General features: G+C 41.2%; 110 protein-coding genes (2 of these 110 running past the window's edge). 58 read left to right on the top strand and 52 right to left on the bottom strand.

Annotated elements, in window-relative coordinates; genetic code table 11:
* A protein-coding gene (locus FPL27_RS08510) for a TonB-dependent receptor (protein ID WP_394348491.1) crosses the window boundary here: on the bottom strand, positions 1-159 show its 5' end (the start). The gene continues 2,253 nt to the left of window position 1, outside the view; only the first 159 of its 2,412 coding nucleotides appear in the window; it begins with the start codon at positions 157-159; the stop codon falls past the left edge of the window.
* A gap of 156 nt (positions 160-315) precedes the next feature.
* On the opposite strand from FPL27_RS08510, the gene FPL27_RS08505 reads away from it, so the two are divergent.
* The 9 genes from FPL27_RS08505 to FPL27_RS08465 all read left to right on the top strand — a co-directional run bounded on the left by FPL27_RS08505 (position 316) and on the right by FPL27_RS08465 (position 8,310).
* Positions 316-1,281 carry a vWA domain-containing protein gene (locus tag FPL27_RS08505; protein ID WP_143960689.1) on the top strand — a complete coding sequence of 322 codons (966 nt, stop codon included), beginning with the start codon at positions 316-318 and terminating at the stop codon, positions 1,279-1,281.
* Positions 1,282-1,284: 3 nt separating this feature from the next.
* A complete protein-coding gene (locus tag FPL27_RS08500; protein ID WP_143960688.1) occupies positions 1,285-1,944 on the top strand; it encodes a hypothetical protein in 660 nt (219 codons plus the stop codon).
* Entirely contained in the window at positions 1,925-2,542 is a 618-nt protein-coding gene (locus FPL27_RS08495; protein ID WP_143960687.1) for a hypothetical protein, read from the top strand. Before FPL27_RS08500 ends, FPL27_RS08495 begins: the two co-directional genes overlap by 20 nt.
* Before the next feature lie 35 nt (positions 2,543-2,577).
* Positions 2,578-3,756 carry an acetyl-CoA C-acyltransferase gene (locus FPL27_RS08490; RefSeq protein WP_143960686.1) on the top strand — a complete coding sequence of 393 codons (1,179 nt, stop codon included), beginning with the start codon at positions 2,578-2,580 and terminating at the stop codon, positions 3,754-3,756.
* A 47-nt stretch (positions 3,757-3,803) separates the two neighbouring features.
* The gene (locus FPL27_RS08485) at positions 3,804-5,117 is read left to right on the top strand and encodes a toxin-antitoxin system YwqK family antitoxin (protein ID WP_143960685.1); all 1,314 of its coding nucleotides are present in this window, start codon (positions 3,804-3,806) and stop codon (positions 5,115-5,117) included.
* A 119-nt stretch (positions 5,118-5,236) separates the two neighbouring features.
* A complete protein-coding gene (locus tag FPL27_RS08480) occupies positions 5,237-6,193 on the top strand; it encodes a phosphoribosylaminoimidazolesuccinocarboxamide synthase (RefSeq protein WP_143960684.1) in 957 nt (318 codons plus the stop codon).
* A gap of 13 nt (positions 6,194-6,206) precedes the next feature.
* Positions 6,207-6,581 carry an STAS domain-containing protein gene (locus FPL27_RS08475; protein WP_143960683.1) on the top strand — a complete coding sequence of 125 codons (375 nt, stop codon included), beginning with the start codon at positions 6,207-6,209 and terminating at the stop codon, positions 6,579-6,581.
* A gap of 2 nt (positions 6,582-6,583) precedes the next feature.
* Positions 6,584-7,516, top strand: coding sequence for a ribonuclease Z (locus FPL27_RS08470; protein ID WP_143960682.1), 933 nt, complete (start codon positions 6,584-6,586; stop codon positions 7,514-7,516).
* Positions 7,501-8,310 carry a queuosine precursor transporter gene (locus FPL27_RS08465; protein ID WP_143960681.1) on the top strand — a complete coding sequence of 270 codons (810 nt, stop codon included), beginning with the start codon at positions 7,501-7,503 and terminating at the stop codon, positions 8,308-8,310. Before FPL27_RS08470 ends, FPL27_RS08465 begins: the two co-directional genes overlap by 16 nt.
* On the opposite strand, the gene FPL27_RS08460 is transcribed toward FPL27_RS08465, so the two are convergent.
* Positions 8,311-9,063, bottom strand: a complete 753-nt coding sequence (locus FPL27_RS08460; protein ID WP_143960680.1) for a TrmH family RNA methyltransferase — start codon at positions 9,061-9,063, stop codon at positions 8,311-8,313.
* Here FPL27_RS08460 and tamL point away from each other — a divergent pair.
* From tamL to FPL27_RS08445, 3 genes are read left to right on the top strand one after another with little or no spacing between them, the layout of a single operon-like run.
* The gene (tamL, locus tag FPL27_RS08455) at positions 9,053-11,497 is read left to right on the top strand and encodes a translocation and assembly module lipoprotein TamL (RefSeq protein ID WP_394348490.1); all 2,445 of its coding nucleotides are present in this window, start codon (positions 9,053-9,055) and stop codon (positions 11,495-11,497) included. The two genes, FPL27_RS08460 and tamL, sit on opposite strands and share 11 nt — an antisense overlap.
* Positions 11,498-11,532: 35 nt before the next feature.
* Positions 11,533-12,453: an oxygen-dependent coproporphyrinogen oxidase gene (gene hemF / locus FPL27_RS08450; RefSeq protein ID WP_143962114.1), complete on the top strand. Its 921-nt coding sequence runs from the start codon at positions 11,533-11,535 to the stop codon at positions 12,451-12,453.
* Entirely contained in the window at positions 12,446-13,015 is a 570-nt protein-coding gene (locus FPL27_RS08445) for a phosphatase PAP2 family protein (RefSeq protein ID WP_143960679.1), read from the top strand. Before hemF ends, FPL27_RS08445 begins: the two co-directional genes overlap by 8 nt.
* Here the strand turns inward: FPL27_RS08445 and FPL27_RS08440 are convergent.
* Entirely contained in the window at positions 13,012-13,605 is a 594-nt protein-coding gene (locus FPL27_RS08440) for a riboflavin synthase (RefSeq protein WP_143960678.1), read from the bottom strand. The genes FPL27_RS08445 and FPL27_RS08440 overlap by 4 nt on opposite strands.
* 120 nt (positions 13,606-13,725) lie before the next feature.
* Between FPL27_RS08440 and FPL27_RS08435 the strand changes: the two genes are divergently transcribed.
* The 7 genes from FPL27_RS08435 to FPL27_RS08405 all read left to right on the top strand — a co-directional run bounded on the left by FPL27_RS08435 (position 13,726) and on the right by FPL27_RS08405 (position 18,132).
* Positions 13,726-14,391 carry a protein-L-isoaspartate(D-aspartate) O-methyltransferase gene (locus tag FPL27_RS08435; protein ID WP_143960677.1) on the top strand — a complete coding sequence of 222 codons (666 nt, stop codon included), beginning with the start codon at positions 13,726-13,728 and terminating at the stop codon, positions 14,389-14,391.
* A 73-nt stretch (positions 14,392-14,464) separates the two neighbouring features.
* Complete coding sequence (locus FPL27_RS08430) at positions 14,465-15,013, top strand: acyl-CoA thioesterase (RefSeq protein WP_143960676.1); 549 nt, start codon at positions 14,465-14,467, stop codon at positions 15,011-15,013.
* A 131-nt stretch (positions 15,014-15,144) separates the two neighbouring features.
* Entirely contained in the window at positions 15,145-15,705 is a 561-nt protein-coding gene (locus FPL27_RS08425; RefSeq protein WP_143960675.1) for a hypothetical protein, read from the top strand.
* Position 15,706: 1 nt separating this feature from the next.
* Positions 15,707-16,033 (top strand): DUF3817 domain-containing protein, encoded by a 327-nt coding sequence (locus FPL27_RS08420; protein WP_143960674.1) that lies wholly within the window; start codon positions 15,707-15,709, stop codon positions 16,031-16,033.
* Between the two features lie 11 nt (positions 16,034-16,044).
* Entirely contained in the window at positions 16,045-17,067 is a 1,023-nt protein-coding gene (locus FPL27_RS08415; RefSeq protein WP_143960673.1) for a hypothetical protein, read from the top strand.
* A gap of 152 nt (positions 17,068-17,219) precedes the next feature.
* Complete coding sequence (locus FPL27_RS08410; RefSeq protein WP_143960672.1) at positions 17,220-17,627, top strand: arsenate reductase family protein; 408 nt, start codon at positions 17,220-17,222, stop codon at positions 17,625-17,627.
* Between the two features lie 10 nt (positions 17,628-17,637).
* Positions 17,638-18,132, top strand: coding sequence for a Dps family protein (locus tag FPL27_RS08405; protein WP_143960671.1), 495 nt, complete (start codon positions 17,638-17,640; stop codon positions 18,130-18,132).
* A 395-nt stretch (positions 18,133-18,527) separates the two neighbouring features.
* On the opposite strand, the gene FPL27_RS08400 is transcribed toward FPL27_RS08405, so the two are convergent.
* The 8 genes from FPL27_RS08400 to alaS all read right to left on the bottom strand — a co-directional run bounded on the left by FPL27_RS08400 (position 18,528) and on the right by alaS (position 30,779).
* Positions 18,528-20,696, bottom strand: coding sequence for a cation:proton antiporter (locus FPL27_RS08400; protein ID WP_143960670.1), 2,169 nt, complete (start codon positions 20,694-20,696; stop codon positions 18,528-18,530).
* Between the two features lie 160 nt (positions 20,697-20,856).
* A complete protein-coding gene (locus FPL27_RS08395; RefSeq protein ID WP_143960669.1) occupies positions 20,857-23,304 on the bottom strand; it encodes a leucine-rich repeat domain-containing protein in 2,448 nt (815 codons plus the stop codon).
* Complete coding sequence (locus FPL27_RS08390) at positions 23,291-24,130, bottom strand: hypothetical protein (protein WP_143960668.1); 840 nt, start codon at positions 24,128-24,130, stop codon at positions 23,291-23,293. The genes FPL27_RS08395 and FPL27_RS08390 overlap by 14 nt, the downstream gene beginning before the upstream one ends.
* Positions 24,127-24,705, bottom strand: coding sequence for a hypothetical protein (locus FPL27_RS08385; protein WP_143960667.1), 579 nt, complete (start codon positions 24,703-24,705; stop codon positions 24,127-24,129). Before FPL27_RS08385 ends, FPL27_RS08390 begins: the two co-directional genes overlap by 4 nt.
* A 35-nt stretch (positions 24,706-24,740) precedes the next feature.
* Positions 24,741-25,208 (bottom strand): nucleoid-structuring protein H-NS, encoded by a 468-nt coding sequence (locus tag FPL27_RS08380; RefSeq protein WP_143960666.1) that lies wholly within the window; start codon positions 25,206-25,208, stop codon positions 24,741-24,743.
* 286 nt (positions 25,209-25,494) lie between these two features.
* Positions 25,495-26,613 (bottom strand): TlpA disulfide reductase family protein, encoded by a 1,119-nt coding sequence (locus tag FPL27_RS08375; RefSeq protein ID WP_143960665.1) that lies wholly within the window; start codon positions 26,611-26,613, stop codon positions 25,495-25,497.
* Position 26,614: 1 nt separating this feature from the next.
* The gene (gene gatB, locus FPL27_RS08370) at positions 26,615-28,072 is read right to left on the bottom strand and encodes an Asp-tRNA(Asn)/Glu-tRNA(Gln) amidotransferase subunit GatB (RefSeq protein WP_143960664.1); all 1,458 of its coding nucleotides are present in this window, start codon (positions 28,070-28,072) and stop codon (positions 26,615-26,617) included.
* Between the two features lie 73 nt (positions 28,073-28,145).
* Positions 28,146-30,779: an alanine--tRNA ligase gene (gene alaS, locus FPL27_RS08365; RefSeq protein WP_143960663.1), complete on the bottom strand. Its 2,634-nt coding sequence runs from the start codon at positions 30,777-30,779 to the stop codon at positions 28,146-28,148.
* A gap of 130 nt (positions 30,780-30,909) precedes the next feature.
* On the opposite strand from alaS, the gene FPL27_RS08360 reads away from it, so the two are divergent.
* From FPL27_RS08360 to dprA, 3 genes are all read left to right on the top strand, one after another.
* Positions 30,910-31,887 carry a M23 family metallopeptidase gene (locus tag FPL27_RS08360; protein WP_143960662.1) on the top strand — a complete coding sequence of 326 codons (978 nt, stop codon included), beginning with the start codon at positions 30,910-30,912 and terminating at the stop codon, positions 31,885-31,887.
* Positions 31,888-32,017: 130 nt separating this feature from the next.
* Positions 32,018-32,371 carry a MerR family transcriptional regulator gene (locus tag FPL27_RS08355; protein ID WP_143960661.1) on the top strand — a complete coding sequence of 118 codons (354 nt, stop codon included), beginning with the start codon at positions 32,018-32,020 and terminating at the stop codon, positions 32,369-32,371.
* On the top strand, positions 32,352-33,470 hold the full coding sequence (gene dprA, locus FPL27_RS08350; RefSeq protein ID WP_143960660.1) for a DNA-processing protein DprA: 1,119 nt from the start codon (positions 32,352-32,354) through the stop codon (positions 33,468-33,470). Before FPL27_RS08355 ends, dprA begins: the two co-directional genes overlap by 20 nt.
* Before the next feature lie 3 nt (positions 33,471-33,473).
* On the opposite strand, the gene FPL27_RS08345 is transcribed toward dprA, so the two are convergent.
* The 8 genes from FPL27_RS08345 to FPL27_RS08310 form a co-directional block, all read right to left on the bottom strand.
* Complete coding sequence (locus tag FPL27_RS08345) at positions 33,474-34,862, bottom strand: amidohydrolase family protein (RefSeq protein ID WP_143960659.1); 1,389 nt, start codon at positions 34,860-34,862, stop codon at positions 33,474-33,476.
* 36 nt (positions 34,863-34,898) lie between these two features.
* Positions 34,899-35,723, bottom strand: a complete 825-nt coding sequence (locus FPL27_RS08340) for a hypothetical protein (RefSeq protein ID WP_143960658.1) — start codon at positions 35,721-35,723, stop codon at positions 34,899-34,901.
* A gap of 141 nt (positions 35,724-35,864) precedes the next feature.
* Positions 35,865-36,410 (bottom strand): cupin domain-containing protein, encoded by a 546-nt coding sequence (locus FPL27_RS08335; RefSeq protein ID WP_143960657.1) that lies wholly within the window; start codon positions 36,408-36,410, stop codon positions 35,865-35,867.
* A 90-nt stretch (positions 36,411-36,500) separates the two neighbouring features.
* On the bottom strand, positions 36,501-36,740 hold the full coding sequence (locus FPL27_RS08330) for a (2Fe-2S) ferredoxin domain-containing protein (protein ID WP_143960656.1): 240 nt from the start codon (positions 36,738-36,740) through the stop codon (positions 36,501-36,503).
* A gap of 5 nt (positions 36,741-36,745) precedes the next feature.
* Positions 36,746-37,999, bottom strand: a complete 1,254-nt coding sequence (locus FPL27_RS08325; RefSeq protein ID WP_143960655.1) for a DUF819 family protein — start codon at positions 37,997-37,999, stop codon at positions 36,746-36,748.
* 71 nt (positions 38,000-38,070) lie between these two features.
* A complete protein-coding gene (locus FPL27_RS08320; RefSeq protein ID WP_143960654.1) occupies positions 38,071-38,703 on the bottom strand; it encodes an NUDIX hydrolase in 633 nt (210 codons plus the stop codon).
* Positions 38,700-39,344: a bifunctional isocitrate dehydrogenase kinase/phosphatase gene (locus FPL27_RS08315; protein ID WP_143960653.1), complete on the bottom strand. Its 645-nt coding sequence runs from the start codon at positions 39,342-39,344 to the stop codon at positions 38,700-38,702. Before FPL27_RS08315 ends, FPL27_RS08320 begins: the two co-directional genes overlap by 4 nt.
* Positions 39,345-39,706: 362 nt before the next feature.
* Positions 39,707-40,339 (bottom strand): TetR/AcrR family transcriptional regulator, encoded by a 633-nt coding sequence (locus FPL27_RS08310; RefSeq protein WP_143960652.1) that lies wholly within the window; start codon positions 40,337-40,339, stop codon positions 39,707-39,709.
* Between the two features lie 225 nt (positions 40,340-40,564).
* On the opposite strand from FPL27_RS08310, the gene ligA reads away from it, so the two are divergent.
* The 3 genes from ligA to dapA all read left to right on the top strand — a co-directional run bounded on the left by ligA (position 40,565) and on the right by dapA (position 44,556).
* Entirely contained in the window at positions 40,565-43,066 is a 2,502-nt protein-coding gene (gene ligA / locus FPL27_RS08305; RefSeq protein WP_143960651.1) for an NAD-dependent DNA ligase LigA, read from the top strand.
* An 88-nt stretch (positions 43,067-43,154) separates the two neighbouring features.
* Positions 43,155-43,643 carry a DUF6913 domain-containing protein gene (locus FPL27_RS08300; protein WP_143960650.1) on the top strand — a complete coding sequence of 163 codons (489 nt, stop codon included), beginning with the start codon at positions 43,155-43,157 and terminating at the stop codon, positions 43,641-43,643.
* Between the two features lie 52 nt (positions 43,644-43,695).
* Entirely contained in the window at positions 43,696-44,556 is an 861-nt protein-coding gene (gene dapA, locus FPL27_RS08295; protein ID WP_143960649.1) for a 4-hydroxy-tetrahydrodipicolinate synthase, read from the top strand.
* 93 nt (positions 44,557-44,649) lie between these two features.
* Here the strand turns inward: dapA and FPL27_RS08290 are convergent, their stop codons facing one another.
* A complete protein-coding gene (locus FPL27_RS08290) occupies positions 44,650-44,832 on the bottom strand; it encodes a histone H1 (RefSeq protein WP_185974330.1) in 183 nt (60 codons plus the stop codon).
* A 102-nt stretch (positions 44,833-44,934) separates the two neighbouring features.
* Positions 44,935-46,185, bottom strand: a complete 1,251-nt coding sequence (locus tag FPL27_RS08285; RefSeq protein ID WP_143960647.1) for an aminotransferase class I/II-fold pyridoxal phosphate-dependent enzyme — start codon at positions 46,183-46,185, stop codon at positions 44,935-44,937.
* A 175-nt stretch (positions 46,186-46,360) separates the two neighbouring features.
* On the opposite strand from FPL27_RS08285, the gene accC reads away from it, so the two are divergent.
* The 5 genes from accC (at position 46,361) to FPL27_RS08260 (ending at position 51,803) form a co-directional block, all read left to right on the top strand.
* Positions 46,361-47,863: an acetyl-CoA carboxylase biotin carboxylase subunit gene (accC, locus tag FPL27_RS08280; protein ID WP_143960646.1), complete on the top strand. Its 1,503-nt coding sequence runs from the start codon at positions 46,361-46,363 to the stop codon at positions 47,861-47,863.
* Complete coding sequence (locus FPL27_RS08275) at positions 47,856-49,181, top strand: DUF1015 domain-containing protein (protein ID WP_143960645.1); 1,326 nt, start codon at positions 47,856-47,858, stop codon at positions 49,179-49,181. Before accC ends, FPL27_RS08275 begins: the two co-directional genes overlap by 8 nt.
* 3 nt (positions 49,182-49,184) lie before the next feature.
* The gene (locus FPL27_RS08270) at positions 49,185-49,760 is read left to right on the top strand and encodes a Maf family nucleotide pyrophosphatase (protein WP_143960644.1); all 576 of its coding nucleotides are present in this window, start codon (positions 49,185-49,187) and stop codon (positions 49,758-49,760) included.
* 121 nt (positions 49,761-49,881) lie between these two features.
* Positions 49,882-51,216, top strand: coding sequence for a hypothetical protein (locus FPL27_RS08265; RefSeq protein WP_143960643.1), 1,335 nt, complete (start codon positions 49,882-49,884; stop codon positions 51,214-51,216).
* 122 nt (positions 51,217-51,338) lie between these two features.
* On the top strand, positions 51,339-51,803 hold the full coding sequence (locus FPL27_RS08260) for a hypothetical protein (protein ID WP_143960642.1): 465 nt from the start codon (positions 51,339-51,341) through the stop codon (positions 51,801-51,803).
* A 117-nt stretch (positions 51,804-51,920) separates the two neighbouring features.
* On the opposite strand, the gene wrbA is transcribed toward FPL27_RS08260, so the two are convergent.
* From wrbA to FPL27_RS08230, 6 genes are all read right to left on the bottom strand, one after another.
* Positions 51,921-52,538, bottom strand: coding sequence for an NAD(P)H:quinone oxidoreductase (gene wrbA, locus FPL27_RS08255; protein WP_143960641.1), 618 nt, complete (start codon positions 52,536-52,538; stop codon positions 51,921-51,923).
* An 84-nt stretch (positions 52,539-52,622) separates the two neighbouring features.
* Positions 52,623-53,468, bottom strand: coding sequence for a DUF2490 domain-containing protein (locus FPL27_RS08250; RefSeq protein WP_143960640.1), 846 nt, complete (start codon positions 53,466-53,468; stop codon positions 52,623-52,625).
* A complete protein-coding gene (locus FPL27_RS08245) occupies positions 53,468-54,055 on the bottom strand; it encodes a hypothetical protein (RefSeq protein ID WP_143960639.1) in 588 nt (195 codons plus the stop codon). Before FPL27_RS08245 ends, FPL27_RS08250 begins: the two co-directional genes overlap by 1 nt.
* A gap of 65 nt (positions 54,056-54,120) precedes the next feature.
* A complete protein-coding gene (locus FPL27_RS08240; protein ID WP_143960638.1) occupies positions 54,121-54,492 on the bottom strand; it encodes a hypothetical protein in 372 nt (123 codons plus the stop codon).
* A 45-nt stretch (positions 54,493-54,537) separates the two neighbouring features.
* Positions 54,538-55,392 (bottom strand): DUF2490 domain-containing protein, encoded by an 855-nt coding sequence (locus tag FPL27_RS08235; RefSeq protein ID WP_143960637.1) that lies wholly within the window; start codon positions 55,390-55,392, stop codon positions 54,538-54,540.
* 9 nt (positions 55,393-55,401) lie between these two features.
* On the bottom strand, positions 55,402-57,396 hold the full coding sequence (locus FPL27_RS08230) for a hypothetical protein (RefSeq protein WP_143960636.1): 1,995 nt from the start codon (positions 57,394-57,396) through the stop codon (positions 55,402-55,404).
* Between the two features lie 273 nt (positions 57,397-57,669).
* Between FPL27_RS08230 and FPL27_RS08220 the strand changes: the two genes are divergently transcribed.
* Positions 57,670-57,948, top strand: a complete 279-nt coding sequence (locus FPL27_RS08220) for a hypothetical protein (RefSeq protein WP_143960634.1) — start codon at positions 57,670-57,672, stop codon at positions 57,946-57,948.
* Between the two features lie 395 nt (positions 57,949-58,343).
* On the opposite strand, the gene FPL27_RS08215 is transcribed toward FPL27_RS08220, so the two are convergent.
* From FPL27_RS08215 to FPL27_RS08205, 3 genes are all read right to left on the bottom strand, one after another.
* Positions 58,344-59,000, bottom strand: coding sequence for a DUF6266 family protein (locus FPL27_RS08215; RefSeq protein ID WP_143960633.1), 657 nt, complete (start codon positions 58,998-59,000; stop codon positions 58,344-58,346).
* A gap of 401 nt (positions 59,001-59,401) precedes the next feature.
* A complete protein-coding gene (locus FPL27_RS08210) occupies positions 59,402-60,340 on the bottom strand; it encodes an AI-2E family transporter (RefSeq protein ID WP_185974329.1) in 939 nt (312 codons plus the stop codon).
* 284 nt (positions 60,341-60,624) lie between these two features.
* Positions 60,625-61,686, bottom strand: a complete 1,062-nt coding sequence (locus FPL27_RS08205) for a CNNM domain-containing protein (RefSeq protein ID WP_143960631.1) — start codon at positions 61,684-61,686, stop codon at positions 60,625-60,627.
* A gap of 252 nt (positions 61,687-61,938) precedes the next feature.
* Between FPL27_RS08205 and FPL27_RS08200 the strand changes: the two genes are divergently transcribed.
* The 3 genes from FPL27_RS08200 (at position 61,939) to FPL27_RS08190 (ending at position 63,994) form a co-directional block, all read left to right on the top strand.
* Complete coding sequence (locus FPL27_RS08200) at positions 61,939-62,898, top strand: calcium/sodium antiporter (protein WP_143960630.1); 960 nt, start codon at positions 61,939-61,941, stop codon at positions 62,896-62,898.
* Between the two features lie 77 nt (positions 62,899-62,975).
* Complete coding sequence (locus FPL27_RS08195) at positions 62,976-63,350, top strand: hypothetical protein (protein WP_143960629.1); 375 nt, start codon at positions 62,976-62,978, stop codon at positions 63,348-63,350.
* 104 nt (positions 63,351-63,454) lie between these two features.
* A complete protein-coding gene (locus FPL27_RS08190) occupies positions 63,455-63,994 on the top strand; it encodes a hypothetical protein (RefSeq protein ID WP_143960628.1) in 540 nt (179 codons plus the stop codon).
* A 124-nt stretch (positions 63,995-64,118) separates the two neighbouring features.
* Here FPL27_RS08190 and FPL27_RS08185 read toward each other — a convergent pair whose 3' ends face one another.
* Together FPL27_RS08185 and FPL27_RS08180 are read right to left on the bottom strand one after the other, a co-directional pair.
* A complete protein-coding gene (locus tag FPL27_RS08185) occupies positions 64,119-65,498 on the bottom strand; it encodes an alpha-amylase family glycosyl hydrolase (RefSeq protein ID WP_143960627.1) in 1,380 nt (459 codons plus the stop codon).
* Positions 65,499-65,629: 131 nt separating this feature from the next.
* The gene (locus FPL27_RS08180) at positions 65,630-66,037 is read right to left on the bottom strand and encodes a DUF983 domain-containing protein (protein WP_143960626.1); all 408 of its coding nucleotides are present in this window, start codon (positions 66,035-66,037) and stop codon (positions 65,630-65,632) included.
* A 152-nt stretch (positions 66,038-66,189) separates the two neighbouring features.
* Here FPL27_RS08180 and FPL27_RS08175 point away from each other — a divergent pair, with 152 nt between their 5' ends.
* Both FPL27_RS08175 and FPL27_RS08170 read left to right on the top strand, forming a co-directional pair.
* Positions 66,190-66,618, top strand: coding sequence for a hypothetical protein (locus tag FPL27_RS08175; RefSeq protein ID WP_143960625.1), 429 nt, complete (start codon positions 66,190-66,192; stop codon positions 66,616-66,618).
* Positions 66,619-66,665: 47 nt separating this feature from the next.
* The gene (locus FPL27_RS08170) at positions 66,666-66,917 is read left to right on the top strand and encodes a hypothetical protein (protein ID WP_143960624.1); all 252 of its coding nucleotides are present in this window, start codon (positions 66,666-66,668) and stop codon (positions 66,915-66,917) included.
* A gap of 72 nt (positions 66,918-66,989) precedes the next feature.
* Here the strand turns inward: FPL27_RS08170 and FPL27_RS08165 are convergent, their stop codons facing one another.
* Positions 66,990-67,376 (bottom strand): VOC family protein, encoded by a 387-nt coding sequence (locus FPL27_RS08165; RefSeq protein ID WP_143960623.1) that lies wholly within the window; start codon positions 67,374-67,376, stop codon positions 66,990-66,992.
* Positions 67,377-67,475: 99 nt separating this feature from the next.
* Positions 67,476-68,042: an ankyrin repeat domain-containing protein gene (locus tag FPL27_RS08160; protein WP_221936587.1), complete on the bottom strand. Its 567-nt coding sequence runs from the start codon at positions 68,040-68,042 to the stop codon at positions 67,476-67,478.
* A 629-nt stretch (positions 68,043-68,671) separates the two neighbouring features.
* Between FPL27_RS08160 and FPL27_RS08155 the strand changes: the two genes are divergently transcribed.
* Together FPL27_RS08155 and FPL27_RS08150 are read left to right on the top strand one after the other, a co-directional pair.
* On the top strand, positions 68,672-70,027 hold the full coding sequence (locus FPL27_RS08155; protein WP_143960622.1) for a flavin-containing monooxygenase: 1,356 nt from the start codon (positions 68,672-68,674) through the stop codon (positions 70,025-70,027).
* 142 nt (positions 70,028-70,169) lie between these two features.
* Complete coding sequence (locus FPL27_RS08150; protein ID WP_143960621.1) at positions 70,170-70,529, top strand: DUF2200 domain-containing protein; 360 nt, start codon at positions 70,170-70,172, stop codon at positions 70,527-70,529.
* 71 nt (positions 70,530-70,600) lie between these two features.
* Here FPL27_RS08150 and FPL27_RS08145 read toward each other — a convergent pair whose 3' ends face one another.
* The 5 genes from FPL27_RS08145 to FPL27_RS08125 form a co-directional block, all read right to left on the bottom strand.
* Positions 70,601-71,065, bottom strand: a complete 465-nt coding sequence (locus FPL27_RS08145; RefSeq protein WP_143960620.1) for a VOC family protein — start codon at positions 71,063-71,065, stop codon at positions 70,601-70,603.
* A 26-nt stretch (positions 71,066-71,091) separates the two neighbouring features.
* Entirely contained in the window at positions 71,092-71,619 is a 528-nt protein-coding gene (locus FPL27_RS08140) for a DUF5655 domain-containing protein (protein WP_235893398.1), read from the bottom strand.
* Between the two features lie 13 nt (positions 71,620-71,632).
* The gene (locus tag FPL27_RS08135; RefSeq protein WP_143960618.1) at positions 71,633-72,073 is read right to left on the bottom strand and encodes a DUF1801 domain-containing protein; all 441 of its coding nucleotides are present in this window, start codon (positions 72,071-72,073) and stop codon (positions 71,633-71,635) included.
* 78 nt (positions 72,074-72,151) lie between these two features.
* Positions 72,152-73,948, bottom strand: a complete 1,797-nt coding sequence (locus tag FPL27_RS08130; RefSeq protein ID WP_185974328.1) for a DUF2207 domain-containing protein — start codon at positions 73,946-73,948, stop codon at positions 72,152-72,154.
* Positions 73,949-74,340: 392 nt separating this feature from the next.
* A complete protein-coding gene (locus tag FPL27_RS08125; RefSeq protein WP_143960616.1) occupies positions 74,341-74,913 on the bottom strand; it encodes a DUF4199 domain-containing protein in 573 nt (190 codons plus the stop codon).
* 167 nt (positions 74,914-75,080) lie between these two features.
* On the opposite strand from FPL27_RS08125, the gene FPL27_RS08120 reads away from it, so the two are divergent.
* Positions 75,081-75,959, top strand: coding sequence for a macrolide 2'-phosphotransferase (locus FPL27_RS08120; protein WP_143960615.1), 879 nt, complete (start codon positions 75,081-75,083; stop codon positions 75,957-75,959).
* 237 nt (positions 75,960-76,196) lie between these two features.
* Here the strand turns inward: FPL27_RS08120 and FPL27_RS08115 are convergent, their stop codons facing one another.
* The gene (locus FPL27_RS08115) at positions 76,197-77,591 is read right to left on the bottom strand and encodes an arginine decarboxylase (protein ID WP_143960614.1); all 1,395 of its coding nucleotides are present in this window, start codon (positions 77,589-77,591) and stop codon (positions 76,197-76,199) included.
* A 179-nt stretch (positions 77,592-77,770) separates the two neighbouring features.
* Positions 77,771-78,529, bottom strand: coding sequence for a metallophosphoesterase (locus FPL27_RS08110; RefSeq protein WP_143960613.1), 759 nt, complete (start codon positions 78,527-78,529; stop codon positions 77,771-77,773).
* A 200-nt stretch (positions 78,530-78,729) separates the two neighbouring features.
* Between FPL27_RS08110 and FPL27_RS08105 the strand changes: the two genes are divergently transcribed.
* The 6 genes from FPL27_RS08105 (at position 78,730) to FPL27_RS08080 (ending at position 84,541) form a co-directional block, all read left to right on the top strand.
* Positions 78,730-79,680, top strand: a complete 951-nt coding sequence (locus FPL27_RS08105) for an arginase (RefSeq protein WP_143960612.1) — start codon at positions 78,730-78,732, stop codon at positions 79,678-79,680.
* 41 nt (positions 79,681-79,721) lie between these two features.
* The gene (argS, locus tag FPL27_RS08100) at positions 79,722-81,512 is read left to right on the top strand and encodes an arginine--tRNA ligase (protein WP_143960611.1); all 1,791 of its coding nucleotides are present in this window, start codon (positions 79,722-79,724) and stop codon (positions 81,510-81,512) included.
* 74 nt (positions 81,513-81,586) lie between these two features.
* Positions 81,587-82,177, top strand: a complete 591-nt coding sequence (locus FPL27_RS08095) for a glutathione peroxidase (protein WP_143960610.1) — start codon at positions 81,587-81,589, stop codon at positions 82,175-82,177.
* Between the two features lie 120 nt (positions 82,178-82,297).
* Positions 82,298-83,218 (top strand): 1,4-dihydroxy-2-naphthoate polyprenyltransferase, encoded by a 921-nt coding sequence (locus FPL27_RS08090; RefSeq protein ID WP_143960609.1) that lies wholly within the window; start codon positions 82,298-82,300, stop codon positions 83,216-83,218.
* Positions 83,219-83,247: 29 nt separating this feature from the next.
* Positions 83,248-84,099: a universal stress protein gene (locus FPL27_RS08085; protein ID WP_143960608.1), complete on the top strand. Its 852-nt coding sequence runs from the start codon at positions 83,248-83,250 to the stop codon at positions 84,097-84,099.
* 85 nt (positions 84,100-84,184) lie between these two features.
* Complete coding sequence (locus tag FPL27_RS08080) at positions 84,185-84,541, top strand: translation initiation factor (protein WP_143960607.1); 357 nt, start codon at positions 84,185-84,187, stop codon at positions 84,539-84,541.
* A 242-nt stretch (positions 84,542-84,783) separates the two neighbouring features.
* On the opposite strand, the gene FPL27_RS08075 is transcribed toward FPL27_RS08080, so the two are convergent.
* Genes FPL27_RS08075 through FPL27_RS20035 form a run of 4 tightly spaced genes read right to left on the bottom strand, consistent with a single transcriptional unit; the run spans position 84,784 to position 90,653 of the window.
* Complete coding sequence (locus FPL27_RS08075) at positions 84,784-85,764, bottom strand: hypothetical protein (protein ID WP_143960606.1); 981 nt, start codon at positions 85,762-85,764, stop codon at positions 84,784-84,786.
* Positions 85,765-85,781: 17 nt separating this feature from the next.
* A complete protein-coding gene (locus FPL27_RS08070; protein WP_143960605.1) occupies positions 85,782-87,428 on the bottom strand; it encodes a SusD/RagB family nutrient-binding outer membrane lipoprotein in 1,647 nt (548 codons plus the stop codon).
* Positions 87,429-87,447: 19 nt separating this feature from the next.
* A complete protein-coding gene (locus FPL27_RS08065; RefSeq protein WP_235893397.1) occupies positions 87,448-89,985 on the bottom strand; it encodes a TonB-dependent receptor domain-containing protein in 2,538 nt (845 codons plus the stop codon).
* A 2-nt stretch (positions 89,986-89,987) separates the two neighbouring features.
* Positions 89,988-90,653 (bottom strand): carboxypeptidase-like regulatory domain-containing protein, encoded by a 666-nt coding sequence (locus tag FPL27_RS20035; protein ID WP_235893396.1) that lies wholly within the window; start codon positions 90,651-90,653, stop codon positions 89,988-89,990.
* A 687-nt stretch (positions 90,654-91,340) separates the two neighbouring features.
* Here FPL27_RS20035 and hisG point away from each other — a divergent pair.
* The 5 genes from hisG (at position 91,341) to FPL27_RS08040 (ending at position 96,549) form a co-directional block, all read left to right on the top strand.
* Entirely contained in the window at positions 91,341-92,201 is an 861-nt protein-coding gene (hisG, locus tag FPL27_RS08060) for an ATP phosphoribosyltransferase (protein WP_143960604.1), read from the top strand.
* Between the two features lie 7 nt (positions 92,202-92,208).
* Positions 92,209-93,504 carry a histidinol dehydrogenase gene (hisD, locus tag FPL27_RS08055; RefSeq protein ID WP_143960603.1) on the top strand — a complete coding sequence of 432 codons (1,296 nt, stop codon included), beginning with the start codon at positions 92,209-92,211 and terminating at the stop codon, positions 93,502-93,504.
* Positions 93,501-94,565: a histidinol-phosphate transaminase gene (gene hisC / locus FPL27_RS08050; protein ID WP_143960602.1), complete on the top strand. Its 1,065-nt coding sequence runs from the start codon at positions 93,501-93,503 to the stop codon at positions 94,563-94,565. Before hisD ends, hisC begins: the two co-directional genes overlap by 4 nt.
* Positions 94,562-95,656, top strand: a complete 1,095-nt coding sequence (gene hisB / locus FPL27_RS08045; RefSeq protein WP_143960601.1) for a bifunctional histidinol-phosphatase/imidazoleglycerol-phosphate dehydratase HisB — start codon at positions 94,562-94,564, stop codon at positions 95,654-95,656. The genes hisC and hisB overlap by 4 nt, the downstream gene beginning before the upstream one ends.
* Positions 95,657-95,754: 98 nt before the next feature.
* Complete coding sequence (locus tag FPL27_RS08040) at positions 95,755-96,549, top strand: tetratricopeptide repeat protein (RefSeq protein WP_143960600.1); 795 nt, start codon at positions 95,755-95,757, stop codon at positions 96,547-96,549.
* Here FPL27_RS08040 and FPL27_RS08035 read toward each other — a convergent pair.
* Positions 96,533-97,423: an ATP-grasp domain-containing protein gene (locus tag FPL27_RS08035; RefSeq protein ID WP_143960599.1), complete on the bottom strand. Its 891-nt coding sequence runs from the start codon at positions 97,421-97,423 to the stop codon at positions 96,533-96,535. The two genes, FPL27_RS08040 and FPL27_RS08035, sit on opposite strands and share 17 nt — an antisense overlap.
* A 96-nt stretch (positions 97,424-97,519) precedes the next feature.
* Between FPL27_RS08035 and FPL27_RS08030 the strand changes: the two genes are divergently transcribed.
* The gene (locus FPL27_RS08030) at positions 97,520-98,266 is read left to right on the top strand and encodes a polyprenol monophosphomannose synthase (protein ID WP_143960598.1); all 747 of its coding nucleotides are present in this window, start codon (positions 97,520-97,522) and stop codon (positions 98,264-98,266) included.
* A gap of 9 nt (positions 98,267-98,275) precedes the next feature.
* Here FPL27_RS08030 and FPL27_RS08025 read toward each other — a convergent pair whose 3' ends face one another.
* Positions 98,276-99,493 (bottom strand): ABC transporter permease, encoded by a 1,218-nt coding sequence (locus FPL27_RS08025; RefSeq protein WP_143960597.1) that lies wholly within the window; start codon positions 99,491-99,493, stop codon positions 98,276-98,278.
* Between the two features lie 40 nt (positions 99,494-99,533).
* On the opposite strand from FPL27_RS08025, the gene FPL27_RS08020 reads away from it, so the two are divergent.
* The 5 genes from FPL27_RS08020 to FPL27_RS08000 all read left to right on the top strand — a co-directional run bounded on the left by FPL27_RS08020 (position 99,534) and on the right by FPL27_RS08000 (position 105,051).
* A complete protein-coding gene (locus FPL27_RS08020) occupies positions 99,534-100,733 on the top strand; it encodes an exo-beta-N-acetylmuramidase NamZ family protein (RefSeq protein ID WP_143960596.1) in 1,200 nt (399 codons plus the stop codon).
* A 163-nt stretch (positions 100,734-100,896) separates the two neighbouring features.
* Positions 100,897-101,820 (top strand): methionyl-tRNA formyltransferase, encoded by a 924-nt coding sequence (gene fmt, locus FPL27_RS08015; RefSeq protein ID WP_143960595.1) that lies wholly within the window; start codon positions 100,897-100,899, stop codon positions 101,818-101,820.
* A gap of 64 nt (positions 101,821-101,884) precedes the next feature.
* Positions 101,885-102,379: a dihydrofolate reductase gene (locus FPL27_RS08010; RefSeq protein WP_143960594.1), complete on the top strand. Its 495-nt coding sequence runs from the start codon at positions 101,885-101,887 to the stop codon at positions 102,377-102,379.
* Between the two features lie 9 nt (positions 102,380-102,388).
* Complete coding sequence (locus FPL27_RS08005) at positions 102,389-103,645, top strand: competence/damage-inducible protein A (protein WP_143960593.1); 1,257 nt, start codon at positions 102,389-102,391, stop codon at positions 103,643-103,645.
* 83 nt (positions 103,646-103,728) lie between these two features.
* Positions 103,729-105,051, top strand: a complete 1,323-nt coding sequence (locus FPL27_RS08000) for a dihydrolipoamide acetyltransferase family protein (RefSeq protein ID WP_143960592.1) — start codon at positions 103,729-103,731, stop codon at positions 105,049-105,051.
* A gap of 49 nt (positions 105,052-105,100) precedes the next feature.
* On the opposite strand, the gene FPL27_RS07995 is transcribed toward FPL27_RS08000, so the two are convergent.
* The 5 genes from FPL27_RS07995 to FPL27_RS07975 all read right to left on the bottom strand — a co-directional run bounded on the left by FPL27_RS07995 (position 105,101) and on the right by FPL27_RS07975 (position 113,118).
* Positions 105,101-107,977: a PAS domain-containing hybrid sensor histidine kinase/response regulator gene (locus FPL27_RS07995; RefSeq protein WP_143960591.1), complete on the bottom strand. Its 2,877-nt coding sequence runs from the start codon at positions 107,975-107,977 to the stop codon at positions 105,101-105,103.
* Positions 107,974-108,978 carry a PDC sensor domain-containing protein gene (locus tag FPL27_RS07990; protein WP_143960590.1) on the bottom strand — a complete coding sequence of 335 codons (1,005 nt, stop codon included), beginning with the start codon at positions 108,976-108,978 and terminating at the stop codon, positions 107,974-107,976. The genes FPL27_RS07995 and FPL27_RS07990 overlap by 4 nt, the downstream gene beginning before the upstream one ends.
* Before the next feature lie 36 nt (positions 108,979-109,014).
* Positions 109,015-109,245 (bottom strand): hypothetical protein, encoded by a 231-nt coding sequence (locus FPL27_RS07985; protein WP_143960589.1) that lies wholly within the window; start codon positions 109,243-109,245, stop codon positions 109,015-109,017.
* Positions 109,242-109,658 carry an OsmC family protein gene (locus tag FPL27_RS07980; RefSeq protein WP_235893395.1) on the bottom strand — a complete coding sequence of 139 codons (417 nt, stop codon included), beginning with the start codon at positions 109,656-109,658 and terminating at the stop codon, positions 109,242-109,244. Before FPL27_RS07980 ends, FPL27_RS07985 begins: the two co-directional genes overlap by 4 nt.
* A gap of 79 nt (positions 109,659-109,737) precedes the next feature.
* Entirely contained in the window at positions 109,738-113,118 is a 3,381-nt protein-coding gene (locus FPL27_RS07975) for a methylmalonyl-CoA mutase family protein (RefSeq protein WP_143960588.1), read from the bottom strand.
* Between the two features lie 403 nt (positions 113,119-113,521).
* Between FPL27_RS07975 and FPL27_RS07970 the strand changes: the two genes are divergently transcribed.
* Entirely contained in the window at positions 113,522-114,628 is a 1,107-nt protein-coding gene (locus tag FPL27_RS07970; RefSeq protein ID WP_143960587.1) for a site-2 protease family protein, read from the top strand.
* Positions 114,629-114,656: 28 nt separating this feature from the next.
* Positions 114,657-115,343: the 5' portion of an acetyl-CoA hydrolase/transferase family protein gene (locus tag FPL27_RS07965; RefSeq protein WP_143960586.1), read on the top strand. The gene runs 609 nt beyond the window's last position; the window shows 687 of its 1,296 coding nt (coding positions 1-687); the start codon lies at positions 114,657-114,659; its stop codon lies off the right edge, out of view.

Below are 115,343 nucleotides of genomic sequence, written 5' to 3'. Positions count from 1 at the left end.
CCCGGGGAGGGGATCCCCGGATTCCACATCATAGACCACCCCTTCTATCACTGCACGGTCCTGTGCATATGAAATGGGGCTAACAAACGTAAAAATCAAACTAATCAGCCCAAAAAGCAGGTGTGTTTTCTTATTCCTAAATTCTATATAAATCTTCAACTTTTCCTATCCAAAGACAATGCTAAACCGATAACAACTCCCAAAACAATTAGTTTCCCCTCAAAAGAGCAAAAATTAACATAAATTATAACACAGTCGTAACGAATAATTAATCCTCTCCTATTTCGTTTTGATAAAAATACCTAATTTCAAGCCATGATTTGGGCATATCCTGATTTTAACACCATAAGTATTTTAGCGGTTTTTTTCACCCTACTATACGTAATTTATTTATATCGCTTTTATCGTATCAATACCAAACTTAAAGTCCAAAAAGGAACGCTTTTGGTGAAACTGTTGATACGGACAGCATATTTTATTCTTTTTCTGGTCGCCTTTACGGGTCCTTCCATCGGGGGCGCGCTTAAGGAAATTAAGGAAGAAGGAAAGGATATATTCATTGCAGTAGATTTGTCCAGATCCATGGATGCGCAGGACATCGCTCCCAGCAGGTTGGAAAGGATCAAAATGGAAATGAAGAAGCTTGTCAAAAACTTTGACTCGGACCGAATAGGCATCATCATTTTCTCCTCTGAGGCATTTATCCAATGCCCGTTGACATTTGACCAAAACATCATCCAGCTTCATATCGATGGACTTAACACAGGTTTGGTCCCAAATTATGGAACCGACTTAGCTGCTCCTTTAGAATTGGCTCTTACCAAGTTCAACCAGGATGCAAATCCAGGAAACACTTCCAAGTCTATCATATTAATTAGTGATGGGGAGGATTTTGGAGAAAACCTTGAAAACGCTATCAAAAATCTCAATGAATCTGGTGTGAGGGTGTTTAGCCTTGGAGTCGGTACTGCCGAAGGGAGCACAATTCCGCAAGGCAGCGGAGTAATAATGGACCGCCGCCAAGGACGTCCAGCAATTACCAAACTGGAGTCCACCACCCTCAAAACCGTCTCAACCCGTACTGATGGTCAATATTTTGAACTTAGCGATACGGCCATGGATATACCCTATCTTATATCAGCAATAGAAAGAATTGAGGGAACAGTGACAGGAACTAGAATGGTAGAGGCTTCGGCTAACAAATATTTCTTTTTTCTTTTGGCCGGACTGGGACTTGCACTTTTAGATATGATCTTGCCATTACGAACAATCTCAATGTAAGGAATGAATCAGTTTATAACTTTCATATTTGTCATTCTACTTATAATTCCAGCTACCTGGAAAGAAATTGCCTTACGCAACAAGGCCCTCAATAGAGCGGAGACTGCCTATAAAAAAACCGACTACGAATCCGCTGTCCGAGAACATTTGGCTCTCAAAAATGATTTTAACGTCAATTCACCCGAAGCAAATTTTAACCTAAACCTCAGCTATCAGTTAAATGGGCAGGAAGAGGAGGCTCAACGTGGATTTCAGGAACTAACTGAGAGCCCAAACAGGTTAATTGCATCCATGGCCTCCAATCAAAACGGCACTATTGCCGGAAGGGAGAAGGAATTCAAGGAGGCATTGCAGGCATTTCGGGCGGCCTTGGTCAGAAACCCAGAAAACGAAACTGCCAGACATAATTACGAAATGCTCGCCCGTTGGCTGGCTCAAAATGAAGACCCAGAAGAAAAGGATGACCAGCCGGAAGATGATCAGCTGAAGCCTTCCAATTACGCCAAACGTATGAAGGCGGAAGCGGATAAAATGGTGGACCAGTTTAACTTTGGTGAAGCCCAAAGCATCATGGAAAGAGCGCTGCAGATTGATGAAACGGTGGCGTATTATCAGGAGTTTATTCAATATTTAGATGAAGTGAATGAAATCAACAATCAATAAATTTCTATTAGTTTGTTTTCTAGCCTTTGGCCTGAGTCACTTGGTTCATGCACAATCCGCTATAGACTATTTCAATCGAGCAGCGAAACAATATGTCAACGCAGACAGGGAAAGTACTGGCCAGACCCTTGCTGAAGGGCTTTCAAGGTTTCCCGGAGACAGAAAAATGCAGGCATTATTGGAAAAGCTAAACCGTGAAGACGAGGAAGAGCAGGATCAGCAACAAGACCAGCAAGATCAACAAGATGGCCAAAACCAAGATCAGGAAAACCAGCAGGACTCCCAAGACCAAAAGCAAGGTGAAGGCGACGAGCAAACTGATGAGGACGCAGATGTAGAAAGTGAAAAGTCAGAAGACCGCCAGGGCGAAAAATCCCAACAGGAGCAACCTTCAGATGAGCTTTCTGATCAAGAAAGTGACTTGAGTGAACGTGACAAACAAATGCAGCAAATGCAGGAGAAGCTTCAGGACATGAACATCACTCCTCAACAGGCCGCTCAAATTTTGGACGCTATGAACAATACCGAAATGCGGCATATTCAGCAAAATCGTAGAAAACCCACGCAGCGTACTAACCGTGGGCTGCCAGAATGGTAAAATTAATTTTGTTAACTATAAATATATAAACCCAAATGAAAGAAGTATATATCATATCCGCGGTAAGAACTCCCCTTGGAAGTTTTGGAGGAAAGCTTAGCGCTTTGACTGCTGTTGAACTTGGCAGTATTGCAATCAAAGGTGCATTGGAAAAAGCAGGCCTCGATCCAAAAGAAGTTCAGGAAGTATTGATGGGTAATGTAATCTCGGCCAATTTGGGTCAGGCACCTGCACGGCAAGCAGCTCTTGGAGCTGGAATCGGCAATAACGTTCCATGTACAACTGTTAATAAGGTCTGTTCTTCAGGAATGAAGGCTGTAATGTTTGGCGCTCAAAGTATTATGACTGGCCAAAATGATGTAGTAGTTGCTGGTGGTATGGAAAGCATGTCAAATGTACCTTATTACATTCCTAAAGCTCGATTTGGCTATAAATACGGCAATGCCGAAATGGTAGATGGCTTGGTGAAAGATGGGCTTTTTGAAGTTTACAACAAGTTTCCAATGGGTAACTGCGCAGATAATACTGCTAAAGAAATGAACATCAGCCGTGAGGATCAGGATGAATACGCCATTCAGTCTTACAAGCGCAGTGCTGCATCTTGGGAAAACGGCTCCTTCAAGGATGAAGTAGTTCCTGTAGAGATCAAAGGCAGAAAAGGCGAAACTATTGTAATCGATGAAGATGAGGAATTCAAGAATGTGATGTTTGAAAAAATCCCATCTTTGCGTCCCGTATTCGATAAAGAAGGTACTGTTACCGCAGCAAACGCCTCTACTATGAATGATGGTGCATCTGCTATTATTCTTATGAGTAAGGAAAAAGCTGAAGAATTAGGACTTAAGCCAATCGCGAAAATCCGAGGATTTGCTGATGCTGCTCAAGATCCGTTGTGGTTTACCACCGCACCTGCTTTGGCAATTCCTAAGGCTATTAAAAATGCTGGCATTTCGGAAGCTGACGTTGATTTTTATGAAATCAATGAAGCATTTTCAGCGGTGGCAATTGCCAATAAAAAAGAGCTGAATTTGGACAATGACAAACTGAATGTATTTGGCGGAGCAGTCTCCTTGGGTCACCCGCTTGGAGCTTCTGGAGCTAGAATCATCGCAACTCTCAATAGTGTACTTCACCAAAAAGGCGGAAAAATTGGCGTTGCCGGAATTTGTAATGGTGGCGGTGGCGCTTCAGCCATTGTGATTGAAAAAATGTAATTTCATATTGGGCAGCGTCAGGCTGCCCAATTTCCCTTTCTTACCATATGAAACAGGCACCTTTATTTATAGGTTGTTTTTCGCTACTATCAATGCTGGTTTTTGAAACTAAAGCTCAAGAACCCGTCAGGACTTACTATGACCCAGGTCAAACTCAAGTAAGGGAGGTTTATCATAAAGTGAACAATCAACCAGAAGGCTCCTACACCTTATATTATGATGATGGATCTCTTGCTCAAAAAGGCACTTTTAAGGATGGTAAAAAGATAGGTTCTTTCGTGGATTTTCATCCCGGTACCGAGGACACCCTTCGTGTGATTAATTATCAAGATGGCCTTAAAGAAGGTGAATCACATACTTTTTACAAAAACGGGCAAATCTCCCAAACTACCACCTACCAATCCGACATTATTGAAGGAGAGGTGAAAACTTATTACGAAGACGGGGCGATACAATCCGTAGCCGAATTTTCAAGAAATTATCCTCATGGCAAATCTCGGACCTACCACCCTTCTGGTGAACTTCAGGAAGAAGCCATTTATGAATTAGGCCAGCTGGAAGGCAAGCTTATTTCTTACTATCACGATGGAACAGTTGAGGAAGAAGCTTTTTATAAAAATGGTGAGCTGGAAGGAGACTTAAAAACCTACTTTCCTTCGGGAAAAATTGCTTCCATCATTTCTCATCGCCAAGGTGTAAAGAATGGTGACTTTGTGACTTATTTTGAAAGTGGAAAAAAACAAAAGGAGGGCAATTATCGAAGGGGGCAACCTCATGGGCAGTTTAAGGAATTTCATGAAAACGGCAAGCTTTCCCGTAGCACCCGTTTTAAAAGGGGTCAAATTGATGGAGATATTGTCGCCTATTATCCTTCCGGCCAAAAAATGGCAGTGACTACCCATGACAAATACGGGGACCCTATGTTGGCAAAAATCTTTTACGAAGACGGCAAACTTCAAAAAGAAACACCATTTAGAGAAGGAAGAATTCATGGTAAAGAAATCACCTATTTCACGTCAGGTAACGTACAAGAGGAAACTTTCTATGTCAATGGTAGAAGAGAAGGCAAATACTTGAGGTACGATGAAGATGGCAATTTGATCTTAGAAAGGGGTTTCCGGAATGGTAAACAAACGGGTGAGGAGATTTCATATTTTCCTTCTGGGGAAAAAGAAAGCAGTACGACCTTCATAGGAAACTGGAAAGAAGGCCATTTCGAAAAATTTCACCAAAATGGAAGTATGGCCGTCAAAGGTGAGTTCAAGGCCAATCGAAGGCACGGTAAATGGCAGTACTTCGATCAGGAGGAGAACTTGGTAAAAGAGGAAGAATTTAATATGGGAGAAAAATCCGCAGATTAACCCTGTAATCCTTCTGCTTTTTATATTTTTGTTATTGCTTAAACATCCACATTCTCAATTGATGATTTTTGGGATTTTGGAAGTAACTAAGAAGTATTGTTTTAATTAACCCAAAAAGGATGAATTCCGCTATTAAAGAGACACATTTCAACTTTCCAGGCCAAAAGGATTTCTACCGTGGCAAGGTGCGAGATGTCTATATGTTTGAAGACTCTATAGCCGTGGTGGCTACAGACCGGATTTCCGCTTTTGATGTTGTTTTGCCAAAGCCTATCCCTTACAAAGGTCAAGTACTTAACCAAATTGCGGCTAAGTCTTTGGAAGCTACCAAGGACATTGTTCCGAATTGGGTGACTGCCCAAATTGACCCTAATGTTACTTTTGGCAAAAAATGCGAACCATTTAAAGTCGAAATGGTCATACGTGGTTATTTGGCCGGGCATGCCTGGAGAGAGTATCGAGATGGCAAAAGAGAAGTTTGTGGGGTTTATTTGCCAAACGGCCTAAAAGAAAACGACAGGCTTCCAGAACCTATCATTACTCCAACGACAAAAGCAGACCAGGGTCATGATGAAGATATATCCAGAGAAGATATTTTAGCTTTAAAAATAGTAAGCCAGCAAGACTATGAATTCTTAGAAAAGTACACGAGGGCCTTATTTGAAAGGGGTACTGAGCTGGCTGCAAAAAAAGGCCTGATTTTGGTAGACACCAAATATGAGTTTGGAAAATATAAGGGTGAAATATTTTTGATAGATGAAATTCACACCCCTGATTCTTCCAGGTATTTTTACTCCGATAGTTATGAGAAAAACCAGCAGGCTAACTTGCCTCAAAAACAGCTCTCAAAGGAATTTGTACGTCAATGGCTTATAGCCAATAATTTTCAAGGGAAGGAAGGTCAGGAAATACCATTTATGTCAGAGGATAAAGTGATTGAGATTTCTGATAGATATATAGAACTTTTTGAAAAGATAACCGGAGAAAAGTTTGTAAAAGCCCCGTCCGAAAACCTGACAGAAAGAATAGAAAAAGCAATTTTAAACCATACACAGCAGACCACCCAAGGTCTCTAATACCTATACTACTATGAAATATTCAGTTGATAAAAAAGAGCAATATGTAGTTTTCACTCCCCACGAGGAAAAACTTGACTCTGCTTTGAGTCCAGTTTTGAAATCAGAGTTGCTTACAGTGCATGCTGAAGGATACAGAAACATGATTTTGGATATGAGTGAAGTCAAATATGCGGACTCCAGCGGACTTAGTGCGCTTTTGGTAGGCAACAGAGCCTTCAATGAAGACGGTGGTATTTTCGTTATTAGCAATCCTCAAGAACATGTGATGAAGCTTATAAAGATATCCATGCTTGACAAAGTACTTAACTTGGCTGACAATCATGAAGAGGCAGCTGAGGCTATATTTATCCATGAAATCAAAAACACAACTGACGAGGAAGAATAGAATTGGATTTCCATGTCACCATTTTAGGGTCTAACTCAGCCGCTCCGGCCCACAACCGAAACCAGACCTCCCAATTAGTCACTATTGGGAGGGTTTCTGTTTTAGTGGATTGTGGAGAAGGCACCCAAATTCAATTCAGGAAGTTTGGAATAAAGACTTCTAAAATTGAGTACATTTTGATTTCCCATCTCCACGGTGATCATTATTTGGGCCTGATGGGAGTGTTATCCACTTTTCACCTCAATAAGAGAACTAAGCCACTTACCATATTTGGACCGAAAGGTCTGGATGAAATCATCACAATACAGTTAAAATACGGTAATATTAAACTTAATTACCCTCTTACCTTTGTACAAATTGATGGAGAAAAGAAAAAACTGATTGACCATAAAAGCTTTGAAGTTCAGAGTTTCCCAACGAAGCATCGGGTTCCCTGCAATGGGTTTTATTTCGAGGAGAAACCTAAACCTCGAAACCTGAGAAAGGAAATGTTGCAGCAACATAAATTAAGCTTGGAAGCAATAAATAACTTAAAGGCTGGCAAGAATGTCTTTGATGAAGATTCCGGTGAGTTAATCTACAGTTTGGATGATTTCACTTATCCACCTCCCCACACTCGGTCCTATGCTTATAGTGCAGACACGATTTTTGACCCGGAATTGATTCCCAATTTCGAAGGGGTAGATTTGCTCTACCATGAATCTACTTTCATGGAAAGCGAAAAGGAAAGGGCAAAGGAAACCTTTCACTCCACAGCATCACAGGCGGCTAGCATTGCCAAACAGGCCAATGTAAAAAAACTTCTCCTGGGCCATTATTCGGTCAGGTACAAGGAATTAAATGGCCTGCTAATGGAGGCTAAGGAAGTTTTCCCTAATACCGAGTTAAGTATTGAAGGCATAACCCACGTTTTAGAAGAATGGATGCCCTATTAGCTGAACAACGATTCCAGTCAAAAAAAACCAACCTTTTCATCATACTGGCAGGCATTTTCCTTACCAATGCTATCCTTGCCGAAATCATCGGAGTCAAAATCTTTTCCGGAGAAAAAACTGTAGGGCTCTCCCCTGCCAACTGGACCTTTTTTGAGGATTATGTATTGGACTTCAACCTTACCGCAGGAGCCATTATCTGGCCGGTTGTGTTTGTTACCACTGACATCATAAATGAATATTTTGGTAAAAAAGGTGTACGAAAAATCAGCTTTCTCACTGCATTCTTTATTGCATACATTTTCATAGTCATTACCGTGGTGACAGGTTTGCCTCCCGCACCTTTCTGGCTTACCGTCACTCCAATAGACGATGCCGGCAATCCCTTTAATATCAATTTCGCTTTCAACACCATATTTCGTCAGGGACTTGGCATCATTGCCGGTTCCCTGATCGCATTTTTGCTTGGCCAATTGATCGATGTATTTGTGTTCCAAAAACTGCGGGCAATCACCGGTCCCCGTAAAATCTGGCTAAGAGCCACAGGCTCTACAGTTATAAGCCAGTTCTTTGATTCCTTTGTGGTGCTGATAATAGCTTTTTATGTATTTGGCGATTGGACTTGGGCTCAGGTCATCTCAGTAGGCATTATGAATTACATCTACAAATTTGTTGTGGCCGTAATGTTGACCCCTATGCTTTATCTAGGGCACAGTGTAATTGACCGATACCTAGGCAAGGAGACTTCACAGAAGATGATGGATGAGGCTTCTTCCGACACCTCTTTTTTTAGCTGATCACTTCTTCCACTGAAATCTGCGAAAGTTATCGCAAATCACAGCTGTTGCAATCGCTACATTCAAAGATTCGGCTTGGCCAAACTGCGGGATTGTAAGCTTATGTGATATCAATTTCTCTATCTCGGGAGATATTCCCTTGGATTCATTTCCCATCACAATAACAGCATCGGCAGGAAGTTCGCTTTCATAAATATTATCCCCTTCTAAAAAAGCACCGAATATTGGTTTATTGCAATTTTCCAAAAACTTATGAAGTTCTGTGTAAAAATAATTCATCCTTGTAAATGACCCCATGCTAGAATTAAGCACTTTTGGATTATAAATGTCGGCGCACTGAGGACTGCAAATTATTTTATTCAAACCATACCAATCGGCAATTCTGATGATAGTTCCAAGATTTCCTGGGTCTCTCACGTCGTCCAAGGCTAGAATTAATTCAGGCTTTTCCAGTTTAAGAGGCTCATTTTCTTTGATTTTTGCAACGGCAAGAGCGGCATCATTGCTTTGAAAAGAACCCGCACTTTCTAATACCTTTTGGGTAACTTTATATTTTTCTGCGCCGCATCGTTTAATTAAGCTGATATTCTCTATTTCAAAGGTCTCAGTAAAAAGCAAATGAGTAATTTCATATTCGGAACGTAATAATTCCGTTACATTCTTGGCACCTTCTACGAAAAAAGAGTTTTCTTGCCTCCTGAATTTCTTCTGTTGCAAGGATTTAATAAACTTAACCGTATTTTTGCTGAGCATTTGGGATATCTATAGCGTGAATTACTTCAAATATATAAACTTTCTTCTGTTCCTAATCGTAACCACGGCCTGTAGTTTGACAAAAGGCCTGGAGAAGGGGCAGTATTTGGTTTATGATATCGAAGTGAAAGGTGTTAAAAATGCTGACGGTGAGGCAGTCCGAAACCTCATTGCCCAAAAACCCAATACCCGCGTTCCACTTATCAATTTTTCCCCTGGCATTTTCCTACATGATCTGGGAATGGTTACCTATGACAGTATCAAATTGGCTGAGCGAAAAAATGAATTTGAGGAAGAAAGGGACTTTCTGGAAGCCACTCTCCAAGAAAATCCCTCCCAAAGTAAACTTCGGCGACGATACATAAAAATCAATTCTCGTATTTCAAATTTGGAAAGAAAACTGGAATACGGTAACTGGTTTATGAGGACAGGGAGCCCTAGGGTAATTTATGATAGCATCAAGGCTTTTGAAACAGAAAAACAGATTAATTACTATCTAGTCAACAATGGCTTTTTTGATGCTGAAGTAACGTCATCAGTCCGCAAAGAAAAGCAAAAAGCCCATATCACTTATCAAGTAGATGAAAACGATGAGTATATAATTGACTCTGTTTTCACGAGGTCGGATGACCCACATATTTATCAATTGCTTCAAAACTCTAACAAAAACACCTTCATAGTTCCGGATCGCCGATATGTACAATCCAATATCAGCCGTGAAAGGCAGCGAGTCGAGGACTTGTTGAAAGAAAACGGGTATTATACCTTTTCTAAATCCTACATTGAATATAATGTTTACAAAGACACGCTTGAGAAACATGTCAAAGTCGAACAATTGATAAGAAAGCCTGTCTATGATGAGCAGCACCGTGTCTACAGGGTTGATTCGGTTACTTTCCGCATTTCTTCACCCAGCGAGATAATCCCCGACAAGCAAATTGAATCTAACTTTGATGACAAAAAATTCATTCTCTATAGAGAACGTTACGCGGAAAGGATAATAAATTCCAGGATATTCATCAACGAAGGAGATGTCTATAATCGCCGAGACGTTCTTGAAACCCAAAGACAACTGGCAAATCTAGATGTATTTAGGTTTGTCAACATAAGCTTTGATACTTTGGGAAATAAAATCCACACACGTATTTTTACTAGTCCCAGTCAAAAATATCAGGTGATAAATCAGTTAGGTGCAAGTGTTACAGAGCAGTTGCCGGGTCCATTTTTCAGCCACTCGCTAAGAAATAGGAACCTTTTTGGAGGATTGGAAATCTTTGAATTGAACTTCAGGGCTGGATTGGAAGGTGTGGCATCCGCAACTGCCGAAGGTGGTGTGTACCGAAGTAGGGAGCTCAACACCTCCGCATCGTTTATTTTCCCCCAGTTCCTATTCCCATTCAATACCTGGGCACTTAACCAATTTGGCCGGTACAACCCGCGAACAAGGGTTCTATTCGGTTACAACTACGTAAATCGCCCCGAATATGTGAGGGAAGCGCTAAACACAATTTTCGCCTACAATTGGGCAACAAGAGACTTGAGGCAACAATTTACTATGAACCTGCTTGATGCAAACTTCATTAGGTCCAACCTTAATCCAGATTTCGATGACCGATTGAGAGAGCTCCAGAATCAAGGAAACAATCTTATCAATTCTTTTTTGTCTTCCTATGTTAGTAGCGTATCGGGGCAGGCGATCATCAATTTCAATGAGTATGGGTTGTTTGGAAAAAGAAATGCATCGCTTTTGAGGGTTTTTGGAGAAAGCGGTGGTACTACCTACAACTTCCTTTCTCCTGAATTCTTTGATAACAGATCATTGGCCTACTTTCAATTTGTCAAAGTCCAACTTGACTGGAGACGTTATATTCCAATAAACAATCAGAGTACATTTGCCTATAGAGCTAATTTAGGTCTTGCTCGCCCTTATGGAATAAGTAACGGAGTACTACCATACGAAAAGTACTTCTTTGCTGGAGGTAGTACAAGTAACCGAGCTTGGCAGCCCCGACGTTTGGGTCCAGGCTCATTTACGCCACAATTGAGGGAGGATGGTACTTTTGATTACAGATTCGAGCAGCCTGGTGAGATAGTATTCGAAACCATGTTTGAATACCGTCGCAAGCTGTTTGGTTACTTTGATGGAGCATTTTTTATTGATGCAGGTAATATCTGGACTTTCCTCCCCGACCCAACTAGAGATGGTGCGCAGTTTCGAGCCACTGAGTTTTATAAGGAAATTGCAGTTGGCACCGGAGTTGGCTTAAGAATGGACTTTGATTTTCTCGTATTGCGTTTGGATATGGGGGTCAAAGCTGTAGATCCTGCCCAGCCTGAGGGTGAAAGATTTGTACTTGACAAAATCTCCCTTAATAGGCCCCTTGGTGAGAGCGGACAGGCAGTATTTAATATCGGGATAGGATATCCTTTCTGATTTTTTAATTTTGTGATGTGAAAAATAAAAACGACATGAGGATCAGCAAGGAGGAAATTTCCCGGGACTTTCAGTCCATTCAAGATTATATATGCAAAGAATTAGAACTGGGGGACCGAAAGGCTGTTTTCAAGGAGGACAAGTGGAGTAGACCTGAGGGTGGTGGCGGTAGAACCCGCATCATTCAGGATGGCAAAATCATCGAAAAAGGCGGGGTAGCCTTTTCTGCAGTAAGTGGTCCCACTCCAGCTAAGATTTTGGCCAAATTACAGTTGGACCAAGCGGATTTCTTCGCCACTGGAGTATCCATAGTTATCCATCCCAAAAACCCGATGATGCCCATCATTCACATGAATATCCGGTATTTTGAAATGTCTAATGGCGTATACTGGTTTGGGGGAGGGATTGACCTGACTCCGCACTATGTGGACTTGGAAGATGCCCAATACTTTCACCAATCCCTAAAGGACCTCTGTGACCAGTACAATTCTGAGTATTACCCCAAATTTAAAAAATGGGCGGATGATTACTTTTTCATCAAGCACAGAAATGAAACCAGAGGTATTGGAGGTATTTTCTTCGACAGGTTGAAAGCCGATGATGAGATGCCTTTTGAAAAGCTTTTCTCTTTTGTAAAGGAGGTCGGGTATCTTTTCCCAAAAATCTACCGTCACTTCATGGCTAAAAACGCTCAGCTTTCATTCACCGAAGAGAACCAAAAATGGCAAGCTTTGAGAAGAGGCCGTTACGTTGAGTTCAATCTCGTATGGGACGCTGGCACCAAGTTCGGACTTGACACTAACGGTCGTACGGAAAGTATCCTTATGAGCATGCCTCCCATGGCCAACTGGGAATATATGCACATTCCTCAAGAAGGAACTACCGAGGACTTTACCTTGAAACACCTGCAAAAAAACATAGATTGGGTCAACATTCTCGATTCCACCGGTGCTTGAAAAACTAATTGAATACGATGAAAAGCTGTTTTTGCAGCTAAATGCCCTTCGCGCAGATTGGCTGGATCCTGTGATGCTTGCCTTCACGGGTTCTGTAATTTGGATCCCACTTTACCTTTTCATTGTCTATTTTGTATTCAAAGATTACGGAAAGCAATCTTTTTGGTACTTAGTTGGAATTGGTTTGGCAATCCTTTTTGCAGACCAAGTCGCATCAGCCTTGATGAAGCCCTACTTCGGAAGATTACGTCCTTGCCACGATGAGCGCTGGATGGACGACATTAACAATTATGGAGGTTGTGGAGGAATGTTTGGCTTTGTTTCCTCCCATTCCTCCAATGCTTTTGCAGTGGCCACCTATTTCACTTTGGTGTTTTTGGGCAAAAGGCCGTGGGTGGCCTGGTTATTCTTGTGGGCAGCTATTTATGCTTTTACCAGAGTCTACCTTGGTGTACATTATCCAGGCGATATTTTAGTGGGGGCCTTAGTTGGTGTTATTGGCGCCATACTTTCCTGGCTGGTCGCTGTGTTCCTGAAAAACTATTTCACCAAAACTCCTTAACTCTCATATCCCCGAATAATCCGTTGGATATATTTACCTATCACATCAAATTCCAAATTCACCTTATCCCCAATTTTGAGTTGGTGGAAATTGGTGTATTCAAAAGTATAGGGAATAATAGCAACCGAAAACCTACCGTTTTTGGAGTTAAAGCAGGTCAAACTGGTACCATTGATAGTAATAGAACCTTTTTCCACCGTGACATTTCCAAAGGACGGATCAAATTTGAAGTCAAAAACCCAGCTGCCATCCTTCTCACTTATATTTTCCACCTCCCCTATCTGGTCCACATGTCCTTGAACGATGTGTCCATCAAATCGGCCATTGGCAGGCATGCACCTTTCTAGATTGATCTTTTGCCCCAAAGTCCATTCTCCAAGGCTAGTTTTCTGTAGGGTTTCCTCAATAGCCGTCACGGTGTACTGATCCCCTTCAGTTTTTACTACCGTTAGGCAGACTCCATTATGAGCGACGGATTGGTCTATTTTCAGTTCCTGTGTCAGGGGTGCGGCAAAGGTAAAATGCACATTGCTCCCCTCTTTTTCTATATTTTTAATCTCTCCTAAAGCTTCTATAATTCCTGTGAACATCTCTGCGAATTTTTAAATGCAAATACTCAGCGTCAAAATGATATCTTGCAACTGTAATTCAAATTAAGCCATTTAAAGCCGTAACTTTGCAAAAATACCATTTTTCAAAAAAAATAGTTAATGATTAGACTAGAGGATAGCTACCGCCACAAAGGCCAAAGAAGGGAATTAGTAAACTTGTTGAGGAAAAAAGGAATCTCGGATGATAATGTTCTGAACGTGATTAATGCTATTCCAAGGCATTTTTTCTTTGACAGTGCCTTGCACTCCCATGCCTATGAGGACAAGGCTTTCCCCATAGGCGAAGGTCAAACTATCAGTCAGCCATATACTGTTGCATTCCAAACGCAACTTTTGGAGGTAAAACAGGGCGACAAAATCCTAGAAATAGGCACAGGTTCTGGTTATCAAGCCGCCGTTCTTTTTCTTCTTGGAGCCGAGGTGCATTCCATAGAATATCAGCCAAAACTTTATGAGCGTACCAAGAAGTTTTTGCCCAGACTGGGTATCAACATCAATTTTTACCAAGGAGATGGATCCAAAGGACTTCCTCAAAATGCACCCTACGACAAAATCATCGTAACGGCCGGAGCCCCAGTGGTGCCACACTCCCTATTGGAACAGCTCAGCGTTAATGGATATTTGGTCATTCCGGTTGGGGACAGAAATACGCAAAAGATGCTTAAGCTGACCAAAGTTTCCGAAACCGAAATCTTGCAGGAGGAATATGATAATTTTGCCTTTGTACCGCTTTTGGGTGATGAGGGGTGGAAATCATCAAAATAAAATTCTGATTTTTCATAAGGATTATCAGGTTATAGAAATTTAATTTCTTAATTTTACATTAAATTAAGTTTTTATGGTAAAGCAGAAATTAGTAAGCGAATCAGAAGTGGTCATGACGGAATTGGTGTTGCCAAACGACACTAACCCGCTAAACAACCTAATGGGAGGCCGATTAATGCATTGGATGGACATCGTAGCCGCCATTGCCGCCCAAAAGCACTCCAACAGAATTGTGGTAACCGCTGCTGCAGATAGTATTTCCTTCCAGCATCCGATTGCCTTAGGCAATGTAGTTACTTTGAAAGCCCAAGTTACCCGTTCCTTCAATTCTTCTATGGAAGTTTTTATCGAGGTTTGGGCCGAAGATATTCCTGCAAACAAGAAGGTCAAAACTCACCGTGCATTTTTCACCTTCGTGGCTGTAGACCAAAATGGCAGACCTATCGAAGTGCCTTCTGTAAAACCTTCCAACCCTGAGGAAGAAGAATTATATGCAGGTGCGCTTCGTCGCCGACAGCTTAGACTGGTATTGGCCAAAAGAATGAGTCCAAATGATGCAGTCGAGCTTAAGTCAATCTTCAACTTTGATGACCCTGAAAAGGAAAGCAAGGGTAAAAAATAAAACAACGGGGGACCGAGGACGTGAGATCGAAGTATTGCCGTGTCCGGTCTCCCCTCTTCTGTCTTCTGTCTTTTAAATTTTTATCGGCTGCATTAATTGCTTTAAGCCCAATTTTTAGGCAAATTAGCCGTATGGATGAAATGAACCTGAGCAGCCTTAGCCTTTTCCTCACGGAGGAAATGGTCATCATTCCCGAGGAATTGCAAAAAATCTCCCTTTCCCAAAAATTCAAGAACAATGAAGCCCTAGTCCCTAACCAAGTTGAACTTGAGCAGGAGAATGGCAATGTAGATGATTTAAGAATCGAAGACATTTTAGCCCAAGTCCAGGGACAATTTCAAAAAGGTATAGTGGTCATTCACGAAGGCCATGAACTTGAAAGTAACCTTCAGGAATTTTTGTTGAAAATTCTTGGTGCCGTTAATTGTTCTTTGAAGGACATTGCCCTTATCGGTGCAGATGCGATTGAGAATATGCCTGAATCCTGCATAGATACCCTCAACCCTAGCAAAGTGATTGTTTTTGGATTAATACATCATCCTATCATGGAGCACAATAAAGGTAAATACTCCATCTCACAACCAAATTTTGAGATAATGTTTGCGGATGATTTAAAGGATATTTCTGAAAATGTTCCTCTTAAAAAGCAACTATGGGCCAGCCTACAGGCTTTGTTCCAAATCAAAAAATAATATGACTCCCAGCGAAAAACTGAAAGTTCTCACACGATTTAGATTTATAAGTATAGCGGAAGGTATTTCCTTTTTGGTACTGTTATTCATTGCTATGCCGCTCAAATACACCATGGATATGCCACTTGCTGTCACTTATGTAGGCTGGGCACATGGTGTTCTTTTTGTCCTGTACATTTACATAATTTTCCCAACAAGCAAAAAACTTCAGTGGTCCTATTCCAAAACCTTTTGGGGATTGATAGTCTCGGTGCTGCCATTTGGCCCGTTTTTGTTTGATAGAAAACTCAAGAAAGAGTATCATTACTTGGAAGAACAAAAAGCATAAGCAAACCCACTATGGCGCTTATAAGCAAAAAAAAAATCATTTACCCCATTAATGACCATTTAAGGAATTATTTGGATAAGTATGGGCGCCAGGTTGACATTTCGATTCACTACAAGGAATTACTGCGCTATACCAGCTCCATCGCTTTATATGACTACAAAGGTAATGACACCCTTTGGGAAACAGTTTTCTTTGATGAATCAGACCGCAATGAGATTTATTTCAACCTGAAGAAAATCTACTCTTTACTGAAAGCTGAGGGGGACATGGGGGTTATGGAGCACCTTTATGTGGACAGAGTGGATCTTTGCATCTATGGTAACACTCAACCCTTTAGAGTAAGGATCGTCAACAAAATAAACGACAACTTCGATTACTTTTATATTAAGAATGCCGATGCCAGTAGAGTTTACGGTTTGGAATTGGAGCATCTGCTTAGCCCAAACCGAATCAATTATTTGGTACACCGGGACACGTTGATTGAGGAACATATTGCGGGAATTCCTGGAGAAATGTTCATGAGACAATATATCAACGGCAGCCTGCTCAATCCTATTCGTCTGGCTAAAGAGTTTGTGAAATTTAATGAACGCTGCTTTGTGAGGCTTTTAGGCGACATGCATTCAAGCAATTTTGTGGTGGATATTACCCCTGATTTTGAGGAAATCCATTACCGTATTCGAGCCATTGATTTTGACCAGCAATCCTATGAGGGCAAAAAAAGCATCTATTTACCTCAGTATTTCAAGCAAAATAACCCCTTGATCCAGCTTGGCATCAAGCACATCACTCCGGAATCCATGGTACAATATCAGCGGGAGGAGCGGGCGCTGATTGCCAACCGACTTAAAACTGCCCCAAACGAGATTGAGGACATCCTAAAGGCCATGGAACAGGATAGTATTTCTACCCCAGAAAATATTAATTCGCTCAAGAAAGACCTAGCAAAGCATTACAAAAATGACGATTTTTTGAAGTGCAAAAACATGGGACAAATCCTGCGGTTAAACCTCCAGCAAGTCATTACCAAATAAGAAAATCCTTTCTAAACATTCCCCTCCATACCTTGTTAAAGTAACAGATACAAGGCAACCTTGGCATAATTTATGGACATTTTAGCCTAATCAAACCTGCCAATTGGTAGGAACAAAAAATATTTTCCACAAACTTTTAAAATACGGCCCATATGTTTGAAGTTGAAGGCAATGAGATAAAGTTTCTATATAATAGTAACAAATTGGGGGATAGAGAAACCTTAGCCTACGTGAAATCCCTGCACCAACACGTGATCAACGAGCTAGATATTTACCAAAATGAACTTTCCCCAACCCAAATTTCAGAGCTGGCCAACAAATTAGATGTAAGGATCATAGACCTGTTGGACCACAATTCGGAGTATTTCAGAGAGAATATTGAAGGTAATGATGTTGAAGAAAGTGATCTTCTCACAATTATTCAAAAAGAAAGAGAATGCCTTAAAACTCCCATCCTTATTTCAAAACATGTAAGTAAAGTGCTAGACAGCTCTGCTGAAACCATTTCCTTGGATATGGTATTCAAGGAGATTCCACCTAGTGATGAAACCAAAAACTAATAACATAACTATGAGTAATAAAGATAAGAGAGTATTCAAAAAACTTGGATACAAACAAAATGAAACTGACAAGATCGTAAAATCTCTTAACAAGCTATTGGCTAATTATCATGTGCATTACCAAAAGTTAAGAAACTTCCACTGGAATGTTACAGGAGGAGATTTCTTCGACCTTCATGAGAAGTTCGAGGAACTATATGATGAGGCTATGGAAAACATTGACTTGATTGCCGAAAGGATAAGGGTTTTTGGATATACACCTTATAGCCTAATCACTGACTATCTTGAGCACTCTGACATCAAAGAAGTAGGAACAGACCTATCATCAACTGCCATGGTTAATGAGGTGTTAAAGGACTTCGAGATCTTGGCAGAAAATATGAATGATTGTGCCGAGAGTGTAGGTGAGCTTGGTGATCTAGCGACAGAGGATATGTTGGTTGCTTTCATTAAGAGTATCGAACTTCACCACTGGATGCTAACATCCTTTCAGAAAGAGGAGTGATCATCAAGATGAAAATGTAAAAAGTAAACTCAAGGGGCCGATCAATTATCGGCCTCTTTTTTATACCACCCTATATCCCTTACAAAGTTATATATGCCCGTCAATTAACTTATTATTCATTATAATATCTAGTAGAATTAAACCAGTGTAAGACCAGTCTTAAACCAGTGTTCAACCAGTGTAGAAACAGTCTGAAATTGACTCAACATTGGTCAAATACACAATGAACAAATAAAAAACACTTAATCAATATTAGGACATATCCCAATAAATCCAAATTTTAATACTGTTTTAATAAAGCTTCTGTATAAAGAATACTCTAAACATATTGAAATAAAAATCAACATTTGATCTGTCCTCAATTCACAGGAAATAAACAAAACTACAAGATGGTTTTATTTCTTTTTAAAGAGCTTAGAAAGGGTTTTTCCTAAGTCATCAAATTTTTCCATATTGTTCAAAAGGGGGTTGAACAAAGTTGTGCCGGAATAGTCTGACATATTTTTTTGATCAAAACCAAACTGCATCGGGAATACTAATATGTAGTTGTTATTGTTGAAGTAATTGTTCAGATATTTTGGCATCTTGCCCATAATCTGATTGTAAGAAATGCCAGTTTTACGACTCATCACAATCATCAAGGCATCATTGGCTTTCATGTCCCTAGAGATGATCAAGAAGTCCTCCCAATCACTGAACTCTACAAAATCAGCCTCGATGGGATGGTTCTTATTTACCTGTTTGATAAATTCCAAAGTTGGAGATGATGCGTAAAACACCAATTTTGCACCTGTATTTCTACCAATATTCCAAACCCGCAGTAACCAAAACGGGAATCCCATTTCTTTCTCGGCATTTTCTGGTACCACTATGAGATGTCTTTGTATGGTATTAATAGGTTGAGCATTGCGATAAATAAGCGTAGTGGCATTACATTTACTTAGAATTCCCTCAGTCAAATTACCTAAGAATGAGTCTGAGATCCCTCCCTGCTTGTGTAAACCCAGAATTATATCTGAAACTTTGTTTTCCTTCACCACATTGGTAATACCGTTTACAATATTGGAATCATATCGAATGAGTTCCGTAAGAATATTATCGGTTGCTGCAGCCAATACACTGGCCTTTTCCAGCAATTTTTTAGCATTTTTCTCTAAATTCTCATCTGAGGAATCTGTAGGGATTATGTTGAGAGCCAAAAGATTATTTCTGGCAGATTGGGACTTTACAGTTACACCCAGGTTAATCAACTCCTCAATATTTTCGGGATAATTGATAGGAATAAGAATTTTCTCTTTGGCTTCTTCTTCCTCCTCTTCTTCATCCTTTTTGCCTTGATTTTCCTGGATGGCTATTTTTGTCGCTCCTCGTTGGGCGACGAAGGATGCTATGGTACATGTCACCAAAATCATCAAAATGGTACCATTAAGAATAGCTTCATTTAAAAGCCTAATTGGTGTACCATCCGGGGCCTCTCCTAGTATAATTTCATAGCCTATCAAAACTGCTGCAAGTGTCGCAGCGGCCTGGGCGTTGCTAAGTCCAAAAATAACATCCCTTTGAGCTGTGCTAAACTTAAAGGTTTTTTGAGTCAAAGTGGCCGCCAAATATTTGGATAGCGTCGCTACCACCGTCATAGTAACAGCTACGAATATTGTTTCTACATCATTAAAAAACACGCTGTAGTCAATCAACATCCCTACCCCAATCAAAAAGAAGGGGATGAAAAGAGCATTACCTACAAACTCTATCCGGTTCATTAACGGGGAGGTATGAGGTATGAGCCTATTCAAGGCCAATCCAGCTAAGAAAGCACCGATAATTGCTTCTATCCCTGCCGCTTCAGCCAAAAAGGCCCCCATAAAGACAAGACCCAAGACGAAGATATATTGACTTATATTGTCGTCATTTTTTTTGAAAAACCATCTCCCAACTAAAGGAAAACCAAGTGTTACAATAAGGGCAAAAACAATCACAGATATTACTAAGCGTATCCAAAATTCATTATTTAGTTCCCCTGTTGCCATTCCCGCAATCACCGCCAGCACCAAAAGTGCAAGTGTGTCAGTAATCATCGTACCACCCACGGTTATGTTAACCGCCTTGTTTTTCGTTATTCCCATTTTACTGATTATAGGGTAAGAAATCAAGGTATGAGAGGCAAACATACTCGCTAGCAGTACTGAGGTCATCATGTTGAAGTTGAGAATGTATAAACCACTCAGTGTGCCTAAACCCATCGGGATTAAAAATGTAAACAATCCAAATACAATACTTTTTGAACTGTTTTTCTTGAAATCGGCAAGATCAATCTCTAATCCAGCCAAAAACATGATATACAACAAACCTACTGTTCCAAAAAGAATCACACTACTATCTCGCTCAAGTAAATGAAACCCATGTGGACCAATGAAAGCGCCTGCAATAATTAAACCTATAAGCTGGGGAATTTTAAGCTTGTTGAGCAGAAGTGGGGCAAAAAGAATAATGAATAGAATAATTGAAAAAATAAGTACCGGATTACTTAACGGTAATGAAAAATTAAGGTCACTTAGTAAAATCATTCTCATTTTTCGATTAAATCACAGTTTGGTCGCAAAATAATTCTAAATAAGTTCTTCTGCTAATAATTAAATAAACTGTTTAGATAAGCCAATAAAACTAAAAGCTCCGAGAAATGATTCCCGGAGCTTTTAAAGCTATTTTATAACATTGAAAGTCAGATCAATAATATCTTACATCGGTATCAGGATTGGCGCGTTGAAACTGCTCGACCTGCCTTCTGTTGATTCGAGTATTAAAACATTTAAGCTCTTCCAAATTCCTTAGCCCCATAATAGGCTTTAAGGTTCTGGCATTGGTATTAGCAATGTCAAGACTACGTAAATCGTAAAGATTATCCAGCCCGTTTAACCTTTTAATATTGGTACCTGAAAGATTCAAATCTTTCAATTTGGTCAGTTTAGCCAGAGGTCTAAGGTCCTCTACTCCTGTATTGGAAAGATTCAGTTCTTCAAGTTCATAAAGGTTGAACAATGGTGCTACCGACATCACCGGTGCCTGGGTGATGCTAATTTTCTGCAGTCCCTCGATTCTACCCAAAGCACTTATGTCTGTCAAGGGTACATCTCGAATTTCCAGTTCTTTTAAGTTAATGAAAATAGTCAATGGTTCCAGGTTATTTATTCTTTCTCCATTAATCTTAACAGTAGTGCTAGCAGTAACCTTATGCAATTCTCGGCTGGATGGATTCTCCCCTATTCCAAATTGATCTTTCAATACGCTTTTCCAAACACCCTCAAGATTTCTCCACCAGCTGTTTAGCTCTTCCGAACGGAAAACAATGTTGGTTTGCGGGTTTATCTGGAGAAGGTTTTCAACCTCCCACTTCGGAATTTCAGTTTTGTCAACATCGACAAAATCTAAATTCTTAAGAAAGTTAAGCGATTTGATGGACTTTATTGGAGTGCCTTTCAGCTCAACTATTGTCAACCCACTGAGGTTTTCTAGTGCCTCCACGTTAGTAACTGCTGAGTTGTTGGCTATCAATTTTTCCAAAGTTTTAACCTCAGCCAATGGACTTAAGTCATGAACTTTAGTGTTGGAAAAATCCAACTCCGATATCTTTTTGAACTTAATTGCAGGTCTAAGATTAACTATTTCACTATTGGAAAGGTCCAAATTATCACTTCCCACTAAACTAGATAAATCTTCTACAGAAGGTTTATCAGAAAGACCAGGGTAATTTTTCTGTAAAACTTCCCTCCAGCCTTCGGGCAATGTACTCCACCAACTCTGAAGGTTTTCCACGTTATGGATCAACAGCACATTTCTGTTTCTTCGTGTAAACTCATCAGCATTTTTTTCAGAAATACTTGTCCTATCGGCATAGATCCGTTGAAGTGATTTCTTTTGGTTAAGAGGTTCCAAGCTACTTACCTCGGAGCTGTTGATATTTACAATCTTTAGATTTTCAAGCTCTGCTAATGGGGTAAGATCCAGAATATTCGTGTCCTCAAGTTTGATGTTTTCCAAATTTGAAAGTTCAGCTACATATTCATAATTGATCAAATAGTTACCTTTCAAATTCAGCTTTCTAAGGTTTTTCAGCTCGTTGATGCTTTCCATGTTGTTGAAACCACTTTCTGTTAGGTCCAACTCCTCTAGGTTGCCAAAATTGTTCAGGACACCAAAACTACGGATTGGTGTATTGGCTACTTTAAGAGTTTTAAGATTTCGCAAAACACTAAGCACTTCTATATCATAAATCTTGGTGTTGGAAATATCCAAGTATTCCAAGGCCTCAGAATATTTGATAAATTGTATATCCTCTGTCGGTGTGTTGGAAATATCCAAATGCTTGAGATAAGTCACATGCGAAACAGGTCCCAAGTCCTCAATATTGGTATTGCTCAAATTGATGTACTTCAGATCACGTAGAGCATAAATGGGAGTCAGATCAAATATTCTTTCTCTACCAGAAAGGTCAATGCTGTCTATGGCGCTCATTCGGGTGATCATCTCTATTTCTACAGAATCCCCCTCAGAAAGCCCATACTCTTCCTCAAAATAGGACCTCCACTCATAGGAAAGGCTTTCCCACCATTCAGCCAGCTCTTTGTCACGGCTAAGTTTGGTGGTGTACATACTTACGATCTTAAGGTCATTGGATTTAGGATCAAGGTTGATCTCAATAAACCTCGGCTTAGTGTTTTCAATCTTTTCACCTTCAATTCCTTCAGCTGAAAGAATACGATCCAGGGTGACCAAGAAGGACAATTCATCATTGTCTCTAAGAAATGGTTTTACTTCCTTGATATTAAACTTGAAATTAGCGTGACGGAAGAAAAAGTCCACATCCTTAAGATAGGCAGTGACATCCTTGTTGGTAATGACCTTTCTATCAAGCAAGAGATCATCTTCTACCTGAACTTTCCCATCACGGAAGATTTTGACAAAACTCTCCCTTACCATGACATCTTTGTCACGTGCTGAGGTCTCCCTGTTTCCAACAGTATTAAGGAAATACTCCAGGAATTTGACCTGATCCTCTGCTTTGGACGAAAATTCCTTTACCTCCTGCTTGGTGTAGGTTCCCAAATCTTGCGCAATAATTGCTGAAAAGGGTCCACAGAAGGCAATTACTAAACAAATTACCTTATTTCTGATCATAAATATACTTTAATACGGCCTCTTCATCACCTTCTTGAAGCTTGACAAGATTGGAAATTAGCCATCCCGTATTGAAACCAGGTCTATTGAACTGGGCGAGTTCAAAATACCAATTGTCAATTTGGAAAAAATGAAACTTCAGGTCAGTCACGTTCTCAAATTTAAAGTGACCCTTTTTGATTTCATAAAGAAACAATGTCAAATAATCCGGCTCATAGTCGGTGGGCGTATACGACTCCGGCTTGGGATTTTCCTGAAAAGCCCTTCTCAGATTCATAAAATCCAGTTCATGGCTCAAAGGATGAAGGAACTGTTTTTTGGAACCAGAGTCCTTGTCAAAATATTTTTGGAACGGCTCAAAACCTACCCGCTCAATTACCCATTCGTATCCTAATCCCTCAGGCTGGAGCTTCATGAACAAAGTCACATTCTCGGACTTACCTTGGTATTTAAAGGTGGTCTGTACTTCAGCAAACCATTCTCCTTGATGGAAATCAAGGTATTTTGGCTGCTCTTCATCGATGACATCAATCACAAATTCTTTCTTGAGAGCTGCCTCTATACTTGAAGTCTCATTATCGAAAAGGATGTCTAGGAATTTCTTGCGCAAGTCTGTACTTCTGTACTCTGCATCATTGGAATAATACCGCTTTTTGCCATCCTGGCTCTCTTCGGCATTAAACCTTCTAAAAAATTGATTTACTTGTTTAGTGGAGGCGGCAAATCTGCCATCATCCGAAGGTTGGCCGGGGCTGTATAAGCCTTGCCCCGGCGCAAACTGTATGGATGAGATTATTAATATTACTAATAATGCTATTTTTCTCATGAGGTAGTTTCAGTCACACGAATATCACCAAGCATTACGTCCCAGAACTCGATCGTTCTACCCGCAACTTGAGTGGATTTTCTTTCCACGTAGATGGTGATGTCTTTTTTGGTGGTGTCTCTATAGTTTAGACCAGCTTCTTGGGATGTACCTTCAAATCTCTGGTACACGGTCACCACACCTACGAACCTGCCGTCAGGCTGTCTTTCCAAATCACTGATGTAATGGATATCATACCAACTGATATTTACCCTGTCATAGTTCAACGCCATCAATCTTTCGAAGTACCTTCTTACTTTGTAGTAAGCTACTTCTTTGGTGTTGATGGATGAAACGCCCATCTCTGCATCGGGTGCAAAAAGCTCCTCAGCTCTGTCCATTACACGGTTAGCTTCAGAAAACTGGGTTTCTTTGCTACCGATGATGCTGATGTACTTGCTAAGGTCCTTTACTTTTTCCAGTGCCAAGGAGTCAATGGCTTGTTTTCTCTGAGGGCTAATGTCGTTAGACTGGGCAACGGCTACTACTGAAGTCAGCAAAAACATTAAGATAAATGAAGGGAAGTATTTTTTCATTTTTAGTTAGATTCTTTTTTATAAGGATTGGGATTTTATCTTCTTCGACGTAATTCAAGTTCAGTCACTTTGCCACTGTTGTCCACTCTTACGTCACTGATGAAGTTCAGGTTTTTCTTAGTGTCCTTCAAATAGTTAAGATACTTCTCGATGGTGGTAGGCTCATCGTAGTCCTTCATACCGTTTTCTTCATAGATCACGATCAACACTGGGGTCTGCTGATTGGCAAACATTGATAGAGCTTCCTGGATAGAGGAGTTGGCGCTGTTTACATTGGAAGAATTGGCGATGGAATTGAAATAATTTTCAAGCTTGCTTACCGCTTCCTCTTCTGCACTTGGCTGGGCTGGCGCAGGAGCCGGAGCTGGCTCCTCTACTGGTTGCGGTTCTGGGGCCGCTTCAGTTACCTTCTTCTTACTTTTACAAGCACCCATTGCTAATAGACAAAATAGAGCGAGGGTCAACAGCCTACTCAAAGGGGATTTTGCAGTTCTTTTTTTCATGTTTGATTTTAGAGGGATTGTTTAAATTGTTTTTTTCGTTGTCCCACCCTTTGCAAAAACCATTCCAGACCTAGATTTAACCCATTTTGGAAAGGGATTCTGCTAAAGGCAGACGTCCTTTAATTGGATGCAATATTGCAATGAATAAATCGATAAAAAAAGGTGTTGATATAATTATTTTTACACCTCTTAACATATTTTAAGTATCGGGCTAAGGTCTTAAGTAATAACGAAAAAAGCCCTTCTTATTTCAAAGAAAGGCTTAAGTTTTCCAAAGCGAGTTGGATTAATCAAAGAGCTCGCTCAGCTTGCTTTCCAGGCTTGGTCCACGAAGGTCTTTGGCGATGATATTGCCATCTGGATCGATTAGATAAGTTGCCGGAATCGCGTTAATTTGATAGAGAGAAGCAGCCTCAGAATTAAAATACTGTAGATCGGAAACTTGCGTCCACGGCAGGCCGTCCTCTTTAATTCCTCTCAACCAAGCTTCACGAGTACGGTCCAAAGAAACTCCGAATACCTCAAAGCCTTTTTCGTTATATTTGTTGTACAACCTAACCACATTGGGGTTTTCTTCCCTACAGGGTTTACACCAGGCCGCCCAAAAATCAATTAAAACATAACTTCCCCTCAAATCGGAAAGATTCACGGTCTGTCCTTCAGGATTAGGAAGGGAAATTTCCGGTGCGGGCTGACCAATGGACAAGGCTCGCATCTCATCCAATTGAGACTTCAACGTGGTAATCATCCTCGTATTGGGGTATCGTTGGTCAAGGTCAGTGACCACACTATCCAAAAACTGAAACTCAGACCTTGGGTTGATCATCCCGATAGCTGCTAATGCAGCAAAGCTTCCATCCATATCTTGAATTGCTAGCTTTACCTTCTCACTCTGACGGCCTTCAAGCCCCATAGCCTTTTCCTGAATCTCCTTTATGCGTTCCTGATTGTTAGCATTCATAGCTTCATAGTACTGGGAATTCAGCTGGTTTACTTCCTCCTGGTATTCTTCTGAAAGTCTATCTATTTTCTTTAGCTGGTCAGTATCGGAAGATCCACTGATATTTGGCTTTTCATCTGAATTGAAATCATAATTTACCTCCACATCCTCGTTATAAAGCGCCAATCTAATGTTTTTACGGTTCATCAGATTCAGATCATAAAATGCCGGTCCATCCAAGGACAAAGTATAATTGAAACTCCCATCATTATCCACTGCAATCGAATCTATAGTTTCTTTAGAATTGTCCTTGTATTTGGACAAAATCAAAGCTCCTTCAGGTTGGTTCTGGAAGCTGCCGCTGATGACTACCTCCCCGTCAAAGGACTTTTCCTTATCGGTCGTACAGGAAATAGCCAGGAGGATGAAAGCTACTAATACTACATTGTTCTTGAATGTACTCATATCAATTTTCTAATAGTTCTGTCAATATCTTGCTTGCTACTTTTGGATCTGCCTTGCCATGAGACTGCTTCATTACCTGTCCCATAAACATCCCCAGAAGACCTTTCTTACCGGCACGGTATTCTTCCACCTTAGCAGAGTTAGCCGCAATTACCTTTTCGATAATCGGTCTGATGGAGCCTTCATCGCTTTCCTGGATCAAGTTCATATCCTCAGCAATCTGAAGTGGTGCCTTTTGATTCTGCTCAATCATGGCTGGATAAATCTTTTGCGAAGCTACTGAGAAATTGACCTTACCATCATCAATCAGAGCGATCAATTCAGCCAATTGAGCTGGAGATATTGGGAAATCAGAGATGTGCAAGGTGAGCTCATTTAAGTATGATTTCACCGGACCCATCATCCAGTTGGATGCAGCCTTATAGTTTGATGTTTTTTGGCACAACTCTTCAAAGTAAATTGCTATTTCCTTTGAATCTGTCAATACCCCTGCGTCATATTCGGGAAGTCCATATTCGCTGACAAACCTTTTAAACAATTGTCTAGGCAAAGTTGGCATTTCTGCCCTAACTGATTGTAGCCATTCTTCTGAGATCAAAACAGGACTCAAATCCGGCTCAGGGAAATACCTGTAATCATTCAGATCTTCCTTACTTCGCATGCTTGCAGTGGTACCCGTAGTGGCATCAAAGGTCCTAGTCTCCGAGGGAATATCCTCTCCTGTCTCAATCTTATGAATCTGTCTTTCATATTCGTGCTCAATCGCTCGGGCTACATTCCTGAAAGAGTTCATGTTTTTCACCTCTACTTTTTTTCCAAAAGTCTCTGAACCTTTCAGCATCACAGAGATGTTTGCGTCACATCTCAGGGAGCCTTCTTCCATGTTACCGTCACAGATATCCAAATATCTCACTAATCTCTTGATCTCAGCAAGGTAAGCATAGGCCTCCTCCGATGATCTCATATCAGGTTCTGACACAATCTCGATAAGCGGCACTCCTGCCCTGTTAAAATCCACTAGCGTATCTACCTCACCAGCAAGGTGCATGGATTTTCCAGCATCTTCCTCCATGTGGATCCTGGTGATTGCGATAGCTTTTTCCTCCCCATTGTGGGTGATATAGATTTTCCCGCCTTTGCAGATTGGACCTTTGTCTTGGGTTATTTGATAACCTTTTGGAAGGTCAGGGTAAAAATAGTTTTTACGGGCAAAAATATTGGTCCTGTTGATTTCAGACTCACAAGCAATCCCCATTTTCAAAGCAAACTCCACGGCCTTTTTATTGACCTTGGGAAGAGTACCTGGATGGCCCAGTGTGATGACCGAAATGTTTGTATTAGGCATATTGCCATACTCGGTAGAGTCAGAATTGTACATTTTGCTCTGGGTGAGCAACTGAGCATGGACTTCAAGTCCTACCACCAATTCGTATTTATCTTTAATTTCTGCTGAAAGCATTCTTTTTATCTATAGGTTAAATCTAGCTCTTCAAATTTGAAGTACTATTTTTATAAAAACAAATCTTGATCAATTACTTCAAGTTGGCAAACAGGCTTTTGGCCTTTTCTACCACTGCAGGCAGTCCTTCAATCTTTTTACCACCGGCAGTGGCAAAGAATGGCTGTCCTCCTCCCCCACCTTGGATTTCCTTGGCAAGATCACGGACGATTTGCCCGGCATTTAAGCCCTTATCTTTAACCAACTCCTCGTCAATTATCACCGCAACCTGTGGCTTGCCTTGAATATCTGCAGCAAGTACCGCGACTATTGGAGCCAACTCATTCTTAAGTTCAAAGGCTAACTTTTTCAAGGCATCGGCTGATGGAAGATTCACTTGGGATACCAACACATTCACTCCTGCCTGCTGCTGAACTTGCTTTTTAAGCTCCTCCTTAATTCCTGCAGCCTGACCTACGTGTAACGCCTCTATTTCTTTCTTAAGTTCATTTTTCTCGGAGATAAGCATTTCAACGGCTTTCTTCAGGTCTTTCGGATTTCTCAATATCTCTTGAACCTCTTTCACCAAAGCCAATTGCTGATTAATATAATCTTCAGCCGCATTTGCTGTGATCGCCTCAATTCTCCTCACTCCTGAAGCAATCGAGCTTTCTGAAACAATCTTGAAATACCCAATCTTCCCAGTGGAAGGTACGTGGGTACCCCCACAAAGTTCCACCGAATAATCCGACCCAAAGGTTATTACTCGCACAAAATCACCATATTTCTCTCCAAACAACGCTGTAGCCCCCATGGCTTCAGCTTCCTGAATAGGAACATCTCTCTTTTCGTCCAACTGAATATTTTCCCTGATTTTTTCATTAACCAAGCTTTCTACCCGTTGAATTTCCTCTTCAGTCATTTTGGAAAAATGTGAAAAGTCAAAACGCAACAACTGGTCATTCACCAAGGAACCTTTTTGCTGCACATGCTCGCCTAATACGGTCTTCAGGGCGGATTGTAGCAAGTGGGTCGCCGTATGGTTATTCATGGTAAAAGAACGTTTCCTAGCATCTACTTGGGCATGAAATGCTACACTAGGGTTAGCAGGCAACTTATCCACAAAATGAACAATGAGATCATTTTCCCTTTTAGTGTCAACTACCTTGATTTTCTCTTCTTCACTTTGAAGCAAACCTTTATCGCCTACCTGTCCGCCACTTTCCGCATAGAATGGCGTAGTTTCCAATACCACCTGATACTTGGTACCTTTCTTCTCTTTAATTTCCCGATAACGCAAAATTTTGGTGTCTGCCTCCAATGAGTCATAACCTACAAACTCAACTCCGTTATCCTCATTCACTAACACCCAATCTCCCGTTTCTTGCTCTGCTGCAGACCTTGATCTGGTCTTTTGCTTTTCCATTTCGGTTTGGAAACCTTTCTCATCTACTGAAAGATCATTTTCTCTGGCTATCAGAGAAGTCAAATCCAACGGGAAGCCGTAAGTATCATATAGTTCAAATGCCGTTTTGCCGTCAATGACCTGCTCCTTGTTATCTTTTAGCTCAGCTCTGATCTGCTCCAATCTTTTCAGACCGTTTTCAAGCGTTCTCAAGAAAGAACTTTCCTCTTCGAAAATAACCTTGGCTATAAAATCCTGCTGGCTGGCAATCTCTGGAAACATCTCGCCAAAATTCTCGGCCAACAATGGCATCAATTCATTTATAAACGGCTTGTTAAATCCTAGAAAAGTATATCCATACCTCACCGCTCTTCTTAGAATCCTTCTGATTACATAGCCAGCCTTATTATTGGATGGTAATTGACCGTCAGCAATGGTAAAGGCAATCGCACGGATATGGTCAACCACTACCCTGAAGGCAATGTCTAACTTTTCTTCCTGACCGTACTTTTTGCCGGATTTCTTTTCCAACTCGGCAATGAAAGGCATAAACACATCTGTGTCATAATTGGAAGTCTTGCCCTGTATGGCACGAACCAACCTTTCAAAACCCATCCCGGTATCCACGTGGGTAGCAGGAAGGGGATTGAGGCTGCCGTCCGACTGCCTATTAAATTGCATAAATACAAGATTCCAAATTTCAATCACCTGTGGATGATCTTCATTTACCAATGATTTGCCTGATACTTGTGCTATTTCATCTTCAGATCTAAGATCAATGTGGATTTCCGAACAAGGTCCACATGGACCCGTATCCCCCATTTCCCAAAAGTTATCTTTTTTGCTTCCAAAAATTATCCTCTCTTCATCGACAATGCTTTTCCATAGGTCAAAGGCTTCCATATCCTTATCAAGTTCGTCCTGAGGATCACCACCAAAAACACTTACATACAACCTATCCTTTGGCAATTTGTACACCTGTGTCAGCAACTCCCAAGCCCACTCAATGGCTTCTTTCTTAAAATAATCACCAAAAGACCAGTTGCCAAGCATCTCAAACATGGTGTGGTGATAGGTATCCACTCCCACTTCTTCCAAATCATTGTGTTTTCCTGAAACTCTTAGACATTTTTGGCTGTTAGCCACCCTATTAACCTTGGGTGTCTCATTTCCAAGGAAATAGTCCTTAAACTGATTCATCCCTGCGTTGGTAAACATCAGGGTGGGGTCGTTTTTGACTACAATTGGTGATGAAGGAACGAAGGAATGCTGTTTGGTTTTGAAGAATTCTATAAAAGTATTTCTGATTTCTTTGGCGCGCATATAATAGGTGAATTGTAACCGATATTCGGATATAAAGTTTACTCTTTCTATCTTAGCAGGCATCATGCAAATACATGTGTCCTGCCGAAGATAAGGCTACAAAATTATAAGAATTACCAAGGAATTAATAATGAGTAGGATAAAATATTACTATGACCCAAAGAGCTGCAAGTACGAAAGGTACACCCCCAGCAAATGGGACGTCGGCATCAACATTCTGGGCATCGTTTCAATGGCATCTATACTTGCTATTGCCTTCATTATGATGTTCAACCATTTCTTTGATAGTCCAAAAGAACTTAAGCTTATCAACGAAAATAAGGAACTCAAACTTTACTACTCCCTTCTGGAGGACGATGTCGAGCTTATGAACGCCATGGTGGCCGACCTTCAGGACCGTGACGACAACCTTTACCGGGTAATTTTTGAATCCGAACCAATCCCCACTTCAATAAGGAACGCTGGCTTTGGAGGCACAGACCGCTACAGAAACATAAAGGACAAAGGACTCAACCAAGAGAAAATGATTCTCGATGTGATGGGGAAAGTGGACCAACTCAAGCGTAAACTATACGTACAATCGGTTTCCTATGATGAACTTTCTGAAACGGCTCTGAACAAAGAGGAATATTGGGCTTCCATCCCTGCTATTCAGCCTGTACATAACGAAGAACTAAGCCGTTTGGCATCAGGATTTGGTATGCGTCTCCATCCTATTCTAAAGGTAAGAAAAATGCACAGCGGTATTGATTTTTCTGCACCTAAAGGGACCCCCATCTACGCTACTGGTGATGGTGTAGTCGAAGTAGTCAAAACCGATTTTGGTGGCTATGGCAAAAATATAATCATCAACCATGGTTTTGGGTTTACCACCCGCTATGCGCATATGAACGAATTTAATGTAAAGCGCGGTCAAAAAATAAAGCGCGGAGACTGTATCGGGTACGTTGGAAATACGGGAAGTTCTACTGCCCCACACGTCCACTACGAAGTCAAAAAGGATGGGAAATTTGTCAATCCAGTTCATTATTTCTTCAAAGACCTCAACCCAGCAGAGTTTGACAAAATCCTAGAACTTGCATCAAGGGAAAATCAATCGCTATCCTAATTATTTACTGCCCAGAAGTTTTTTCCGGGCAGTTTTTTTAGCCCTATTTTTAAATTCTCTTTTTCAATTTAAATTGTTATTTTTGGCAAACATGCCCGGATGTCTGGGACCATTTTAGCTTAAGAGTATAGTGCCTTACAAAGAAAGAGAAATAGAGAAAAAGTATTATTCCATAGGAGAAGTGGCGACCATGTTCAAAGTGGCCACCTCACTGATCAGATACTGGGAGGGTGAGTTTGAAATCATTAAACCCAAAAAAGACAAAAAAGGCAACCGACGTTTTACAAAGGATGACATCGAGAAGATTCGTCTTATCTATCATTTGGTCAAAGAAAAAGGCTATACCCTACAGGGAGCCCAAGAAATAATCAAGAAAGACCTTCATCAGGTCAGCGACAAAGCTGCCATGATTGAAAGGCTTCACAAAATCAAAAGCTTTTTAATTGAAATTCGGGACAATATAAATGAACACCAGGAACGATGAACACCTTTATAGCCTTGCACTCAGCCTGATTCCTAAGATCGGGCCTTCTGTCTATAAAAACATCATCAGTTACAGCGGTTCCGCTCAAAAATTTTTCAACCTCCCCGTAGGTAAAGCTGCTAAAATCCCCAGGATAGGCTCCAAACTTCTCGAATCTTTACGCCAGAAAAATCAGTACCTTTCCCAGGCTGAAAAGTTAATTGGACAGGCCGAAAAACTTGGCGTCAAAATATTGACCTATGCCTCTCCCGAATTTCCAAAAAGACTTAAAGCCATTGAAGACTCACCCGCGGTATTATTTGTAAAAGGAAACATTGACCTCAACTCACATAGAATGCTGGGAGTCGTAGGCACCCGAAATGCAACCGATTACGGCAAATCCGTTACCAGAAAAATAATTGAAGAAATTGCTCCATACAAACCTGTAATTGTAAGTGGATTGGCTTACGGAATAGACATTGAAGCTCATCGAGCCGCACTTCATCATGACCTCCCCACCGTTGCGGTCATGGGTTCCCCCATTGACAAAATATATCCCTACCAGCATAAGAACACCGCTGATCAAATGCTGGAAAACGGTGGACTTATTAGCGAGTTTCGACCGGGTAGCGACATGGTACCTGGCAATTTCCCTCAGCGAAACAGAATTATTGCTGGACTTTCAGACGCGTTGATTGTGGTAGAAGCGGCGAAAAAAGGTGGCGCATTGATTACTGCAGAGATAGCCTTCAGCTACAACAAGGAGGTATTTGCTGTACCCGGCAACCTCCAATCCCCCTACAGCGAGGGCTGCAACTATCTGATCAAATACATGAAAGCCAATATTTACCTTGGCACTAAGGATTTGGAAGAATCTCTTTCTTGGGTTAAAGGAGAGGGTACCATAGCTCCCCAACCCCAACCTTTCTCTTTGGAAACCGTCGCAGAGGAGCACCGACCTATTATTCAAGCTTTTTTGGAAAATCCCGAACAACAGATTGACCAGCTGTCTTGGAGCACCAACATCCCCATATCCGTGCTTGCTTCTTCCCTATTACAGTTGGAGTTTTTGGGTCTAATAAGGTCCCTTCCGGGGAAAACATATAAATTGGTAAAATAAAAATTACACCTTACTTTTTATCCTTTCAAAAGTTGCATTCGCCCGAGCTATAACATCACTAGGATTTTGCTGCTGAAGTTTTCCTTCCTTTTTGAGAACCCGGCCGTTTACCATCACCATGCTGACATTTCTGGGTTGACCTGCCTCGACAAGTATATCTACCGGACTTGTGAATGGTACAAGATTAAGCGCATTTGGATCGATAAGAATCAAATCAGCTTGTTTGCCTGGGGTAATCGAACCTGTTATTTCATCTATCCCTAGGGACTTGGCACCCTCAATAGTCGCCATTTCCAATACTCTCTCCGCGCAAATTTTAAATTCGTCTTGAGCCTTAGCATTGGTGATATTCAGGATGTTTTTCATTATGGCAAACATATCTGCATTACCGGAAATAGTGGTGGTATCCACAGAAAGTCCTACCGTCGCCCCTTTGTCCAAAAGTTTAATCATTTCAGGAAACCCATACCCAATCCTTAATTCACTGAAAGGAGAAATGCTAATGGGTGAGCCTGCTCCAACCATAGCCTCAATTTCCCAGTCAGTGGCTTGCATTCCGTGAATTAATTGCAAATTTTCATCCAACAGACCGGCTTTGGAAAGTCTCCCAATCACCCCTGCCCTCGAAGAATGGGTAGAGATCGGCAACCCCATTTCCCTAGCCCTCCGATAATCATAACTTCCAGTTTCAATGCTCCCCTCTATACCCCTCCAGGCAAAGCCAAGTTCAAATAATCCTGAATGATCGTATTTTCTCCAGTCACTTTCTAGCTTTTCCAAAGGAGCAAAATCAATAGGCTCCTCACTGCCACGACCTACAGCATTTCCGAAGGAATATCGGGCACGAATACCGGAGGTCTCAAGCCCCTCCAAGCTTGCCACAGCATGTTCAAAGCTACGAACGTTGTGACACCAGTTGTGAAGAGTGGTAATTCCAGAATCTATGGCTTCAGCACCTGCGAGTTCGCAGGCTACTTTCATGTCTTCGGGAGTAAAGTGAGGCCCCACTTCCTGTTGGGTTTCAAAATACCCCTTCCCAGGAGGCTTTACCGACATGCTTCGAAATAGTCCGGTCCATACATGCCAGTGGGTCTCCACAAACCCCGGCAGCAAAACCATACCTTTAGCATCGATTACTTCCACCTCGTTTTCAGAAGTCAACCTCTCTCCTATCCGGGAGATTTGACCGTTCTCAATCAGAACATCCCCCACCTTCAAATTGCCAATGGACTTATCCATAGAGATGATGTGGGCATTTATTATCAAAAAGTTTCTTGAGTTATGATAACTCTTACCCTGGATTCCAAAGCTTTCAAATCCCCCTAATGGCATTAGACTTGCCACACCTAACCCCTTTAAAAAATCTCTTCTTCCAAATCCTGATTTATTCATGATTATTATAACCGAGGAAAGTAATTAGGGTTTAAGTTAAAAGTACTCTAACCGCTTTCTCCATAGTAGCGGCAACCCCCAATTGACCCCATATTCCCGCTCTTCTGCAAGCCTATCTTGCTCATCATATTCATATACAAACACATCTCCCATTTCCCCCAAAGGCATCATAAGCTCAGTTGATTTGGCCCTCATGAGCCCCTTGTCATTATAATTTATGAACCAATCTCGCCAGGCTGTTTCAAATGGGGATTCAAAAAGGCTCTCCTTTATCATCAAGCCATCTTGATATTCATATTGATAAAAGGCTATGACATCTCCTTGGTTAAAATAATCCATTCTTTTCAAAAAATCATCTTCATAAGTGAATGTCCTCCACAGTTCACGCTCCCGGTAATGCGTCTCTAATTCAACAGAACTCAACCTCCTCTTGTCATCAAAAAATTGATACACTGTACGGGTCCATACCAACTTATCCATCCTGCCGTCTGTTGGATCGGGGCTGCCCAGGGCACTCGGAAGTGAGTAGGTTTTTATTTCGCTAAGCAGATTTTGAGGATCATAATTTAAAACAGAAACCGAAATAGTATCCAGTTCAGGGGAAAGCTGTAGCCTTAAAACTTCTCGGTCAAACGAGTTATAGAGGTGTTCCACATAATTGCGCAGAGAGGCATTATCCATATTGTGGTAATAGAGTGTTTTGCTCAACAGCCCTTCGGGTTGCCGAAGATCACCACGCAATATTTCCCGCACATCCTCAAACCATTCAATTTCGGCTTCCGGGGGCCCATGCTCCTCTTCCAAATCTACACAACCCCAAAACAGAAGGATTATTACAAAAAATTTAACTAATCGAAACATAGCTCAGTGATTAACTACAATCAATTTACACACAATCAATTAATAATCAAAAGCTTATTACATTAGGACTTTAACCTGAATCCAACTTAAGCTACTCTTAAGTAATTTCTTCGTCCTCTTACCCTCTGCGGTTAGTTAAGTTTACTTACAATACATTTCCAAAAGCTCCTTTTTCTTCCCCTTCTTAATGGCTTTTTTGGCCATATATTTCCCCAAAGGTGAAAGCAGCTTGAATATAAATGCAGGGCTTTCCATATTGCCCATCTCGGCCAAAATGAAATTGGTGGCCAAATCTTTTGGCAATCCCCGCTTATCAGCTAGACCGTCATGTGCAAGCCCATACATGATCCTTATAGAATCCTCAAAGCCCTTTTGCCCAGGCTCAAGCTTTACCTGGAAGGTGATTTTTTCATCATTGGGGTTGTAAAAACCATGCGGCTCCATGAGGGCTACTTTATAGCTTTCCCCTGGTTGGAGGATTTTGGATTTGCCACCCTCCTGCTTTACCTCCAACATGCCCTCCTTGGCAGTAAAGGTTTCGGTATAGCAAGTATGGAAATGGAGAGGGTTGCCTCCTTTGGGCGCCAGTTCAATTTCTAGGAGCGTACATTCCCCTTTGGTTTCTTCGGAGGTCTTTAAAAAGGTTACTTTATCGTCAAAAATGGGATTGGTAATCGTTCTTTGCATTTCTTTGGGATTATAACTCACGTTTAAATTATAAAATCCAACTAAATATTTCAAAGGAAAAGTATTCTTTCCACCTTATTCTGGGTAAAATCACTTATCAAACAATTCTCGCAAGGTTACTATGGAGGCTTTTTTAACCACTTCTTCCTTATAAATCACCATCGGGCCAGTCTTACAAAAATCCATGCACTTAGTCTTTATAATCTTAAACCGCCCTCTATACGATGGGAATTTTGTCATTTCTTTAAGTTCAGACAGTAATTTTTTGCAGCCTCCAGATTTACAATCCGAACCCGTACACACAAAAATGAAATCCCTCTGTTCAGCCATGTTTTTTAATTCGTTGATACAAATTGCAACAGCAGGCCGCAAATAAAAGCTCCATAAGTTCCTACTGCATATCCAAATACAGCTAAAAGCACACCAACAGGGGCCAATGAAGGATTAAATGCCGAGGCAACAATCGGCGCTGAAGCAGCACCACCCACATTAGCCTGTGATCCCACCGCCACAAAGAAAAACGGTGCCTTGATCAGGTACGCTACCACCAGCATGATGATCACGTGCATAGACATCCAAACTATCCCGACCAAAAACAAAGTGGGGTTATCAAAAATTGCCAACAAATCCATTTGCATACCAATTGTGGCTACCAAAACGTAAAGTAATACACTTCCTAACCTGGATGCACCTGCACCTTCAAGATTTCTTGCTTTAGTAAACGAGAGCAGCATACCACCTGTAGTCGCCACTACAATGATGTAGAAAAACGGCTTGTCCAAAGAGTAATTACCTAAGCCCGGATAATTAATCGCAATCCAGGGAGCCATCACATCAGCCACCAAATGAGCAAAACCCGTAAGAGCAAAACCCACTCCTAATATTTTCATGGTATCCACCATGGTTGGAATCTTCATTATACCTGCCCGATATTTCTCAACCTTGTCCTGAAGTTCATGAATTGCCGAACTGTCTGCTTTGAATAGCTTATCAATCACCTTAGGCTTAGCCGCCCAATAAAGTAACACAGCCATCCAAACATTCGCAACCAATACATCCACCGCAATCATTTGACTAAATAGTTCTGGGCTAGCACCAAACATCTCCAGCATAGCCGCCTGGTTGGCACCCCCGCCTATCCAGCTTCCAGCAATGGTGGCCAGTCCTCTCCAAACCTCATCTGGTCCAGCACCTCCTATCACCTCAGGTGCAAAGAATGACACGATTAAAACTGCCAAAGGTCCACCCAATACGATTCCTAAAGTTCCAGCCAAAAACATGATCAAAGCCTTAGGCCCGAGCTTTATGATGGCTTTAAAGTCAATACTAAGTGTAAGTAATACCAAGGAAGTTGGCAAAAGGTAATCTGCAGCAACTCTATAAAGATTGGAAAATTCACCTGAAATCAACCCGAATGAATTCAATACTGCAGGTATAAAGTAACACAACAAAATGGAAGGAACAACCCTATAAAACTTTGTCCAGACGGGGCGTTTGCTGGCACTGGTTGCAAATACTAAAGCTAAAATAGCAACCAAGAGGCCCAATACTACGGCATCATTGGTTATAATCGGTGTATTTTCCTGCATGGTCTCTTGATTTTGACCACATAAATACGGCAAATGAGATTAAACCACAAGCCATTGAAACAAAAGCTTTGCTATAGCCTATCCCAAATAAGCATTAACTCGCTCAGCATCATTGCTGTAGCTCCCCAAACCATTTCCTCATCAATATCATAATAAGGCACATCCATTTTCAGATCATCCCTAAAATTCATAACCTTACGTTTCCTGATATTTTTATCAATTAAGTAACTAAACTCACATTCAATCACTCGCTTTACTTCCCTTGGATCAGGTTGAAAATTCGGTTTATCCTCCAAAAAACCCAAATAGGGAGTTACCACAAAATTGCTGGGCGGGATAAAAAGCCTGGAAAGTTGTCCAAACACCTGCACTTTTTCCATATCTACGCCAATTTCCTCATGGGTTTCCCTTACGGCTGTGGTTTCTAAAGTTTTATCGTTTTCTTCCCATTTACCACCTGGAAAGGAAACCTGTCCACTATGCGCTCCTCTGTATACAGGCCTTTTGATGAAAGGTATAGCAACTCCGTTTTCATTAGGGTAAAATAAAATAAGTACTGCCCCCCTTTTGGCACCTTTTGGTTCTTTGGTATAAAACCTCGCTTCATCCAACGGTTCTGGCGCCATCAAAATCTGTCCCTCTCTTCCTGGCAATGGTTTTTTCAAATTACGTTCAAATCTTCTAATAACATCGGTAAGCTTCATTGAGGGAAATTTAAATTAGTGAGCTTTTTCCTTAAATACTGCTCAGATTGGTATTGTGTAGTGCTAAAGGGATGGTGAAACTCTATATACTTATGTTCATCCGGCAGGATCAGCCATAGTCGGGGAAGATAATATTCGCCTTCCTGAACATGACCGGCTACCAGCAAATGGGCTCCTGTCACCCAAACTGCATCCTCAAATACACCAGAAGGTCCCATAAACAACAGTCGCTCCTTCATACCATTGGCACGAAAGTAAGCTACCTCGCTATCAGGGTTAAGTCCGACTCTTCCATCTGCACCTATATCAATTTTGTAATCGTACAGATCCACTACCCCTCTATCTTCTGGGTGTGAAAATTGATGAGCTTTTAAAGGATAATCGCTTTGCATGACATAGTCCTCGGGCCATTCCAAAGCCTCATAGTCTGTTTTCCTATGCATTTTAAATGCCATTTTATCAAAATCCCGGCCTTGCATCTGCCAGTGCTCAATCCAGCGAGGCATCTTTTGTATGCCCATGTGAAGTATCTGTTCGTAATTTGGTTGGCTTAAAAGGGTATCAGTAGATCCTCCAGTCTCCTGCCTGCCCTCCTGCGGACCACTACACCCGAGTAAGAGCAGGTAAAAAATTGATCCCAAAAAATATTTAATTTTTAACATGGTCATATCTTGATAAGAAACCTTAATAAAAAAAGGTTCGAGCATTGCCCAAACCTTTTCTTGTTCTATCAAACCTATTAAACCTATTGTGTTTATTCAATCGATTGAATAACCTGTCGGAAAGGTAAAAAGATTTTTTTAAACGTCAAACAAACGTTTGCATAGAATTTTTTGGGCAATTTATGAAGGCCTCTTAATGCACCCTACATTAGGTACATTTTGAACCCTACATGCACATTACTACCAAAATTTATTCCAAAATTCCCTATTAGGAATTTATTTAATTCCGAAAGCTCTTATTCTCCTTTTGCAGGTTATTTTTTCCGTTCGCAAGCCACCCCTCAAGCTTCCTTGTAACTCCCCCTAGCCTCATCAGTGAGTATCCCCTCAAAAATTATTGATATAGTCTGGTCATAGATATCAGCTGGTTTGGTGACCAGCCCGCTCATCATCTGATCTGGGAACTGATCTAGGAATTTGGGATCCATAAGGTTTTGTATGGCTGAGCTATATATGAGAACGACAATAGTCTTGTTGATGTGCGAGGCAATAAAGCCTTTATCTACACCTTCCTCAATTAGCCTTTGGAATCTTAAGAAAGCGGAATCACGGATATATTCCTGCAACTCTGTCCAAATCTCCGGGGCATGGTCCCGGAGATCAGCCAGCAGTTCCGGATTTATTGGTGCCAAATCTTTGGCAATAATGGTAAGGAAGGATTTAAGCTTGATGGGAAAAGTGATATGGGCATTACTTATCAAAGCTTCAACTTTGATGGAAAGTTTGTTGCGCAATAAATCAAAGGCTGCTGAAAGCAGTTCAAATTTTCCGGGAAAATATTTATAAAGCGTTTTCTTACTCATACCCAAGCTCTGCGCGATATGATCCATAGTAGTATTTTTGTACCCCTTGTTAAGAAAAAGCTTGTAAGCCTCATCCAGAATTCTGCCTTCTATATCCGCCTTTTTACTCATAATTTTATTTTTAATTTGATGGCACCTTGTATAGGCCCTAAGAAACTATCGCCTCGGAATCATTTCAAAAGGATACCCGAATAGCCAATTTTGCAACAAATATAGGAAACTCGAACAATCACTGCCCAAAATTCATCAAGAATCAGACCGATTGCCCGCAATTATCAGTCAAAAACACTAGTTTTGGGTCTTGAGTTTTTCGGGAAAACCCAACCCAGATCTTGTATGAGCCAAATGGATAAGAAATCAGCCGCCAAGGCGCGTATTGCCACCCTCACCGAGCAAATCAACTATCACAACCACCTATATTATCAAGAAGACCGTACGGAAATCACCGACTTTGAATTTGACCAACTGTTGGAAGAACTCATTGCCTTGGAAACAGAATATTCGGAATTCCTGAATGAAGACAGCCCGTCCCAACGTGTGGGTGGAACTATCACCAAGGACTTTCAAACCGTAGAACACCGCTACAGGATGCTATCCCTTGGTAACACCTATTCTGAGGAAGAGCTAAAGTCCTTTGACGAGCGTGTAGCCAAAGGATTGGGTCATCGGGATTATACTTATTTCTGCGAGCTTAAGTTTGACGGAGTGGCAATCAGCTTGGTGTATGATAACGGCAAGTTGGCAAAAGCTGTAACCAGAGGAGATGGCTATAAGGGCGATAACGTAACAGAAAACATCAAAACCATCCGAAATATTCCCCTGACGGTAAAAGGTGAGAATATTCCAGAAAGCTTTGAAGTCCGCGGAGAGATATTCCTTCCGAGAAAAGAGTTTGATAGATTAAATGAGGAAATAGAGGAGAGAAATAAAGAAATAAGAATTGAAAATGAGAAACATAACAGAAATAGAAACGAGTTAACACCGTTGGCAAATCCACGGAATGCAGCTTCTGGAACTGTTAAGATGCAGGATAGCAGCATTGTGGCTAAAAGGAGACTCAATTGCTATTTCTACCAACTCTTAGGTGAGGAATTACAAGTCACTGAGCATGATGAGGCTATACACCTTTTGGAAAAGTGGGGCTTCAATGTTTCCCCTACCTACCAAAAATGTAAGGATGTCAATGAGGTGTTTCGGTATATTGAGTTGTGGAGAGAAAAACGCTTTGAGCTACCCTTGGAAACAGACGGCGTTGTTATCAAAGTAAATTCTTATGACCAACGAGAAGAACTTGGCTTTACAGCAAAGATTCCACGTTGGGCCATTGCATATAAATACCAAGCTGAAAGCGCGGAAACAGAGTTGCTTTCCATCACCTATCAGGTTGGCCGGACGGGTGCCATCACTCCGGTTGCCCAGTTGAAACCTGTCTCCCTTGCCGGCACCACTGTTAAAAGGGCTTCCCTGCACAATGCTAATGAGATATTACGACTTGATCTTCATGAAGGGGACTTTGTGTTTGTGGAAAAAGGAGGTGAAATAATCCCAAAAATCACCGGAGTGTCTTTAGAGCGCAGAAGACCAAACACCAATCCCATTTCCTACATCACTGAATGCCCAGAGTGTGGAACTGAACTCATCCGCAACGAAGGAGAAGCCAAACACTACTGTCCCAATGTTCAGACCTGTCCTCCACAGGCCTTGGGAAGAATAGAACATTTCACCCATAAACGCGCCATGGATATCGACACCATGGGCACTGAGCGGATTAGGGCATTGATTGAGCAGCACTTCATCGTATCCCCCGCTGACATTTACGAGCTGCCCGACAAACGAGAGCAGCTTCTCGGTTTGGAAGTAAACAATGAGCAATACACAAAAAGCAGCGAAGGCTACCTCTTCGTTTCTTTGAAAAAAGCTTTATACGCTTTGACCAAATCTATCTCCTTACTTCAAATGGATCAATTTCTTGCCGAACATGAAGGGCTTGAACAGACCGAACTTTTGGAGAAGTTTGAAAGTTATGTTAGAAAAAATAAAAAAAACATCGCCTACAATGTTCCAGTTATTTGGCGATTGAAAGATAGTCTTCAAAACAGCTCCTTTGACCATATTGAAGATTTCCTTCCAGTTCCGGTGGTTTTGGCCGTTATCTTTAAAAAATCTCCTGAGGACTTCAGGTCAATTTGCCGTAAGGAAAACACCGTTCATGATATCATGCTTAAATATGAAGGCGAGATTGAGCCTGCCCATCTCGATCAAATTAACCGGATAAAAGGCAACACCTTCCAGGAAGGGGTGGTCAGCAACATGTTTAAAGGGATAGAAGAATCAAAAAAACAGCCCTTTGAGAAAGTCCTCTTCGCTTTAGGTATCCGAAATATTGGTGAAAACACGGCACAATTATTAGCTAGAAATTTCAAAAACATCGAAAATTTAAAGTCCGCGAGCGCTGAAGAATTGCTTGAGATCAATGGTGTGGGAGAAACCTTGGTAACGAGCCTTCAAGCTTACTTTAACGATGAGGAAAACAACCGAACCATTGAGAGACTGAGAGCACATGGATTGCAGTTTGAGATTCAGGACAAAGAGCAGAAACTCGAAAGCCGCTCGCTAGAAGGCATGAAAATTCTGGCTTCTGGCAAACTCAATCATTTCAAGCGAGATGAAATTATTGATGTAGTGCAAAGCCACGGAGGCACTTATGTCAAGTCTGTATCTAAAAGTTTAGACTTTATCATAGAAGGTGAGGACATGGGCCCAAGTAAAAAAGAAAAAGCCGAAAAGCTTGGAGTTAAGCTTATCTCCGAAGAGGAGTTCCTACAAATGATTAGCTAATACTTTTCACCTTATTCCGACTACGGTCTTAAAGCAGTTTAAAATTTAATTAGAGCGAAAAACCCAAAAATTGCTTTAAATTTAGAATATGAAGTGGATTAAAAAGATATTTATTGGGCACAAGGTTTCTAAGCAGAGCAAGGTACCTGGAAAGCACAACATGGTCAAATTTGACCAGATCAGACATATATCCATCATAGCTGAAAGTGAAGCCGAAGCAATTGAGGCCCAAAGAGCACTTCCCAGCCATTGGTCGCATTCCGTAAACTTGCATTGCATTTTTAAGGAGAAAAATCCTGCAATGGAGTGTTTTGACTACGAGGACTTCAACTTGCTGGGAAAGCCTAATGAAAAAATCAAAGAATTTGCCAGTCAATCTGCCGACTTGGTTTTAGTGACCCAAGAGGAAATGGACCCCCTTTCTGCTCATGTGCTACAGATGCTCCCTCAAGTTTACCGCGTTGGATTTTACAATGAGACCCACCAGGTGCATTTGGATTTTATGCTCAAAAAGGAAAACATTTCCCTTACCGAAAACATTGATAACCTTATCAAGTACCTTAAGAAGATAAACTAACGCCGGAATCCGGTCTGATTATCATCCTGAATCATAACCCGAATATTACGAAATGAAAAACTTAAAAGGCACGGGCGTAGCCATGGTAACGCCTTTCAATGAAGACTACTCCATCAATTATGTGGAAGCTGAGCAATTGATCAATCACCTGATCAAGGGAGGCGCCGATTATTTAGTCATACAAGGCACCACCGGCGAAACAGCCACCCTGACTAAAGAAGAAAAAAGAAGTGTACTTAAGCATGCCATAGAAGTTACCGCCAACCGTCTGCCAATCGTTTATGGGATTGGAGGCAACAACACCCAAGCTGTATTGGATGAGATCAAGGATACAGATTTCAAAGGCATTTCTGCAATCCTCTCCGTAAGTCCTTACTATAACAAACCAAGCCAGGATGGAATCATTGCGCATTTCACCGCAATTGCCGATGCCAGTCCTGTACCTGTGATTCTTTATAACGTTCCCGGCAGAACCATGTCCAATCTGACTGCCGACACCATTATTACTCTTGCTGCCCATGACAACATCATAGGCATAAAAGAAGCCAGCGGCAACCTGGAGCAATGTATGTCTATAGCGGCTCAGAGGCCTGATAGTTTCTTATTGATTTCTGGAGATGACCTACTTACTACCTCCATGATAGCGATTGGAGCGGATGGTGTTATTTCTGTTTTAGCCAATGCTTACCCAGACATCTTCAAAACGATTTGCCATGGCAGCATAGAAGAGTCTAAGGAGGCCACATTTCGACTTTTGGAAATTAATCCACTCATGTATGCCGAAAGCAATCCTGTAGGAGTTAAAAACCTCCTTATGCACCTAGGAGTATGTGGTGACCAAGTCCGTCTACCACTCTTAAGAGCATCAAAAGAACTAGACCAAAAAATCAATGCGGCAATGGAAAAGGTTTGAAAGATGGTTTAAGGCTTAAAGTTTAAGATTTAAACTTTAAACTAGGCCGTAGGCCGATAAACAAAAAAGGTGACCGATTGGTCACCTTTTTTATTACTTGGCTTCAGCGTTTTTCATGTCCTGAACTTCCTTACGAATATCTTGAGCAATATTCTTAAGATCCTGCATGCCCTTTCTTACTCGGGTACCTGCAGCTTGATTTTTCTTGTCGTAAAATTTCTCAAAATCAGCTTCCATGCCCATTACTAGATCCTTGATTTCATTAAATCTGTTCATAATAAAAATTAATTTGTTGGTTGATGATAAGTTTAATTTTTGGTTGAATATAGGTAAAATGTTTATAAAACAACAGACTAGCCAAATTTTTTGATATAAAAATTATTCCCCAAAGGAGACCGCTAGGGCAGATTTTTTATAAAACCCACTTGTCAACTTGTCTTTAACGGCCTCAAAGGCAGCTATAGTTTCACGCACGTCCTCCAAAGTATGTGCGGCAGTTGGGATCAATCGCAAAATTATCATTCCTTTAGGAATGACAGGATAAATAACAACAGAACAAAAGATATTATAGTTTTCGCGCAAGTCCTTGCTTAAGGTAGCCGCTTCACCTATTGTACCGTTAAGAACCACGGGAGTCACCGGAGAAGTAGTTGTACCCAGGTTAAAGCCTTTTTCTTTCAACCCTTCCTGCAGTGCATTGACCACTTTCCAAAGGTTTGCCTTCAATTCCGGCCTATTTCTCAACAATTCCAGACGCTTTAAAGCTCCTTCCACCAACAGCATCGGTAAGGATTTAGCGAAAATCTGGGAACGCATATTATACTTCAAGTAATGTACTATTTTCTCATCACCGGCGATGAACGCACCAATGCTAGCCATAGATTTGGCAAAAGTAGAGAAGTAAAGATCAATACCATCCTGCACACCCTGCGCCTCACCAGCACCAGCACCCGTTTCTCCCATAGTACCAAAGCCATGCGCGTCATCTACCAAAAGTCTGAATTGGTATTTCTCTTTCAAAGCCACTATGCCCTTCAAGTTTCCCATGTTGCCAGTCATGCCAAACACGCCCTCAGTAATCACCAAGATACCACCTCCGGTTTCGTTTGTCAACTTGGTAGCTCTCTGAAGTTGCTTCTCAAAGCTATCCATATCGTTATGTGGATATACAAATCGCTTACCCAGATGCATTCTTAACGCATCAATTATACAGGCATGGCATTCGCTATCATATACAATCACGTCTTTGCGGTCCACTAAAGCGTCGATAGCAGACATGATTCCCTGATAACCGTAGTTCAAAAGATAAGCCTTTTCCTTACCCACAAACTCGGCCAACTCATTTTCCAACTGCTCATGCAGATCCGTGTTGCCAGACATCATACGTGCCCCCATAGGGTAGGCTGCTCCCCACCTTTTGGCAGCTTCTTCATCAGCTTTCCTAATTTCAGGGTGATTGGCTAGACCCAAGTAGTTATTTAAACTCCAGGTCAACACCTCTTTGCCTTTAAATTTCATTCTAGGGGCGATTTCACCCTCTAATTTAGGAAACATGAAATAACCCTCTGACAATTCCGAATGCTTGCCCAACGGGCCAAGATTGGTATTTAATTTCTCAAATATATCCAAAGCTTTTAAAAGGTTTAGGTAATAACTCCTTGTCGACCCAATATAGTCCACAAACGCTCAAAACTACTACATTTTGACTGTTACAACAAAAAAAAGCCTACAAATCAAATATTCTTTCTAAAGCTCATAATTATTTGCTTAATTCGTACGATTCTTAGTTTAAGCATACCTATACATGAGCAAAATCAGTAAAATTTTAGTAGCCAACAGAGGAGAAATAAGTTTAAGGGTGATGAGGACTGCCCGTGAGATGGGCATCAAGACGGTGGCCGTCTATAGCGAGGCTGACCGTAATGCCCTGCACGTCAGATATGCTGATGAAGCTGTCTGCCTGGGCCCTGCCCCATCTGCACAATCCTACCTGCTTGGCGACAAGATTATTGAAGTGTGCAAGGAGCTAAACGTGGACGCCATCCATCCCGGCTATGGCTTTCTATCCGAAAACGCTGAATTTGCCAAAAAGGTAACCGCAGCCGGACTTATTTTTATCGGTCCTTCTCCGGAAGCTATCCAGGTGATGGGAAGTAAACTTGCCGCAAAGCAGGCTGTCAGCAAATATGACATCCCTATGGTGCCAGGCACCGAAGAGGCAATCGACGATATCCCTGAGGCGAAAAAGACAGCAGCAGAGATTGGATACCCTATCCTGATTAAAGCCAGTGCAGGCGGAGGCGGTAAAGGTATGCGTGTGGTCGAAAACGAGGAAGAATTTGAAGAGCAGATGCAACGTGCCATTTCCGAGGCGGTATCTGCTTTTGGTGATGGAGCCGTATTTATAGAGAAATTTATCACTTCTCCACGACACATTGAAATCCAAGTGTTGGGAGACCAGCATGGCAATATCGTACACCTTTTCGAAAGAGAGTGTTCCGTACAGCGTCGTCACCAAAAAGTGATCGAGGAAGCCCCATCTGCAGTGGTCAACGAAGAAAAGCGCCAAGCCATGGGAGAGGCTGCCGTAGCTGTCGCAAGAGCTTGTAACTATTATGGTGCAGGAACCGTGGAATTTATCGTGGATGAAAACCTCGACTTTTACTTCCTGGAGATGAACACCCGACTGCAGGTGGAACATCCTGTCACCGAACTTATCACCGGGATTGACCTCGTGAAAGAACAAATCCTAATCGCTGAAGGCCAGCCAATTTCCTTCCAACAGGATGACCTCAAAATCAACGGCCATTCCGTAGAAGTGAGGGTTTATGCAGAAGATCCTAAAAACAATTTCCTTCCTGATATCGGAAAGCTGGTGACTTATCAGAGACCTCAAGGCCCTGGTATCCGCGTGGATGATGGTTTTGAACAAGGCATGGACATCCCGATTTATTATGATCCCATGATTGCCAAACTTGTCACTCATGGGGAGACTCGTGAAAAGGCAATCGGCAGAATGGTCAGAGCCATAGATGAATATCAAATCACCGGAATTGAAACCACTTTGCCTTTCTGCAAGTTTGTGTTGGAACACGATGCATTTGTCAGCGGTGATTTCGATACCAAATTTGTAGAAAAGCATTTCTCTCCTGAAAAACTGGAAGAAGCTTTTACTCCTGAAGAACAGAACCTCTTAGCAGCGGCAGGTGTATTTTTATTGGAACAACAGAAACCCAAACACCAAAAAGTGGAGAGTGGCACAGCAAGTGTAAACTCCAATTGGAAAAACAGACTCAAAAATGGCTGAAATCCTACCTATTAAAGCTTGGCGATACAGTACCGGACTCAACTCCCAAATAGAGGAGCTGTCTTCACCGCTATTTGATGTCGTATCGCCCAAGCAAAGGGAAGCTTTATACAAAAACCCACACAACAGTATACACCTTTCCGTACCTAAAGGTCCTAACCCTGCTCAGCAGGCCAAATTCACCTTGGAATCATGGAAAAGTAATGGGGTGATCCAGCAAGACCGCATCCCAGGTATCTATGTATATTACCAATACTTCCGCCTCCCTGGTCAGGAGCGTGAAATGTGCCGCAAAGGCTTTATCATTAATATTAAAGCCTATGATTGGGACGAGAAAATTATACTCCGTCATGAAAACACTATTGCCAAGGCAGTAAATGACCGAATTGAACTTTTGAAGGAAACAGGTTTTCAGTCAAGCCCAACTCACGGGTTATATACTGACCCTGAACATGTACTCGAAAAGTATATGGACCAAGCCATAACAGATCCACTTTACGACATAGAGGATTATCAAGGCGTTAGAGAAAAACTAGGTGTGATACATGACGCCAGGATTATATCTGAGTTTATCCATACCCTTCGGGAAAAGAAAATCATACTAGCCGACGGTCACCATCGATATGAGGGGGCCCTCTCCTATCGCAAGGAGATGATGGCGAACAATCCTTCTCATAACGGAAATGAGGCTTACAACTATCACATGATGTACCTCACCAATGCAGAAACTAAGGATTTGAGGATATTGCCCACCCATAGGGTTTTCCAAAACCTTAACCTTTCCGAAGAAGAAATACTTTCCCGCTTGGAAAAGGACTTTATTATCAAGACTCTCAATGACCCTCAGGAAATTGAGGAGTTGATATTGCACAAGCAGTGGGCTTTTGGACTAATCTTTACCGAAGCAGCATATAAAATCAGACTGAAGCCTGAAAAGTTTGTGGAATTCACCCATGACCTTCCGGATGCTGTCAAAAACCTAGATCTTTCTATTTTGCATTTCTTCTTCATTGAAAGAATTCTGGGTATTCCAATGGAAGAACAACGATTCTCGGACCAGATCGACTACGAGCGAAATCTAAGCCGTTGCCACCTAAAGATTTCCAAAGGAGAAGCGGATTTTGCCGTGATCACCAAAGAAATATCGATGAAGGAGGTTATGAGGGTATGTGAAAGTGGTTCGGTGATGCCCCAAAAATCCACTTACTTCTATCCAAAAGCCTTGTCGGGTTTGATTTTCGGTTCCATCCTACAGGAGGACTTTGAGTTTCCCTATGAGCTATTTGAAAAAAATGTGAACACCATAAGCAGTCTTTAGGTCATGTTGATTTTGGATAAAAACATAATTCTAGCTTCCAAGTCACCGAGGAGGCAAGAGTTACTTAAAGGATTGGATATTTCATTTCAGGTAAAATCCAAAAATACCGACGAGTCCTATCCACCCGAGCTGCCCCATGAAAAAGTAGCGGAATACCTCGCCAGGAAAAAGGCCGAAGCTTTCCGCTCCGGCATGAAGGTGGATGACCTCATTATCACTTCTGACACCGTGGTAATTACCGACCAAAGGATCCTTGAAAAACCAGCCTCCCGAGAACATGCCCATCAGATGATCAAAAACCTATCAGGGCGCATCCACAGGGTTATCACTGGCGTATGTATGATGGATCAACACAAAACCATCAGCTTTGATGATGTGACCCAAGTTCATTTTGCAGAGCTCAACGATGCGGAGATCGATTATTACATCGAACGTTACCGTCCCTTCGATAAGGCAGGCGCTTATGGCATCCAAGAATGGATAGGCTACGTAGGGGTCGACAAGATCATAGGCAGCTTCTACACCGTCATGGGACTTCCAGTGCATTTGGTGTATCGGGAGTTGAAAAACTGGAGTTGAAGGGTTGAATCGGGCAATTTCCCTTTGGGAAATTGTTGCCTGGATGATGGGTTTAAAGATAAACCATCCAAACTATTTAATTCTTTTTTCATATCTTAGAGCTGCATATAAAAAGCAGATTATGAAAAAAACACTTTTATCCTTCCTAGCCTTTATCATCATTTCCCAATCTTCCTTCGCCCAGCTTGCCGCATGGGGCGTGGTCAAAGGAGAGGTCCTTCCACATCGAGTAGGTGACACTATCCCTATCTATGGACAAAAACCTGTCGGTAAAAAACACCAGTATTTTATCCAAGGAGAAAATCAGGCATTTTATTTCGTTTCACAAGACCGCGTTCAATTACTTCCTACTAACTTCAACTTCTGGGAAAATGCTTGGTTTGAGAACCGTGGCGCAGAGATAAAGAAAGATGGTTGGGATAAGGACCTACGGGATGACCTCCACCAAGAGGCCATGGAATACTTTTCCAACGCCAAAAACAACAACATGATCTTTGAAGATGATCTGCTGATGGACTACCTCTACCAGTTGACCTTCAAAATCTTTCCAGAAGACCTCATTAAACACCGGCACAGGAACCTCAGTATCATCGTGATCAAGTCAGTGACTCCAGAGTCTTTTGCCTTTGACAATGGCATGATCGTAATAACTACGGCCCAACTTGCCCAAATTAATAATGAGGAGGAACTTGTCAACTTACTTACTGAAAGAGTATCAAATGTAGTATTGGAACACAATCTGGTCAACTTCAAAAAAGCGATTAAAGCTGAAAGAAGAGCTAATATGTGGGGCAATGTGTTCACTTTTGCTTCGGCTGCGGCCATGGGCTACAGCAACTCCAAACATGGGACATACTTTGATGCCTACGATGCCTTGGACCTTGGTATTTCCGCCCAATTCATTTCTGCTGGAATACTCCAAAACATAGGAGCCAAATACTCCTTAGAACAGTTTGAGCTCGCCGCCTCTATCGCCAGAACTTACCTTTCGAGCAACTCAGACATTTACGACAACGACAGCGAGCGGTTTTTGGCCAACCTTTCTGGAGCAATAAGCTACGCTGCATGGCAGGAATATCATTTGAAGAATTATGATTATGCCTTAAATTTAGTGGATAGGCTATATATCAACCACCTTGCCACAGAGGAAGACTATCTACTCCTTTCGAAGGTCTACCGTAAAACTATCAACACTCCTGAAGCAAACGCCTTAGCACTTGGTTTCCTCGATGAGGCAAAGAACCTAGCTATAAGCCCCATGATTGAAATTGATAAGGAGGCTGGGCTTTTGTATCTAAGGGAAGATGATAAAGAAAATGCCCAAAAATCCTTCCAGGCATATAGAGACAGTCTCCTCAAACTTCAAGAACAAGGCGCCAATGTCGGCAGCGAGCTTAAATCTGTCAACCAGATCATGTTTAAGCACCGGTTGATTGACAATACTGGAATTAGTTAAAAGGTTGAATAGGCCAGTGGCCTGATTAAGGGTTTAAGTGGGTAGAGGAAAGAAGCAAAATCTACTCTCTATCAAACCTTAACAATTGAATGGGGTTAATATAGAATAACCAACTATTCGCCATGAAGTATTTACACATTATACCCCTATTTATTTTTCTAGTCAGTTTTTCCGCTTGTGAAACAGATGATGACCCAGTACCGGACCAGTTTGAGGTTACCTATGATATGGTTGAAGTAGATAGTTCCGGAGTGATGGGCACAGTGAGAATTAGTAATGACTTGCTTAGGGATATATTTATTACAGTGGAAGTGGAAGGAACCCAAGCAGGTAGATCTTACCCACTTTCAATTAATAATGCCTCAGAGCACCTGGATTGGCCTGAAGTAATTACTCTGAACCCAATAGATGGAGAAGGCCTTAGCCACACCAACGTCAATCAAATTCAAGGCATGCAAACAACTATTGAAGAATGGCTTAGTCTTGATGGCTTGGTATTGGTTCATGAAAGCCAAGACAGTCTACAAAATCATTTAAGCATCGGTTACTTGGGATCAACGGACCCGAATATACCAGGGGGGTTATAGTCGATTGTTTAAGGTTTAAAGTTTAAGGTTTAAGAAAAAAAACAGGGGCAATTGACTAAATCAAGTGTCCCTGTTTTTAAACTATAACCGTTCCGCTCTTTAGCGGAACAATAAACTTTAACCACCCATTCCTGCCTTCACCCATTGTCCTACCTGAATAGTTCTTTTAGCTTGGTGAACAACAGCTGGCTGAAGGTTATCTGTAGTAATCTCTCCGCCTGGGGTTACGGTGGCCGAGCATCCATATGGGTTACCTCCGGCTCCGAAAACAGATTCATCTGAATATCCCGGAGGAACAATGATGCAGCCCCAGTGGCACATGGTTTTGTATATGGATTGAATGGTGGATTCTTGTCCACCGTGAGGGTTTTGCGCTGAACTCATGGCTGTAACAACCTTATTGATGGTTTTGCCATTGGCCCAGATACCACCAGTTTGGTCGAGGTAGGCTTGAAACTGGCCAGCAGCATTACCATATCGAGTAGGTACACTAAAAATAATCACATCAGCCCAAACCAGGTCGTCCACGGTTGCCTTGGTTTCGTTTTGAAGTTCCTGATGCGTTTTCTTCCAGGCTTCATTAGAATCAATTGCTGCCTGTGGAGCGGTTTCTTTTACTTTTAGCAGGCGCACTTCTGCTCCTGTCTCCTGAGCACCCTGCTGGGCCCATTTGGCCATTTGATAATTAGCACCAGTGCTGGTATAATAGATTACAGCTACTTTTACTTGTGTCATAACATTGGATCATTAGGGTTAAATTCAATGTTACAACATATAATATTCATAAATGTTATGATATTAAGTAGGTTTATGGCAAACTTATAATCTCGGCTTATCTCTTCCTATCCTAAGTTTAGATAAGTAGTCAATAAATAAGTAAAACATGGGACCTCGTGACATATCTATGGTCATGCCATCACCTCTAAAATTATACTGGTGAAGGTACCCTATATCGATCCGAGCCCAATCCCAAAATCTATATCCCACGCCAAAAAAATTTCGATTTTGAGAGAACTGGTTAAGTCGTACACCTGGTCCAAACTCCAGATGAAGTTCGTGATAATTGACGGTATAAAAGACATTGTTATCATAGAAATGTTTCCCATTTAATGGGATCCGGAACCTTGTTCTATATCTAGTTCTAAAGTTCCAATCTGGTCCAATCGGTTCAACCACTCCTCGCCACCTGCTTTCAAATCTCCATCGATGGGTAATGTTTATCCACTCTTTCCCTGCTTTTTTCACGTAAGCATCTTGAGTTATTTCAAGAGTGGAACGTAACTCATATTCTGATTGGCTACCCAAATCAGTTGGTTGACCCAATCTAGCATCACTCACAAATAATCCTATGGGATTAAGGTGAACTCGTGTAAATCGGCCAAACTGTCTAGCAAAAAAAGGACGCACGCTAAACCTTAGGGGATTCTCAATTAAATTATTATTCTCAAGTCCACTCTGCCTTCTATACACCACATCGGTATACCAAAACCAAGTTTTATCCTCGGTTAGAAAGTTTGTAACGATCCATTTGGTATAAAGCATTCGCTCATCAAACATCCTTCGAGTAGGAGCTCCAGACTCAAAATCCATCTCTTGTCCATAACCCACCAGTGAAGTGAAGGAAATAAAGAGACATAATACTATTTTCTTATATATACCTCTCACTACCAAAAGTTATAATAGAGTCCTGAATTAAGCGCAAATAACATACTTATTCCTGGACTGCCTGTCAAGTCCAGTGTAGAGGAATTTGGCCCCATAAAATTTCGTTCTGAAAACCTAACCGGCAGAAAAGCCGATATTTGAGTGACAATGCCAAGTCTAGGCGTCAAAGGTACTTTGACTCCACCCTCCAAATTCAAAGCAAAACTCCTTTGAGAACTGAATTCAGGAGTGTTTGAATTATAATTCAAGCTCCCTACCCTAAATGCACCGAAGGGCCGGACTTGAGGAAAGCCAGCAGTATGAGTATAAACCATACCTACCATCAAACTTCTAATACTCATATCACCCAATCTATTCCAATTCGAATGTGGATTAGGTCTGAATTTCACTGCAGATGGTCCTGCCATATAGGAAATATCAAACCCAATCCCATTCCCAAGTTCATACTCAGCAGCCAATTGAAAATTGAAATCTTCTCTGGGAAGCACGATACCGGATGGCGTATTTACATTTCCTGCCACTCTATACCCTACCAATGATTTAACTGAGACACCTTGAGCCAAAACACCCGATTGAGGGGAAATCATTGTTATTGTTAAAGAAACAAGGATGATCGCGAAATATTTTATTTTAATTCTCAAAACTTATTGCTTTATTTTTTTACTACTCTTTCTATATAGGTAATTTCAAAAGGTACTACTTTAGCTTCTCGATTGTCCTCTATTACCGTTTCTTCAACTAGCGGGGAATATTCATTTCCGAAAAACCGAATTTCAGCCTGATCTGAAGCGAACTCTGAAGGAATGTTGCAAGTCCTCAATACTGTTAAGTTATCGGCTTCTGGAAATCGAGCTACGATGAAATATTCCATTCGCTCTTGGTCATATCTTACCAATCCATCTACTGAGCTCCAAGTGCGGACTACAACCTTCTCTGGATCATTGATACATGGATCAATGCTTTCAAACTCAAGAATGTTGCTGCAAGAATAAAGAAATGACAATCCTAATATTAGGACCATCATTTTAATCTGATTTATGAAATTCATGTCTGATTTAGTCTAATAACTTTACAATCTATCCCTTCCAATCCTAAGCTTGGAAAAGTAATCAATGAAGAAATACACCATGGGACCTCTTGACATATCAATAGTACGTCCATCTCCTCTAAAGTTGTATTGATGAAGATAGCCCACATCTACTCTGGCCCAGTCCCAAAACCGGTAACCTAATCCCACAAAATTTCTACTTTGCGCAAAGTGGTTCAAGTTCATATTTGGCCCGAACTCTATGTGAAGTTCATGATAGTTTACTGTATAGATCACGTTGTTATCATAGAAGTGCTTTCCATTGATCGGGATTCTAAATCGGGTACGTTGCCTCATCCTATAGTTCCACACAGGGCCCATGGGCTCATCCACTCCTCTCCATCTACTTTCAAACCTCCAACGGTGAGTCATGTTTATCCATTCTTTACCTGCTTTCTTGATATAGGCATCCTGCGTAATTTCTAATGTCGAGCGTAACTCATACTCTGAATCTCCTATTTGCTGAACATCATTAGGCTGGCCTTGACGTGGATCACTTATAAACAAAGCTACCGGGCTAAAATGAACCCGTGTAAACCGACCAAACTGATAAGCAATATAAGGCCTAATACTAGTTCTGAGCGGTTGCTCAATTAGGTTATTATTTTCTAATCCACTTTGCCTCCTGTGAATAATATCAAAATAGTAAAACCAGGTTTTGGCATCTGATAAATAATCAAAGAAAATGAACTTGGAATACAACACCCTCTCATCAAACATTTGCCTTGGAGGTCTATCTCCAATGGCCTCATCGTCTAATATTTGAGCTTGTAGAGGAGCATAAATAAATAATAGTATTACTGAAAGTAAATACAGCTTACTTTTGGTGGTTCGCATAGGTTTGACTTAAATATCTAGCTGTCTTTTGATTCTGTCTGGGTTACTTTCTCTTCTTAGCCTTCTTTCTATCGTACTGGTCTCTGAATCCTCCAATTTGGAGATTTCAATCAACCTGTCAAAGATCCTGTCCAATTCCCGTGTAAGTTCAGGAAGCTCTCGGTAGTCTTCTGCTGTCAAAATCGCATTCCTGTAATGAGGAATCAAGTGATCAATGGCGGCAAAGTATATATTACGCTTGATGCGAGTAGGAATATCATAACGGTCCATGTATGGATTGTAGGAAAGTTTGGTATAGGACTGATCCAAGGTCTCAAGTCGCTCTGGAAGCCTTCCAATCACTTCATACGAATCAATATAAATTTGGCTTAGCTCTACTATTTCAAGCCCTGCCTCTTGTTTTTTCTCAAAACCCTCAGCATTACTGTACCGCTGCATCTTGCTGTCCAGCTTCCTCTGATAACTTTCATATAAAGTGACTAAGGCTCTAGATAAAGGAATTTGGTTTGCATCTGGCCGGGTCATTCCTCTTGAAACATTAAATACTGCGGTCACACTATCCATATACACCAACATATCCTGCTCCAATTGCTGACTTACCATATCCCTTTCGATCTCCCTGATAGATTGTCTTACAAAAGGATCTATTTGGTCAACTATTGCTGTTTTCCCTTCTACATATTCCTTTATATTGAATATGACACCTTCACCATCAAGGGATACGCGATTATCATAAATCCTCACCCGCTCTTCTTCATCATAAGTATAGGTAATCGTATCGTACTGATAAATCCCTTCTATACCATCTGCATAATAAAATTCACGACTTTGATACTTGAATTCCTCGCTTTGTAGAAGTTTTACATTTTCCTGCAACAGCTCAAATTTATTCAAGGTGTTATCTAAATACTTATAAGTGAAAGCTAAGGAATCTGATCTTTGTCTATTAAGTGACAATGAAGTGTTGTTGACAAATTTCTGGATGTCCGAAATATATTGGGACAATGTCCGATCAACCTCTTCGAGCGCTTCCTGCTCATCTTCGGTATAAGTGTATTCAAATCTTCTGGTTACCCCTGCCTGCAGTTCTTCAACTCCAGAAAGACGAAGCCCTGCCATTTCTTTATTGGTAAACTGTCCAAGAATGGAGGACAATAGCTCATTTCCCACCTTTTGAGACACCTCTTCTTCAGAGAAATCAGGGAAACCATCGTCAAAGAGATAACCAAAATAGGTATCGCCTATGGTGAACCCTAGGTCTTCTTCTCCCCTTCTTACTTGACCAAGTTTCTGTTGAACTTCTTCAAACTCAATATCAAAAAGGGTGATGTTGTTCTTCTTATCTTCAATCTCAAGATTGATCAAAAAGCCATCGTCGTAGATTCTTGTTTCCAATACAGGTACACTGTCGAGCACATACTCATATCTCCAAGTGCCGTCGAAAAAATGATCGTTACTAAAACTGCCTTCTATTTTGATTGGATCTTCTCCGTCTTCACCTTGGAAAGCAAACCTTCCAACCATTCGCCCTTCGTTGAAATTCATCTGGATTCGGGTAAAAAATCCTGCAACTTTTCCATCTTCAATTTTCTGCTCTGACAAAGCCCAGCTTCCGTGGGCCTTCCCGTCCTGATAGTTGGCTTCCAATCTAGTCCTGAATCCGTTCAGGTCAGCCAAAATTTGAAGCCTATCTGTTACTGATCTAATGTTTATATCAAACACATTGTCAGAATAATTCCACTTGCCATTTTTAAGTCCATCCACATAACTTCCAGAAAAGTCTCGCTGCACAAACTTACCCTCTTCATCAAAAAACTGGTTTTCATAAGTAAAAGGACCGCTGATCACTCTTTCATCTTCCCCATCGGTATAATAGGTGAATTTCGCTTCCCCTTCTTCCGTTTCTCCGATCCTATAAGGCCCCTCATAATTCTGAAGGGTTTGCCCCACTGCCGAAAAGCTGCAAAACATTAATAATATGGCTACTGTATAAAATCTACTCATCTTTCAATCGAACTCAAGGTTAAACGAAATTAAAATATTTGTGCATTTTAAACTTCAAACTTAATAAATTTCATTCCGTATACCTATTTTAGAGGCTCAAAATTCAATTTCTGTTCTATTTCGCCTATTTCACTCCAATGGAACAAAAATTGTATTTGTTTATTTAATTCATTATTTACGTAAAACAATATTACTATGCGTCCTCCTTCACCCAAATCTTTCTTTATTAATTTATCATTTATAGCAATATTTTTATCGCTTACTTTTTCCTGCATGTCCAACCGAAAAGCCCTGAGCCAATGGATTGGTGCCAACCAAAATGAACTGATTGAGAAGTGGGGAGAACCTGACAGAATTGAAAAAGACGGGCTCAATTCCATATGGATTTATGAACGATTTCAAAATAAACTCCCAGGAACTACGGGTTCCAAATCAGCCAGACTTGGAGATGAAGATTCCGAATACGACAATGTGAAAGCTGTCAAATTCATCATTGGCCCCAACAGATCCATTGCCCGCTATGAATTGGTCCATGATGATGAGGCTATATAAAGAACATAAGTTGGGTTGACAACAACCAGACCGAAACAGATTACCACAATTGCGCTTACATTTTTAAAAAAGAGGCTTCCTTGGAAGTCTCTTTTTGATTCTCATCCACTAATAATCTAATGTGTTGTAATAAAATCCCTATATTCAAACACTTTTCTTTCCTAATACACAAATAAATGAGCGATTCATTCTTGTGACAATAAAAAGAAAAATTGTATCAACAGCCCCAGAGGGTCCATGAAAGATTTTTTTGGTATTATAATATTATGTGATTATTAGTTTAAACATCTCTCCTCACACCGGAACACTTGTGGCCCCAATCCTCAAATTGAGTAAAAACCACCCTAAATTCATACTCGGTTGTGCGAATTTCTCCGACTGCGCATACTCTTAACCTACACCCACCCCAAATAAACAGAATCGGACAAAACGGTTGATTTCCTGTCCCAGAGGCTAACTTGGCTAAAAGCCAAATACAGGTGTCCCTTCCAGGCATGCTGATCAGCAGAAAGTTTCCAGTGGTACCCACCTGCTGCTCTCTGGCCTCCAGCAGTCTCCCATTTCACCCGCTGCTCTTCGGGATTGTACAAAACCAAAAAGGCCTCATCCGTAGACCTTGCGCTTCCTACCCAGGAATTGTCTTCCCACTGTAACTGTAGTCCTTCAGGTGTGCGCTCCACATGAACGCCTTGAGGAGGAAGAAGAGAGCCCAAGCTAATTTTAAACAGGCAGGGGTCCAATACATACTTCTTGCCGTCATGTCTAAACACGTTCTTTTGGGTGTGAGATAAGCAGACATGAAAGGGTCTCCTTGCCCCATCAATATGCTCTTGGAAGCCAAAAGCAATAGGTTTGGTCAGGATTTTCAAAAATCTCTGTGACTGCCCCATTCTGTTGTAGGTGCTTTTCTTGGGCTCGCTCACCCGCTTTTTTTCGGCCTTGGTCATCTTTCTACGTTTCTTCCTCGCATAGATCTTATCCCCGATCCTTACCAAAACCATATCCCCGAGCACCCCGCTGAGCGCCCCTGTTGTACTGTCTACTCTTGCCATTGTTGTTGTGTGTTAAAAGTGAAACAAAATAAGGCAAAAGATATATCACAAAGAATTATAATCCAAATAAAAACCATTATTTAACATATAATAAACCTATACTAAACCAATCAAAGATTGTTCTTACACTGGTTTAACACTGGTTTAACATTGGTTTTTGACTGGTTTATATAAATCATATATATGCTATATGCACTTTACAGATGTGACGGATCTAGTAGGTTGCCCAGCCCCGAGGTGCGAATGTCTCCGACTTGGCAGGGATCAAAAATTTGTACAAGTACAAGGTACCATGTACCAAGTATGCCAAGATTCAATCGTTATTTTCAGCCATTTAAGCCTTAGGGAACCAGTTGTGTGAATGTCTCCGACTTCGCACGTATCAAACTTTTCATTTCCAACTAAACTCCATGCGACTTTCCTTTAAACTTTGGACGACTTGGCGGTCTTTTCCTTCCCTTCGTACTTCCAACCTCGTCCTTCGTACTTCCCAAATGCCTTTTCTCCGGCTCCCCAATCAGGAAACTATAGGGTCTAGTACTTTCATTGAGTCCTAATAGAATCCTCAGAACTGCCATCATAGGGATAGCCAGTATCAGCCCAGCCAATCCAAACAACATTCCTCCCAACAGAAGTGACAGGATGGCAAAGAATGGATTTAAGTGAACTTGACTTCCTACTATGTTTGGGGTGATAAAATTACCCTCCAGAAACTGTACTGCTTGAAACCAGATTATGATTCCTAAGGCATACCAATAACTATCCATCGTGGCTAAAGCAAAAAGGGCAGGGACAATGGATCCAATCGTAATTCCTATGTATGGAATCAACAATAGCACGGCTGCAAAAAAACCGAAAAACCACGCGTATTTGATTCCCATAAATAATAGTCCCACAGCGTTCAAAACTGCCACAATTCCCATTACAAGAATCAACCCCAGCAAATAACTTTGAATAACATTGTAGATTTCTTTTAGGATTTCTCTAGTTCTTTCCGGGCTATCCTCTTTATTGACGCGGATTAAAAACTCCTTGAAAAAATCACGGTAATAAAGTATGAAGAATATAAAGATGGGGACTAGAACAAAATTAGCAATTGTCCCTCCAGCTGAACCGAAGATGGCTAATAAATAAGTTCCGGCATTAGATGCTGCTTTTTGCCCCTCTTCCCGGACTCTTAAGGTTAACTCTCCCCGCTGTATGCCAAATGTTGTTTCAACCCAGGCTGTAATGGAATCATATATCTCGACAAAGTTTTTACCAAGATCATCCCCGTCCTGACCGATCACAATTACCTGGTTAACGAGTAGGGTAATCACCCCAGCAACTATCAATATCATTAACACTAGGGACACAACTGAAGCCAAGCACGGGGAAACCTCCATTTTTCAAAAAACCTACAGACTGGGAAGAGCATAACCCCGAAAATAAGGGCAAATAATAAGGGAACTACCAACCCCTTGAGGAGGTACAAGATGGCCACAACCAAAAAAATGATGATGAGGCTAGCGGCAATATTCACATTTTTGGAGGCCATAGTTATTTATGAAGATATTGGCAAAACTCAACAACCTACATGAATGTTTTTTTTCGCCAGCCCTCTTCCAACTTCTTTCTTAAAACCTCAATCCTCATTTTCTGAAGGTGGTATAATTATCCCCATTTTTGCCGCTCTGCTTTTCCACTGTGTTCTAGCCAAATCCTGCATGTCTTGTGTAGCATCACTTTCATCCTGGATTTCCAAGCCCAATAAAGTTTCCAAAATATCCTCCATGGTTACTATACCGTTCATGCCGCCATATTCATCCACCACCATGGCGATATGCTCCCTTTTCCCCAATAACAATTCCAATATATTGGGAATAGGATCAGTGTTTTGGACTACAGTTATGGGCCTCTTTAACTGCTTTAATTTAACATCAAATTCGTCATGAGCAAGTTTCTCTAAAGCATCATATTTAAGAATGTATCCCGTAATATTATCTATACTTCCATTATACACAGGTATTCTGGAGAAGGCTCTCACTTCTTTACGGGTAAAAAATTCCTTCAGCTTCAACTCTTCGTCTAGGGCCAAAGTAACTGTTCTGGGAGTCATGACATGGTTGACTTGAATTGTTCTGAATCTGACTAAGTTGTGTATGATTTTGGATTCGCTCTCAGCAAACCACCCTTCTTGGGTTGCGATATGGGTTAGGGCCGCGACCTCTTCCCTACTGGTAGTTTGGCCATTATTCCCCTTAAATATTTTGGTCAGCTTTTCTGACATAATCACGACTGGGTATAATATCCATATCATTCCATTTAACATGGTTCCAATAAAAGGAGCGAGTTGCCTCCAGTATCCCGCTCCAAGTGACTTTGGGAATATCTCTGAAAGAACTAGGATCAAAAATGTAAGAATCGCAGAAATAATCCCAAAATATTCATTGCCGAACACCTTGACCGCTTGGGCACCAACCCCCGCGGCACCTACAGTATGGGCAATGGTATTGAAACTCAATATCGCGGCCAAAGGTCTGTCAATATCCTCTTTTAGCACCTTTAGTTGATAAGCATACTTCTTTCCTGCTTGAATTTGGGTTTCAATAAAGGAGGACGAAATACTCAATAAACTCGCCTCTAAAAGGGAACATACAAACGAAATACCCAGAGCAAGAAACAGGTAAAATAACAGCAATGTCATTATCTACAATTTATCTTATAAATTTAAGTAATAATTTTAATCATTTCATCAAATCATTTCTACATCACACAATATTGAAAACATCCGATTTGCGAACGACTCCGATGTAGCTGTTTGGGGTATACCCTAACCCTCCAAACCTTCGTATTTCGTACCTCGTCCTTCGTACTTTTCCTATTAGACCTTCCAAGTTAAAATTAAACCTGAAAGGTCAATGTTCAGTTAAAACTCAAATACTTCGATGCTTTTGCTATGATCTTATTTATTCTTTCCGTTATTGGATTGATATTGCTTCTCAAAGGAGCTGAATGGTTAGTCACTGGGGCTAGTATCATCGCCTACAAACTACGCGTAACCCCCATTGTCATCGGACTTACCATTGTTGCTTTTGGCACTTCCACCCCGGAGTTTACGGTCAACATTTACGCTGCCTATATTGGCAATACGGATATAGCCATCGGCAATATCTTAGGAAGCAACATTGCCAATGTATTTCTGATACTAGGCATTTCTGCGATTATATTTCCACTTACGGCTTTGAACAACACGGTCAAGAAAGAAATCCCTTTCAGCCTGTTTGTCGCCACCCTGTTGATCATATTAGTAAGTGACCAATTATGGGACAAGACTGAGAGCCTGGGGTTGGGGATCACGGACGGTCTGGTGCTTTTAGTGTTTTTTCTGATATTCCTCATTTATACCTTTCGAATTCCTCGGAAAAAGGAGGAAAACATTCCCAATCCCAAAGCTGAATCCGCTTCCTATCCCAAGGCCATTGGGTTGGTAGTGCTTGGCTTGGCAAGTTTGATATTGGGTGGAAAATGGATTGTGGACGGTGCAGTGGAGTTTGCCATGCGACTGGGTATGAGCGAGGCCTTGGTGGGGCTAACTGTGGTGGCTGTAGGCACTTCCCTGCCCGAGCTCGCAACCTCTGCAATAGCAGCTTACAAAAAGCAGAGCGATATAGCCATCGGCAATGTGGTAGGCTCCAACATCTTCAATACGCTGCTGATTTTGGGATCCAGTGCCCTAGTCAGCCCTTTACCCTTCAGACAGGAATACTATTTCGACTTGATGACCAATTTTCTTGCCTCTCTATTGCTGTGGCTTTTCCTCATTCTGGACAAAAACCATACGCTGGGAAGGGTTAAAGGAGGGATGTTGCTGATTGTTTATGTAGGATATATTGTATTCTTGGTACTAAGTACTTAGTACTAGGTCCAGAGCAATTTTGGGTTGAGAGGTTTAATTCCCTACCCTTCTAAAACCTTTTTATCTCCTAATTACGTTTGAATCTTATCAAGACATTCGAAGTGAGAAGACATAAGCATAGCATCTCAAGAGGCCTAATGGTGGTGGCATTCTACTTTATGGTAGGACTGCCCTTTTCCTTTGCGGACCAGCAAACCCAAACTTCGGAATTCTCTTTTCAACTTCAGGATAAACTTGAATCATCGGGACATTGGGAATTTTTAACATCTCCTGTTTTTGCCGAAACTTATAGCCCTAAAGGGGAAGTAAGTATCGAGTCGGATTTTTTTAGTTCATTTGCGCTTTTCTTTTGGTACAACCAAGAGGTAAAAACCCAATTAACTACCCAAGCTACCGTTTGGGTAGCATTCACCATCAAAGAACTCATCTTTCCATTTGCCTATTTCTGGTAGGATATTTTTATCAATCCAGCCCCTCGATGGGCCATTATTTTATATTTAAACCAGACTATAATTCCTCATTAAGTTGAGGTGTATGGTCGCCTACCTACAAAACAATGATTGATATAAATATCTCAGGGCTTATAACTTCCCTGATTCTCATGGCAGTGTTTTCCGTGCCCATTATATACTATGCCATAAAAGCTGCCAAAAAGCGTAAGACCACCCGAAATCTTTTACACCATTACGCTGCTGAAAAAGGATTGAAATTGGATGAAATTGACACCTGGAGGTTCCGCTATGGTATAGGAATCGACCTTTCAGCTTCCACAATCCTTTATATGGAACGAGAAGGTGATCCAGTGATAAAAACCGTGGATTTGAACCATATAGACAGAGTGGATTTGCAGATTTCATATTTGAATTCAGGGAAAAATGGGGGAGCCAATGTAATAACCGATCTGCAATTAAGCTTTATACCCCATATACCAGGCAGCCACTCAATAAACTTAGAATTCTTCTCAACCGAAAAATTCTTCAGTCCGCAAAATGAGTATGAGCTGATTAGAAAATGGGAGGAGAGAGTTAGGGAGGTACTGAAAAGAGTACCAAGTATAAGGAACCAGGTACCAAGTATACCAGAATTCAACTACTAGTTGGTATAGAGGTTTAATTCCCGGCGCTGGTGCGCGGCGGGAGGTTTAGAAGTTTAGAGATGAGTGCAAGGGCAGGAATCCAGACCCATGCCTCATTCCTAAACTTCTACCCCTCTTGACCTCTTTACCTTTTAAACACCCGATATGAATAAGCCTCCATTTCAACTTGTTCACCCAGATCCACCGGCTCTTGAGAATAACCGTCAAGCCAAGAACTATTTGCTACCGTCCCTGGAAGTGAATAATTGACAGCATTGCTCCTAACATTTACAAGTACCAGAATCTCTTCTTCAGATGTAGATTTGGTGAAGGCCACAATATCCGAATGGGGTCCTAAAGCTTGCAATTCTCCATTTCTTATGGCAGCACTCTGTTTTCTTAAGTCGATGACCGCTTTATACTCTTCCCATATTTGCGGGTTGATAGACCAATCTATTACATAATCAGTGGGGTAGAAGAAAGGGATATTTTCAGGTGTTCCTACCTCCTGTCCATTATATAACATGGGCACTCCGCCCAAGTATGACGTGATCACAAAAGCAGCCATGGCTCCTTCCTGGCTATTAAAGATATGCTGTGGCACATCATCGTAAATGTTATCATCATGGTTGGTCGTGAAACGCAGAAAATGAGAATCAGCCGGTACATTGCTATAATCTTCCTCCTGCGCTGAAAAAAGTCTATCTACCGGATCCCCTTTTTCAAAAACCTCTTTCAAATTATGGTAAAAATTCCAGCCGAAAATCATATCAAAGTCAGCAGCAAACAACCCTTTATTGCCACCTTCCGCAAACATGATGATATCACGGTCGGGTAAATTTCTTAATTGAGCAATAGCATCAGTCCAAAAGTCAATCGGAACACCATCAGCATGATCACAACGATACCCATCTACATTCGCCTCCAGCACCCAGTATTTCATTATTTCAATCATCTCCTTTCTCATAGCCGGATTATCGAAATTCAATTCAGCTACATCCTGCCAAGTGTTGGGAAACTGAACTACTCCCGCCTCATCCTGTACATACCAGGACCTATTAGTGCTGAGCCATTCATTATCCCACGCCGTGTGGTTGGCAACAAGGTCCAAAATGACGGCCATTCCCCTTGCATGAGCCTCCGAAACCAACTCCCTCAAATCCTCCAATGTGCCATACCTAGAATTGACCTCATAAAAATCCCTCACCGCATATGGGGATCCAATGCCTTTTTCCTCCCCTATCGGATGAATAGGCATCAGCCAAATCACATTCACCCCTAAATCTGCAATCTCATCTAACCTGTTCTGGACACCTTTAAAATTCCTATCCGGACTGAACACCAAAGGGTTGACCTCATACATAATGATTTCAGACGTCTCCGGAACTTGACCTAAAGGAGTTCCATATTGCTGCGCTCCCTCCTCGACAATATCATTTTCAAAAGGGTCATCATTTACATTGCAGGCACCTGTGATCAGGAAGATTATGGAAAGCAAATAGATTTTGAGAAGGTGAAAATTCATAGGTTCTTTAGGTTCAAATAATTTGTAGTAAAAATTATCATCTCAAGTTAGGGAAACTTTCTCAGTCATCCACCAACTAATAAGTAGATGCCTTTTAAAAACACTCAAAATGAAATGGCCTCAAACACATTCTACTCTTCTTCCCTTTCAGAATTCCATACCCCTCCTAGAAAATAAAGCATTAGTACTTTGGAATACCTGAGGTTCCATGGGGTTACCAATATTGCTGGGATTAAGATTACTACATAGTAAACCCAAAGTTCGGGATCATTGAAAAGATAATAAGCGATAAAGCCAAATACAATGAAAACTGCGACACCCACAGCATAAGTAAAAAAGAGTGAAACCTGGTAGAAACCCGGTTCAGGCATGAATTTGAAACCGCAGACTTCACATTCTTCTTTAAGCTCATTGAAATTCCAAAGGTCGGTGGCAGCAGTTTTGAACATGTTACCTTTTGTACAAACAGGACATTTACACGCCACCATAGCCTGTAGCATGGACATATTCTTCTGGGGATCTATTTGGTTTCTCTTCATAACAACCTGGTTGGCACAAATTTCATAAAATAAAAATTAATTCTAATGCCAATTGGAGCAACCCTAATGAAATCATTAAAGTATTCACCTTATAATTCGAAACATATTGATTAATATCGTGTACCAAATTATGATAAACGTATATAAGTTTAATGACACCTAAAATAACCCCTATATTACTTAATAAGTTTAAAATAACAGATGCGAATATGTTTGTGGAGTTTTTGGCGGCCTGTGAGCAACACCTTTTTGAGGCATTGATTCAATATGACAACCCATACTTCTTAGATAAATTCTTCGATCTCGTTATAAAAGAACATTCTGCCAACTCTATCAAGCTCTTGGATCAAAATCAATATTTCATATTTTATTATTTGGACTCCCTATATTATCTCAAATATAATGACAATGGTACGGTCAAGCTAAACAGATTTGAGGATCGCTATGATTATGAAGAAAGGGATGTATTGCAAGTGTTGGAAATCATACCTGAAAATATGGACCTTACAACATTGGATGACGAAACCCTTAAGGGTAGTTATAAAACATATAGGGACTTGGTAGTTGAAAGGGTTTTGTGAAAATCCCACTTATCCCTTTATATTTGTTACTATACCATATACACTGAATGTTTGATAGCCCCGATTATCCCCAACCACTTGAAGAAAGCACGTTTGAAAAATGGCTGGAACAAGGACGTACCAGTCTGATGCCCTATGCATACCTATTGATCATCTGGGATGAATTGGAGGAAGAATATTCTCCGGTATATGTGGAAAAAAGAGAAAACCTTTCCGACTATCGTAAATACGGAACTACCCCAGAGAGGCAATCCTTAATTGCAGCCTATGATTTGTATTCTGAATCCAGAGTGGGGTAATAGCATGTAGAGAGTTAATTCCCGGCGCTAATGCGCGACGGGAGGGTTAGAGCCTGCCTGACTATAAAAGCCTCAGCGTTGGGTTCCAATTGACCAGGTATTACCTACAAAGTCTTTAAAAGTTGCACGTCGGTCAGGATCACCTTCACTTTCTTTTGGTTGTTCAACAATCTCACAACCTGCCTTGATAGCCTTCTCAAATGTTTGGTCAACATTGGGGACATAAACATGCAAAATCATGGGTGACGGAGGATACTTATCAGTCGAGTCACTGATCATTATTATCGAATCATCAATTTGTATTTCTGCATGCATTATCTTTCCGTCGGGCATATCATACCGTCTTAGCTCCTCCACGCTAAAAATTTGTTTCATCAAATCAATAAACTTCTGAGCACCATTTACTATGAAATAGGGTGAAAGTGAACTGTAACCTTTAGGTTTAAAATCTTTTTCCATTTTAATTTAGTTTTTTATCTCCCATTTTTGATTCTTTTATGGGTATTAAAAACTTCAGTTCTGTATCAGATTAATTCGAACTTTTTTCCGAATATTTGATTAATTGCTAAGGTATTTATTTGGTAGGTTGGATGGAAAATATATGATTCCGTAAGTCTCCTTTAACAGTATTGAAACGACCTCATACACTTGTTCCTCTGTCCTTTGAAATTGGCGGAGAAGTCCCATCATGGCATAGCTCATCGGGTTTACTGCAGGAATGAATGTCTCCCATTCATATCCTTTACCCCACACAAGTCCTTTTATGGTCAATGTCAAGTCAGCTTTCTGAGAAATGAGAAAATTCATTACATCAACACACTTATTAGCATCTTGATTTACGGTATGAAAAATTGGCGTTTGTCCTCCGAAGCCATGGGAGTCATGTCCAGCTTTTTCATTGATATCCGCACCGTGTTTCACTAAAACCTCAGCACAGTCCAAATGATTATATTCCGCACAAATATGTAATAAAGAAACCTCGTAAAGGGGAGTAAATGTGCAGTCAAATGAATATTTCTTTAGTAAAACATCCCTATTTGAAATTAATTGATTATTAAGCTCATATGAATCATCTAGCAAAACTGATAATAATACTTTATCCTCAAACTCTACCCCATAGTCCACAAAAGCTTTAATGCAATCCTTAAATAATTTTCCACGGGTTTACATATTTATTAGACTATAAATAAGTGGATTGCCATTTACCAACTGGTTCGGGCTTATCCCGTTTTCAAAACACTCCCGTATTTCTTCTGGGGAATGCAGTTCGAATGCCGTGAGGATTTTCTCCAAATAATCCATAGAAAAAATAATCTATTTATTTCACTTAATGCAAGATGTTTGTGAAATACAATTTACAAATAAACTTCCCAATAAACATTTCTGTTTAGACATTTTATATATGATATCTGATTTTGGGATATCCCAAGTCAATTTTCCACGCCAATGACCAAATTTTGCGGCAGAATGAAAGTTAGGAATAGGCATTTTTAATAGGTTTTTCAGTATATTATATATATATTTGAAATTAAATATTATATAAATTTCGAATATAGGTCCCGCTTCTAGTTGTATATAAACAACCTTATCCCGGCGATACACGACCTTGCGTTGGATTTCCCAGTTGGGCTTTAGAGCCCTTTCTTAACGCATCCCCCTTATCATAAGGATTGATTCCATCCTCCACTACCATGGGCAGGAGTAGAAATTATATGATCTTGTCAAATTTAATCTTTTATTAAACATCAATATTTATGAGAATTGGAATAATTGGAGCAGGCCCGAGTGGTTTAGCACAATTAAGAGCATTTGAATCAGCAGCAAAAAAAGGCGCTGAAATCCCTGAAGTTGAATGTTTTGAAAAACAAAGTGATTGGGGTGGTCTATGGAACTACACCTGGAGAACGGGTTTAGGCCAGTACGGTGAACCCATTCACGGCAGTATGTACAAGTATCTTTGGTCAAATGGACCAAAGGAATGCTTAGAGTTTGCTGATTACTCATTTGATGAGCACTTTGGTAAACCTATCTCCTCTTACCCTCCCCGGCCGGTTTTATTTGACTATATCCAAGGAAGAGTCAAAAAAGCAGATATCCGAAAGTATATCAAATTCAATACTGCTGCCCGTTGGGTCAGTTTTGATGAAGAAAAAAAGGAGTTTACCCTCGTACTGGATGACCTGGAAAATAACAGAACTTATTCTAAGACGTTTGATCACCTAATCATAGCCACGGGTCACTTCTCTACTCCAAACATGCCTCATTTTAAGGGTATAGAAAATTTTCCTGGCACCGTGATGCATGCTCATGATTTTAGAGGTGCGGATCAGTTTAAGGGTAAAAAACTTCTAATGATCGGAAGCAGCTATTCTGCAGAGGACATTGGAGTGCAGTGTTACAAGCACGGGGCCGAATCGGTTACCTTAAGCTACAGATCCAACCCAATTGGTGTGGAATGGCCTGAAGGCATTAAAGAGGTTCCTTTGTTGACTCATTTTGATAAGAAAACGGCTTATTTCAGTGACGGCTCCCAACAAGAGGTTGATGCGGTAATCATGTGTACCGGGTACCAGCATAAATTCCCTTTCCTTCCAAGTGAAATGAGGTTGAAAACAAACAACTGCCTATATCCTGACGGGCTGTATAAAGGAGTAGTTTTTGACAATCTACCACAACTTTTCTACTTAGGGATGCAGGACCAATACTATACTTTCAACATGTTTGATGCGCAAGCTTGGTATGTCCGGGATATCATCATGGGCAAGATACAGATACCTACTCAAGAAGAAAGGCAGACAGATATTGCCAAATGGATGGCGGGTGAAGCTGCCACCGTTACGCATGAAGATCATGTTGATTTCCAGACCGATTACGTAAGGGAACTGATTGATAACACAGATTATCCTTCGTTTGATCTGGATAGTGTCGCCGAGCTATTCAAGATTTGGCTCAAGCAAAAGGAGGAAAACATCCTTACATATAGGGACCAAGTGTATAAATCAGTAATGACAAATACCTTGGCAGTGAAGCACCATACTTCATGGATGGAAGAAATGAACGATAGTTTGGATAAATTCCTCAACTACAAGCCTGAAGCTAAAGAGGTTTAAATATTTTAAAGCCACCGAGGTAATCGGTGGCTTTTTTTTATGCCTTCCGAAGCAATCAGAGAAGTTAAGAGTAGAGGATAGTCCTTCTTTTCAAATTAGAAATATCTTATTTTTGTTTGTATAACCTTAACCTATTATAATTATGAATACCACTCCCGAGCACGATAGCCGAATGGCGAATATGACATTCGCCTCAGTATATCCGCATTATGTCACCAAAGTGGAGAAGAAAGGCAGGACCAAGGAGGAGCTTCATCAGGTTATTGAATGGCTGACAGGTTTTGATGAAAAAAGACAGCAGGAACTCATTGAAGAGAAAGCTACCTTTGAGACTTTCTTTAAGCAAGCTAACCTTCACACCAATGCCCATCTTATCACAGGAATGATCTGTGGCTACCGCATAGAAGACATCCAAACTCCCTTAACCCAACAAGTGCGGTACTTAGACAAGCTGGTGGATGAACTGGCTAAGGGAAAAAAGATTGAGAAGATATTACGGTAATCGCATTCCTAAATCGCTACCCTAGAAAAAAGGGGGCAGCAACACCACTTAGTACATAGTACTTAGTACAACTACTTAGTCGTCTTCAAATCCATCGCCGTAAACACCCTATCCACCGGCTCCCAAAGCTCCAATTTGTTTCCCTCATCATCCATAATATGGACAAATTTTCCATAGTCATAGGTTTCAATCTCGTCGATAACAGTCACACCATCTGCTTTCAGTTTTTTGACCAACCCTTCAATATTTTGAACACGGTAGTTGACCATAAATTCTTTTTGGGATGGTGAGAAGTATTCACTGCCTTTTTGAAAAGGACTCCATTGAAGGTAATTTATTTCCTCCGGTCGGTTGGCGTTCCTATATTCAAAACTGGACCCCCATTGGTTCACTTCAAGTCCCAAGTGCTTGGAATACCAATCTTTAGTTTTGTCAGGATTTTCGGAAAAAAAGAAAATCCCACCAATTCCCGTCACCTTAGGGGTATTGTCATCGATAGATTGAGAACCGGCTTCTTGATTAGTTTTGTCAGTCATGTTTAAGATAGTTTTGAAAAATAGAATTAACCTGCATTCTCATATGAAGCTTTGATCCAGCTGATCACTTGCCCGTCAATGTCCTCGATTCCACTGAGGCTTATTTTGTGGGTGCACATGGAGTTGGGTTTTTCAGCTTCCAATTTTCCAGAAGGCTCCACACCTTTTAAGTTGACCCCGATCTCAAACCTTGTTTTTGTGGCCGGTTTCAAGGTGGCAAATTGCTTTGTGCGCTTTAGACTCATGTAAGCCTTTTTAGGGGAAATCTCGATGTCAGCCCCGAATGATTGAACTTCCTTCATTAGCCTTTCATAGAGAGGTAAAAAATGTTCTTTCCCCTGATATTGAGAGGTAAACAAATCGTCTGTACTTTGGGGGCCTGTTTCTGTTTCTTTAGCTTTTTGGGCTACCAGATTAGCAAAGCCATGGGTAAAGTCATGTTGTTCCTTAAGAAACTTGATTTTTTCTCCGTGCTTAGGCAAATCCTCCTTGTTCACAATCTCAACCCATTCTTCCAAAGTTTTACCTGTATTATTATACAGGTTATCAATCATTGTTTGTGTGGCTTTATCCATTGTTATTCTTTGTTCCGTATTTGTTTTGTAAAAATCCGATGGTTGAGTTCATGAGTTTATTGAGAACCTCCAAGTTGATGTCCTCCAATTTTTTAACATAAATGCAGGCCTTACCCATTTTGAAATTCCCCAGCTCCTGAAGCAGATCCTCTTGGCCGGCACATCCTGTGTATACATAAAGAGAAATGGCTGACTTTCTAGGAGAAAAACCAATCAACGGCCAATCCCCTTCTTGTTTGCTCCTTTCAGATTTGTAATGGTACACCCCAAACCCGATGATGGACTCTCCCCACATTTTGGGTTCATGCCCAGAGCAATCTTGCATGATTTGAAGAAGTTCAAAACTGTCCTTTTTCTTCTGCTCTGTATTAGCAAAGGAGTTTATAAAATCATGAACATCTTCGTCTGATTGTTTTGTCTTAATTTCAGCCATAAAAAATCGTGTGTTTCAATAAAGATAAGAAAAATTTATCAGAGCTTCCACGCCTAACCTACTCTACATCTTTACATTTTATCTGGCCCCTCCGCCACCTGCAGACACACCTCCGCCGCCACCAAATGACGCACCGCCCCCTACTCCACCGCCGGAACTCATTGGAGATATTGCTAGGTTGCCGACCATATTGCTGATGTTTTTTGAAGTGGGGGTTGAACCGTTATTAAACAAAACTACATACCAAAACAGGTAGTGCGAATAATTCCCTGCAGGCACTTCGGTCAGCAGCTTGTCAATATTGCTTTTGGTAAGGCCTAACACGGTACCATATATCAGGTGTTCATTCAACAAGTCGTAATCCACATTCTCAGTACTTTTTCGCTTCAAGGCTGTTTTTAGATATTTACGGTAATTAATCCAGCGGTAGTATTCCTTTTGATAATTTGGTTGGCGCTTCCTGATTTGAATACTTAGCGTAATCAAAATTACAAGCAGAGGTAAGAGAATCAAGGACCATTCTTTCAGGAAAACAAGCCCCATTACAAATGTGACAAACATGAAAATGGAAAGTCCAATCAGCCAATACATACCGCTAATACTTTTCCTGTTCCATATACTCAACTTTTTACCTTCCTCGCCTACTTCCTTGTTGAATTTGGCAAGCACCGAGGTCCAATTATGCTTGGCCTGCTGCATTTCATGAAAACTCACCTCATCCTTACCTTTAGAAATCTTCTGAAAAATATGTTCTATTATCATTCGTTCAAACTGAAATAGACTCCCTTCCAGCTCATTATACTTATCTCTGTTCAACAACCAATAAAGATTTTTCTTACTGTTTTTACCATCCTGATTTCGGTCTTCCAATGTAAGAATTTCCTTATAGGCAAGCTGATAAAGTACAGCTGTAAGCTCCTTTCCAATTAAGTAGCCATAAATCAAGTAATTAACCAAGGCCGGATGGAGTGATGAAGGCGGTCGGGTTTCTAAAGAATGGCTACGTTCTACCCTGGGATGATCTGGCCTGAATTTTCTATAGATGAAAAGTGCAAGTCCAAACCCAATCAAGAAAATAGTCATGGCTATGTAGGGACCCTTAGCATAAACGTTATCGTAAAAGGCTTTCCGCTCTTGGGCGGCTAGTCTTTTGGCATTTGCTTCCTCTGCCCAGATTCTTTCCTCCTCCATAATCTGTTCAGCTACAAAGCCCTGCAATTGGGGACTTTCCTTAAACCAACTCTCAGGATAGAGTACGCGGGCCTCCAAAAATTGCTTTTTGGACAGATGACTACTCTTAAGTTGGATGGTGCTTCCTTCTTGAATTTCTGAAAAAGCTTGGGCAGGACCGTGCAACCAATACAAAACTTCTCCTTGCTCATTGCCTTTGCCAGCAAATTGGATAGCTATGGTTATATCCTCCTGGGGAACCTCCCATTGTCGGTCTATAAATTTGTAGTAAAGCACTGCGACATCCTCATGTCTGTTGACCAACCCATTTACTGTATAAGTGACAGTGAATTCCCTAACTTCATCCTTGGCTTCAAAGGCCCAACCAAGCTCTTGATGGTTGTTCTTATCAAGCAGGACAGCATATCCTTTTTCTTCCTCTCCCGAAAATGGGAAATCCCTGTTTCCCTCCATAACCTGCATGTCGCTGAAGGTGACTTCGTCCTGATTGGGGAAATTCCGAAATGCGTAGGAGAAACTTCCTTTGAAATTATAAGCGCGTGTTTCCCTGACTTGCATATCCCCATTTGGGTAAACAACTGCCTCAATCCTTACCTTGTTGATTTTATAACTCTTTTTGGCCTGCACATCTAGAACTGATGACCAGAGCAACATTAATCCTATAAAAATTATTTTCCGGACCATATCGTTTCGAAATACTATTTGTCTAAGAATAAAGATATACAAAATGAAATAAAAATATATATGATTATCCGCAATGATGCCAGTAGTCATTAATTCCTTGTTTTAAGCGACGGAAGACCGATGACCGAAGTGCCCATGAATCTTGCCTTCAGCCATCTTTTTATTAGTTGATAGTTTTTACTGGCAGTAAAGCGGATATACATAAAAATATATGTTTTAAAAGGTGTTTGGGTACAAAGTACAAGATACCATGTACCAGGTACACGTAGGACCTCCCTTGCATTTAGCACTTTTAATCAAACTTCTAGTTCCTAGATAAACGTGGAAGTAAAACTGAAAAAGGCCCGAAACCGGGCCTTTAAACATTAAAAAAGTATGAATCAAAACTAACATTACATATCCAGGGATTTGTCCCTTTTCTTTATAATGACTCCTAAAATCAAGGCAAAAAAGGCCGAGCCAATGATTAGAAACCCAAAACTTTTCACAACTCCTACTATTTTGTAATTGTCATAAAACCCATTTCGCATCTCATCGATTTGATCTGCACTCAGAGCGTCTGCTGCTCCAAATCTGTCCATGATGGCAAGTGTATTTTCAAGCTGCACATCTCCAAGTGTAACCGGAAGATTAGGATCCACCACATTGAAGAGCAAAATACTTCCAATTGAGGCTATGAGAGCACTTACCACTAATGCGAAAAAGGAAAATTGAAACGCCTTGCCAAAGCTCATAAAGCCTCCAATTTCCTTTCTGTATTCGATCCCGAAATAGATGACCACAGCTAGCATTATAGCAAAGCTTCCAAAACCCAGCCAGCCTGAGGCAAGCAAGGTGAAGTCTATGAAATAAACCAAGAAGGTGATGGCCGTACTTATTAGACCCAAGATTAATCCAGCCCTAATTGCAGCCTGGTAAAGTGTGGAGGTTTCCTCCGATTGATGTATTGTATTTACATGTTCCATTGATCAAAAGTTTTTAACAGATATAAAAAAATAAAACTTTCATATATTATGCAAGCATAAAGTAAATTTTTATTTCTCTCTCATCTAAACTCAAATGATAATTCGTGATTATCTTTCTCATCAATTTTCCTTAACTTGATTTCCTTATCATTTCCCACCTACCTATAATGAAAAATCAAGACATCATCACATTGGCAGAATCCCACGGTCTAGGGCTGAGGAACGACATCACTTTTAATGAAATGGGGATTGACTTTAAAGTGGCGTTTGCCAAAGATTTGGAGGGGAAGCCCTGGGTTTTGAGAATTCCGAGAAGAGAGGGACTGGGGGAGCAGATTGTTCAAGAAAGCAAGATTCTTGACTTGGCAAAAAAGCATCTCTCGATAGCCGTCCCCGAATGGATTATCGCCAGCCCCGAACTTATCGCTTATCCATTACTGGTGGATATGCCAATGTTGACTTATGATGCGCAAACCTACGAGGTGACCTGGCATGTGGATCAAAACAGTCCAAATATAATCCCCTCACTTGCTAGAACCTTAGTAGACCTTCACAATACTCCAATGGAGGAAGCGAAAACCCAAGATATCAAACACCTATCTCCTGAAATGCAGCGGCAAGAAATATTGGACCGATTGGAAGCGGTGAAACGGGAATTGGGGATGAAGACCAGCCTGGAAAAAAGCTGGCGAGCATGGCTGGACGATGACAAGTTATGGCCGGATTATTCAGTTTTTGTACACGGTGACCTTTATGCTGGGCATATTCTGACAAAAAAAGACGGCACGGTAAGTGGGTTTATAGACTGGTCAGAAGGACAATTTAGCGACCCCTCCATGGATTTCTCAGGTCATGCCAACGTCTTTGGGGAAGATAGTCTGAAAAGCCTTATTTCGGAATATGAGAAAATGGGAGGCAGAGTTTGGGACCACATGTACGCACAAGCCATAGAAAGAAACACTGCCTCTCCATTAAATTATGGATATTTTGCTATCACCACAAAGATCGACGAGCACCTCCAAGCTGCTAAACAACAGTTAGTTTAACATTAGGAATTCACACTTTGAAAAATACAATGGTTTCTAAATTCTTTACCGAATAGGCGGGAATGTATTACTTATATGGCCGACATCATGCCTACATCCTGCTAGTATCCTGCGGATATCCTGCTGAGATTCTTTACTGATTGGTTGATCATTACACCAACTCACTTCGGGTAGTAATAATGAAAACCTGCCAGGTTCAAAAAAACCTGGCAGGTTACAATGAAATTTTATCTGGAACTACTTCACATAGCCCAACGTCTTCAGCATCGAATCGCTGGTCTGCTCTTCGGCGAAGAGTTCGTGGGTGATGTTGTTGTTTTCATCCCTTTGGATGAGGACATGCTTAGGAGCCGGGATAAGGCAATGCTGAATACCACCGTAGCCGCCAAGAGATTCTTGGTAGGCACCAGTATGGAAAAAGCCGATGTACTGTTTTCTACCTTTCTCGATCTTAGGTAAGTAAATATTGAACTGGTGCGCTTCTGAATTATAATAATCCATGCTGTCACAGGTCAACCCTCCCAAAGAAATGTTGTGGTATTCTTCTTCCCAGTTATTCACAGCAAGCATGATATACTTCTGATCTAATCCCCAACTGTCAGGCAATTGGGTAATGAAGGATCCGTCAATCATATACCAGAGCTCTTTATCGTTCTGCAGTTTTTCATCCAAAATTGAATAAAGGACTGCTCCGCTCTCTCCTACCGTATAGCTACCAAACTCGGTAAAGATATTGGGTTCTACAGTGTTGTTTTTGGCGCACATCCACTTGATATTTTTGACGATCTGATCTGCCATATACTGGTAATCGTAATCGAAAAATACATTGGTTTTTATTGGAAATCCACCTCCGATGTCCATGGTATCCAACTCTGGAGCCACTTTTCTAAGGTCCACATATTTCTGGATAAATCTCGTCAATTCTGACCAGTAGTAGGCGGTATCCTTTATGCCTGAATTGATGAAAAAATGCAGCATCTTGAGGCTGACATTTGGGTTGTCTTTGATCTTTTCCTCATAGAGTTTTATGATATCTCTATAGCGAACTCCCAATCTAGAGGTATAAAAACCAAATTTTGGCTCCTCATCTGATGCAATTCTAATACCTACTTTGAAAGGCACCTTGACATGCTCCAGATAATAGTCAATCTCCGTCAAGTTATCCAAAACAGGAATACAGTTTACAAATCCATCATTTAATAAACCGGTGATGAGTTCCCTATAAAGCTCCCTTTTGAAGCCATTGCAGACGATGTAGGTTTCTTTTGAGATCTTACCTCCTTCGAAAAGGTTGCGGATGATAGGTATGTCAAATGATGAAGAGGTCTCAATATGGATATCATTTTTAAGCGCCTCATCCATTACAAAACTAAAATGGGAAGATTTGGTACAGTAACAATATGTGTATGACCCCTGGTAATCATGGGCCTTGATAGCATTGTTAAAAATCGTCTTGGCGTTCTGTATGTTGTCGCTGATCTTTGGCAGGTAGGTAAGCTTGAGAGGCGTTCCATATTCCTCGATGATGTCCATCAGATTTACACCATTGAAGAAAAGTTTGTTGTCTTCCACCTGGAATTCTTTGGTAGGAAAGTCAAATGTCTGTTGGATGAGGTCTTTGTATTTGTTCATTATCAGTGTTTATGGTTTGAAAGTTGGAATGGGATTGAAAGCCTTTAGGCCCACAAATACCATACAGGAATTACCTAACCTGCCGCCAACTGAGGTAATCCAGCCAATCGGGGCGCAAAATAAATAAAAAACTAGGCAGCTCGGTCAAGATTAAGATAAAATAATTTATGCATCCAGATTTAAAGTTCCAACACCTTTGTGGGTTGGAAACACTTATGTTCCCCCTTTGCCACATAGCCGAGTTGGTTAGTTAGCATGAGGGTATCCCCAATATGAAAGTCCTCGGTATTGGTATGATGATGCCCATAGATCCAGTAGTCAGGACCATGAGTTTCAATCCAGGGAAATAGCTCCACGCCAAACCCTTCGTTAAGAATATTTGATTTATACTTTTCGGGATAATTAAGAAAGGTCGGCACATGATGGGTTACCATGATAATTTTACCAATGAACCCGTCGGGGACTTCTTTTTTGATAAAACCTATAGCCTCATAATGCAGTTGGTTGAAATCCTCCACGCGGAATGTTTTCCCATTATTTTTAATGTTATGAAAATCAGTAAGACCTTGATGGAGGAAGAAGGCGTTTTGAGGTTTGATTTCTGTCCACATTGTGGAAAAAACTAGCTTTACCTCTCCTTTTCCGACCGACCTGTTGTTGATCCGGTGCACATTAGGGCGAATCTGTTCGTGGATTTGACCGCTTCTCTGAAAGATATCGGAATGATAGTACTCGTGATTTCCAGGTAGCCAATAAACCTGCTCGAAATGGTCAGCTAGGTAATCGAAAAAATCATTGTACCTATCCATTATGCGGAAAGGCACCAGGTCCCCAGCGATGACCAGGTATTCAGCCAAGGGCTTGATAGGATTTTGTTTTAGATACTCCTTATTTTCCGGAAACTCCAAATGTAGATCAGACAAATATTGGATCCGCATAGTTTACTAGCAGTTTTTTAGGTTACGAATTGGCCATTTCGTCATAATAACCCATAACTGGAAAAGATGGTTCTGTATAAAAATGTCAATTTTATTCCGGTGACGAAGAATCAATTCCGCTATGCTATTCCTAACTATTTTAGCTAATTTTGCACTTACTTTCCATGTGAAAGAACAAGATTTGAATAAAACCAATTTATATGCGTAACATTAAACTAGTTGAGGTGAGATCAGAGATCGCTGCAGGCACCAGGGGAGCAAGCCTTGGTATAGATGCATTGAAAATCGCAAGCCTTGACAAGCACTCCAACTTTTTCACCAAGTTTGACCCAATCAACGTCCCAGACGCCAATAATTACCTGTGGAAAAACAATAAATTTCCCCACGCCAAGTACATTGATGGAGTATATGAGGTATTGAACAACGTATATAATACCATCAAGCCTCTGAGGGATGAAAAGAAATTCCCCATTGTCTTGGCCGGAGATCATTCCACCGCCGCCGGGACCATCATGGCTATAAAGGCAGCTGATCCTTCGAAGCGTCTTGGAGTGATCTGGATCGATGCCCACGCGGATATGCATACACCATACACTACCCCATCAGGCAACATGCACGGCATGCCACTGGCCATGTGTATGGGCCTTGACAACCTTGATTGTAAAGTCAACGATCCTTCTGAAGAAACCATCCTCTACTGGGAGAAAATAAAAAGCATCGGAGGAACTGAGCCAAAAATTGCCCCTGAGGATATTGTCTTCATATCCGTGCGAGACACAGAGGAACCGGAAAACTACCTCATCAAAAAGCATAACGTACTGAATATAAAGACTGATGAGGTAAAAAGAATTGGAATAAAAGAAACAGCGAAAAAGGCTCTTGAGCGTTTGAAGGACTGTGAACAAATTTACATTTCCTTTGATGTGGATTCCATGGACAGCTCAATTTCTGTAGGCACTGGCACCCCGGTACCCAATGGCATTAATGTTGAGGAGGCCATTTCCCTAAACGTGGAGCTAATCAAGGACAAAAGGGTTTGTTGCTGGGAAATCGTGGAAGTCAACCCTACCCTTGACACAGAAAACCTCATGGCCGAAAATGCTTTTGAAGTGCTAGAGGCCACAACCAGATCATTAGAAAAGAATTTTTAATTTTTATAGCTATAACCCCGCATTTAGCGGAATTAAACACCATGACAATTCAAGAACAGATTTTACAAGACATTTCCGCTGCCTTCAGCGCATTGTTTGACCACCAAGTTGAGCCATCTTCTATTTCCCTGCAGCCTACCAGGAAGGAATTTGAAGGCACATATACCTTTGTGATGTTTCCCTTCTTAAAGGTCACCAAATCCAACCCGGAGCAGAGTGGCACATTGGTAGGGCAATACCTCAAGGACAATAGTGCTGCAGTAAAGGACTTCAATGTGGTAAAAGGATTCTTGAACCTAGTGGTGGAAGAAAATCTGTGGGTGGATGTATTTCAGAAGCTATATTCTAAGGAAAATGTAGCCCAACTTCCTTCCAACGGCCAAAAGGTCATGGTGGAATACAGCAGTCCAAACACCAACAAGCCACTACATTTAGGCCATTTGAGAAACAACTTCCTAGGTTTCTCCATCTCTGAAATCCTTGCAGCTAACGGTTACGAAGTGATCAAAGCCAACTTGGTGAATGACCGTGGTATCCACATTTGTAAGTCAATGGTCGCCTATAAGCATCTGGCCAACGGTGAAACACCAGAATCTGCAGGATTGAAAGGTGATCACTTAGCAGGGAAATATTATGTAGCCTTTGATCGGGAATATAAGAGGCAGGTAGGTGAACTTAAGGAAAGTGGCCAATCTGAGGAAATGGCTAAAAGTATGGCTCCTTGGATGATGGAAGCTCAAGAAATGCTCCGCAAATGGGAAGCTGGAGACAAAGATACTGTGGACCTGTGGAACCAGATGAATCAGTGGGTTTATCAAGGATTCAACGACACGTACAAGCGCATGGGCGTACTTTTCGACAAATTCTACTATGAGTCGGATACCTATCTTTTAGGCAAGGATATCGTTGAGGAAGGCTTAGAAAAAAACATATTTTATAAAAAAGAAAACGGAAGCGTATGGGTTGACCTTTCTGAGGAGGGTCTGGATGAAAAGCTTGTACTCAGAGGTGATGGCACCTCCGTATATATCACCCAGGATATGGGCACGGCAGACTTGAAGTATAAAGATTTCATCTTGGACAAGTCTGTTTATGTAGTGGGCAATGAGCAGGATTACCATTTTGATGTCCTATTCAAAATCATGCGTAAACTTGGAAGACCTTACGGCGATGGCCTGTACCACCTTTCTTATGGAATGGTAGATTTGCCTACTGGAAAGATGAAGTCCAGGGAAGGAACCGTGGTGGATGCCGATGACCTGATGCAGGAAATGATCGACACCGCCGAAGGCCACACCAAAGAACTGGGCAAGATTGATGGATTCTCAGAGGAGCAAGCAAAAGAGCTTTATGAAATCTTGGGCATGGGGGCATTAAAGTACTTCCTGTTGAAAGTGGATCCTAAGAAGCGGATGCTTTTCAACCCCCAGGAATCTATTGAATTCCAAGGCAATACCGGTCCATTTATCCAATATAGCCATGCGAGAATTTCTGCAATTTTAAGAAAGGCCGACCAGATTGGAGTAGACTATAAAACTGCAGACTTTTCCCAACTGGAAAAGATTGAGCCTTCTGAGCAAGATTTGATCATCGTGCTCAATGATTTCGAGAAGAAGATCCGTCAGGCTGGAGAAGACCTGGCTCCTTCCATCATAGCTCAATACATGTTTGATTTGGCTAAGGAATACAACCGTTTCTATGCGGAATTACCTATATTTAATGAAGGAGACGCGTTAGTGCAGTCATTCAGGGTTGCACTTTCCGACCAGGTTGCCAAAACACTTAAAGCTGGAATGAAGTTGTTGGGTGTGAGAGTACCGGATCGAATGTAAATTATTGTACTAAGCGTCATGTATGGGTCTACTTGGTACTTGGTACTTGGTACTTTGTACCATAAAATATTGATATGAACAAGTTAATTATATTATTCGCCTTGCTAGCTTTTGGGTGCCAGGGGAATACCTCTACCACAGAGGAAACTGTGGAAGCTTCAGTGGTCAGTTTAGATGACATGATTATGGCAAAAGAATTTCATGATTTTAAATTGAATGACATCGATGGCAAGGAAGTAAGCTTTGCTGATTTCAAAGGAAAAAAAGTTTTGCTGGTGAATGTGGCCTCCAAATGTGGTTACACCCCCCAATACGCTAAACTGCAGGAACTTCATGAAAAACATGGTGATGATTTGATGGTTCTAGGTTTCCCAGCCAACAATTTCGGTGGACAGGAACCAGGCACCGAGGATGATATCAAAGCATTTTGTTCTGAAAATTATGGTGTGACTTTCCCTATGTTTGAAAAGATCTCAGTTAAGGGAGTTGACAAGCATCCCCTGTATAGATGGCTTTCCGACAAGGATATGAACGGCTGGAACGACAAAGAGCCATCGTGGAATTTCTGCAAATATCTTGTGGATGAAAATGGTGAGTTGATTGAGTTCTTCCCTAGTTCGGTTAGTCCGATGGATAAGGAAATAACAAAGCACATAGAAGCTTAATAAAAAAACCTGGCAGGTCTCGTAAAAATTAATAGACCTGGCAGGTTTGAATAAAAATAAAAGAAACCTGGCAGGTCTCGGTTATTCCATAATCCTGGCAGGTTTAAGTCCCTATTAACCGTGGAAATAAAATTAACCAGCAAACGGGAAGCCTGGCTACATGCCTTGCGGCTGAGAACATTGCCTCTTGCTTTATCCAGTATTCTGATGGCCAGCTTTATGGCCTATTTTTATGGTACATATAGATGGGAGGTATTTATCCTAGCCGCCCTCACCACTACCTTACTCCAAATATTATCCAATTTAGCCAATGATTATGGGGACTCTGTACATGGGGCTGACAGTGCTGATCGTGAAGGGCCGATAAGGGCTGTCCAATCAGGAATCATCCCTTTGGCAGAAATGAAGGTCGCCATGTACATTTTCGCAGGGCTTTCATTTCTAAGTGGGTTACTTTTATTATATGTGTCGCTTGCCAGTTGGGTGATGTTTGCCGCCTTTGTGGGACTTGGTTTACTGGCCATCCTTGCGGCCATTACTTATACTTCCGGCTCAAACCCATATGGATATGTGGGCTTGGGAGATATTTCCGTTTTTCTATTTTTCGGTTTAACGGGGGTGCTGGGTACCTATTTTCTCCATGCATTGGACTTTCATGTCCCTACACTTTTGCCTGCCATTTCACTGGGACTTTTTAGTACGGCGGTGTTGAATATTAACAATATCAGAGACATTAAAAGTGACCAACAGGCTGGAAAAAGATCTATCCCAGTTAGAATTGGCCGTGAGGCTGCTATTCGGTACAATTGGGCCCTTATCCTTGGAGGCAATGCTTTCCTTATACTTTATGTGTTGTTAGAAAATGCTTGGGGAGGAATAGCCGCCCTGCTAGTTTTGCCTTTGATGTTAAAAGTTGGAAGGGGGGTAAATAGGGAAATCAGTTCGGACAAGCTTGATCCTTTTTTAAAAAAAATGGCGATTTCTACCTTACTTTGGGTTTTGGCATTTGGTGTAGGGGTAAATTTGGTAGAATTATTGTAAATTAAGGCTGTAACACTAAACACAACCAGATGAAAACGATTTTAGTACCCTACGATTTTTCTCAAGAGGCTATCAACGCTTTTGAATTTGCAAAAGATTTGGCTACCAAAGCCAAATGTAAGCTTAAATTGCTACATATAGTGGAGCTTCCCACCACTCAAAGTTTCAACACTATGGGTGAAATCAACATGGCAGATAATGAAATCAACAATGTTTTCATGATTGAGCTAGTGGAAAAACGAAAGAAGCAGATAGCCGAAATCGATACCTTATACCAAAATGCACCTTATGAGTTTTCTACCAGGTTGATGTTTGGCAATCCATATGCAGGTATCAGTAATGAGGTGACCGAAGTAAAAGCTGACTTGGTGATTATGGGCTCAAAGGGTTCCAGCGGCATTGAAGAACTTCTGATTGGTAGCAACACCGAAAAAGTGGTAAGGCACTCCAAATGTCCTGTGATTACAGTCAAAAACCCGATTAAAGCCGAGGAAATAAAAAAGATAGTATTTGCCAGCGACTTCAACGATGAGGAAGATTCCGATATCATAATAGAATTGAAAGACCTTCAAACTCTCTTGGGAGCTGAAATCTGTATGGTAAAAGTAAATACGCCAAGCCTGTTTGAAAACAGCAGAGACTCCAAAAGCAGGATTAAAAAGTTTGTTGAAAAATTGGGAATCTCCAATGTTCAAGTAGAAATTTACAACAGCAGTTCAGAAGAAGAGGGCATCATTGAGTATGCTGATGACATCAATGCTGACATGATTGCCATGGCCACCCATGGACGAACAGGCTTCATGCACCTAATCTCCGGCAGCATCGCCGAAGACGTGGTCAATCACGCCAAGAGACCAGTGTGGACGATGAGAAAAAGATAGGAAGTACTTCGTACGAAGAATTACGAGAACTTTGTTCCGGAAATATCGAATGATGAATGTCGAATGATGAATAATGAAGTGCCAGATGGGAAAGAAGAAAAAGAACGACTGGAAAGATAGAGGAGGAATGGTGTATAGCACCAATGAGGACTTTGAATTTGACCAAGATGATGACCAGGATCAAGAGACCCTCCCTCCCCAGCAGCAAATCCTCAAGGTCATGCTGGAAAAGAAATCCCGAGGAGGCAAGCAGGTAAGTTTGGTTACCGGGTTTGTAGGCTCTGATGATGCCCTGAAGGATCTGGGAAAAATGCTTAAGAACAAATGTGGCGTGGGAGGAAGCGTGAAAGACGGTGAAATCCTCATCCAAGGTGATCATAGGGACAAAATTCTCCAAGTCCTGCAAGCAGCCGGGTACAAGGCCAAAAAATCTGGAGGATAGGTTGGTTTATGGTTTATTTTTCCGCTGCGCGGAAAGTTTATGGTTTAGGAGACCGGAGACCGAAGACAGCCGAATAATTTAACGTCTTTTTCTTTTCCGAAAAAGACGTTTTTTTTTTTTAATGAATTACTAATAGGAATAAGGATATCCTCTCATATAATGATCCATCTTAGTATTAAGTAATAATGAAAAAAGCAACCTCTACCGAGATTGCCTTTTATAAAAAGAAAAGTTTACTAGAGTTAGTCTGTTCTTAAGTTAGCTGGCCAGAATCCTTCTGGAGCGGTAAGTGTTGTTGTTCCACCATCTCCCCAAGTGTTGGTCCAGTTGAAGGTCAAGTTTGTCCCATCATTGCTTACAAACACCATGTCGTATGCGTCGCCGTATTTATCCGTACCGGTAAAACTTAAGGATCCGCAAGAATCTGATAGTCTTACAGAACCGCCCGGAGGTGTATCTCCATAAGCGCAGGCAAATACCCCGAAGGAAACATCGGTAATGGAATATTGCCCTGGAATTCCTGCTACAGGCTCTATAGTCACCTCACCAGAAACAGATGGTGCACATCCTGCAGCTGCTGGCACAGCATTGGTTGTAGTGTAGGTGAAAGTCCCTCCCAATTCAGATGGACATACCACATTAACATTGTACTGGAATGGTGAATCATAGAAGAAGCCACCAGCCACATCTGAGCTTCTGTTGTTATTTGAGAATCTTCGACCTTGGTTATCTACTAGCACCAGTCTCATCTCAAAAACATCACCTCTGTTAACATCAGCAGCAGTCATGCCTAAAGCCGCAAGAACTTCAGCAGCAGGAATGGTGAAATTGGTTCTTAAGAATCGAGTACCTTCAGCTGGACCAAAGTCCGCCGGTGAGAGGGTTCTAACAACTGGATCCTCTTGTTCCAATGCAGGTCTATATTCCAATCCCACACCAGGAATAAGTCTCCTATGCCTAGCACGTATTTCAACCGACTCAACGGTTAAGCCATCTTGGGCATCAACTGCCTCCAAGATCAATGCAAAATTTGAGTTTTCCACATCAAAAACATCATTGAGGTCATCGTAGGAAAATGTTATGCTGCTTCTTTCAATTGTCCGCAAGTAAGCTCCCGTATCAAAATCCTTGTACGGAATATTAGGGTCAACGAAATCCACGCAAGAGGCCATTACTCCTATCAAAGCCAGCAATAACCCTTTTGTATATAATATTTTTTTCATCGTTGTTCTATTTTAGGTTAATCAATGAAGTCAGCTGCATTAGTATCCCAAAACACCCTATCCGTAAATGCCCGCTGAGAAGCATTCGCATTGGTTGTTAGGTAGTTGTTGGGATACAAATAGGAACGTGGGAAGGTACCAAATTGAGGAAGCAAACCAGGTTGCATGTTGTCAGGCTGACCGGTTCTTCTGTATAGGTTATAAGCTTCTATCCCGTTGCCATATAGCGATAACCAATACTCTCTGGCAATTACACGCATTCTACCATCTCCCGCTGCAGTGTCGAATTGACCACCTACATAATTGAGGTAGTTGGTCACCGCAGTAGCAAAAGCTTCTGGAGTTTGGAACCCTTCGATCACGTCAGCTTCGTTGGTAGTCATGGACCAGGAGCGCACAAAGTTCATATGCTTGCTGATGCCAGACAGTAGATACTCTCTAGCATCCCCAGTGGTACCCAAAGTATGAACCGCTTCCGAAAGCATAAAATCATTGAATGCTGCTAGCATGATAGGTTGAATGCCCCCACCTTGATTACCCAAAAGTGGGTTGTTCACAGGTGAAGCGGAGTTGTTGTCAAACCTACCGCCTGCAGGGTACAATCCCCAAACAGTTCTTTCCAAGTTATCCGGCGGGATACCTTCTGGGTTAAGATGGTCTCTTCCCCAATAGCCTCTATCGCCTGGGAGACAGAATGGGAAGCCCCCAATCAGGTAATGTGCCGGAGGCAGCTCACTGATACATCTCAATTTATCAGGGTCAGTCGGATTGGCCGTTACTTGACGGTAAAGGTAATATCTTACCCTTGGATCATTGAAGCCTTTGAATCCTTCTTCAGTCAAATGCCACATGTACCACGTTGACTGATAATCGTTACCACCTGAGGTATAGTCAATAGCAAACCGTGGGTGTCTGGAATCAGGGTCATTCAAACTAGTCCCATATTGGAAGTAAAAATCATCCCCTTCTTGCATCAAATCCCCTCCTGATATCAGAGCGTTGATAGCCGCAGTGGAACCTGCTGGATCGATCAACCTTCTGTTGAGGTGATATTTCAATTCCAAGGTATTTACCAATCTTAACCACCTGTCATAATTTCTACCATAGTAAAGATCAGTTGGCTGTACTGGAGGCAAATCAGATGTAAAATTAGCTCTTGCTATCTGAAGTGCATCAAAAGCAGCTTGGTAAACTGATTCACCGTCGTCTGCTTGTGGGCTGAAGTTGGTATTGTCCAACGCTTGGCTCCAAGGTACATCACCAAAATTATCCACTAGGGTCATCAAGGTATAAGCCTTTAAGGTTTGGGCAATAGCTAAATGACGGTCGTTAGGTACCTCGCTGTCCGCAACAAGAGTCTCAATCAAAGCTATGTTGTTCAACACATCCACATACCCTATACTCCAAATTTCATTGAAGGATTGGGGAATCCAGGCTTGCTGGTAGGTATTAGAAGGTTGATTAATCATTCGTGTCAACCTCATTCCTATATTACCTGTGGTATTGAAAAAGTCTGCAAATTGAACCTGGACTTGGTTAAGCAGAAATTCCGGGGAGGCATTTTCCTGAGTTGGTACGTTTGGATCATCGAGCAGGTCGAGATCACAAGAACATACCAGCACAAGCGAAAGCCCCATCACTAAACTTAGTATTTTCGATTTCATATTCATGCTCATTTACTGGTTAGAATGTAAGGGTTAGTGTACCACCGATTCTTCTTGAGCTAGGGCCTGTCACGAAGTCAAAACCCAAACCGTTGCCCACACCAAGACCCAACACATCAGTATCAAAGTTCATGTTTGGGGGGAAATTAAGTGCTCTAAACCAAAGGTTGGTACCGCTGAGTGCCACAGAAGCTCTCTTGAATGGAGTTCTGCCCAAAAGTGCCTCAGGAAGATCATAGCCAAAAGAAAGTTCTCTTAGTCTCACAGTACTTCCGTCAAATACGTTGGCTTCATCTGGACCTGAGTGATAATTATTAAAGAAGTAGTTGGAAGCAGTTACTTGGATATCGTTAACCGAACCGTCTTCTTTCACTCCAGGTAGAATAAAAGTCATTTCTCTGTCCACCACTGGATCCTTGGTTACACCTCTGGCCAAAGTTGCCGTTACGGTATTACTCATGATCACCCCTTTGTGACGGTATTCCATCATCACATTAAGCGTGAAACCTTTGTAACGAAATGTGTTGATCCATGAACCTGTCCAAGCCGGGTTTGGATCCCCCAATTCTACCAGTTCAGAGGCAGTACCATAGTCACCGGTAGGCAAAACCACTGGCTGTCCGGATTGCTCATCACGGATAAAACCGGTACCCTTGATGATGTTGAATGGACGGCCTTCTATGGCAAAGTTGCCTAGATCAGCAAAACCGGCCACAACGATTTCCTCAAGACCTCCACCCAACTCGGTAACCACCGGTCTGTAAAGGCCAAAGTTTACGATAGACTCCCAGTTGAACCCAGTAGCCGTCTGCAGTGGAACCGCAGTTGCCTGGAATTCCATTCCTCGGTTTCTCATTCTACCAATGTTCAAAGCTGTGTTCATATACCCGGTCGAAGGGTCAATCGGGGCAAAAGTGATCAAATCCCTCGTGTTCTTTTGGTATAAGGAAAGGTCAAATCTCAATCTGTTGTCAAAAAGAGCTGCCTCTACACCAAATTCCACTTCCTCATGAAGTTCTGGTTTCAGATCTGGATTTCCTAAAACAGTTCCCAACCCTTGCGTGGGAAACAAATTGCCTCCTTGCTCAAAACCTCTGGTGTTTTGGCTGATCACGGTTCTGGTTCTATAAGGATCAGGAAAACCTGCCGAAGTACCATAGCCAACCCTTAACTTCAAGCTGTTCAATGTAGATGAAGCAAAGTCAAACGCATCTGTAGGAAGGAATGAAAGTGATGCACCAGGATAAAGAATTCTTCTGTTTTCCTGTTCCACAGTTGAAGTCCAATCATTTCTTCCCAATACAGTCAAGAATAGGTAATCATTGTAATCCAAAGTCAACTGGCTATAAATCCCCATCCTTCTCTGCTCCTCTGTAATATTTAAGGGGAGATTGCTGAATGGATCTCTTGCTGCAGAACTTTCAAAGTTAGTGTGTCGGAAAAGGTCAAAAGTCAATTGACCCACCGAAGCAATACCATTTTGCTCATAAACATCATATCTATAATTACCTCCTAATAAGGCACTGAAACCAATGGCATCAGAGAACCTTGTGTTGTAATTAAATACCAAATCCTGGTTCCAAATGGTGTTTCTAATATCGATGCTTCTATAAATACCATTTTGAACGTTGGCATTGTCAGAAGGGCCACCACGATTAAGTCTTACTTCCTGATTTTCAGTATAAGTATCTAAACCTAATCGATAGGTAACAGCAAAATTATCAGTGAAATCATAGTTCAAGGAAGTAGAGTTAAAGAACCTATTAACCCTAGATGAATTTCTGTAATACTCAGCCGCCCAAAGCGGGTTCACGATATCGTTACCGGAACGGAAATATACAGAGCTTCTATCCAGAGGATTCTCATATGGAAGTCCACCCAAATCCACCGAACGTGGTGTGTAAAGCACGTGAGCGAAAATGGAAGGAATACCGCCACTCGGCCCTGAACCGAATGCAGCATTAACAGGCGGTGATTTTACGTCTGTGATGGCATAGGTAAAAGAAGAATTGATCGTCATTCTGTCGGTCACCGCTGATGACACCCCCAAGCCAAAATTGAATTTCTCCAACGTGTTATTAGGGATAAAACCTTCTTCATTGGTATAACCAAAGCTGGCGTTGAATCCAGTACGATCCGATGAGCCTGACATCTGTAGGGAAGTGTTGTGAATATTGCCCCTTCTGAAGAAAACTTCACTTGGATCAGGATAAGCCCTGAAATCATATCTTACCGGGTTTCCATCTGCATCAAAAAATTGCGGAAAAGCGTTCCGAATATTAGCCACTGATGAGGCCGCTATTGGATGGGCTATCGTGAGACCCTGATCCATTCTAGGACCAAAGTTGGAAAAGAAGAAACCAGGCTGTTGCTGGAAACCGTTTCCATAAACTGTTCCGTAAGTTGGTAATGAAGCCGCTGTATTAGAGAAGTAACTTTGGTTCAAAGTGATCTCAGAAGGTCTCCTTTTGGCCGCCCCACTTTTAGTAGTGATCAATACTACACCATTACGACCTTGGTCACCATACAAAACCGTTGCGGAAAGGCCTTTCAACACGTTTACACTTTCGATATTGTTTGGATCAATATCAAGGAATCTACTTGATGTGGTTGCACCCCCTTCGTTGAATGCTGAGCATTTGTTCCAGAGTTAAATGGAACACCATCCACAATAAACAAGGGTTGGTTGGAACCTGTGGCTGAGGAATAACCCCGAATAATGATGTTAGTACCAGCTCCAGAGGTACCATTGGTAGCTGTGATGTTCACACCCGCCACTTTACCTTGCAATACTCGTGACACGTCCGCTTCTGGCCTGTTGGTGATAAGCTCCTCACCCACTGTAGTTACAGCATATCCAAGGGCTTTTTTATCCCTTTCGATTCCAATGGCTGTCACAACTACTTCCGAAAGCTGTGCTGCATCCGTCGCAAGAGTAATGTTGATATTGCTCCTATCTCCGATAGGTATTTCCTGTGTAGTGAGTCCTACATAGGAAATGATCAAGACATTAGAGCCTGCCGGAACGCTGATCGAGAAATTACCATCCAAATCTGTGGTGGTCCCGATCGAAGTTCCCTTAACGAGGATGGTTGCCCCAGGCAACCCCTCCCCGTCCTCCTCGGATATTACCGTACCGGTAACTACCCGCTGCTGTTGCGCCATAACATGGCCGTTAGCGGCCATGACGAGAAACGCAAGGACAAAGAGTAAAACTTTTCTCATAAGGTTGTTTATAGTTTAGTTATAATATAAAGTAAAATTATTTATTGCATTTTTCAAATTTTAACATTTTACATTTTCCTAATCAACTATTTACAACATTTTGTATTTTGTACAATTACAGATCCTTAAAAATTGAAATAAATATATTTAATCTTAGAATAGTTATTTTTCAACTTATTTTAAGGTATGAGCGGTAATATTTATATTTAATCGGTTTTTTTTTTAAAAATTAGAAAACCATAATTTAGTCACCTTACTGACAGTACAAAAATCGGTTTGTGAGTGCAAAATGAGATCTTCTTGGGACCTCCAAAAAGGGTTCTAAATCCTCACTTTGATAATTTCAATTTATTTTTAAATAAAAACAGGGCACATATCCCCAAAATATCGGTCTACATTTCAAAACAATATAGCTTTGAATACATTATTGAAGAGTAAGCTTTAAAAAGTTTTGTAAATCCAAATAAGCTACTTAATTTTGGTCCAGATGAACAACCCTAAGCAACATATCTATACTTGCACTTTTTCAGTGGCGTCTGCCTCTGTTCATCATTTCCATCATTCCTCTTAAAGAGGAATATTATTTACATATCGCCCCCATTGTGGGCTTAAGCTAAGCTTTTGTCCCTGTGTCTTTTCAGAAAGACCACCATCTCCAATTTCACAATTGAACTTATCCAATCCATCATGGAAAATATTATCCGTATTGCCGTTCAGAAAAGCGGTAGATTAAGTGAAGATTCCCTAGCCTTGCTAAAAGAATGTGGGATCAAATTTTACAATGGCGGAGGGAAGCTTAAGTCCCCTTCCTCCAATTTCCCCATCGAGTTTTTGTTCCTGCGTGATGACGATATTCCTGGCTATGTAGCCGACGGGGTAGCCGATATTGGAATTGTGGGAGAGAATGAACTGGTTGAAAAAAACAAAGAAGTTGTAACCCTTCATAAGTTGGGATTTTCAAAGTGTCGCCTTTCCCTTGCAATCCCAAAAGGCCAAGAGTATTCCGGTCTGGAATATTTCAACGGAAAAAACATAGCAACTTCCTACCCCCGTATTTTGGAAAACTACCTTGCTGAAAACAACATTCAGGCAGAAATCCATGAAATATCCGGTTCGGTAGAAATTGCTCCGAGTATTGGTTTGGCTGAAGGAATTTGTGATATTGTAAGCTCGGGTTCTACCCTGATGATGAATGGTCTAAAGGAAGTGGAGAAAATCTTCAACTCCGAAGCCGTGTTGATCAGCCACAAGGGACTGAACGGCGAAAAACAGGCAATTATTGACAAATTACTTTTCCGTATCAATGCTGTGCAAACGGGTAAAAGCAACCGATATGTGCTCCTCAATGCCCCGAATGGTGCCCTAGAAAAGATTACGAGTTTGATACCTGGAATGAAAAGCCCAACCATTCTGCCCTTGGCCGAAGAGGGTTGGTCATCAGTTCACTCCGTGATTCCGGAGGATCAATTCTGGGAAGTAATTGAGGAATTGAAGGATGCCGGTGCACAGGGAATTTTGGTAGTACCGATTGAAAAAATGGTAATATAACACGAAGATGAAAATATTGAACAACCCTTCCAAAAAGGATTGGAAAAAAGAAATCGCAAGGCCTGTATTTAAGACTAAAGAAATACAGAAACTGGTCAAGCCCATCATGCGAAAAGTAAAACGTCAAGGCGACAAGGCCCTTCAGAAGTTTGCTTTCGAATATGATCATGTAGAAATCACAGAATTGTTGGTCAGCCGACAGGAGATCGTAGAGGCAAAGGAGAATGTTTCGACTGAGCTGAAGCAAGCCATTCAGCTAGCCCTCGAAAACATTAAGAAATTTCACGAGGCCCAACAGACACCCGACCTGAAAATGGAAATCATGGAAGGTGTCTCCTGTATGCGGAGGAGCGTACCTATTCAGCGGGTTGGGTTATATGTACCTGGAGGAACAGCACCTTTGTTTTCAACAGTGTTGATGCTTGGCGTTCCAGCCAACATTGCAGGTTGTGAAGAAATTGTCCTGTGTACTCCACCAAACAAGGAAGGCCAAATACACCCAGCGATCCTGTACACTGCCGACCTGATTGGCATTGATAAAATAGTAAAAGCAGGTGGTGCTCAAGCCATTGCAGCCATGACCTTCGGCACAGAATCAGTACCCCAGGTGGATAAGATTTTTGGCCCAGGCAATCAATATGTAACCGCAGCCAAACAACTGGCAACCAAAAAAGGAGTGGCAATAGATCTTCCTGCAGGTCCCTCAGAAGTGTTGGTGTATGCGGATGAAACGGCAGTTCCTGCTTTTGTGGCTGCAGATCTGCTTTCCCAGGCCGAACACGGGGTTGACTCCCAGGTCATCCTGGTAGCAAACAGTGAAAAAGTAGCTAAGGCAGCCATTATGGAAGTGGACAAACAGCTTGAGAAACTTCCAAGAAAAGCCATTGCCGAAAAAGCGCTTGAGAATTCCGTTGCCGTGGTGATGCCTAATCCAGACAAGGCACTCGAACTAATCAACGAATACGCTCCAGAGCACTTGATTTTGGTGGTAGAAAACAGTGACGAAGTAGCCTATAAGGTTAGAAATGCTGGGTCAGTATTTATTGGGAACTTCACTCCTGAGTCGGCCGGTGATTATGCTTCAGGCACCAACCATACGCTACCCACTTACGGCTACGCCAAGAATTACAGTGGGGTATCTCTTGATAGTTTTGTGAAGAAAATAACTTATCAGAAACTTAGCGAGGAAGGCATTAAAAACCTAGGACCAACTATAGAAGTAATGGCTGGAGCTGAGCTTTTGGAAGCTCATAAAAATGCGGTAACCCTCCGTCTGCAATATTTAAACGGTGAGCAATCATGAGTTTTGAACTTCAAAAAATGTTAAGACCACACATTGCAGGTCTTAAACCCTATAGCTCAGCAAGGGATGAATATGCAGGAACGGAGGGAGTTTTTCTTGACGCCAATGAAAACCCATTTGGATCCACTGCACCGGGTAGTTTCAATAGATATCCTGATCCATATCAGAATGAGATTAAAGAAAAGCTTGCTGAGATAAAAAGCGTAAACCAAAATCAAATCTTCTTGGGAAATGGTAGCGATGAAGCTATAGACTTATTGCTGAGAGCGTTTTGCAACCCTGGTAAAGACAACATCATCATCCTCCCTCCTACTTATGGTATGTATGAGGTAAGCGCAGCTATAAATGACGTAGCAATTAAAAGGGTGGAATTGAGCGAAGATTTTCAGTTGAAGCCGAAACAAATCTTGGCGATGGTGGATAATTACACCAAGGTTATCTTCATCTGCAGTCCCAATAACCCCACTGGCAACTTGATGGACAAAAATTCCATAGTTCAGATCTTGGAAAATTTTGACGGAATAGTAGTAGTGGATGAGGCATATATTGATTTTGCTCCAGAGGTCAGCATGATATCTGAATTAGGAAAATATCCCAATTTGGTCATCATTCAAACCTTTTCAAAAGCATGGGGATTGGCATCCTTGCGTATTGGGATGGCTTTTTCATCCGCAGAAATCATCGCTATTCTCAACCTTATCAAGCCTCCTTATAACATTTCGGGCCTCACCCAAGAAAAAGTACTTAAAGCCCTGTCCCAGCCCAATGCTGTCCACGGAATGGTCGGCAAGATTATGGAAGGGAAAAAGGATTTGGTGAAAAAATTAGAAGGGATGGCAGAGGTTAGCAAAGTCTATCCATCCGATGCAAACTTTGTCTTAATCAAGGTCAAAGAGGCCCGAGAGATTTACCATTATTTGATTGAAGAGAAAATCATCATCCGTGACCGCAGCAAAGTGGCCCTTTGTGAGGACTGCTTGCGTATCTCTGTAGGCACCCCAGAAGAAAATGAGGTGTTCTTGAATGCATTCGGGGCATATTTTAAACAAACCGTAAAATGAAAAAAGTATTGTTTATAGACCGTGACGGCACCATCATCCTCGAGCCGCCGGTTACCTTTCAAATAGATAGCTTGGAACTGCTTGAATTTTATCCAGGGGTCATTTCCAACCTTAAAAAAATTGTTGATGATACGGATTATGAATTGATCATGATTACTAATCAGGACGGTTTGGGTACATCTTCTTTTCCCGAGGAAACATTCTGGCCCGCCCAAAACAAAATGTTGAGGATATTGGAGCAAGAAGGCATAGCTTTTAGGGAAATCCATATCGACAAATCTTTTGAGCACGAAAATCTTCCAACTCGCAAACCAGGAATAGGTTTGCTACAACATTTCCTGAACGGGAATTATGACCTGGAAAACAGCTATGTAATTGGTGACAGGTTGTCGGATGTGAAGCTTGCCGAAAACTTGGGAGCAAAATCCATTTTTATCGGGGAGCCCCATGAAGCTGCCACTTTTTGCACAAAATCATGGGAGGAAATTCATGAATTTTTGAAAAACCCAGCTAGAAAAGCTTCTGTCCAGAGAAAGACTTCAGAAACGGAAATCCAAATTGAGGTCAACCTAGATGGTAGCGGCAAATGCAGTATTGATACCGGATTGCCATTCTTTGATCACATGCTCGAGCAACTGGGCAGACATGGTGGAACAGACCTTTCTATTCAAGTAAAGGGCGATCTGCACATAGATGAGCACCACACTATTGAAGACACTGCTTTAGCTTTGGGTGAAGCTTACTTGAAGGCTTTAGGAGACAAAAAAGGCATATACCGTTATGGTTTTCTCCTTCCAATGGACGACGTGTTGGCTCAGGTGGCGATTGATTTTGGGGGCAGGCCATGGACGGTGTGGGATGCTGAATTTAAGAGAGAAAAAATTGGGGACATGCCTACTGAAATGTTTTTTCACTTCTTCAAATCATTCAGCGACACTGCCAAATGCAATCTTAACATCAAGGCTGAGGGTCAAAACGAGCACCATAAAATCGAAGCAATCTTTAAGGGATTGGCCCGTGCGATTAAAATGGCTGTTGCGTACGATCCTAAAAGCAAAGATCAATTGCCTAGTACCAAAGGCGTTTTATAATACTTCTGGGGTCTATTTTGTTAGGCCCCAGGAATATTTTTTAAGGTTAGGTTTTTAATTTAAAAACTTATTCATTAGTTTCGGGTAAAACCACAGCCATGAAACACCCCAATTTTATCATTTACATTTTTGTCCTTGGACTTTTCTCCTGCAGCAGTACATTTGAAAGCGGTGAAGCCTACTATCAGAGTGGTAATTATGAGAAAGCCGTTTCCAGCCTCAATAAAACCCTTTTCTTCAACATAACAGACCTCAAAGCACTTCATTTAAGAGCAAGGGCTTATGAAGAATTGGGGGATTACGAAAGTTCTGCTAAGGATTACAAGACCATCATCAGGCTAAAGCCTACCTACGCACAAGCACACGCAGGACTAGGAAGCCTGGCCTTCAAATTAAAAGATTACAAAACAGCTGAAAAGCATCTCCTGATAGCATCCTACCATGATTCAGAAGATTTTGAGATACTTTTTTTACTTGGAAGAGCCATGATAGTCAATGAAAACTATAAATCTGCTGAAGAATTTTTAGAACTAGCCAAAGAGCTAAGGCCTAAAGAACCGATGGTATATTATTACCAGGGCATTGCTAGAGGAAAACTGGGTGACCCTGCCGGTACGGCCGGTGCTTTTAACATGTACGTGACATTGGAACCTGAAAGTCTACAAGGCCTTTATAACAGGGGATTCGCTTACATGACTATTGGGATGAGGGAATGGGCAATTGAGGATTTTGACAAAGTGCTTGAGAAAAACCCCAAGCACTATGAAGCAATGGCACGCAGAGGAGTTTGCCTTACCAAAAAAAACCCAAATAAGGCATGTTCCGATCTTAATTTGGCTGCTAAGAACGGGAGTAAATATGCTTTAGAAAACTTGGCTAAATACTGCCAATAGTTAGTTTTTCTTTCAAAGCCATAATATAGTTGGCCTTAGCCTCCGGATGTGTAAAAAGGAACAAATAAGGTTCAATTAACTCCAGCTCCATCAGATAGAAAACTCCTTCAATCATTACACCATCTACCCTAGCGTAAAGGCAATCTTGGGCAAAATCTTGGATTATCAGCTCAGCGTTTCTCATAAGCGATGGACAAGGTTGTATGCTAGTGATTTTGCCGCCAAAGAAATGCTGAACCCTAAAATCACCATCCTTAGGACTTTTCAGAACAGCGTGAGAGAATTTATTATTGAAAAATATTAGGCTATACTCACCTTCAGCAACAATTTCCGGTATAAAAGGCTGAAGTAAGAAGTCCTCATTTTTCACTAACTCTTCTAGGTTGGAGCTAATGGCATCAGTTTCCCCTTTATGGAGTTTAATGGTATTTTTTGCTCCCCCACTTATTGTAGGCTTGAATATTAGGTCATCAGTTGAAAACTCAACAAACACATCTTCCAAATATATTGGCTGATTTTTCTGCAGGAAATGAGTTGGAATGATCTTGTGGCCTTTTTCCTGAATTTCCTGCAAGTATTTTTTATCAGAATTCCATAGAATGGTTTTCAAATTATTGAAAACGGGAATCCCTGATTCAATTATGGTCTGGCACCAAGTGGTGAATTCCACATAACGGTCAAAATAATCCCAAGGGGATTTGACTACCAAGTGGGTATACTGTGACCAATCTACAGCCCTGTCAGACCAAACTTCAAATTTGAAGTCAAAACCTTCGGCAGTAAGTAGTTCCGAAAGAATAGAGTCTTCACTTTCTGCATTATTGTTATAATCTCCAAGTGACTCGCAAGTCACCACACCTATTTTCCCCGTCATGTCTTGATAAGTTTGAAGGGTTAAATTTGGTATTTTTTTCCGTAAAAAACGGTTAAATTATCATATAGTTATAAATTTGATCTTTTATTATCAGAAATGGCAGATAGCAAGCTCGTAATTATTCCAACTTATAATGAAATGGAAAACATCCATGACCTTATTGAAAAGGTGATGAGTTTGCCTGGGAAATTCCATGTTTTAATAATTGATGACGGCAGTCCAGATGGCACGGCAGCAGAAGTAGCCAAATTACAGGAAAATCACAAGGACCAACTTTTCCTCATCAACAGAGGGCAGAAACTGGGTTTGGGCACCGCTTATATAGAGGGATTCAAGTTTGCCCTTAAAAACGGCTATGATTATATTTTCGAAATGGATGCTGATTTTTCCCATAATCCAGATGACTTAGTCAAGCTTTACAATGCTTGCATAAAAGATGGATTTGACATGGCCATCGGTTCTCGATATATCACGGGCGTAAACGTAGTCAACTGGCCTATGGGAAGGGTGCTCATGTCCTTTTTCGCCTCCAAATATGTTCAGTTTATCACTGGCCTCCCCATAAAAGATACCACTGCAGGTTTTAAATGCTATCATAGAAAGGTCTTGGAAGCAATTCACCTTGATAAAATCAAATTTATCGGTTATGCCTTCCAGATTGAGATGAAATTCACCGCGTGGAAATTGGGTTTCAAAATAGTTGAAATCCCCATTATCTTCACAGACCGCACCAAAGGAACCTCCAAAATGTCTAAAAACATCTTTAAAGAGGCAGTGTTAGGAGTGATACATATGAAAGTCAAAAGTATTTTTAAGCCGAAGAAATACCGTCGTTCAGCATAAAATGCTCCTTTAATCAAACCTGATTGCTTTTATTGGCTTTACATTAGCAATCATCATAGCCGGAATAAACAGCACGGCTGTGGTTACCACCACAATGAGTACATTCAACCCAATCAAATAAGCCCATTCCCAGTGTACGGGCACATAGTCCATGTAATAATTCTCCGGGTCCAGCTTGATAATCCTAAACTTGTCCTGTATAAAGCCAAATCCAAGCCCGATAAGGTTGCCTATCAACATCCCCCGGCCAATAATCCTAATCCCGTTCCATACAAAAATCCTTCTAATCTGACGGTTGCGTGACCCCAAGGCTTTCAAAACTCCAATCATTTGGGTTCTTTCCATGATAAGGATAAACAATATGGAAACCATATTGAAGGCAGCCACAAAGAGGATCAAAACCAAAAAGACATACACATTATTATTGAGTAATAGCAGCCAATCAAAAATCTGAATATACTTATCTGTAACTTTAACCACATTGAGATCATAGTCCACCCAGTCATAAAAGTCATCGGCGTATTGATCAATTTTGCTAGGGTCATGGATAAAGACCTCAAAACCGCCGACTTTATCCTTGCTCCAACCATTGAGGTTTCGGATGGTCTGTATGTCGCCAATGATGATCCTGTCGTCAAAATCCTCTAAAAACGTTTCATAAATCCCAACCACGTCAAACCTTCTGTATCGTGGAGGATCCTGCACAAAATACATGGTGATTTTATCCCCAACTGAAAGCAAAAGCTTATTGGCTATGGTTCGACTGACCAGTATTTCGTTAGAAGCAGCTTGGTCGTCAAAATTGATAAAGCGTCCTTCCTTAAGAGATGTTGAAAAAGTTTCCACATCAAAACTCTCCCCCACCCCTTTGAGAATTACGCCTTCCACTTCCTCATCGCCTTTGAGCAGACCCGGCTTCTGGGCAAATTCCTGCACGTGGGATATGTAGGGAATATCCTGGTAATTTTTATAAAATTGACTGTTTTTGGATGTGGGGGTGTCGTCCAAGATATTTCCTGCCGAAAAGCGGTGCACTTGATAATGCCCTGTAAATGAGAAGACCTTTTCAGCAATCACATGCCTGAAACCGCCTAAAATCAAGAAAGCAATCAGCAATATGGCCAAACCTATTGATATACTGGCTACAGCGATATTGTGTATGGTGCCAGTAAAACCGCCGGTCCTTTTAAAGCTAATTCTTTTGGCAATGAAATAGGAAAGGTTCAAGGAGTTGTTTTATTTTGTTTAAAATCCTTTGCAAATTAACATGAAGCATTTAAAATTAATATTTATCCTAGGTTTTTTAGTCAACACCTTGGCTTTTTGCAGCCCTGCGGAAAACCGTATGTCAGAAGACGAACAGGAAAATCAAAACACCGCCATTACCGGAGCGGATCGACATGATGAATACCTTCACATGATTGATGGCAAAAATATTGGCATGGTGGTGAACCAAACCTCTATTTTGACACAACAAGACAACCTCCATCTAGTGGATTTTCTCCTTGGAAAAAATCAAAAGGTGAAAAAAGTATATGTGCCTGAGCATGGATTTAGAGGTGATGCCGATGCCGGGGAGAAAGTGGAAAATGAAGTAGACCAGAAAACAGGTCTGCCCGTAATCTCGCTATATGGCAACAACAAAAAGCCAAGCAAAGAGGCGTTGTCAGGGATTGATATTTTGATCTATGACCTGCAAGATGTTGGTGTTAGATTTTACACCTATATCAGCACCCTTCATTATGTCATGGAAGCCGCTGCAGAGCAAAACATCCCGGTGATCATCCTGGACAGGCCTAATCCAAACGGAGATTATGTAGATGGCCCAGTACTAAAAGAAGGCTTTACCAGTTTTGTAGGAATGCACCCCATACCAGTTGTTCATGGACTCACTGTAGGAGAGCTTGCACAAATGATCAATGGAGAAGGTTGGTTGAAAAACAAGGTGAAAGCGGACATAACTATTATCAAGGCTGAAAACTGGGACCACTCTCAGGCTTACTCCTTACCTGTCAAGCCCTCACCAAACTTGCCTAACGACATTTCGATTAGATTGTATCCATCACTTTGCTATTTTGAAGGTACGGATATCAGCTTGGGAAGAGGCACCACTTTTCCTTTTCAAGTGTATGGCTACCCGGATGAAAGCTTCGGAGATTTCAGCTTCACCCCAAAAAGCATCACAGGTATGTCCAAAAACCCTCCCCATCAGGATAAAACCTGCTATGGTAAGGATTTGAGAAATGAGGATTTATCCCACCAATTTACCCTAACCTATTTACTTGATGCTTATAATAAGTCTGGTAAGAAGGAAAAGTTTTTCAACGCCTTCTTTGACAAGCTTGCCGGCACGGATCAATTGAGAAAAGACATCCTTGCTGGTAAACCAGAAAAAGATATACGGGCCTCATGGGAAAAGGACCTGAGCGAATATGAAAAAATGAGGTCTAAATACCTTCTATATTAGATACCTTCTGAATGTTATTAATGAGAGATGGACAGATATGTCCATCTTTTTTTTTTATAACCTAAATATTACTGCTTAGTCCAGTAAGCACGGGGACGATTTGCTCAAAAAATCGTAATATTGAACAGGAAAAGGCCTTTTCAATAGGAAAGTTATAAGTATTATGGAAAAAACACTTCGGATTATATATATGGGCACGCCAGAATTTGCGGTGCCTTCATTAGATATATTGGTAGAAAATGGCTGGAATGTGGTAGCGGTGATCACCGCTCCCGACAGGCCCAAGGGAAGAGGACAGAAACTAATCCCCTCCCCCGTCAAAGAGGCTGCATTGAAACATGATCTGCCTGTACTCCAGCCAACAAACCTGAAAGATCCGGAATTCCTAGAGGAACTTCGTTCATATAAGGCTGATCTGCAGATTGTCGTAGCTTTTCGCATGTTGCCGGAGGCTGTTTGGAATATGCCCGCCAAAGGCACATTCAATCTTCACGCTTCACTGTTGCCTAATTATCGTGGTGCGGCACCTATCAATTGGGCCATAATGAATGGGGAAAAAGAAACTGGTGTAACTACATTCTTTTTAAAACACCAGATCGATACCGGAAACCTTATTTTTCAGGAAACAGAACCAATTCAACCAGATGATAACGTCGGTTCACTTTATGTACGATTAATGGAAAGAGGGGCAAAACTTGTTTTAAAAACTGTTGAGGCTATTCAGGAAGGCTCTGTCAATCCTACACCCCAGGACGAAAGCCGAGCCCATCATGAGGCTCCAAAAATCTTCAAAGAAACGTGTATGATCAACTGGGACCAGTCGGCTGAAGATATTCACAATCACATCAGAGGGTTAAGTCCCTACCCTGCTGCCTGGACGGAGATTGATGGCAAGTCCTGTAAAATTTTCGCCAGTGAAGTATTGGAAAAATTATCAAATTCCAATCCGGGGACCTTTGATTCAGATGGAAAACATTACATACATTTTCACACCCAAGACAATTTATTGGGTATAAAAGAATTGCAGTTACAGGGCAAAAAGCGTATGGGGGTTGAGGAATTTTTGAGGGGAAACAAATTGCAATAGAATTCCATTTAATTGACATAACCTTCTAAGAAGGATAACTTGTACAACTTAAAGCATTTTTGAATTGAAAGTCTCTCTGATTGTAGCTAAAGCCGAAAACAATGTAATCGGCAAAAATAATGATCTTGTCTGGAAACTCTCTGACGATCTTAAGCATTTCAAAAGAACCACACTAGGCCAACATCTGATAATGGGCCGTAAGACTTTTGAATCCATGGGCAAGCCCCTTCCTAACCGCACTTCAATAGTGGTAACCAGAAAAGAAAATTACACCGTCCCTGAAGGCCATTATTGTGTGCAATCTCTTGATCAAGCATTTTCTTTAGGGAAAAAGTTAGGGCTGGAAAAAGTTTTTATTGCCGGCGGGGGTGAAATCTATAAAATGGCCCTGCCTCAAGTAGATGAAATGGTCATAACGGAAGTTAAAGCCAAACCACAGGGAGACACTTTTTTTCCTGAATTAGATTGGGAAAATTGGAAAGAAACCCAGCGCGAACATTTTGAGCAAAGCGAAAAAAACGAATACTCGTTTGACATTGCTTTTTACAAAAGAAAATAGCCGTAAGTCATGAGAGAAATTAGAGCAGAGATCTTGGCTATAGGCGATGAACTCCTGTACGGTCAAATCATGGATACTAATAGCCTGTGGATAAGCCAACAGCTGACGGACATTGCAGTTCGAGTGGTTCATAGGGCTACCCTTAGTGATGAGGAAAAGGCAATATTAGAGGCATTTGAAGCAGCTGAAAAGCGAGCGGATATTGTCTTGATCACAGGAGGTTTGGGCCCTACCAAAGACGACCTTACTAAACCTGTGTTGGCAAAATATTTTCAATGCAAAATTGAACTTGTACCAGAAGCCTTAGAGGCGGTAAAATCTTATTTTGAAAAACGAGGCAGGGAGCTTACTGAGCTAAATATTCTACAAGCACATCTTCCCACAAAATGCACCTATGTTCCAAACACCATGGGTACGGCCCCAGGCATGTGGTTTGAGGAAAACAACACGCTTTGGATGTCCATGCCTGGTGTACCTCATGAGATGAAAAAGCTGATGGAAACCTTTGTATTTCCACAATTAAAAAAGCGTTTTTCCCTGCCTGTCATTTATCATAAAGTGGTAAAGACTGTAGGCATTGGGGAGAGTTGGCTTGCTGATAAAGTAAGCGAATGGGAAGAGGCTTTGCCACCTCACATCAAGCTCGCTTATTTGCCTTCCATCGGACTGGTTAGGCTCCGGTTAACTGCGTTTGGAGAGGATGAAAAAAAATTGGCGATTGAGGTTAAAGAGCAAATAGAAAAGCTGCAACCTTTAGCAGGAAAGTATATTTATGGTTTTGATAACACGAGTTTGGAAGAAGCTGTAGGGCAACTTTTGAGGAGTCAAAATAAAACTGTAGCTTTAGCCGAGAGCTGTACAGGGGGATATATTTCTCACCTGATTACGAGTGTGGCAGGATCTAGCGCCTACTTTAGCGGTAGCATTGTGCCTTATCACAATCAGTTTAAGGAACAGATTTTAGGTGTTAATTCACAGACCCTGGTGGATCACGGTGCTGTGAGCGAAGAAACGGTGGTAGAGATGGCAATGGCTGTTCGAGATAAATTCGGAGCGGACTATGGTCTTGCCAGCAGCGGGGTGGCTGGTCCCGGTGGTGGCTCTGATGAAAAGCCAGTTGGTACTGTCTGGATTGCCTGCGCATCAGAAACCGGAGTAAGAACTAAGCGGTTGCAATTGACCGATGATAGGTTGATCAATATCCAGCTATCAGCAATTTCGGTTTTGAATTTGCTTAGATTGGAAATAAATCAAATAACAGAATGAATTTTTACCTGAATGATTTTGGAAAGCAGGAATTAAAATTTAATTTTAAAATTCAGAAATAAACCCAATTAAATAATTTTCATATGGCAACAGTAGAAATGGTGATGCCCAAAATGGGTGAGAGCATTATTGAGGGTACCATCCTTACTTGGCTGAAAAGCGAGGGGGATGCTATCGAACAAGATGAATCTGTGTTGGAAGTGGCCACTGACAAAGTGGACACCGAAGTTCCAGCCACTCATGCAGGCGTACTTAAACAGATTTTAGTAAAAGAAGGCGACGTAGTAGCCGTTGGTGCACCAATTGCCATCATTGAGATTGAAGGCGAATCAAACGGCACAAGTGCCCCTGCAGCCGCTACTTCTCAAGTACCAAAAGAAGAAAAAGAGGAACTTTTAGCTGCTGCGCCAAGCCAAACCTCTACGATTGTTTCCCAACCTGCAAACTCTGGTGAGGGTGATGACAGATTTTATTCTCCACTTGTACTTTCGATTGCCAAGGAAGAAGGGATCAGCAGGTCAGAACTTGCTTCAATTCAAGGATCCGGTAAATCAGGCCGTGTGACCAAAAATGACATGCTTGCCTATGTGAAGCATAGAAAAAGCGCACCACAAGCCGTTTCTCAGTCTACACAAGCCGCCACCACTCAACCAGCTGCCCCAACACCAGCTCCAAAAGTAAACGTGAGCGTAAATGCTGGAGATGAGATCATCGAAATGGACAGGATGCGCAAAATGATTGCAGAAAGAATGGTGGATTCTAAGCGTATTTCCCCACATGTGACCTCATTTGTGGAAGCAGACGTGACCAATATTGTACTGTGGAGAAATAAAGTAAAGAACAGCTACAAGCAAAAGCATGGAGAGGCACTAACTTTTACTCCATTCTTCGTTGAAGCTGTAGCCAAAGCAATACAGGACTTCCCAATGATCAACATTTCAGTAGATTGGGACAAGATCATCAAGAGAAAAGACATCAATATTGGTGTAGCGGTAGCTCTACCATCGGGCAATCTTATTGTGCCTGTAATAAGAAATGCAGACCAACTCAACCTAACTGGACTTTCCAAGAAGATCAACGATTTGGCAAGCCGAGCAAGGGTCAATAAGCTTTCTCCAGATGAGCTTTCAGGAGGCACTTATACTGTGTCAAATGTAGGCTCTTTTGGTAATGTAATGGGTACACCTATCATCATGCAGCCTCAAGTTGCCATCTTGGCGGTAGGTGCTATCACCAAAAAACCTGCGGTGGTCGAAACCCCAACAGGTGATGTAATCGCCATTAGACACAAGATGTTCCTATCCCATTCCTATGACCACAGAGTAGTGGATGGTTCTTTGGGGGGACAGTTTGTGAAAAGAGTGGCTGAATACTTAGAGGCTTTCGATTTAAATACCAATATTTAAATGCTATTTAAATATTAACAAAAAAACCGAGACTTTCATCTCGGTTTTTTTATCCGTATATGTTTTGGTAACTGATTTTGATTCGCTCAGCGATCTGATCTATTTTGACTGGCTTTGTAAGGTAATCATCCATACCGGCCTCATAAGCTTTTTCAATTTCATCTTTGAAAATATTTGCTGATAAGCCTACTATAGTGGGCTTATGATCACCTTCCATTTCCCGAATGGCTTTTGTGGCCTCCAGTCCGTTCATTTTAGGCATCTGATTGTCCATGAAGATCAAATCATATTTCTTGCTCTTACACATTGCTACTGCCTCCACACCATTCTTCGCAAAATCAGGGATATACCCCATTTGTTTGAAAATAATAGACATAAACTGAATGTTGATCTCATTATCCTCTGCCATTAGAATTTTAAGAGGATATTTTTCAGACAACGCACTCAAATTTTCCTCCGGAAGATTTACCTCTGTCTGGCTTGCTGATTCTGACTTATCAATCGGCTTTTCGCCTACGGTTACAAATAGCGTAAATGAGAAACTTGAGCCTTTACCTTCTTCACTTTCAATATGAAGACTTCCACCCATAAGCTCAATCAATTTATTAGCAATCGCAAGTCCCAACCCAGTTCCAGTATACTCTCTAGTCTTAGAGCCATCCACCTGGGTAAATGGATCAGTCAAAGTTGCTATTTTATCCTCTGGAATTCCAATACCTGTATCACTCACAGTAAAGTAAAGCATAATGTTGGAATTTAGAATCTGCTCGCTAGTTACCTTTATGGTAATATCACCTTCCTTAGGAGTAAATTTGACAGCATTCCCAACAAGGTTGAATAGAATCTGGAACAATTTGTCCCTATCCATCAAAATCCAGTTAGGGGTAGATTTTTCAATTTCAAGTTTAAGGTTAATTTTTTTCTCCGCCACCAAAGCTGAAAATATATTAACCACTTTATTTACCTGCTCGCGGAAGTTAATGTCCGTAAGGTTCAGCTCAAGTTTTCCTGCTTCAATTTTAGAATAATCGAGTATGTCTTTGATGATGGTCAACAAACTATCACCCGAATCACGGATGACTTGGATAAACCTTTTCTGCTCGGTTGAAAGCTTGGTATTAGCCAGTAGACCAATCATGCCCAAAAGACCATTCATAGGCGTCCGAATCTCGTGGCTCATGTTTGCCAGGAAATCACTCTTAGCTCTACTTGCAGACTCAGCAGCTTCTTTGGCTTCTCGAAGCCCTTTCTCAAGCAATCGCTGGCTTGTCACGTCGCGACCAAGGGACATTACCCTCTCATCATCCAATTTGATAAACCTTATCTCAAAATATTTTTTCCCACCCTGAAGATAAACCTGCATCTCCCGAGTCTGCATTTCACCACTTTCAGCTGTTCTTTCCAAGGCCTCCATCATTTCCACATTGTACGGACCAGGAAGGACTTCCAATATAGAGATGCCTAAGCATTCTTCTGGAGGCATGAGAAGCATGCTGGCATCTTTGACGTGGTAATCTAAGAAAACACCGTAGTTGTCGTAAATAAATACAATATCTGGAATACTCTCCAGTACCGACCTCAGCGTATTTTCGCTTTTAATAATATCTTGTTCAGCTAAGTGCTTCTCCGTAATGTCGGTGCAGATACCCACACTTCCCGAAAGTTGTCCATTGTCACCATAATAAAGTCTCTCAAAGTTTTTAGTACGGATCACTTCACCATTCTTTTTGACCAAATCACATTCAAAATGCAAATAGTCTTTATGAGATTTGACTGCTTCCTTAGCCTTTTGTCTTACGTGTCGAAGCTCATTATGGGGGAAAATTTTACGAAAATTGTCCATGAAATCGTCTTCGGAATAACCTAAGACTGATTCAATATTTTCGCTTACCTTAAAGATCTTACCTTTAGCATCATGGTAATAAACAAAACTATTGGACTCTTGCAACAACATTGTCTGCTGTCTGAACAACTGGTTTAGCTCCGAAGTAGTACTGCTAAGTAGTTGATAACTTTCTGTGGTTTCTTTGGAAAACTTGAACAACATGATCAACAAAACACACAACAGAACAAACAGAAGGGCAAAAAGGTAAAAGTAGGCTTCATAGATCCCCGATACTATGGAGCTTTTTTCAAGAAAAAAAACAAAGGCATACTGATGGTTGAGTTGCCTGAGTTTAAAAGGGTATTGGGCTGCTAAAACCCGTGTTTCTTCTCCGTCTTTAATAATGGTCCCTTCATAGTTACCTTTCAGTCCAGCCACCACATCGTAACTTATTTTCTGAGAAAGGGATGGGGAATATTCAATTTCATGATGGTCGGCGGTGCCATTAAGGATCTGAAAGGTATCCATGGTATAAAGTGCCTTGTAACCCTGGCTACCTAGATAGTAACTACCGACATGATTTTGAAAATAATTTTCCAGATTAACCTTTACGATAACCCTAATATTGTAAACTGGAGTAGTAATTATAAAACTCTCACGCGGATCATATTTTAGTACTTCAGTAGAGATCTTACGACTGATATGATTATCCTTTTGGGTCGAATAAATAATAAGGCCATCCACAGCGGGGTGCTGTACCACCATTTGATCGATAAGGTTGGAATAATTATTAAGCAATCTGCGGGTTCTGACTTCGTTTGCTCCCTCGTCAATGCTAGCACCATGCATGCTTTCTAGTATACTAGCATAATAGATTATATCCTCCTCAAGGGAGTTGAATTTTCTTTGGGCCTCGTTGGCAGCCATCTCGGTCTGTTTCTTAAGCAGTTCCTCTTTGGTCTCAATTAGGTTTGAGGAAAGGGCAGCATAAAACAGGTAGCCTAAAAATAAAATTAATAGGACTGAGACGAGGGATAAACCTGTCAACACCCAAAAGCGTTGGGGACGATCAATATTTTGTTCTAATGTGCTTCCGTTCACAAATTATTGATATCAATAATGTACCAGTTTAAAATATTGAGTCTTTTACAATAGACTTGATTGGTTTTTCCGTCAAGACTCAATTCAAAACTGTTGTCTTTTTCGAGCAAAAACCGGGATACCATTCTCCTGACCTCTTTGTTTTTTGATTTAAACAAGTTAAAATCCTCTACCGGAAAATTATCAGAGTTGATTGTCTGGATGTATGTATGATTTTTCAATGGAGGCATATCCAAAGATTCAATTGCATTGGCTTTACCTGCGATTATAGTACCTCCTGAATCTACAATAACAAAATTTTTCGCTGATTTATCTAGAAAATTACCTACTAAATTATTTACTGTGATATCAAATCCCAACACTCCTTGAAGCTTATTTTTGTGATATACAGGATGGATTAAGGACAACACCCAACCTCTTCCAACTGGATCAATGTATACCTCTTCCAACCACTTAGGGCCTTTCTGCGGATTACGAACCTCATCGCCCATATAATAAAAATTAAACGTCGTAAGATCAAGGTCAGGTTCCACCATAGTTAACACGCTGTAGTTTGGATAAACACGTGAAAATTGGTTTTTAGTATTGAAGAACACTTGGGAAACTATGGGGTTTTCATTTACTAATCTAGAGAAAAGTGAATCCTGATCTTCGGTAAAGTATGCCTGCCTTATAGCTTCCTGACGATTTGTCGTTAAAGTGGAAATATACACGGCGCTCTCCTCCTCCTGTGGACTTGGATTATAAAACACCCCAGAGTCGCTTACAGCAAATTTACCCTTGTCCGCCTTTCCTACAAACTCGTTTTGATTTTCGTACAAGTATGTAGTATAAGTAGCAAGTCTACCGATCTCATTTTCCAAAGGCGTAAGCTCAGATTCGATTTCTTGGATAACACTGTCGATTTGTGCGAAATTATCAATCTCTCTTTTATTAACCTTGTTTTCACATTGGAAGAACAACATTGCTCCTAAAATCAACAATAAATAACTATATTTCATCTTAAAATTATCAAATCAGCGCCAAAATTAATTATTTTATAACTGATTATAAAGTGATTGATGCATTTCCTCGAATCTTTTTTGAACAGCGATAAAGAAATCACCTTCCATAAACCTATTAAGATCTTCCTCTTCCAAAATATCCGTTTCGCTAATTTTGAAGGTTTGCTCGATCATACCTTGCTCAAACTTAAGTAAGTACTTATTGTTCCAAGAAAAGATACTGACCCTAACATCACCTACCGTCAATTCCCTGACAATTCTCATGGTCGCTTCACTTCTGAGCTAAAAGTGATCTCGGATTTTAGTGAGGAGGCCACTGAGCAATATTTTTCTACTGAAAGCTTGATCACTTTGGCCAACTCTTCTTCATTTGCATCTGAAGATACCAAAGTAAAGTGCAAATGAACTGTTTTGAAAAATGCAGGAATACCGTCATTTCTTTCTCCTTCCACATCAATGGTGAAGTCTGCCACATCTTTCCTCTTCTTTTTCATCATAGATACAGCATCTACCGCTGCACAACTTCCCAAAGCAGAAAGCAACAACTCCATTGGGGATTGATAGTTCTTTTCCTCTCCGTCATACATATCAATGCTTACTTTGTTTCCAAAAGCATTAACTGCCTCATACTCATGATCAGCCAGCATGTTGACCTTTACTGTTCTTTTATTCGACATAATAGATTTTTAAAACAGAAGAAATGGGCCATAATTAAATGACCCATTTCTAAACATTTAGCAATATACTAATTAGATTTTACATATTTCGGCGATACTGCCCTCCCACCTCGTACAAAGCATGCGTAATTTGACCTAAAGAACAATGCTTTGCTGCTTCCATAAGCTTCTCAAACAGGTTGTCATTCTGTACAGCGGCCTTTTGCAGATCCTTCAACAATTCACCTGAAAGCGATTCATATTTTTTGTGCAGGTTTTGCAGAGTAAATATTTGAGCTTCTTTTTCCTCTTGAGTAGCTCTGATCACTTCACCTGGCGTTACTGTAGGTGACCCTTCTGAAGAAAGGAATGTATTCACACCGATAATAGGAAATTCCCCTGTATGCTTGAGCATTTCGTAATGAAGGCTTTCCTCTTGGATCTTCCCTCTCTGATACATGGTTTCCATAGCCCCCAAGACACCGCCACGCTCGGTGATGCGGTCAAACTCAACATATACGGCTTCCTCCACTAAATCAGTCAATTCCTCAATGATGAACCCGCCTTGGATTGGGTTTTCATTTTTAGAAAGTCCCAATTCTTTGTTAATGATTAACTGTATAGCCATAGCTCTTCTCACTGACGCCTCTGTTGGCGTGGTGATAGCCTCATCATAGGCATTGGTATGGAGTGAATTACAGTTGTCATATATGGCATAAAGCGCCTGCAAGGTGGTTCTGATATCATTGAAATCAATCTCCTGTGCATGAAGTGATCTACCTGAAGTCTGAATATGATACTTCAACATCTGGGATCTGGCATTTGCTCCATACTTCAATTTCATCGCCTTGGCCCAGATTCTTCTAGCCACTCTACCGATCACAGCATATTCCGGATCAATACCATTGGAGAAGAAGAAGGAAAGGTTTGGCGCAAACTTGTTGATATCCATCCCCCTGGAAACATAGTATTCAACGTAAGTAAATCCATTGGAAAGGGTCAGCGCCAGTTGGGTAATCGGATTAGCGCCTGCTTCAGCAATATGATAACCTGAGATTGATACAGAATAGAAATTTCTGATGTTGTTTTCAATAAAAAATTCCTGGACATCTCCCATCAATCTCAAGGAGAATTCAGTACTGAAAATACAAGTATTCTGAGCCTGATCTTCTTTCAAGATATCTGCCTGTACAGTTCCTCTAACTTTGGCAATGGTATCAGCCTTGATTTTTTCGTAGACATCTGCAGGCAAAACCTGATCGCCTGTTACACCCAACAACATTAAACCAAGCCCGTCATTGCCCTCTGGGATCGAAGCGTTATATGCAGGTTTTACCACTCCTTTTTCGGAGTAAATTTTATCAATTTTCTGGGTAACCTCTTCTTCTAAACCATTTTCCTTGATATAAATCTCGCATTGCTGATCAATAGCAGCATTCATAAAAAAAGCTGTCATAGTAGCCGCAGGTCCATTGATGGTCATAGATACTGAGGTCATCGGATCAGCTAGGTTGAAGCCTGAATAAAGCTTCTTGGCATCATCCAAACAGCAGATATTCACACCTGAATTGCCTATTTTCCCATATATATCCGGTCTATCACCCGGATCCTCTCCATAAAGGGTTACTGAGTCAAAAGCAGTGGATAATCTTTTGGCAGGTAATCCTCTAGAAACGTAGTGAAAACGCTTATTGGTCCTTTCTGGACCACCTTCACCTGCAAACATACGGGCTGGATCTTCCCCTTCTCTCTTGAAAGGGAATACGCCGGCTGTGTAAGGAAATTCTCCTGGCACATTTTCTTTCAAGCCCCACTTGAGTAAGTCACCCCAAGCTTCATATTTAGGTAAGGCTACTTTCGGGATTCTAGTATTGGAAAGAGAGCTGCTATAGGTTTTCACCTTGATCTCCTTATCTCTCACTTTAAAGGTATAGTAGTCTTCTCCGTATTTTCCAACGGTAGTCTCCCATTCCTCCAGCCATTTTTTGTTTTTAGGATCAAGCTCAAGTTCAAGTTTGGCGTAAACTTCATCCAGTTCTTTCACCATTCTGTCTTGATCTTCCACTCCGGCACCTTGTATGGCCTCAATGGACTTTTTGATGCTGTACAGTTTCTGGGCAACTTCTTTTTGCTCCTCCGCCCATTTGTCGTATTGACGATTATTTTCTGCTATTTCAGAAAGGTAACGCGTCCTAGCTGGTGGTATAATAAAGATCTTTTCAGACATCTCCCCAGTGATTTCAAAACTTGAAGTCAGGTCGGCAGAAGTCTTTTCTTTTACCTTCGAAATGATCGCCTTGTATAGGGTGTTCATTCCCGGGTCATTGAACTGTGAAGCGATAGTTCCAAATACTGGAATATCTTCATCGGCGGTTTCCCAAAGATTATGGTTGCGCTTGTATTGTTTTTTGACATCACGAAGAGCATCTTGTGCACCACGCTTGTCAAATTTGTTCAATGCAATGATGTCAGCAAAATCCAGCATATCAATCTTTTCCAACTGAGTGGCTGCCCCATATTCTGGCGTCATCACATACAGAGAAAGGTCGGAATGCTCAATAATTTCCGTATCAGATTGACCAATACCAGAAGTTTCCAGAATGATAAGGTCAAACTGTGCTGCCTTTACCACATCCACCGCATCCTGCACATATTTTGAAAGAGCAAGATTGGATTGTCTAGTGGCTAGGGAGCGCATGTACACCCTTGGATGATGAATGGCGTTCATGCGAATCCTGTCACCAAGCAATGCTCCACCAGTTTTCCTCTTTGAAGGATCAACAGATATGATGGCGATATTTTTGTCTTCAAAGTCAATTAAGAATCTTCTCACCAACTCATCCACTAGAGAGGACTTGCCTGCCCCACCAGTACCAGTGATTCCAAGTACAGGAGTTTTGGACTGTTTGCTGACGTTTCTGACTTCTTCAAGCTTAGCTTTGGTTTCATCTGGATAGTTTTCCGCAGCTGAGATCAATTTAGCAATTGACTGCTTGTCACATCTAGTGACTTTATGGTCTTCAGCAAGATCTTTTCCCACTGGAAAATCAGCAAGTTTTACCAGGTCATTAATCATACCCTGTAATCCCATGGAGCGGCCATCATCGGGAGAATAGATCCTAGTGATTCCATAATCATGAAGTTCCTTAATTTCTTCTGGAAGAATAGTTCCTCCACCCCCGCCAAAAAGTTTGATATGGTCTGCACCATTTTCCTTTAAAAGGTCGTGCATATATTTGAAAAATTCTACGTGACCACCCTGGTAAGAAGTAATTGCAATGGCCTGTACATCCTCTTGGATCGCACAATCTACAATCTCCTGCACCGACCGGTTATGGCCTAGGTGTATCACTTCGCAGCCTGTGGACTGGATGATTCGCCTCATGATATTGATGGCGGCATCATGACCATCAAAAAGGGAAGCGGCCGTTACTATCCTAATATGGTTGGTTGGCTTGTATAATGTTTGACTAACTGACATATATTTGGGTTTTTGCTTCTAATTTAACCGAGCAGAACTGTTCTAAGTTCTTGAATTGCGAATATAGTAAATAATATGTATTTCTTTAAACCACCATTCGTCTGAAATCCGAACATTGTTTTGTTACTTCTAACCTGAATATCATCAAACCATACATTAAATATTCTAATTCCTCATGGAAGAAATTTTGAAAGGACTTTATTTTTAACGGTTTATCTGATTCTACTAATTACAATCATCCAAAAAGCTGACAATGATCATTATTTTCGGCAGGTAGGTTACCGTTCTTTGCAGAGGAATCAAGGGAAATATTGTAAATTGATCTCTTGGGAATTAGCCAAACATTTTGGCTTCTCAAATGTAGTAGGCACATAACCATTGACTTAACAGCCAAATACCGAGCATGAAATTTTCTTTATATCTTGGCAAATATAGCGGCATCAAAGTCTTCATTCATTGGACTTTCAGTTTGCTTTTAATCTGGATCCTGATCTCGAGTATGCGCTCTGGCTTGTCTATGGCCGACACCACCTGGACTCTCATATTCATTCTGGCGATATTTTTCTGTGTTCTATTACATGAGTTTGGCCATGCATTGACGGCTAAAAAATACGGAATTCAAACTAGGGATATAATTCTTTTTCCGATTGGTGGGTTGGCAAGATTGGAGAAATTGCCTGAAGACCCAAAACAGGAACTTTGGGTAGCATTGGCTGGCCCGTTGGTCAACGTGGTTATTTTCCTCATTCTTTCAGTAGCGATTAGTGTCGTAGGCTTTGACTTGACCCAAATGGAGGAAATGCGCCTCAACGGGCAAACCATTTGGCTGTACCTAGCTACCGCAAACTTGTTCCTAGCTCTGTTCAATATGGTCCCTGCCTTCCCAATGGATGGCGGAAGGGTGCTGAGAGCACTACTTTCGATCAAAATACCGAGAGTAAGAGCTACCGAAATCGCAGGAGGCATAGGCCAAGTCCTGGCCATTGGCTTTGTATTTCTTGGATTATTCTACAACCCTATTTTGGTTCTAATTGGGATATTCATATTCCTAGGGGCTTCAGCCGAAGTAACCCAAACCAAAAACCAGTCCTTGCTTCATGGATTTACTGTGGGGAATGTATTGATGAGCCGCTTTCCTGTGATCAGTTTTGACTCCCCACTTAGCAGAGCCATAGAAAAACTGCTAGATGGGCAAGCGACCCATTTTGTGGTTGTCCGTGATGATGAGCCGGTGGGTACCTTGAGCAGAGAGGAAATGATCAAAGGGCTCAATGAGGGCAATGACCAGATCCTAGTAGAAAAGGTGGCCAACCTTTCTCCATTGACTCTGGAAATCTATATGCCACTGGAGGACGCAATGAAAAAAATGGCAGCCCAAAACCAAAAAGTGGCCCTAGTTTATGAAAACAACCATTTTCTGGGAATGCTCGACCAAGAAAACATCTCTGAATTTATCATGGTAAAATCAGCATTGATCAATAAACAACAGGCGGAAAACGCTACTATTTAACACTCATTTATTAAATCAACTATAACCTATGTCTTATTCTTATACCTCAGCCGAAGAAGCTGTTAAGATTGTTAAAAGTCAACAAAGAATTTTCGTCCATGGAAGTGCAGCCACACCTACAGTGATGTTAAAAGCGTTGGCGGATCGTAAAGAGGAGCTTGAAAATGTGGAAGTGGTATCCATTTCCACTTTGGGTGAAATGCCCCTAGCCCATCCCGATTGCAAAGGCAGTTTCTTCATCAACTCGCTTTTCGTTTCAGAAAATGTACGTCAGGCAGTAAACTGTGAGCAAGGTGGATATGTGCCTATCTTTTTGAGTGAGATTGGGTTGTTATTCCGGAGAGATATACTTCCAATTGATGTGGCAATACTCCATGTGTCTCCACCAGATTCTCACGGATATTGTTCCATGGGAGTCTCAGTGGATATTGCAAAACCCGCAATTGAAAAGGCCAAAATAATTATTGCTCAAGTAAACAAAAGAATGCCAAGAACCCATGGGGATGGGTTGATTCACTTCAGTAAATTTCACGCTGCTGTTGAGGTGGATGAAGCTTTGCCGGAGGTGAATTATGGTTTAAAGTTAGGTGAAAGAGAACTTACAATAGGAAGATATATTGCTGATTTGATAGAAGATGGATCCACCCTTCAAATGGGAATCGGAGCCATTCCAGATGCGGTATTGAAGGCGCTTACCACCCATAAAGACCTTGGC

Origin of the sequence: Litoribacter populi (genome assembly GCF_007483685.1) — a bacterium.
In the GTDB taxonomy this organism is placed as follows: Bacteria; Bacteroidota; Bacteroidia; order Cytophagales; family Cyclobacteriaceae; genus Litoribacter; species Litoribacter populi.
This window is presented reverse-complemented; position numbering and strand designations above follow the sequence as displayed.

Excerpts from the sequence above, each read along its gene's own strand:
- FPL27_RS08505 (WP_143960689.1), top strand. The coding sequence starts at position 316 with ATGATTTGGGCATATCCTGATTTTAACACCATAAGTATTTTAGCGGTT.
- FPL27_RS08500 (WP_143960688.1), top strand. The coding sequence starts at position 1,285 with ATGAATCAGTTTATAACTTTCATATTTGTCATTCTACTTATAATTCCA.
- FPL27_RS08495 (WP_143960687.1), top strand. The coding sequence starts at position 1,925 with ATGAAATCAACAATCAATAAATTTCTATTAGTTTGTTTTCTAGCCTTT.
- FPL27_RS08490 (WP_143960686.1), top strand. The coding sequence starts at position 2,578 with ATGAAAGAAGTATATATCATATCCGCGGTAAGAACTCCCCTTGGAAGT.
- FPL27_RS08485 (WP_143960685.1), top strand. The coding sequence starts at position 3,804 with ATGAAACAGGCACCTTTATTTATAGGTTGTTTTTCGCTACTATCAATG.
- FPL27_RS08480 (WP_143960684.1), top strand. The coding sequence starts at position 5,237 with ATGAATTCCGCTATTAAAGAGACACATTTCAACTTTCCAGGCCAAAAG.
- FPL27_RS08475 (WP_143960683.1), top strand. The coding sequence starts at position 6,207 with ATGAAATATTCAGTTGATAAAAAAGAGCAATATGTAGTTTTCACTCCC.
- FPL27_RS08465 (WP_143960681.1), top strand. The coding sequence starts at position 7,501 with ATGGATGCCCTATTAGCTGAACAACGATTCCAGTCAAAAAAAACCAAC.
- FPL27_RS08460 (WP_143960680.1), bottom strand. The coding sequence starts at position 9,063 with ATGCTCAGCAAAAATACGGTTAAGTTTATTAAATCCTTGCAACAGAAG.
- hemF (WP_143962114.1), top strand. The coding sequence starts at position 11,533 with ATGAGGATCAGCAAGGAGGAAATTTCCCGGGACTTTCAGTCCATTCAA.
- FPL27_RS08440 (WP_143960678.1), bottom strand. The coding sequence starts at position 13,605 with ATGTTCACAGGAATTATAGAAGCTTTAGGAGAGATTAAAAATATAGAA.
- FPL27_RS08435 (WP_143960677.1), top strand. The coding sequence starts at position 13,726 with ATGATTAGACTAGAGGATAGCTACCGCCACAAAGGCCAAAGAAGGGAA.
- FPL27_RS08430 (WP_143960676.1), top strand. The coding sequence starts at position 14,465 with ATGGTAAAGCAGAAATTAGTAAGCGAATCAGAAGTGGTCATGACGGAA.
- FPL27_RS08425 (WP_143960675.1), top strand. The coding sequence starts at position 15,145 with ATGGATGAAATGAACCTGAGCAGCCTTAGCCTTTTCCTCACGGAGGAA.
- FPL27_RS08420 (WP_143960674.1), top strand. The coding sequence starts at position 15,707 with ATGACTCCCAGCGAAAAACTGAAAGTTCTCACACGATTTAGATTTATA.
- FPL27_RS08415 (WP_143960673.1), top strand. The coding sequence starts at position 16,045 with ATGGCGCTTATAAGCAAAAAAAAAATCATTTACCCCATTAATGACCAT.
- FPL27_RS08410 (WP_143960672.1), top strand. The coding sequence starts at position 17,220 with ATGTTTGAAGTTGAAGGCAATGAGATAAAGTTTCTATATAATAGTAAC.
- FPL27_RS08405 (WP_143960671.1), top strand. The coding sequence starts at position 17,638 with ATGAGTAATAAAGATAAGAGAGTATTCAAAAAACTTGGATACAAACAA.
- FPL27_RS08400 (WP_143960670.1), bottom strand. The coding sequence starts at position 20,696 with ATGATTTTACTAAGTGACCTTAATTTTTCATTACCGTTAAGTAATCCG.
- FPL27_RS08395 (WP_143960669.1), bottom strand. The coding sequence starts at position 23,304 with ATGATCAGAAATAAGGTAATTTGTTTAGTAATTGCCTTCTGTGGACCC.
- FPL27_RS08390 (WP_143960668.1), bottom strand. The coding sequence starts at position 24,130 with ATGAGAAAAATAGCATTATTAGTAATATTAATAATCTCATCCATACAG.
- FPL27_RS08385 (WP_143960667.1), bottom strand. The coding sequence starts at position 24,705 with ATGAAAAAATACTTCCCTTCATTTATCTTAATGTTTTTGCTGACTTCA.
- FPL27_RS08380 (WP_143960666.1), bottom strand. The coding sequence starts at position 25,208 with ATGAAAAAAAGAACTGCAAAATCCCCTTTGAGTAGGCTGTTGACCCTC.
- FPL27_RS08375 (WP_143960665.1), bottom strand. The coding sequence starts at position 26,613 with ATGAGTACATTCAAGAACAATGTAGTATTAGTAGCTTTCATCCTCCTG.
- gatB (WP_143960664.1), bottom strand. The coding sequence starts at position 28,072 with ATGCTTTCAGCAGAAATTAAAGATAAATACGAATTGGTGGTAGGACTT.
- alaS (WP_143960663.1), bottom strand. The coding sequence starts at position 30,779 with ATGCGCGCCAAAGAAATCAGAAATACTTTTATAGAATTCTTCAAAACC.
- FPL27_RS08360 (WP_143960662.1), top strand. The coding sequence starts at position 30,910 with ATGAGTAGGATAAAATATTACTATGACCCAAAGAGCTGCAAGTACGAA.
- dprA (WP_143960660.1), top strand. The coding sequence starts at position 32,352 with ATGAACACCAGGAACGATGAACACCTTTATAGCCTTGCACTCAGCCTG.
- FPL27_RS08345 (WP_143960659.1), bottom strand. The coding sequence starts at position 34,862 with ATGAATAAATCAGGATTTGGAAGAAGAGATTTTTTAAAGGGGTTAGGT.
- FPL27_RS08340 (WP_143960658.1), bottom strand. The coding sequence starts at position 35,723 with ATGTTTCGATTAGTTAAATTTTTTGTAATAATCCTTCTGTTTTGGGGT.
- FPL27_RS08335 (WP_143960657.1), bottom strand. The coding sequence starts at position 36,410 with ATGCAAAGAACGATTACCAATCCCATTTTTGACGATAAAGTAACCTTT.
- FPL27_RS08330 (WP_143960656.1), bottom strand. The coding sequence starts at position 36,740 with ATGGCTGAACAGAGGGATTTCATTTTTGTGTGTACGGGTTCGGATTGT.
- FPL27_RS08325 (WP_143960655.1), bottom strand. The coding sequence starts at position 37,999 with ATGCAGGAAAATACACCGATTATAACCAATGATGCCGTAGTATTGGGC.
- FPL27_RS08320 (WP_143960654.1), bottom strand. The coding sequence starts at position 38,703 with ATGAAGCTTACCGATGTTATTAGAAGATTTGAACGTAATTTGAAAAAA.
- FPL27_RS08310 (WP_143960652.1), bottom strand. The coding sequence starts at position 40,339 with ATGAGTAAAAAGGCGGATATAGAAGGCAGAATTCTGGATGAGGCTTAC.
- ligA (WP_143960651.1), top strand. The coding sequence starts at position 40,565 with ATGAGCCAAATGGATAAGAAATCAGCCGCCAAGGCGCGTATTGCCACC.
- FPL27_RS08300 (WP_143960650.1), top strand. The coding sequence starts at position 43,155 with ATGAAGTGGATTAAAAAGATATTTATTGGGCACAAGGTTTCTAAGCAG.
- dapA (WP_143960649.1), top strand. The coding sequence starts at position 43,696 with ATGAAAAACTTAAAAGGCACGGGCGTAGCCATGGTAACGCCTTTCAAT.
- FPL27_RS08290 (WP_185974330.1), bottom strand. The coding sequence starts at position 44,832 with ATGAACAGATTTAATGAAATCAAGGATCTAGTAATGGGCATGGAAGCT.
- accC (WP_143960646.1), top strand. The coding sequence starts at position 46,361 with ATGAGCAAAATCAGTAAAATTTTAGTAGCCAACAGAGGAGAAATAAGT.
- FPL27_RS08275 (WP_143960645.1), top strand. The coding sequence starts at position 47,856 with ATGGCTGAAATCCTACCTATTAAAGCTTGGCGATACAGTACCGGACTC.
- FPL27_RS08270 (WP_143960644.1), top strand. The coding sequence starts at position 49,185 with ATGTTGATTTTGGATAAAAACATAATTCTAGCTTCCAAGTCACCGAGG.
- FPL27_RS08265 (WP_143960643.1), top strand. The coding sequence starts at position 49,882 with ATGAAAAAAACACTTTTATCCTTCCTAGCCTTTATCATCATTTCCCAA.
- FPL27_RS08260 (WP_143960642.1), top strand. The coding sequence starts at position 51,339 with ATGAAGTATTTACACATTATACCCCTATTTATTTTTCTAGTCAGTTTT.
- wrbA (WP_143960641.1), bottom strand. The coding sequence starts at position 52,538 with ATGACACAAGTAAAAGTAGCTGTAATCTATTATACCAGCACTGGTGCT.
- FPL27_RS08245 (WP_143960639.1), bottom strand. The coding sequence starts at position 54,055 with ATGATTTCCCCTCAATCGGGTGTTTTGGCTCAAGGTGTCTCAGTTAAA.
- FPL27_RS08240 (WP_143960638.1), bottom strand. The coding sequence starts at position 54,492 with ATGATGGTCCTAATATTAGGATTGTCATTTCTTTATTCTTGCAGCAAC.
- FPL27_RS08235 (WP_143960637.1), bottom strand. The coding sequence starts at position 55,392 with ATGCGAACCACCAAAAGTAAGCTGTATTTACTTTCAGTAATACTATTA.
- FPL27_RS08230 (WP_143960636.1), bottom strand. The coding sequence starts at position 57,396 with ATGAGTAGATTTTATACAGTAGCCATATTATTAATGTTTTGCAGCTTT.
- FPL27_RS08220 (WP_143960634.1), top strand. The coding sequence starts at position 57,670 with ATGTCCAACCGAAAAGCCCTGAGCCAATGGATTGGTGCCAACCAAAAT.
- FPL27_RS08215 (WP_143960633.1), bottom strand. The coding sequence starts at position 59,000 with ATGGCAAGAGTAGACAGTACAACAGGGGCGCTCAGCGGGGTGCTCGGG.
- FPL27_RS08210 (WP_185974329.1), bottom strand. The coding sequence starts at position 60,340 with ATGATATTGATAGTTGCTGGGGTGATTACCCTACTCGTTAACCAGGTA.
- FPL27_RS08205 (WP_143960631.1), bottom strand. The coding sequence starts at position 61,686 with ATGACATTGCTGTTATTTTACCTGTTTCTTGCTCTGGGTATTTCGTTT.
- FPL27_RS08200 (WP_143960630.1), top strand. The coding sequence starts at position 61,939 with ATGATCTTATTTATTCTTTCCGTTATTGGATTGATATTGCTTCTCAAA.
- FPL27_RS08190 (WP_143960628.1), top strand. The coding sequence starts at position 63,455 with ATGATTGATATAAATATCTCAGGGCTTATAACTTCCCTGATTCTCATG.
- FPL27_RS08185 (WP_143960627.1), bottom strand. The coding sequence starts at position 65,498 with ATGAATTTTCACCTTCTCAAAATCTATTTGCTTTCCATAATCTTCCTG.
- FPL27_RS08180 (WP_143960626.1), bottom strand. The coding sequence starts at position 66,037 with ATGAAGAGAAACCAAATAGATCCCCAGAAGAATATGTCCATGCTACAG.
- FPL27_RS08175 (WP_143960625.1), top strand. The coding sequence starts at position 66,190 with ATGACACCTAAAATAACCCCTATATTACTTAATAAGTTTAAAATAACA.
- FPL27_RS08170 (WP_143960624.1), top strand. The coding sequence starts at position 66,666 with ATGTTTGATAGCCCCGATTATCCCCAACCACTTGAAGAAAGCACGTTT.
- FPL27_RS08165 (WP_143960623.1), bottom strand. The coding sequence starts at position 67,376 with ATGGAAAAAGATTTTAAACCTAAAGGTTACAGTTCACTTTCACCCTAT.
- FPL27_RS08155 (WP_143960622.1), top strand. The coding sequence starts at position 68,672 with ATGAGAATTGGAATAATTGGAGCAGGCCCGAGTGGTTTAGCACAATTA.
- FPL27_RS08150 (WP_143960621.1), top strand. The coding sequence starts at position 70,170 with ATGAATACCACTCCCGAGCACGATAGCCGAATGGCGAATATGACATTC.
- FPL27_RS08145 (WP_143960620.1), bottom strand. The coding sequence starts at position 71,065 with ATGACTGACAAAACTAATCAAGAAGCCGGTTCTCAATCTATCGATGAC.
- FPL27_RS08140 (WP_235893398.1), bottom strand. The coding sequence starts at position 71,619 with ATGATTGATAACCTGTATAATAATACAGGTAAAACTTTGGAAGAATGG.
- FPL27_RS08135 (WP_143960618.1), bottom strand. The coding sequence starts at position 72,073 with ATGGCTGAAATTAAGACAAAACAATCAGACGAAGATGTTCATGATTTT.
- FPL27_RS08130 (WP_185974328.1), bottom strand. The coding sequence starts at position 73,948 with ATGGTCCGGAAAATAATTTTTATAGGATTAATGTTGCTCTGGTCATCA.
- FPL27_RS08125 (WP_143960616.1), bottom strand. The coding sequence starts at position 74,913 with ATGGAACATGTAAATACAATACATCAATCGGAGGAAACCTCCACACTT.
- FPL27_RS08120 (WP_143960615.1), top strand. The coding sequence starts at position 75,081 with ATGAAAAATCAAGACATCATCACATTGGCAGAATCCCACGGTCTAGGG.
- FPL27_RS08115 (WP_143960614.1), bottom strand. The coding sequence starts at position 77,591 with ATGAACAAATACAAAGACCTCATCCAACAGACATTTGACTTTCCTACC.
- FPL27_RS08110 (WP_143960613.1), bottom strand. The coding sequence starts at position 78,529 with ATGCGGATCCAATATTTGTCTGATCTACATTTGGAGTTTCCGGAAAAT.
- FPL27_RS08105 (WP_143960612.1), top strand. The coding sequence starts at position 78,730 with ATGCGTAACATTAAACTAGTTGAGGTGAGATCAGAGATCGCTGCAGGC.
- argS (WP_143960611.1), top strand. The coding sequence starts at position 79,722 with ATGACAATTCAAGAACAGATTTTACAAGACATTTCCGCTGCCTTCAGC.
- FPL27_RS08095 (WP_143960610.1), top strand. The coding sequence starts at position 81,587 with ATGAACAAGTTAATTATATTATTCGCCTTGCTAGCTTTTGGGTGCCAG.
- FPL27_RS08085 (WP_143960608.1), top strand. The coding sequence starts at position 83,248 with ATGAAAACGATTTTAGTACCCTACGATTTTTCTCAAGAGGCTATCAAC.
- FPL27_RS08080 (WP_143960607.1), top strand. The coding sequence starts at position 84,185 with ATGGGAAAGAAGAAAAAGAACGACTGGAAAGATAGAGGAGGAATGGTG.
- FPL27_RS08075 (WP_143960606.1), bottom strand. The coding sequence starts at position 85,764 with ATGAAAAAAATATTATATACAAAAGGGTTATTGCTGGCTTTGATAGGA.
- FPL27_RS08070 (WP_143960605.1), bottom strand. The coding sequence starts at position 87,428 with ATGAAATCGAAAATACTAAGTTTAGTGATGGGGCTTTCGCTTGTGCTG.
- FPL27_RS20035 (WP_235893396.1), bottom strand. The coding sequence starts at position 90,653 with ATGAGAAAAGTTTTACTCTTTGTCCTTGCGTTTCTCGTCATGGCCGCT.
- hisG (WP_143960604.1), top strand. The coding sequence starts at position 91,341 with ATGGAAAATATTATCCGTATTGCCGTTCAGAAAAGCGGTAGATTAAGT.
- hisD (WP_143960603.1), top strand. The coding sequence starts at position 92,209 with ATGAAAATATTGAACAACCCTTCCAAAAAGGATTGGAAAAAAGAAATC.
- hisC (WP_143960602.1), top strand. The coding sequence starts at position 93,501 with ATGAGTTTTGAACTTCAAAAAATGTTAAGACCACACATTGCAGGTCTT.
- hisB (WP_143960601.1), top strand. The coding sequence starts at position 94,562 with ATGAAAAAAGTATTGTTTATAGACCGTGACGGCACCATCATCCTCGAG.
- FPL27_RS08040 (WP_143960600.1), top strand. The coding sequence starts at position 95,755 with ATGAAACACCCCAATTTTATCATTTACATTTTTGTCCTTGGACTTTTC.
- FPL27_RS08035 (WP_143960599.1), bottom strand. The coding sequence starts at position 97,423 with ATGACGGGGAAAATAGGTGTGGTGACTTGCGAGTCACTTGGAGATTAT.
- FPL27_RS08030 (WP_143960598.1), top strand. The coding sequence starts at position 97,520 with ATGGCAGATAGCAAGCTCGTAATTATTCCAACTTATAATGAAATGGAA.
- FPL27_RS08020 (WP_143960596.1), top strand. The coding sequence starts at position 99,534 with ATGAAGCATTTAAAATTAATATTTATCCTAGGTTTTTTAGTCAACACC.
- fmt (WP_143960595.1), top strand. The coding sequence starts at position 100,897 with ATGGAAAAAACACTTCGGATTATATATATGGGCACGCCAGAATTTGCG.
- FPL27_RS08005 (WP_143960593.1), top strand. The coding sequence starts at position 102,389 with ATGAGAGAAATTAGAGCAGAGATCTTGGCTATAGGCGATGAACTCCTG.
- FPL27_RS08000 (WP_143960592.1), top strand. The coding sequence starts at position 103,729 with ATGGCAACAGTAGAAATGGTGATGCCCAAAATGGGTGAGAGCATTATT.
- FPL27_RS07990 (WP_143960590.1), bottom strand. The coding sequence starts at position 108,978 with ATGAAATATAGTTATTTATTGTTGATTTTAGGAGCAATGTTGTTCTTC.
- FPL27_RS07985 (WP_143960589.1), bottom strand. The coding sequence starts at position 109,245 with ATGAGAATTGTCAGGGAATTGACGGTAGGTGATGTTAGGGTCAGTATC.
- FPL27_RS07980 (WP_235893395.1), bottom strand. The coding sequence starts at position 109,658 with ATGTCGAATAAAAGAACAGTAAAGGTCAACATGCTGGCTGATCATGAG.
- FPL27_RS07975 (WP_143960588.1), bottom strand. The coding sequence starts at position 113,118 with ATGTCAGTTAGTCAAACATTATACAAGCCAACCAACCATATTAGGATA.
- FPL27_RS07970 (WP_143960587.1), top strand. The coding sequence starts at position 113,522 with ATGAAATTTTCTTTATATCTTGGCAAATATAGCGGCATCAAAGTCTTC.